Origin of the sequence: Kiloniella spongiae (genome assembly GCF_001026905.1) — a bacterium.
Classification (GTDB): domain Bacteria; phylum Pseudomonadota; class Alphaproteobacteria; order Kiloniellales; family Kiloniellaceae; genus Kiloniella; species Kiloniella spongiae.
Genome location: NZ_LAQL01000017.1, coordinates 1 through 95,493 on the forward strand (window position 1 = coordinate 1; position 95,493 = coordinate 95,493).

Sequence of the window (95,493 nt, forward strand, 5' to 3'; positions counted from 1 at the left end):
ACGCGTACCGACAGTGCAACCTTCTCCGTGACGGTTCAGGATAGTGTTCCTGTAGCTGTTGATAACCATGCGTGTGTTGATGAGGTATCAGCGCCTGCTTATAACCTGACTTATGTTGTGGATGTGTCCGGTTCTATGGGGGATGGCAATCCAGGTTCGAGACTTGGTGATCTTAAAGATGCTTTAATTGCATTGAATTCACAGTATGCAGCCTTTGGAGTGCCTGTTTCTGTAACAGTTATTCCGTTTGGCAGTGATGTATCTAACACAATACCAAGCTATACATTCAACGGGGCAGGCGACAGTGGGTTGGCTTCATTGAATGCTTTCCTTAACAGCCTGACGCCTGGTTTTGACGGTGCAGGTACAGGCACAGATTTTAATGATCCACTCGATGCCGCAATTGATGATTTGGCAACGGATACAGCAGGGCAGATCGCAGGAACGGTAAATCGCGTGTACTTTACCTCTGACGGTAACGGTAGTCTGAGTACAACGAGTGTCAATAATTGGCAGAATGCAATTGCTGATCCTGATAACAATCCGTCAACGACACATAGTGTTGAAGTTATTGGTGTTGGCATTGGTACTGGTGCAAGCCTGACACAACTTAACCAGATTGACAGCGATGGAACGTCTATTGTTGTAACAAATCCAAGTGATTTGACGGCAACTTTGGCTGGTACGGTTGGCGAATCAGTATCTGGTAATGTGATTACCGATGGTGAGAATACACCGGGTGTAGCTGGTACGCCGGGTACAACATCAGATGATGCCGGTGCTGATGGTCTGGATCGTATTACGCAAGTAGAGATCGAAGGTCATACCTTTGCTGTGGATGGTTCTGGTAACCTCTCAACAACTGGTGCAGGCCCGGTTCCATCGGCAACATATGATGATGCGACGAAACTTTTGACTGTAACAACAGCGAAGGGCGTACTGGAAATCTATCTTGATGATAGCGGTGCGAACTCTGTTGGTGATTACAACTACCTGGCTGCACCATCTGTAACGCATGGATTGCCTGGATCAGGTACCGATACAGAAGTGTCTGATACCTTTACCTATACGATTGTTGATGGTGATGGAGATACTGCGCATGCTGATCTTGAGATTTGCATCAAAGACGGTGTGCCGGTTGCCAACAGTGACACAGATACTGTGTCAGAAGGACAAACAACAACTGGTAATGTGATTACTGCGATTGATCCAGATAGCACACCAAACGGTTTGGCGGCCGATACACTTGGGCCTGATGGTGCAAATATCACAGCGGTTACGCTGACTGGCGGTGCGACCCAGATCGGTTCCCCGACTGGATCTCTAGCCGTAGGCAATTATACTATTGTAACCACTGCAGGTACCTTGGTGATTGGTCAAGATGGTTCTTATAGCTTTACAGCTGTGGGGAATATCAACGCCAATGTAGCCCCTGTGTTTGAGTATACCTTGACGGATGGTGACGGAGATCAATCTAAAGCTGATCTTACGATCACTGTAGAGGATATTCCTGATCTAATTCCTGGAGATCTTACTGCTAATGTTGCAGAAGCAGCCCTTGATACGACGACTGAATCTGGTGATTTGGGGGCGGGATCTGTAACGGGTAGTAATCCTGCAAGCGTTGGTGAAAGCACTTCTGGTGATTTCGCCCTGACAAGTGGTTCAATTACCGAGTTTAGCTATACAAATGCTGTTGGTAATCCTGCAACCGCATCTGCTGGTTCTACTGTAAACACTGAATATGGTCTCTTGAAAATTAATGCTGATGGTACCTATGAGTACACATTAACGAAAGATGCAGATCATAGTAGTGGGCCTGTCGCTGAAACAGTGACTGTAACAGCTGTAAACGGAAGTGTTTCTGATACAGCTACGCTGACACTGAACTTGGCGGATGATGCACCTGTTGCTGTTAATGACAAGGCTGATGTCTTTGCTGATGTTGCTTCTGGTAATTACAATCTGGCTTTCATTCTTGATGAAAGTGGTAGTATTGGTAATTCAGATTGGAATCTTCAGATTGCTGCAGTTAAAAACGCGGCTGAGCAATATTTCAATGGTGCGGGATCAACCTCTGTGTCTCTCTTTACCTTTGCTTCAGATGCTCAGTTCGATGGTACTTTCAATAACTTTGCAGATTTATCTACGGCACTGAATAATCTCACTCAGACTGGCGGCGGAACTAGCTATACCGATGCGCTTAATCTCGCGAGAACAACCTTTACCGTTGATCCCGCAGCCGTTAACCGGATTTACTTCCTCAGTGATGGCGAACCAACTTCGGATACGGGTGGGCTACCAGCTGCCTATACAGCTTGGGATAACTTTGTATCAAGCAGTGGTGTCGATATCATTGGTGTTGGTGTTAATACGACAGCTCTTGGTGATTTGAGTAATGTCGATAAAGGAACAGGTGCTGATGCACCTATCCAAATCGATAGCTTTGATGATTTGGATGCGACTCTTTCTGGTACGACACCGGGTGGGGGGTCAACGGTCGGCAATCTGCTTGCCAATGATACTGCCGGTGCGGACGGATTTGGTACGGCTGTTGCCATTACACAAATTGTTCATAACAACGTTACGTACACAGATACAAATGATGGTACTAGCGATGGTCTTATTACAATCTCGACTGCTGGTGGTGGTACCTTGGTTGTTAATACAGAGACTGGTTCCTACACCTACACGGCAGGAACAATCACCAGTGATTTTGATGAAGACTTTGTCTATACAGTTGTAGATGGAGATAACTCTCCTCATACAGCAACTCTGACAGTTTGTGCACATCAAGCGCCTGGTGAAGATACCGTTCTAACAAATGATGTATCAGGTAATGCAATTCTGATTGCTGAAGCTGATCTTCTTGCCAATGACGGTGCAGCAGCGACGAGTATCAGCGACGTAGGTAGCCCGACTGGTGGTTCTGTTTCTATGCCGGGTGATATTTTGTATGACCCATCAGGAACTGGCGCTTATACTGGATCCTTTGAATATAGCGTTGATGGTAGTGGTCAGATCGGAACAGTCAATGTGACTGGTTCAGCTGGTGATACTGTTACAGGTACGAGCAAAGATGAGATCTTGATTGGTCGTGATAGTAATACTGTTACGCGTGAGATTACGGCACGTGCTGCAGGCAGCGATACCTTTCAGAATGCAAACTTCTTTAGCTTTGCTTTTGCAGCGAGTGCCGCTGGTGAACATATAACGTCCATAACTATTAATCTTAGGGGTGGATCTGACTCTGATGCGTTTTTTGATTTATCAGGATCGGGATCATTTGGCCCTGCCTTTGGGAATAATTCATCGGGTGTTTCCTCTGGAAATGTGAACTTCTCTCCTAACTCCGGTAATACAAGCTCGCTAACGGCGACATTCTCTCCTGGGTCCTTTACTTCTGGAGATACTTTCTCCTTTGGTGCGGATACCGATAATCTTGGAGGGAATAACGGGAATGCCTTCGCGAGTGCTGGGGTTACTTTCTCGATTACTCTGAGTGACGGTACTGTTCTGGATGGCGTCTATGGTTCTGCGGGTGGAAATGCCTCTGAAGGCACAGTGTCCAGTACAATAAGTGGTACAGATATTGCCGATACTCTGATTGGTAATGACGGTGACGATATCCTCTACGGCCTTGCTGGTGATGATATTCTTATTGGTGGTGCCGGTAACGATACTCTAACCGGTGGTGCTGGTAACGATACCTTCGTCTTTAGTGAATATGGTGCGGCTAACGCAGATACGATCACTGACTTTGATATTGCTTCGGGTACTGGAGATGCGAATGCAGCAACAAGCGATATTCTTGATCTGCATGATGTTCTTGATGGTCTAGGAGCTCATGCTGCTACGGATCTATCTATCGTGTTTAATAATGGTACTAATTCTGCTTCAGTAATGGTTAGTGGCAATGAAGTTGCTACGATCCAAGGGGTTGGACTTGGTGCGGGAGATCAGGTTCGTGTTATTGATGAGAATGATGCGGAGATACTGTTCTCTATTACGTAAAATAAATCTGATTAGTTAAATGTAGAAGGCGCCTTTTGGGTGCCTTCTTTCGTTAGAGTTGTGACCATAAAAACACCCCCTCTGATCGTTGATTGATCAGAGGGGGTGTTTTTATGGTATTTATATGTAGATTATACTGTTTACAACTGCGTCAATGCATCCTCGTCATCTTCTTGGCTTTCCATTTGGGCTTTGGCTTTTTCGTCGGATTGTATTTTTTCCATGGTGTTGGCAAGCTTGACTGTTGCATCCTTGAGGGAGGATAGCGGCATGATCAGGGTTGTTGTCGGTTCGGAAATCAGTTTGCCAACATTATTCGGGTCGCGGACGATCTGGCGCAATTCAATGCGAACATTACCGTTAACAACGGTGATGGAACCAACGCCATCTGTGAATACATGTTCCATGAGGTCTAATCCTTTAACAATAGTTGTCCATATGGTTGCACATCGTTTCGGTACTGTTTGAGCGACGTCTATCTGTTCTTTTCTTGCTCATGGTAACAGTTCAATGGTCAAATGAAGTGCAAACATTATGGGGCCGTGAAGAAGATTTTGTTCATATCCAAAATAGATCTGATCTGGTTTATATTACTTTAACGAGAGAATCAGGTCGCCTAAAAGCTGCATTCCGGTGTGGTTTGGGGGAATTTTTTTCGCCTTTTTAAAACGGTTTTCTGCGGCCGTAATGGCATTTGGCGTTGCTTGCCGGGGCTTTCCAGCCAGATAACCCTGGCGGGAGAGTAGTGCGGCGATAGTTTGTTCGGGCGTTATAGAGGCTTCACTTCCTGAGGCGGGGAGAGCACCTTTGTCCCAGAGGAAGTTGAGTTTACCGATACCAGATCTTATATCATCTTTTCCGTGTTGTGGGTGAAAGCGTATTGCGTTCAAGGCGCCAACGTAATCATTAATGCCACGGTTATCAGCGCTCAGTCCTATGACGTTTATGCCAACAATGGAAAATGTGTTTTTGTCATAGAGAAGCAAGGGCGAACCACTATCGCCGTTTTGCAGGAAGCATTGGTGAGCAATCCCGTCGTTACCTTTAAACTTCTTCGGAATCTCGCAGTTAAAGTCAACTGTCTGGGCGTTTGGTGCGCCAGCTCTATAACCGGAAGTGATCAGGCGGGCCTGTCGGTTTTTCAGTCGACTACGAATTGATCCATTAAGGGCATTGAGTTTTAACCAGCCAGTTTGACTTCCTATGGGATCAGTGAGTTCTAAAAGAGCCCAATCCGTTTCTGTATTTCTGGCAGAGGCTTCGTTCTTGGGTTTGTACCGCGAAGATTTTCGATAGGATTTAATCTTGGAATGTATCTTGTATTGGTCGTGTTGATAGCCTGCGATGAAGTGCAGTTCCTGTGGCGCAAGCCATCGCCCTGTCTTGGCATCATAGATACAGTGGGCGGCGGTCAGGACATGGCGTTCACTGACCAACGCCCCTGTACAGTGTGCGCGCCCAGCAGCATTTAGCCTGCCAATAGTACTCCAGGGATATTCCATCGCATTGACGAGAATGCGTTCTTGTGCGGCCAGCTTTTGAGAGGCTTGGCTAGGGCTCATAGCGAAAACAAGAGAAGTAGACAGGGCTGTTAAAAGTATTGCTTTGGCGTGTAAAGCTTTTAACAGCCCGGATCTCAATGACATGAATAATAAAGCCTAGTGTTGGACAGAGGCGATGAGTTTTTCACCCTCGACAGAATTAACCACATCCCTCAGGGCATTAATGACACCAGTATCATAGCGATCATTGTTTTCTTCCAGAATATCCAGTGCGAGTAGAGGTTCTAGTCCATGGCGATAAGAACGAGGTTCTATTCGTGCACAGAAGACATCACATGCACCCAGAATACGAGCTGTGATTAGAATTTCTTCACCAGACAACCCTTTGGGGTAACCTTTGCCGTCCAGTCGTTCGTGCATTTGCATGATTGTTTCGAGAACAGGCAAATCAAAATCAATCCCACGTAGCAACTGTTGCGTATGCTCCGGATGTTTCTGAATTTCAGAAATCTCTTCAGGAGTTAGACGTTCCGGTTTATTGAGGATGCTTCTTGGGATCGCCAGTTTACCAATCTGTGAAAGATTTGAAGATACCTCTAACGTAGAAATTTCAAGTTCGCTCAGATTCATCCGTTTTCCGACCATGAGGGCAAAAAGACATACGCGACGGGAATGTCCCCCGAGGTAAGGGTCGCGAAGTTCTACGGCACGCACCAAAGCCGTTACCATTTGTTTCACAGCTTTTTCTTTTTTGCGCTGCTCTTCGACAATCTCAGTGACATCCCGGAAAACAGAGACAATTCCGGAAACCTGATTATCTTCACCGACAAAGGGTACTTTACTGATTTGGAGGTGATGCTCTTTATTGTTCAGGAAAACCCGTTCGTTGTTGGTAACAACACCACCGGTAGAAACGGCACGTTGGTCACTAATCGACATTCTGGCTGCGGTACCAGTACCGAAGATAGCGGCATCATCCATGCCAAGAAGCTGATCTTCTTCACGACCAACGCCTTTTGCAAAGGCGGGATTGACATAGCGGTAGCTACCGTCAACTGCTTTCAGGCCGATGAAATCAGCAATCGAGCCATTGATTTTGTCCAGCAATTGTTTTTGTGCATGAATACGTGTAGCGAGATCCTTGAACTGTTTCGCCAATGCGCCGTTGTGTTCGCTGTTCAAACGCCACCAGAAAGCCAGGAACACAGACGCAACAATCAGTACAATAAATCCGGCAAGAAGATAGGCAATATTTCTGAATTCAATCAGGCTTTTTTCTGCACTAACGCGATCAACTTCCTGAAAAATCCATAATTGATCAGGGATCAAGGGAGAGCCGACGGAATAGACTTCTTTCGCGGCAATCCCGATAGTTGGACGAAGGGCGAAAGCAAAGATATCTTCATTGTTAGACGTCAGCGTAATATCGCGGATTAGTTCAGGGTCCTGTGGCGTGATCTCTTGAAAACCTTTATTGGTAATCTGAACCATTCTGGTGACTTCACCTTCTTCCGATAAAGCACGTTGTGAGAGGAATTCGCCAAACTTTGTGGTGACAGGAAAAGTGAGAAGCATTAAGCCAACAGGCTCTTCCTGATCTGCTTCTGATTGCGCGGGTAGTACGGGCAACAAGAGATCCATCACCAGCCCTGATGAATCAACGCGTACAGGGCCAAAAGTGATTTCCTTGCGCCCGAATGCAGACATGGCAAGTTGCTTTTGCTGTTCTGTTACAGGATCAGCACCACCACTGGTTAGATAGGCGATACCGGTTTTTCCAAATAGGTAGCTGGTTGTGAAATCACTGTTGATGGTAAAGTCGGTGAGAACACGCTCCATAAAGGGAAGCTGTTCGAAGAGTGAAACGCCAAGGCTTGAATCAGGATCTTCGTCCGGTTTTGGCGGGACGATTTGGGTGAAGTCACCACCCGCAAGATCTACTTCGTAAGCAAAGAGACGGAAAAGTTCATTTGATACGAGCCTATCGGATTGTGCGCGGACAGAGTCGAGCCAGGTCTGAACAAGTTCGCTACGTCCGGAAGCGAGGATTTCCTGTCTATCCTGAACCTTGGCTATGACAGTACTTTTTCTGTCGTTAATAATCACGCCAGGAACAATAATTGACAGCAGTATGAGGGCACCAATAACAAGGGCCGCAGTGACAACAGTTCGCCGATTAGCGGGACGCTCGGATGAAGCCACATCGTTTATGGCGTGAAATTCGAATTTCTCTTTACCGTTTTTCTTCATTGTTTTCCGCTCTGTCCCCCCCGGGGAGCATTTGTATGTTTGGGTGTTTTTATCATCTTACTTGATATGCGCCCAGCGTGTCGTCGAATTCATAGAATATTGAGGTATATAATGGCGATACTTTGTATGTGTCAGTATTAGGTTTGAAAGACTGTCGAGTATCAGGATATCGTTCTTTTCGTATATTGCCAGTACTGCGTGCCCAATACCACGGATACTATCCTTTAAAATCACAATACGCATTTCGTTGTCTCTAAACCCAAGTTCTTTTAAGGCATAAAACTTGGCAATTGAATAGTCTTCACAGTCACCTGATGTTCGCATGAACTGGTTGGGTGACGCCCAATATTCACTAACGCCATAAACTTCATGATCCAGTTTATAGGGCCAACGGTTAAAGAATTTATTTACTGTATCAAGCTTTTGTCGCCGCGACATGTTCTTGGCAGCATGAATTATTTTTCGCCATGATTTTTGTTGTGGCGTTTTACAGTTGGCGACGTTGTTCGCACAGGCGTTAAAGGATTTGATTTCAGGCTTTGATTTTTTTAAGACACGCGCCCATTGCGGAAGGGCCTTGAATGACTTGGATCTGAATTCAACGGTTCTGAAAAGCGCTGTGCCTTTGCCCTTTGCTGCTTTGGCTAAATCACCAAGTGACTGGGCATGTGCAACATCCATAGGCATCGTGTTCACAAGGACAGAAGCCAAGGAAGCAATTAATGCGGCCTTTTTTATAATTTGTAACGGCTTAAAGTGGGTCAAGGGCTGCGTCGCGTTCGCCAGAAATAAATAAAATTATGTAGCTACTAAAATGGCAAAGAACCGCTTAACAGAGTCTTAATTTTTGTGGTGTGACAGATGTAAATTTGTCGCGTTCACGTTGTGTTGATGGTGAGCATCCGAGCAGACGCTCACCATAACAAGTTTAAGGCAAATTATTACTTTTCCCGTAGGGCTGAATCTCGTGCCTTCAAGATTGGTTTTAGCAGATAATCCATAACGGTTTTCTTGCCTGTCAGAATTTCAACATTTGCTGTCATTCCTGGAATAATTTCCAGTTCCTTACCTTTACTGACGATTTTATTATCTGCTGTACGCAGATAGACGCGGTAGAAACTTTCACCTTCTTCGTCTTTGATCGTACTGGCGGAAATACGCTCTAGCTTTCCTTCCAGACCACCATAAATAGAGAAGTCATAAGCGGTCACTTTAATGGTGGCTTTCTGACCAGAACGAAGGAACGCACGATCAGACGGGCGGATTTGTGCTTCGACAAGAAGAGTGTCATCAAGCGGTACGATCTCAACGATATCTTCTCCTGGACGAATAACACCACCAACAGTGTTGCGCTTGAGTTCTTTGATCGTACCACGAACCGGTGACCTGATATCTGTTCTTTGAACGGTGTCAACACCGGCGGCAACTCGTTCGCTGAGAGATTTCATTTCAGCACGGGATCTGTTGAGTTCGTCAGAAACCTCGGCTTTTGTTGTTAGAACCATTTCATCAATGCGTTGCTTTGACTCAAGAACAGCGCCTTCTAAACGAGGAAGACTTGTCCGTAATGTTTTGATTTCACCTTCGAGATCTGCGACTTGACGATCAATACGAATAAGTTCCAATCTGGGGGAAATCCCCTTGTCGACAAGAGGTTTCGTAATGTTTCGTTCTTCGCGCGCCAAAGCAAGAGAATTTCTGAGTTGTCCGATACGGCTTTTGACTTCTGATACTTCATGACGGCGTTGTCGTGACTGGTTTTCAAGAACCTTGATCTGTGCCTCTTGTTGAAGTTTTCTTGCGTTATAAAGTGAGGTTTGATCCGCAACCTGGTCAGGTGCGGTTTTGTGTTCAGCCTCTGTATACTCAAGTGGCGTATCATTCAATTCCGCAGTAAGTCTTTTGACTGTTGCTGAGAGAATTTTCAGTTGCTCATTCGAATCCTTAACCGTTGAGGTCGCCTGAGAGTTATCAATGCGAAGTAGGATATCTCCCTTTTCGACAACATCGCCTTCTTGGACCATCAACTCGGTAATGATACCGCCTTCAAGGTTCTGAATGATCTGGGTTTTTTGTGCTGGTATAAAGGTGCCTTCACCACGGGTTACTTCATCCAATTCTGCCATACTTGCCCAGGTTCCAAAGACAAGGAAAAACAAAAATGCTGTAAAGGTAAGCGTATAGGCGATGCGGCGTCCCTTACGAAGGGTTGCGGCGTGTAGATCTGGTGCAAATAATAGATCTTCGTCTTTTTTAGACATCGAAGACATGATGGGCCTTTTCCTTGTGTCTTTATTTCTATCTGATTGTTCTCAATGGTTTGTGTCCTCAGGGGATTATCCGGCACTCGCCCGGATTTGACCCTGTTTCAAGGCTTCAAGAACTTCAGCTTTCGGTCCGTCAGCGACGATCCGACCACTATCGACAATAACCAGACGGTCAACTAATGTAAGCAGTGAACTCCGGTGTGTAACCAGAACCAGGGTTTTCCCAACGACTGCTTTTGACAAGCGTTGCTTGAAGGCGGCTTCGGATGAGTTATCCATACCGCTTGTTGGCTCATCCATTAGCAAAATTGGTGGGTCAAGAAGCAATGATCTTGCTATAACAACGGCTTGTCGTTGTCCGCCTGAGAGGGACATTCCACGTTCACCGACCTGAAGATCGAACCCGTGAGGATGTGTTTTCAGGAAATCGGTAACCCCGGCAAGAGATGCGGCACGCAGAATTGTCTGGTCATCCACATGTGGTGCGCCAAAAGAGATATTCTCTTTCACGGATCCAAAGAAGAGATAGTTATCCTGTGAAACATAACCGATGTTTCTGCGCAGATCAGCTGGATCTATCTGACGAATGTCGGTACCATCGGCCAGAACGGAACCTTCTATTGGATCATAAAGCCCCAGTGTAAGGCGGGCGATGGTCGATTTACCCGAGCCAATGCGCCCGAGGATACCGACACGCTCGCCCGGTTTTATTTTAAGGCTGACGTTATCCAGCGCTTTAATTTCCTGATTAGGATAGTTAAACGTGACCTTCTTGAGTTCAATTTCACCGCTCAGACGCGGGCGATGAAGATATGTTTTGTCTTCAGAACGCTCAACTTCTGAGCTCATGATGTTATCAAGTGATTTCAAAGCTACACGTGATTGCTGCAATCTGGTGAGCATGCCCGCAATGGTTCCAAGAGGCGCAAGTGCTCGCCCGCTCAGCATACTTGAGGCGACCAATGCACCCATAGTCATTTCTTTTTCGATAATCAAGAAGACACCGACAATAACAACAACAACTGTTGTCATTTGGATGGCCAGTTGCGCAAAGGTGGTTGATATACCTGATAGCAGTTTTGCTTTACCCGCTGAGTCAGCTGTCAAACCGACAAAGCGTTCCCAAGAGCGTTGAATGCGGCCTTCTGCAGCGGTCGTTTTAATGGTCTCGAGACCATCAATCGTTTCAACCAATAAGGCGTGTTTTTGACTGGATTCTTTATGAGTTTTTTCAATAACTTTCCGTAACGGAATTTGAAGAACCACACCAACCAGAATAACCAGAGGCACAACAATCAATGGTATCACGGCAACCTGTGGGGCAGCGACAACCGAAATAATCCAGATAAAGAGGAAAATAAAAGGTAAGTCGATCAGTGCAACCAGGGTTCCTGAGGTAAAGAAGTCACGAAGTGACTCAAATTCGCGAAGATTGTTTGCCATCGCCCCGGTTGAGGGGGGCTTATTGGAAAGTTTCATTGCCATAAGTTGCTCAAGCAGACGGCTGGCGATGATTACATCAGCATTTTTACCCGCGACATCAACCAAGTAGGTGCGCAAGTTTTTCATAATAAATTCAAACAGGAAGACTGTTGTTACCCCGATCGCTAGAACAGCAAGGGTCGCACTGGCACCATTTGGTACAACGCGGTCATAAACGTTCATGACAAACAATGGGCTGGCAATAGCAAACATATTGATCAAAATCGAAGCCAGCATAACATGACTGTAAATCGGCCAGAACTTGATCAAGGTTCCCCAGAACCAGGCTTTTGGTTTTTTAAGTTGAATATCAGATGCACGAGAATCAAATTTGTACTCGGTTCGTGCGAATATCGCATAGCCAGTGTATTGTTCTTGTAGCTCCGCGACTGTAATTTCTTTCTGACCCCGCCCTTCTGGTATCGCGATATTCGCTTTGCCAGATTTGGTGTAATTCAGAAGGATGCAAGCACCACCCTGTTTTAGCAGAACAATACAAGGAAGTGTAACAGGTTGAATATCTTCGATCGTTGCCCGGCGCACGGTTCTTGCTGTTAAACCAGCACGTTCTGCTGCACGGACAGCAAGATCGGGGGTGAAGTGTGCGTCACTATGCGGAAGTCCTGCTTTAAGAGCTTCGACCGAAATAGGCCTCTGCATCATTGACGCGAGCATATAGACACATTCAAGCAGTGGATCTTCGAAATTTACAGAGCCAGGGTCGACCTGCCATTCTGCTTTGGGTGGAACGCCATCGTCGATCACTTCCGTTGCTTTCAGAGCATCTGCAGCTTGTTGCTTGGCTTGCCCTTCAGCTTTTTTCTCTTTTGCGGAACCCTTTTTAGCATTCTTGGGTTTGCTCGCCGTATTCTCAGAACTCATTCTATCCCCGTTTCCCCCGAAAAAGAGTATTCAAGGCCCTAAGGGAGTGTAGGACCTTGGTTCAAAATCATATAGTCTATCTGTTAACCTTAATACCTATGCTTAGCTTGCCTGTTTAAGGTTAACGAATAGTTGAGTAAGACCGCCTGCTTCTTTGTTTTTAAGCAAACTAATCTTAAATATTTCAAGAATTAAGCGATAATTCAAAACAATATACAGGCTTCATAGCATACTTCGCAGATAAGACCAAAGAATGTCACGTGACAAGTAAATGGCAGAAAAAAGGAAGAAAAAGACAAAGCCAACTGGATGATACAGTTGGCTTTGTTAAAATATCAGTCTTTAGGTAAACGAGAATGATATAGTGTGCGTTTTAATAAGGGTTACTGTGCAGTGACTTCTTTCAAGTAAGCAAGCAGATCTTCGATTTGTTTCTCTTTTTTCAAACCACCGAAACCCATTTTGGTTTTTGGGACAAATGCTTTAGGCTTTTTTAGGAATTTCGCCAGATTGTCTTCTGTCCATGTAATCCCGGAGGCTTTCATAGCTTTGGAATACTTATACCCTTCGACACTGGCAGCGGGTCGGCCAAATAGCCCTGCGAGATCAGGTCCGATTTTATTTTTCCCTATTGTGTGGCAGGCTTTACATTTGTTGAAAACTTTTTTGCCGGCTACTGCATCCCCTGCAGAAGCTTGCCCTGTATAAAGTGATGATGCGATGGCTAGCCCCATTGTTAGGCTTAGAATTTTGTGACGCGTAAATATCGACAAAGTTACTCTCTCCTGATTGAAGCTTGTTCCAGCTTTTATTCGTTATATTTGGCCTGCCTCAGTGTTTTTGAGGTTTAAGCCTGCGCGATTGATGACGCTATCATGAGGGGGGAAAGTTAATTTGTCTGTAAGATCTCGCGAACACGTGATGGAGCGCGAGAAATTGTTATATCGACGCGTAAACAAAAAACCCGAGCTTTTAAGCCCGGGTTTCGTATCATTATATTGCGATATAAACTTAACTGTTTTCTTTTAGGTAGGCGATAAGATCTTCAATTTGTTTGTCTTTCTTCAGTCCGCCAAATGACATCTTTGTTTTTGGGACGAACTTTTTAGGTTTTTTGAAGAACTCAGTGAGATTTTCGTCGGTCCATGTCAGGCCAGATGCTTTCATCGCTTTAGAATACTTGTAACCTTCTACTGATGCGGCGGCTTTGCCAACGATTCCGTGAAGATTCGGGCCAATTTTATTTTTCCCGCCAGCATCAATAGTGTGACAAGCTTTACACTTCTTGAAGACTTTTTTGCCAGCGGCGGCATCGCCAGCTTGTGCGGCACTAAGGCTAAGACCTAATCCGATAACAAGGCCCAAGGCCATGGTGGCGATTTTTGCCATAATTACTCTCTCCTGAGTTGTGTATGTTGTTTAGTTCTGTCGGTTAAACATTATGTCTGCAATACCTAAGCGAACCTTAAACATTAAATAATCTTTAGCTAGCTGTCTTGGCGCAACTTAGGCCAATAGACCCGTTTAAGAATTGATTATGCTCAATTTTATCCCGCTTGCGAGCTTTTTACATCATAATTGTACTGGTGCGCGCGGTAATGTCGCAGCCTCATGCAAGGCTGTTAATGGCGTCTTCAAGTTCTAGAAAAGTGTCTATGATCACATCAGGTTTCTGTGCTTTCGCGGCTTCTGTACCATAACCATGTGTGAAAAGAATGGATGGTATCCTGGCGCTTTTCGCTGCAAGGACATCATTAACACCATCGCCGATCATAATGGCTTGTTCTGGCCTGACGCCTGTTTCATCCAGCAGCTTGAGGATGTGATCAGGGGCCGGTTTTTTAATGGGATAGCTATCGCCGCCGACAGCTTTGTCGAACAGACCGTTAAGGTCGAGCCTATTCATAATTTCTAAAGTTGGGGCATAGGGTTTGTTGGTGCAAATCAGGAGTTTCCACCCCTTTGTTTGTAAGCTTTTTAGTACGGCGCGACAGTTTTCGTAAAGGTGTGTATCAACAACAAGATTGTCTGCATAAATCTCGAGAAATTTTTCGACTTTTTCTTGCAATTCATCGTCTGAAAGTGCAGACCCTGTTGCGGCGTAACCGCGTTCAACCAGTTTTGTCGCACCATCACCGATCATTGACTTTACTTCGATAAGGTCCGGTTCCCTGCGTCCTTCGCTTTTCAATAATATTCGTAGAGATAAAGCGAGATCGGGCGCACTTTCAATAAGAGTACCATCGAGGTCGAAGACAAGTACGTTGCGTTTGGTCATGAAGATTAGGCTTACTTTGCAAGTTGGTATATTGGCTCTAGGCATTAGCTGATAAAAGCTAAACAGGAATAATCTTTTTCACAAGAACTCTTCGTTTTCAATTTTAGAAAGATATTGTCCTGTAATAAATCGAAATATTGTGTAACACACAGAAATAAAAGGTGATTTGAGATACGATTTTTTCTGTGTCAGTTTCTGTGCGCTATATTTTTGCCTGATTTTGTTGGTATGACGTATTCTAATGGTTGATCCCAAGAGAGGCAGGGGGTAAGCACTGTGAAAACATTTAACCAACTGTGATCCTTAGAGCTTCAGAGATCTATGACAAAACGTAAACTCGCTGTGATTGTTTTGGCTGCCGGCCAAGGCACCCGAATGAAATCAGACTTGCCAAAGGTTCTTCACTGCCTGGCAGAAAAACCGATGCTGTCGCATGTTCTGGACGGTGTGGAGACCCTTTCCCCTGATCGTATTGTCGTTGTCGTCGGTCCTGATGCTCTGGCTGTAGAAAAAGTAGCCGCGCCACATAAGACAGTTGTTCAGGTTGATCGTTTGGGAACGGGCCATGCCGTGAAACAGGCTTTTGATGCCTTGGATGGTTTCTGTGGTTCAGATGATCAAGCCGACATTATGGTGATCTTTGGTGATACACCGCTTATTCGTCCAGAAACCTACCAAGCTATGCGCGCGCAAAGATGCGAAGAAAATGGACCAAAGCTTATCGGTCTGGCTTTTCGTCCCGAAGAAGCCGGGCGCTATGGTCGGGTTAAGCAGGATAGTGATGGCCGCGTTATGGGTATTATTGAGCATGCAGATGCAACAGACGAAGAGCGTGCGATTGATCTTTGTAATGCAGGGATTTTACTGGGCGAGGGGCCAACAGTACATAGATTGATTAATCAACTGGATAACAACAATGCCCAAGGAGAATACTATCTTCCGGTGATTTTTGATTTTGCCTATGCCGAAGGTTTGGATACCCGCGCTGTTGAGGCAAGTGAAGAAGAGGTTATGGGAGTTAATTCCCGTCAAGAGCTTGCGGTAGCTGAAGGTGTTTTACAACAACGCTTGCGAGCAAAGGCCATGGCACAGGGCGTTACCTTAATGGATCCCGATACGACGTGGCTTTCTACGGATACAGAGTTTGGGCGGGATATCATTATTGAACCGTCTGTGTTTATTGGTCCAAAGGTATCTATTGCGGATAACTGTCATATTAAAGCCTTCAGTCACATTGAAGGAGCTGAAATTGGTGCAGAGGCTGCAATTGGTCCTTATGCCAGATTGCGCCCGGGTACGGTGATCGGAAAGGGTGGCAAAGTTGGTAACTTTGTTGAAACCAAAAATGCTGTTCTGGGTGAGGGCGCCAAGGCCAATCACTTGAGTTATATTGGTGACGCCGAAGTGGGTGCCAAGGCTAATATAGGCGCAGGAACGATTACCTGTAATTATGACGGGTTTAATAAATGGAAAACTTCTATTGGTGCAGGGGCATTCATTGGGTCGAACACGGCGCTGGTTGCCCCTGTTGATATCGGTGCTGGCGCAATCGTCGGTGCGGGGTCAACAATCACGAAATCAGTCGCAGACGATGCTATGGCTGTGGTTCGAGGACGTTTGATTGACAAGGCTGGTGCTGGGGCGAGTTTCCGTGCCAGTCGTAAAAAGATTAAAGAAGAGAAAAAAGGCTAAAGCATTATGTGTGGCATCATTGGTATTATCGGTACAAAGCCTGTTGTTCCTCTCTTATTGGACGGTTTGAAGCGATTGGAATATCGTGGATATGATTCCGCTGGTATTGCCACGTTGGTTGATGGTGGTTTGGAAAGACGACGTGCTCAGGGTAAGCTCGTTAACCTGCAGAATCGTGTAGAAGAAGAACCCATTACCGGTATGACAGGAATTGGTCATACCCGTTGGGCAACACATGGTCGCCCCAATGAAATCAATGCGCACCCGCATGCCAGTGACAAGGTATCGCTTGTCCATAATGGCATTATCGAAAATTTTCAGGAACTACGTGCTGAGTTAGACGCGAAAGGGCAAGCCTTTCAGACGGAAACGGATACCGAAGTTGTTGTGCACTTAATCACAAATTATCTGAATGATGGTTTGTCACCTGAAGAGGCTGTTCATACGACGCTCAAGCGTCTTGAAGGGGCTTTTGCTTTGGCGATTGTCTTTGCCGGTCGGGAAGACTTGATGATTGGTGCACGTCGTGGCAGCCCGCTGGCCGTGGGCTATGGTGATGGCGAGATGTATTTGGGCTCAGATGCTCTTTCTCTTTCTCATCTGACTGATCAGATTTGTTATCTGGAAGAAGGGGATTGGGTTGTTCTGGATAACAATGGCGCGACTATCCGGGATCTTGCAGGAAACCTTTTGAACCGAGAAGTAATTCAAACGGCTGTATCTGGTGCCATGATTGGTAAGGGCCAATATCGTCACTTCATGCAGAAAGAAATTTATGAGCAGCCAGCAGTTGTTGGTGACACACTGCATACTTTCTTTAATCCTTTGGCACGTTCTATCCAGCTCCCGGATTTTCCGTTCGATTTGGCTAATATCTCCCGTTTGACCATTGTCGGGTGTGGTACGGCATCCTTGGCAGGAATGGTGGCTAAATACTGGCTGGAACAGGAAGCACGTCAGTTGGTCGAAGTCGATATTGCATCCGAGTTCAGATACCGTGAAGCGCCATTGCCTGATAATGGTGTCAGCCTGTTTATTTCCCAATCCGGTGAGACAATTGATACTCTGGCAGCACTTCGTTATGCCAAAGAACAAGGGCAAAAGATTATTTCTGTTGTCAATGTGCCTGAATCTACTATTGCCCGTGAATCAGATATGGTCTTGCCGACTTTGGCTGGGCCTGAAATTGGTGTGGCATCAACCAAGGCTTTTACCACGCAGCTTACCGTTCTTGCCTGTCTTGCGATTGGTATTGGCCGTGCCAAAGGAACAATTTCACCGGAACGCGAAGCAGAGCTGTCTTCTGCTTTGACCGAAATCCCGTCGCGTATCACTGAAATTCTGAATACGGATGAAATCATCCGCAAAATCGCTGCCGATGTCAGTGAAGCACGGGATGTACTCTATCTTGGTCGTGGTAATCTATATCCCATGGCGATGGAAGGGGCATTGAAGCTCAAGGAAATCAGTTATATTCATGCCGAAGGTTATGCCGCAGGCGAGATGAAACACGGTCCTATTGCTTTGATTGATGAAAATGTTCCGGTTATTGCCTGTGCCCCGAGCGGTCCGATGATGGAAAAGACAATTTCCAACCTTCAGGAAGTTCATGCACGCGGTGGGCAGATTATTCTCTTCTCTGATGAAGAGGGCGTTGCCCGGGCCGGAGATATTGCCAAACACAGTGTTGTTTTGCCAAGGGTTGATCCCTTTGTTGCGCCAATCCTTTATGCGCTTCCTATTCAGCTTCTGGCCTATCATACGGCTGTTCTGAAGGGAACGGATGTCGATCAACCGAGAAATCTTGCCAAATCTGTTACGGTGGAGTGATAGACGATCAAGTGATGAAAAAACGTCGTGCTGTTCGGGCTGTTATTCTCTCGCCCGATGATAAAATTTTATTGGCACGTATGCAGTACCCCAATACAGAGCCTCTATGGTTGACACCCGGAGGCGGCCTTGAGAGGTATGAAGATCCTGTTTTTGCTTTACGCCGTGAATTAAACGAAGAGATTTTTGCGAGTAACTGGGATATTGGTCCTTTGGTTTGGACCAGAGAACATCGCTTGACCTTTAACAAGCAAGATATCTGTGTCAATGAGACCTTTTACTTAATCCAGTCCGAGAAGTTTGATCCTCCACAGGCAATGCCTGATGCAAATGAAAATCGGCACTTCCACGGTTATCGTTGGTGGGATGCGACAGATATCACAGCATCTGGTGAAACTTTTGTGCCTTTAAAAATCGCGACGTATCTGCCAGATTTGATTGATTGTATTATTCCCGATAAGCCTATTGATGTCGGGGTTTGATTTTCAGGAGTAAGGCGTGTCGGTTAAAATTTTTCGGGCAAAATCAGAGCATGTAAAGAAGATCTCGTCTGTGTTTGATCTCTACAGACAACACTATGGAGAAACATCTGATCTGAAAACTTGTGGGCAGTTTCTTGGTGATAGGTTAGCCGCGAACGAAGCAATTATTTTCTTTGCCCAAAATACTGAAGGACAAGCGATTGGTTTTGTTCTGGCCTATCCTATTTTTTGTGCGGTGCCTTTTCGACGAGATCTTTTTCTTGGTGATCTCTATGTTTTGGAAACAGAGCGTAATCGAGGTATCGGGCGTAAGCTTTTACAATCCATGAAAGAGCACGCGGCTCAGATCAATTCCAAGGGAACTTTACTGGCGACGGAAATTGATAATGTGCAAGCTCAGGAACTTTATGAAAGTCTGGGGTTTAAGCATGATACAGATCGACGCTACTATTATCTTAGTCTTTGATGTCCATTAGAAATATCTTTATATAAATGTTCTAAGCCATAAATATAGAGCGATAAAATGACAATAGAGATCCTGCAGGCTAATACACAGACTATCCATAAAGTCGTTGAATGTTTTGATCTTTATCGTCAGTTCTATGGACAGGAAAGTGATCGCAAGGCTTGTGAGATTTTTCTTTCAGAGCGCCGAGCCAATTCTGAGTCGGTGGTATTTTATGCGCAAAATAGTGATGGTGATGTTTTGGGTTTTACCCAACTCTATCCGACGTTCTCTTCTGTTTCCCTTCGGAGGGATTTGATCCTGAATGATCTTTATGTGCATGAAAAATCACGGGGACAAGGCGTTGCCAGAAAACTGCTAACGGCGGCGCGGGATCATGGGAAAAAGGTGAATTCCAAAGGGCTCCTTCTTGAAACCGATATTCTGAATGCAAAAGCACAGTCGCTCTATGAATCTTTTGGGTTCGAACGTGAGACTGATCACTACTTTTATTATCTGACGATTTGATTTACAAAACGCCAGGGCGTGATCTTTATAGTCTGTGGATGTCACACCTTTTTCTTATTATGTCCGACGTAGCATTTCATTGAATGTAAACTCTGACCCGTAAAATTTCACATCTTTATCTGATTAATAAAAGCACTTCGTCGCTGGGCTGTATTCCTATTGTTGTCTGAGGATAGTCAGTATCAAGGTGTTCTTGAAGGTTATTGATATGATGAAACGCATAAATGTTATTGGGACCAGCGGAAGCGGTAAGTCCACTGTTGCCCGCGCTCTTGCCAGTGTATTGGATTATCCGCATGTTGAGATGGATATTTTTCACTGGAAACCGAATTGGAAAAACGCTTCAGATAAAGAATTTCTTTCCGCTATTGTGGAAAATACGTCTGGTTCAAATTGGATATTAGACGGGAATTATAATCACACACAATCTGTCAAATGGGCTAATGTTGATACCGTGGTTTGGATAGATTATTCGTGGATAAGAACTTTTTACCAAGCTTCAAAACGGGCTGTTATTAGAGCTGTAATGAAGAAAGAGAACTGGCCTGGAACGGGCAATGTTGAGAGTTTCAGAAAAACTTTTTTAAGTCGCGATTCTGTCCTGCTTTGGACAATGAAAAGCTATAGAAGTAATATAAAATATTATGAGAAAATATTGAAAGATAAAGAATATTCTTATATCAATTTTGTACGCTTAACCAGTCCTGCTGAAACTAGGAAATTTATTGCTTCTCTAGCCTCTGAGCGTAAATAAAATTAGAAGTGGGACATATTTGATTAGCATAGTTTATTTCGTTGGAAGAAAGCTATGCCAATTCCAGTATAACAGGTTGGTGATCTGAAGCATCCGTTTGTTCATCAACGAAAATGTTCGCCACCAAGGCTGTCAGACTTTCTGTGATGAAGAAGAAGTCGCGGCAATGCGGACCTTCTGGCCATTGTTCCGGATCGAAGATGCCGCAAGTTGGGGCATGCTTTTTATCGTTATGGAAAGCGGACCATGCATCAATATAGTGTTTTGATGTCTCGAGAATCTCTGAATTCAACAGCCGGTAGGTTTCTTCGCCTACCACTGCATTAAAATCCCCGCAAATAATGCTGCGTTCCGGTCTGTGGATAGCCGCGTAGGGTCCGGATGATGGCGCTATGCTGTGATAATCTTGGTTTGCGATGACTTCTTCCTGTACCTTGCACAGATATTCAGCTTGCGAATAGCGCTGTTTTGCACAGTGATATTCCATATGTGTTGTTGTGATGCGTAAGGGGCCACTTTCGAGATTAACTACAACTTCCAGTGCTTGACGTGGCATATTCTTGCAAGGAATTTCGGGGCGAGGCTGAGGAAGCAGATGGTTAAAGACCTGTAGAACGGGCAAGCGTGAAAGGATCATGTTGCCAAATTGACGGCGATTATCTTCACCGGGATACAGGTGATCTATTGCTGGGCCAAAAAAGGGGGTATGTTCAGGAAATAGGTTTGAGAGAATAGTGTATTGATCTGCTGCCTGACCTTTGTCAGAGATTGGGTCAAAACGTGCAACTTCTTGAAGGCAAATAATATCCGGATCACCTTGGGATTTTATGACCTTTGCAATCCGCCCAAGGTCGACAACGTTGTCTACGCCAAGGCCACACTGAATATTCCAACTCACAACGGTGGTCATTTTATTTTTCAACCTGTACACAGAATATATCTAAAAGAGCAGGTAAATTGACGTGGTTGCCAGAACAAGGCAAGCGCTAAACCATCAGGATTAACGAAGAACAATGTCCCCTGACAAAGGTAAAAGTCAGAATTGGTACTTGTACCAGATAGGTGGCTTGGATAGCGTTCAATCCTATTCATATATCTATCTTATGTTGTGAGCCGAAATGTATGTTGGGTTCGCCTCATGTTTCAGGACATTCGTTATGCCTCTTTCTTTGCGGGATAAATCACTTTTTCAACAACAGGCCTTTATTGCGGGGGAATGGGTTGATGCGGATTCCAAAAGAACAGCGTCTGTTTATGATCCGGCGACGGGACATGAATTGGGGCAGATGCCCTGGATGGGGGCAGGGGAAACGCGAAGGGCTATAGAAAGCGCGGAAGGGTCACTTGCAAGCTGGAAGGCGAAAACAGCAAAAGAGCGCGCTACCGTTTTGAGACGCTGGCATGATTTGATGCTGGAACATCAGGATGACCTGGCCCAGATTATGACTGCTGAACAGGGCAAGCCGCTGGACGAAGCCAGAGGCGAAATCAAGTCTTCTGCCGGGTATATCGAATGGTTCGCAGAGGAAGCTAAACGGGTTTACGGAGAAACTATTCCGGCAGGGCGTAACGATCAACAGCTTCTGACAATCCGCCAGGCAATAGGTGTTGTTGCGGCGATTACACCATGGAACTTTCCGGCGCAGATGATTGCGCGCAAGTGTGCACCGGCCCTGGCCGCTGGCTGTACGGTTGTTGTCAAACCGGCACCTCAGACACCATACTCTGCTCTTGCGTTGGCTGTTCTTGCCCAAAGAGCGGGGATACCAGATGGTGTTCTTAACGTTGTGACGGGCAAGGCTGGGGAAATCGGGGATGAAATGACGTCCCACCATGCTGTTCGTAAGCTGTCATTTACCGGGTCAACCGTTGTCGGTAAAGTTCTGATGGAAAAATGTGCTTTGACCGTGAAACAGGTTTCTATGGAGCTTGGCGGGAATGCACCTTTTATTGTTTTTGATGATGCAAACCTTGATCTTGCAGTAAAGCACTTGCTTGCAAGCAAATTTCGCAATGCAGGGCAAACCTGTGTTTGTGCCAATCGTATTATGATTCAAAAAGGTGTTTACGATGTTTTTGCCGAAAAGTTGGCAAAGGCGGTAAAAGAGATAAAGGTTGGCGCTGGCCAAGATGAAGGCGTGGAGTTGGGGCCGCTTATCGATGATCGAGCCATTGATAAGGTTGATGGCCTGGTCCGTGATGCTTTGTCCAAGGGAGCGGAGGCGCTTGTTGGGGGGGCGCCAATGCTTCTTGGCGATCAGTTCTATGCGCCTACAGTGTTGACGGGCGTTACTGAGAATATGCAGGTTTTTCACAAAGAGATTTTTGGCCCAATTGCACCGCTCTATTGTTTTGAGCACGAAGACGAGGCTATTGAACTGGCGAATGCCACGCGCTATGGCTTGGCCGCCTATTTCTTTTCTCGTGATGTCGGTCGAGTATGGCGTGTGTCCGAAGCTTTGGACTACGGTATGATCGGGGCTAATTCAGGAACACTATCTTCCGAAGCAACACCTTTTGGGGGAATCAAAGAGTCTGGGATTGGCCGGGAAGGTGGACAATACGGGATTCAGGAATATCTTGAAATTAAGTATATTAATATGGGTTTAGAGGGTTAATTTGAAACAAAACCTCTTTAGTCATGAATAAAAGTTGCTCTTGCGTGTTTTATAATCAGGACTAACAAAATTTAAGGCTTTTATAATGTTAAGATATACAATCAATTTTCTATTCGCTTTGGCGCTAGTGTTCTTGCCTTTGAAGGTCATGGCAAGTGATTGGCAGCTTGATAACGACAGTTCGCGGTTGAGCTTTGGCTCTATCAAGAAGGCATCGGTTGGGGAGAGCAATTACTTTACTAATCTTAAGGGAGGTGTGAGTGCCGAGGGAAAGGCACAGATCCAGATTGAACTGGCCTCTGTACAGACTGGTATCGATATTCGGGATGACCGTCTTAAAGAACACGTCTTTAAAGTCGTTTCATGGCCGCAAGCAACACTTTCCATGGATGTCGATATGGTTTCTTTGGCAACCCTGAAACCTGGCGAGATAAGGGTTTTGGAAGACGTTGATACGAATGTATCAATTGCTGGTGCTGATAGTGAGATTACAAGCTCTCTTATTGTGACACGCCTTAGCCCAACACGAATTATGGTGCAACCAGATTTGGTTGTTATGCTCGATGCTGAAGAGTTTAATTTGGAAGGTGGCGTTGAGATCTTGCGGGAGCTTGCGGAGTTGAGTTCAATTTCGACAGCAGTACCAGTTAGCTATCGCTTTGTATTTGAACTTTCCAAATAGGAATATAATTTGGTATTTTGTCTATGGCCTGTCGTTGTTGTTTGCAGTGGCAGGCTATTTTTCTGTTTAATATCTGTGTTCTAAATTTATAGTGGTAGGGTAAAAGATCGGATGGGTGTTCTCGTGGATACTGACCGATGCAATTCCCTTAGGGCCCGCAATACTTAATGCCCAGTGACAAAGGCAATCAGATGAAGAATAAAAAACTTGTTTTGGCAGCACGTCCAAATCCAGCTATTTCAACCGAAATTTTCCGATTGGAAGAAAAACAGCTTTCATCTTTGTCTGATGGCCAATTGCTGATCAAGAATCACTATCTTTCAGTTGATCCTGCGATGCGTGGTTGGGTAACAGATATGCCGAACTATATACCGCCCGTGGAGATTGGGACTGTGATGCGTAGCTTTGCCGTTGGTGAAGTCGTTGAGAGCAAACATTCTGACTATGCTGTTGGAGATTTTGTCTATGGACTGTTTGGGTGGCAGGAGTTTGCAGTCAGTGATGGTTTTGATGTTGAACGGAAAGTAAATCCCGACGACGGTCCTCTTTCAATAAATCTTCATGTGTTGGGTATGACAGGCGCAACGGCCTGGTTCGGCTTAACCGAAATTGGCGATCCAAAACACGGGGAAACTGTTGTCGTTTCGACAGCTGCGGGCGCAGTTGGATCTATGGTTGGGCAGATCGCCAAAGCAAGGGGATGCCGAACTGTTGGCATTACTGGAAGTGATGAAAAGGCGGTGCGTTGCCTCAATGAATTTGGCTATGATGCTGTACTGAACTACAAAACGGCGACCGATTTAGCGGGTGATCTTACCAAGGCTTGCCCTGATGGTGTGGATGTCTATTTCGATAATGTCAGCGGTCCAATTACGGATGCCGTTATGAACCAGTTTAATATCGGTGCTCGGATGACGGTTTGCGGGGTGATTGGTATTTCCCCTGAGCATGTGAACGGACCGCGTGTATCGCGAACGATGCTGGTAAAGCGCGCCAAAATGCAAGGTTTCCTGATCTTTGATCACATGCACCGTCTCTCCGAAGCTGTTGCAGGCCTCTTGCCGTTGTACAAAGCGGGAAAATTAAGTTTTAGCGAAGAGATTTTTGAGGGGCTTTCTTCTGCACCAAGGGGGCTGGAAAGCCTGTTGGCGGGAACAAATCAGGGCAAGGTTATTGTGAAGCTTTAGGTTGACGCTCTGGTTGTCAGCTCGATTTTTTTTGTTCTTACCCAGAAGTATTGCCTGTCACGAATTTGTGATAATTGAACTCTACATAAGAAACAGCATGTTATGATGAATACATGTGCACTTTTCCCATCGCTTTACAGCGTGCATTATGTTGAGGTCTTTAAATTCGATACTTTTATTTCTATCTAGTCTGTCCTAAGTATTTAGTATCAATAATATAGCTTTATCTTTCAGGAGCCTGTTGCATGCCAACCTATCACGATGATGATGTTCAATATGATTACGATCTGTTTGTGATCGGTGGGGGATCCGGTGGTGTACGTGGTGCTCGAATGGCCGCGGCTACAGGTGCTAAAGTCGCCTTGGCAGAAGAATATCGCTATGGCGGAACATGCGTTATTCGCGGATGTGTGCCTAAGAAACTCTTTTCCTATGCAAGCCATTTCCATGAAGAATTCGAAGACGCTGCTGGATTTGGCTGGTCCGTTGGCGATAGCTCTTTTGACTGGAAAACGTTGATTGCCAATAAAGATAAAGAGATTGATCGCCTTGAGGACATTTATAAAGGCATTTTGAAGAATGCGAATGTAACAAGGTACGACGGGCGTGCTGTCCTTGAAGACAGGCATACCGTGCGTGTCGGCGATCAAACCTTTACAGCTAACAAGATCTTGTTAGCTCCGGGTGGACATGTTGTCTTCCCAGAAGGAAAAGGTTGGGAGCATGCGATAAGCTCTAACGAAGCTTTTCATCTGGATGAACTGCCCAAGCGTGTGATTGTCTATGGCGGTGGTTATATCGCTGTCGAATTTGCAGGTATTTTCAATGGCCTTGGTTCCGACGTTACGCAAGTTTACCGTGGGGATGCTCTTCTACGTGGTTTTGACCGTGATGTTCGGGAGTTTCTGGGTGCGGAAATGACGAAAAAAGGCATTGCGCTTGAGCTTAATCTGACGATTGAGGGAATAGAAAAAACAGATGGTGGATTGGAAGTTACCTATTCTGACGGTCGTAAGGTCGAAGTGGATGCTGTTTTTGCGGCAACAGGACGTAAGCCGAATGTCGAAGGGCTTGGTCTTGAAAAGGCTGGCGTTGAACTAAACAGCAAAGGCGCAATCAAGGTTGATGAATTCTCGCAGACAACGGCGAAGAATATCTATGCGGTTGGTGATGTGACAGATCGGATTAACCTGACGCCGGTTGCTATTCAAGAAGCAATGGCTTTTGTTGATACAGCCTTTAAGGGCAAACCCCGGGCGATGGATCATCATAATGTTGCGACAGCTGTCTTTAGCCATCCACCCGTTTGTACGGTTGGCTTAAGCGAAGAACAGGCGCTGGATCGTTATAGTGATGTCGAGGTCTATCAATCTTCTTTCCGCCCGATGAAACACACCTTGTCTGGTCGCGATGAGAGAGCTTTGATGAAGCTGATTGTTGAGAAACACGGCAAGAAAGTTGTTGGGCTTCACATGGTCGGAGCTGATTCACCTGAAATCGTTCAGGGCTTTGCAGTTGCTATTAAAGCCGGGGCAACGAAGGATATGTTTGACGCAACTGTTGGCATACATCCAACCGCTGCGGAAGAGTTTGTGACGATGCGTGAACCCAGAAAGTAAGTTTCTAAGCTGGCATTTGGTTGAATTAAAAAGGGCTGCATGAGTTTCGTGCAGCCCTTTATTTGTGTTTCCTACGAGGTTTTTCTTATCTTTTACCTATTTAAGAAAGGTCCAGTTTTTGTAGAAAATGCCATTAAAATTAATAAAGACAGTCTGCATGATTTGCATAAAGATGTTTTGTAATCCTGTGAAGGCTGATGGGCGTAGAACGTCAACAAAGACACAATAGCGTTCATGATCTTCTTCATTGATGGATTGATGCTGGATCGTGTCGTCAAAAATGAAAAGCGGATCATCGTGCCAGTAGTGTTTTTTGCCATCCACCTCGATATAGATGTTATCGCTTTTGATTGGTGTCAGGTTGTAGAGAACCCGTAGCGTCAGGCGCAAGGGACCGAAGTGCAGCGAGGTCGATTTCTTTTTATTAAAAACGGACACACCAATGGTTTTTATATAGGTAAATTCCTTGTTAAAGGCGGGAACTGCATCATTGGTGTTTTTGCCATACCATTTGTAAAACAGCATACCGCGGCTCTCTCCCCCAAGTTGAGCGCGAATGTCGCTGATGATCTCTTCTTTGTTATTATCAAATTCTTTCAGGACGCTTGCAATTTCGTTGCGATGCCCTTCGGGAAAATCATCTAGTTTGTATACGTATCTGTTCCGGTCAGAAATGAGGTCAAGGAACAGATTGATCGGTGACAAGGCCCAGGTAAGCATGCCGTTACCTGTAAAGTATTTCTTTGCCAGATCTGCAGTCACCTGGTGATGGCGTCCGACATCTAGAAGTCCCATAATGATAAAGGCAATGGTCAGGAGAGGAATAAAGTAGAGGAGGATCGCCAACGGAATGATTACCCGTAATAATCGGCTGATCTGTTTCTTGCTCATTTAGTGACCCTTAGCTTCTGACCGCTAACTACCTGAGTAAAATGTCCCATGCAGATCTATTGCGGTATGATTTTTTAACCTGGCAAATGTTTGTTCTAGATTTATAGCCCGTCGCCTGAACTGTTTCAAATAACGGTAGCTATAAATGCGAATCGCTATCAATTAATCATGAACAAGCTTTGCTGCAAATGAAATTCCGGTGAAATTTGAAATATAAATGCCTATATCAAGAGTATCCTCTGTACTGGGGCTATGCCTGAGATATGTATTTTTGATGAATATATAAGATAAGTAAGGCTTTGTGCTGGTAAAGGACAGAAAAGACGATTAAAACTGTCAAACGTGAAATTATATTGTGTAATTTAGAGGTATTGTAAATGAGCGCGAAATGGACACCTAATTCCTGGCGCGCCAAGGATATTCGGCAAGTGCCCGAATACCCGGATTCTGCTGTAGTAGATTCCGTGGAAAAAACCTTGGCGGGCCAACCGCCACTGGTTTTTGCAGGCGAGGCACGCAGACTACGTAAACAACTTGGTGAAGTGGCCGAAGGCCGCGCCTTCCTGTTACAGGGCGGTGATTGTGCAGAGGCATTTGCCGAGTTCCACCCCGATAATATCCGCGATACCTTTAAGGTAATGCTGCAAATGGCTGTGGCTTTGACCTTTGGGGCAGCTTGCCCTGTTGTTAAAGTTGGCCGTATGGCGGGACAATTCGCCAAACCACGTTCAGCCGGCACCGAAACAATTGATGGCGTAGAGCTTCCAAGTTACCGTGGTGATATTATCAATGGTATTGGTTTCACACCTGAGGAACGTATTCCTGATCCGGAGCGTTTGGTAAAAGCGTACCATCAATCTGCTTCCACTCTGAACCTGTTGCGGGCTTTTGCGCAGGGCGGTTATGCCAACCTTCGTAAGGTTCACGATTGGAATCATGATTTTGTTCGTAACTCTGCACAGTCAGATCGTTATGAAGCTCTGGCACAGCGTATTGATGAAGCTATCGGGTTTATGGAAGCTTGTGGTCTTACCGAAGACAAGGTTCCTCAATTGAGCGAGACTGACTTCTACACCAGCCATGAGGCACTTCTTCTTAATTACGAAGAGTCCCTGACACGCGTGGATAGTTTGACAGGTGACTGGTACGATTGTTCCGCACACATGCTGTGGATTGGTGATCGTACAAGGCATCTGGATGAAGCGCATGTTGAATTTATGCGTGGCATTCATAACCCTATCGGAATGAAATGTGGCCCGACGTCTAACCCGGATGATTTGTTGAAACTTATTGATCGTTTGAACCCGAACAATGATGCGGGACGTTTGACCCTGATCGTTCGTATGGGGCACGACAAGGTCGAAGAGCATCTACCTGCGTTGATTCGTGCGGTTGAACGCGAAGGCAAGAAAGTGGTTTGGTCATGTGATCCTATGCATGGCAATACCATCAAATCTTCCAGCGGTTACAAAACACGCCCGTTTGATCGGGTTCTGGCAGAGGTTCGCAACTTCTTTGCTGTTCATAAAGCGGAAGGCACCTATGCAGGTGGCGTTCACTTCGAAATGACGGGTAAAGATGTGACCGAGTGTATTGGTGGGGCGCAGGCGATTAAAGATGAAGATCTTTCTGCTCGCTATCACACCTATTGTGATCCGCGTTTGAATGCGAGCCAGTCACTTGAGTTGGCCTTCCTGATTGCAGAACAGTTGAAAGACGAGCGCGAAAGTCGTTCTTCTTCACCTGTCGCGCAAGCGTCTTAGGTTATGACGATTAGCGGGTAAGCATAATGCCTGACAGTACGCACGAAAAAAGTCAGCAGGGAAAACACCAGAGGGAGGAGCGATCCTCCCTCTGGCCTGTTGAAGATAAAGACATCACGGCTTGGACCGACCATTATTTCAATCGAAGTAAGAAGGTCGTTGAAAAGTTTGGTGATCAAAAGGTGACCTATGCCATCTTTATGCGGCGTCCTGTCGTATCTGCGCCGGGGCTTGTTATCAAGTGGCTGGAAGAGATGGCGTTAAAGCGTGACTTTGATCTTAAAATAGATCTTCGTTATGCCGAAGGACGCTGGGTTGGTGCCGGTGAACCGATTATGTATCTTACCGGATCTCTTACACATCTAGTCGACCTTGAAACTCTGTTGTTACAGCGTCTTGGTCCTGCCTGTGTGGCGGCCTACAATGCCTTTACCATGTGTTCTGATCTTCATTCTGTTGCTTTTCTGGCAATGGATGCCCGTCACTGTGCGGGAACTGATATGGCCGAAATTATGGCCTATGCGGCTTCTGTCGGGGCAGATCGAGCCAAGCGTAAAAACGGGGCCGTTGGTTTCGTTGGCAATGCAACGGATGCAACCGCGCATTACTTTGGACAGGATGGCGGCATGGGCACGATGCCGCATGCCCTGATTGGCTATGCAGGATCGACCTTGAAAGCTGCGGAAATGTTCGATGAGACCTTTCCGGGTGATCCTATGACCGTTCTGGTGGATTATTTTGCGCGTGAGATTACTGATGCGTTGACGGTTTGCCGTCGCTTTCCAAAACGTGCCGCTGAAGGCCTGTTGTCTGTACGTCTGGATACAGCGGGAAGTCGGTTTGTCGAAACGCTTGATCCGCCGAGTTCTTACGCGGTTCTTGAGCGCAATGTGCCGCGGGCAATCCGTGGCTACCGAAACGAAGAAGAACTTCGCTATCTGGTTGGGCCGGGTGTGTCAGCTGCTGCGATCTGGACAATGCGGGAAGCATTGGATCAAGAAGGCTTTACCAAAGTCAAGATTGTTGCCTCGTCTGGTTTTAGTCCGGCTAAGTGCCGCTTGATGGCTGAGGCTGAGGCACCACTTGATGTTGTGGGTACAGGAAGTTATCTGCCTAATCGCTGGTCTGAAACCTATGCGACGGCTGATATTGTAGAATATGATAACGTTCCCCGTGTGAAGGTGGGACGAGAGTTCCTGATTAGAAAGTAAATAGGCAATAATGACTGAAATGGTTCAGGATGCATCATTAGACACATCCATCGAAGATCTGATCGATAGCTTTGAATTCCTTGATGATTGGGAAGAGCGATATCGATATATCATCGAGATGGGGCGAAAGCTTACCCCTATGGACGATGCGCTTAAGACGGAGGCATCACGTGTTCAGGGGTGTACCAGTCAAGTTTGGCTTGTGTGTAATGTGGATGAGAACATGCCGCCACGTTTGAGCTTTATTGCAGATAGCGATGCACACATTGTGCGCGGGCTTGTTGCTGTTCTTCTGATGATTTTTTCAAACAAGACAGCACAGGAAATCAGGTCGATTGATATTGACGATATCCTTGCACGCTTGGAATTTTCACAACACCTTAGCCCAAACCGTGCCAATGGTTTACATGCGATGGTAAAACGCATTCAAGCAACGGCCGAAAGCTATTGCTGAGGCCAGCAATTTATTTGTAGCAGTGTTAAAACTAAAAAGCTCGCAGGAATGTCTCTGCGAGCTTTTTATGATTTTATGGATTGAGTTGTGAGCGCAATTAGAATGTTCCGGGGTAGGATCCTCCATCCAATAGCCAGTTCTGTCCTGTTATAAAGCCTGCACGTGTACTGCAGAGGAACGCACAAGCGGCTCCAAATTCATCTGGCTTACCAAATCGTTTACTTGGGTTTGATGACCGACGCTTGGTCCATTCTTCGTCAAGTGTGGTGCCGTTCTTTTTTGCCGCGCTTTCTAGTGTCGCCGTCAAGCGATCTGTCTCGAATGGACCAGGGAGTAGGTTGTTTACTGTTACGTTGTTCGCGGCAACTTCCCGGGCAAGACCTGCCACAAAGCCAGTTAAGCCGGATCGTGCCCCATTGGATAATCCCAGAATTGAAATGGGCGCCTTTACGGCGCCGGAAGTAATGTTCACAACGCGTCCGAACTTGCGAGAAATCATCCCGTCGATCACAGCTTTGGTGAGCAGAATAGGGGTGACCATATTGGCTTCCAAAGCTTTGTGCCACTCTTCGCCTTCCCAATCACGGAAATTACCAGGGGGAGGGCCACCAGCATTGTTCACCAAAATATCAGGATCAGGGCATGCAGCGAGCAACTGAGTGCGCCCTTCAGCTGTAGTTACATCACAGGCGACGGTTGTGACTACTGTTCCTGTTGCATTACGAATTTCTTCTGCTGTGGCTTCCAGTGAATCCGGTGTTCGTCCGTTAATAACGATTTCAACGCCTTCGTTTGCCAGTTCCATTGCACAGGCTTTGCCAAGTCCTTTGGAGGACGCGCAGATAATGGCCTTGCGACCTGCGATACCTAAATCCATCTTTATCTCCCTGATACGTATGGTGAGGATTCCTTAGGGGGATCTTCATTCCTTAAGCTTTGGGCTTCTTGGGTAATACTGCAAGCTCAAATCTTTGATCTTTCGTACATTATTTTGCACTTCACTTTGTAACTTGTTTTTGGTGTGAAAGAAGCCTACATATACTCATTATGAGTATATGTAGGCTTCTGGGATGAATCTCTAAATGAATTTCTGGGATAAATACTGTCTCTTATCCTTGCCGCCATACCTGTATAGAGGTAATAAGCTGACATGAGTGAAAAACTGACAATTGCCTTTGCGCAAATGAACCCGACAGTCGGCGATATCCGTGGGAATGCTGATCTCATTCGTGCTGCCCGCCAGAAAGCAGCGGATGCTGGTGCGGACTTGCTGGTTACGCCTGAACTTAGTCTGGTGGGCTATCCACCGGAAGATCTTGTTCTGAAGCCTGAACTCTTGCTTGAGGCACAGGCTGAACTACGTAGCCTCATGACTGATACCGCTGATGGTGGGCCTGGGATATTGGTCGGTGCACCAATGCCGGATGTGAAACTACAGGAAAACCCTTTCAAGAAAGCCTTCACGACAGCTGGATCAGAAATCTATAACGCTGCTGTCCTTTTGGATGGGGGAAGCCTTGTCGGATGGAAAGGCAAACATTTCCTTTGTGACTATAGTGTTTTTGATGAAAAGCGTGTTTTCAAGCAGGGTGCTTTGACGGGACCATTTTCATTTCGTGGTGTTCGTATTGGTGTCTTTATCTGCGAAGATATGTGGGATGCCGATGTTTGCGAAACGCTTGCCGAAGCTGGTGCAGAGATGTTGATTGGAATCAATGGATCTCAGTTTAACGCTGGTAAAACAGATACGCGCCAGCTTTTGGCTATTGAACGTATCAAGGAATGTGAACTCCCATTGGCTTATCTAAATATGGTAGGTGGACAGGATGACATTGTGTTCGATGGTGGTTCTTTTGTTCTGAATGCGGATTGTAGCCTTAAGGCGCAGGCCCCCATGTTTGACGAGCACTTCATGGTAACTGAATGGCTGAAGAATGCTGATGGTGAATGGGAATGTCAGTCCTCACAAACCGTTGCGCCTGAAGAAGAGCTAGCGGCTGTTTACCGTGCACTAGTGGTTGGTGTTCGTGACTATATCCGCAAGAATCGTTTCCCGGGTATTGTCATTGGCATGTCGGGAGGGATTGATTCCGCACTTTCTGCCGCTATTGCTGTAGATGCGATTGGGGCGGAACGTGTGCGCTGTATCATGATGCCATCGCCCTATACGTCCAAAGAAAGTCTGGAGGACGCAAAACGTGCCACCGAACTTCTGGAGGTGAAATACGATTCTATTTCAATTGGCCCGGCAATGAAGGCATTCGAAGAAATGCTGGCCTCGGTTATGGCGGGTACCGAAGCGGATACAACCGAAGAAAATATTCAAGCGAGATCTCGCGGTTTAACGCTGATGGCCATTTCCAACAAGCTTGGCTATATGGTGCTTTCCACAGGGAATAAATCAGAAATGTCGGTGGGTTACGCAACGCTTTATGGTGACATGTGTGGTGGTTATAACGCCCTGAAAGATGTTTATAAAACCAAGGTTTTTGCGCTTTCTCGCTGGCGTAATGAACATAAACCAGATGACGTTCTCGGGCCTGATGGTGCTGTGATGCCGGATAGGATTATCACCAAACCCCCCTCAGCAGAGTTGAAGCCAGATCAGACGGATCAGGATAGTTTGCCAGAATATGATATTCTGGATGGTATTCTGGAGTGTCTCATCGAAGAAGAATTACCTCTTGTGGATATTCTCGCACGGGGATATGACGAGAACACTGTTCGTCGGGTCTGGCGTATGTTAGACCTTGCAGAATATAAACGCCGTCAATCAGCGCCGGGTGTTCGCGTAACAATTCGCGACCTTGCCCGTGATCGACGTTATCCGATCACGAATGCGTTTCGCGGTCTTACAAACAGATAAATTAGAGATAAAGACGAGTTCATGAAAGTACGCTTTGCTCCTAGCCCAACGGGTCGCCTACATGCCGGAAACGCCCGTATTGCGGTATTGAACTGGCTTATGGCCAAAAAAGCAGGTGGGAGCTTCTTGCTTCGTCTGGATGACACGGACACTGAACGGTCGACGGAAGAATATGCGAAGTCTATTCAAACAGATCTGAAATGGCTGGGCCTAGAGTGGGATGAATTTGCTGTTCAGTCTCACCGTATGGATCGGTATGAACTGGCAGCTGAAAAGCTGAAAGCAGATGGTCGCCTTTATCCTTGTTACGAAACTTCTGATGAACTCGGTCTGAAGAGAAAGATCGCTCTGCAGGCTGGTCGTCCACCGATCTATGACCGTGAGGCTTTGAAGTTAACACCGGAAGATATTGCGAAGTATGAAGCTGAGGGGCGTCAAGCCCATTGGCGTTTTAAGCTGGAACACAAGGATATTGACTGGACAGATCTTGTCCGTGGTGACGTGCATTTTGAAGGTCAGCATCTGACCGATCCTGTGCTTATCAGGGAAGATGGTCGTCCTTTGTATACACTGACATCCTGTGTTGATGATATTGAATTGGACGTTACGCATGTGTTGCGTGGCGAAGATCATGTATCCAACACAGCCGTACAGGTACAGCTGTTTGAAGCTCTTGGTGGCAAGGTTCCTGAGTTCGCACATATCTCCCTAATGGTTGGTGCGGACGGTTCAGGCCTCTCTAAACGTCTTGGCAGTTTAAGCCTGGAATCTCTTCGCGAGGAAGAAGGTTTTGAGCCGATGGCTTTGAATAGCTATCTGGCGCGCCTTGGTACGCCTGATCCTATTGAAGTTCGTCAGGCACCTGGAGCTTTAACTGAATTGTTTGATATTGCCCGCTTTGGTCGCGCGACACCGCGCTTTGATCCTGTTGAACTAGGACACTTGAATGCCAAGGTTCTGCATGATGCAGATTTTGCAGCGATTAAATCTCGTCTGCAGGATGGTTTCGACGAGGATCTTTGGGAAGTTGTGCGTCCAAACCTTGAGAAGCTGTCCGATACGCAGTCTTGGTTTGACATCTGTCGGGGTGCTGTGACACCGGATATTGCGGATGAAGATGCTGAATTCCTGTCACTGGCGGCTGAAAAGCTGCCAGAGGGAGATTGGGATCAGGGCACATGGAAAGCCTTGACTACTCTTCTTAAAAACGAAACAGGGCGTAAGGGTAAACAGCTTTTCATGCCGCTTCGCAAAGCCTTGACCGGTCAGCAACATGGCCCGGAATTGGCTCAGCTTCTGCCTGTTATTGGTCGTGAACGTGCTGAAGCGCGTCTCAAAGGTCAAACAGCCTAAAATAAAGGCTGTCAGCATAGTTGTCGCTATAGCGACACTTAAAATTATTGGCGTATATTCGTGAAAGGGGTTTAATATAAACCTCTTTCTTTTATACAATCACTTTATTCAACCCCTAGATTTCGGGAAAAGACGATGACGATTAAAGTCCATAATACTCTTGCGCGTGAAAAGCAGGATTTCGAGCCAATCGATCCTAAAAATGTGCGCATGTATGTCTGTGGACCAACCGTTTATGATCTGGCGCATGTTGGTAATGCCCGCCCTGTTGTTGTCTTTGATACCTTTGCACGTTTGCTGCGCTACGTATATGGCGCGGAACATGTAACCTATGTCCGTAACATCACAGATGTTGAAGATAAGATTATTGATGCATCCCTGAAATCGGGTGAACCGATCGAAAGCATTACCAAGCGTACAACACAAGCCTATCATGACGACATGGCGGCGCTTGGGGCGCTTCCTCCTGATATCGAACCACGTGCGACGGATCATATTCAGGAAATGATCGACATGACGGCAAAGCTGATTGAAAAAGGACATGCCTATGAGGCGGAAGGGCACGTGCTCTTTTCTGTTCAATCTATGGCGGATTATGGTGAGCTATCTCGTCGCAATCGCGATGATATGATTGCCGGTGCCCGTGTTGAGGTTGCGCCCTATAAAAAAGACCCTGCTGATTTTGTGCTATGGAAACCGAGTAATGATGAGCAACCTGGTTGGGAAAGCCCGTGGGGTAAAGGCCGACCGGGCTGGCACATCGAATGCTCAGCCATGTCCCGTGTTCATCTGGGCGAGACCTTTGATCTTCATGGTGGTGGATTGGATCTTACCTTCCCGCATCATGAAAATGAAATTGCGCAATCCAAGTGCTGCAATGAAAAGCCTTATGTCCGTTACTGGATGCACAATGGTTATGTCGTGGTGAATGGCGAGAAGATGTCCAAGTCCCTTGGAAACTTCTTTACCGTGCGTCAGCTTCTGGACGAAGGTTTGAATGGTGAAGCACTGCGTTTGACCTTGTTGTCTGGTCACTATCGTCAACCGTTGGACATCACCCGTGAAAAGGTTGCTGAGTTTAAAACGCAGCTTGACCGTTTCTACGGCGCTATACAGTCTGTTGAGAAGATTGATGCCTCTACCGAAGAGGTTTCGGATTCTTTCCTTGAAGCTCTGAAAGACGATCTGAATACGCCATTGGCATTGTCTGTGTTGCATGACATTACCACGCAGTTGAACAAAACCACGGACGACCGCAAAAAGAACCGCAAGGTTATTGCCCAGCTTAAGGGACAGCTTTTGGCGGGCGGAAAACTGTTGGGTATACTCCAGCAGGACCCCGAAGTGTGGTTCAAAGGCGATGGCGATGACAGTCAGGATATCGAGGCATTGATTGCTGAGCGTATCGAGGCCAAAAAATCTAAAGATTTTGGCCGTGCTGATGCCATTCGTGATGAGTTGGCTGCTCAGGGAATTGAACTGTTGGATAGCCCATCAGGAACAACCTGGCGCCGAAAATAATCGACTGAAAATAGCGTGGTTTTAGACGTTATTTTGCGTATTAATGCGGCTATATAATTATTGTGTTGATTGTGAATATTGATATTATTTTTGCATGTCCGTAAGCACCAAGATTGCAAGAAATTTATCAATCAAGCACCTTCGTGCTTTTGTTTGTATCGCTAAGTGTCGTTCGTTTAGTCGTGCTGCAGATCAGTTGGCTATGTCTCAACCTGCTCTGACTTTATGCATCAAGCAATTTGAGAGTATTGTCGAAGTTGCGATGCTGCAACGAACGACGAGATTGGTATCACTTACGCAGCAAGGGCAAGATTTTTTACCAAAAGCAGAGCGAGTTCTGCAGGACATTGATCTTGCAATCATTTCTGCCCGTACTGATGCATTAAAACAGGAAAAATGCGTTAAAGTTTCAATGCTTCCTTCTGTCGCTGTACGAATATGGCCGGAAGCGATGCGTAGTTATTCAGAAGTACAACAAGATACTGATGTGCGTGTCTATGATGATAATGCAAAAGGGGTTTTCCAGCAGGTTCTGTCTGGTGAAGTTGACTTTGGGGTTTCAAATATTTGGAACCCCGATCCTGATTTGAATTATATACCGTTTGTTCGGGATCGTGTTGGTTTAATTTGTCGTAATACGCATCCACTTGCCAGATCTTCCGGGCCATATAAATGGGATGATTTGAGTGATCTTGAGTTTGTTGGTATGGCAGCGGATACTGGCATTAGTCGTTTGATGTATAGTAAAAATGATTTTCCTGAATCAGTATTTTCACCAAAATTCACTGTTCTAACAATTGCTGCTTTGGCTGGAATAATCGAAAACGGCGAAGCTGTTTCTGCGTTGCCTGCTCTTGCGTGCCCGGATTATTTGAATCCTTCAGTTGTCTATAAGGAATTAAAAGAGCCGATTTTGTATCGCGATCTTTATTTTGTTACTCATAAAAAAAAGCCTCTTTCAAAAGCAACTGAGATCCTGATCGCCTTTCTTCTTCAAGAGAGAAATCAAATATGTTCCAAATTTCCAAATAAAACTGTTATGGCAACAAGCTTTGCAGGGTAATTTATTTGTTTTTTTTATAAATAAATCTTTTTTTTAAATTTCACTTCTCTTCATGAATCCACAAAGATTTTCATTATGAAAATAGTGGAGGATTTACATGCTTTCTTCAATAGCAATAAAAATGCGGCCAGAAGCCGAAGTCATGAACCTAGAGCGCTTAGGCTCTATACACTCATCAACTCTCAGTTTTATGCGAACTTTGGTGCGCAGAATTATGAAGGAAGAGTGGAGATTTGAACATCAGCTTTTTGATTTGGATGAAAATGGTTATGGAACGGCCATTTATCGGATAACAACACCTAATGATACATTCAGTTTTGTACTGTTTTCTGATCATCTTTCCGATGAAGATCGAAGCGATCGCGTCATTGCCACGCGTTGGGATTTGACGATGGCGTTGTGTGAAGGTGTGGTCGATGATGTATGGCTGGAAAATTTAAGGCAAAATGTTCCGATACAGGAAGCTGGACGTGTAGATGCGCGTGTCTTTAGTTTATCCCGTGCAAACAGAAGCTCTCGCCTATTTGACTATGTTTTGAATGAGCTGTGCGCAGGGCGACAACCAAACGTTGATCGTATCGCGCAAGTTGGTTACCTTTATCGAACAACCGCAGTTTATGGTAGCGGAAAACTTGGCATGGCTGATTGGAATAAAGTCAGTAAAAATTTCAAGGACTTTAATCGTCCCTTCGCCCCGGAAATGTTTATTTGTTATTTGCTACGTCAGTTCAGCCTGGATCAAATCGAACACATTGCTAAGAAGCGTGCCGGAGATAAGGCGGTCGCAATTGATGATCAGATCAAGCGATATTTCGGTATTGGAAATTCAACTGGATTAGGAATGGCACCATATTTGGTGAATCATGGTGAACTGCTAAGCCAGTGGATTGAAATGCGTGAGACTGCATTGGTTCAGGTTCTGCATAAAGTACGCCCAACAACAAGGCGTGTTGAGCTGTTTCATGATTTACTGAAGCGCGCTGCTATACATTTCCAGGAAACCAATACTGAGGATCAAGAACAAACAGAACGAAATAAAATACTCGTAAAAGAATTGGCTGAAGTTAAAAGTTGGTTATCTGCACAAGAAGGTCAACTTGATACATGGAGTGTTTTATCTGTTCATGCCAAACAGACCTGGAGCTTGGAAACACAGGAATTAATTCACTCCATTTGTATGGAGATTCATCCTGAACTGGTGAATGATTTAGAAGAAACATGCACTGTTGTTCCTAATCCGGTACTGGATCCGGAAGTCTCGACAAAAGCCTTATCCAAATTGATTGAAGAAAGATATGGCTGGGCATTGGATATTGATTTTTCAAAGCCTGAGGCCTGTGATGCTTTTTGGTATAGATCTGAAGAGAAACTGGAACCCAGGCTTGGGTTTATCGGGGCTGATCCTGGTGTCGAGAAACAGATGCCGTTGCCGATTGGACGACGGGTTCGTGATTGTTATGACCTCTTGATTGATGATGTCAAAGAATACCCTGAAAGTGATGTCATTCATTTCTTGCTAAGACATCCATCTCAAAAAAGTATCGTGCGTCGCGTTCAAACCATGACAAAACACCGATTTGCAGAAATTCAAGCCAATCTTTCAGATCGTAATATACGACCAATGGATATGTTGCGGTGTAAACTCGCATTCTTTGGCGTTAGTAAATTTGATCCGAGATCAAAATTATGGGTGCGTAATACGATGTATCAAGGAGCACCGTTAGTCAGTGATATTGGTCAACCGTATGGCAGTTGGTTTTTACCTCTTAAACCCGTTCTAGAGGAGAACAGAAAATGAAGGTTTCCCGGAATGAGATGATTACTGCCTTGTCACGGGCTTACGAAGGGGCTGGCCATCATATTGGTGATTATGATGATGCTTCTCAAATGATCACATGGTCGCATATGTGTGGCTTGGGTGGATTTGATGATATTGAATTACCACCTTTGGGATCAAAAGGGGATGCGACGCCACGTCTATTGTTCGAAACTTCGGATCTTGCTGTTATCAATGCTGGTGGTGCTGATGTATGTGAACACGGAATACTGGCTGCAAATTTGGCTTTTTCAAAAGCACAGAAATCTGGTTTTGCCATTGTCCAACTTGAAAAATGTCTCTATCCCAAGTTAATTTTGCACTGTTTGTCCTTGATTGCGCAAAAGGGTGTATATGTTGCGGCTTACTGGATGGATAATTTTGGATCACATGGGGTAAGTTTTGAACGCGGTGCTATTTTCCCGAATTACTGGGTGACGGAAAAGGAGCAGTGTGATAGCCAGTCTGATTATTCTACAGTTACAATAATTTGTACAACAAGCCCTGCCTTTCTGGCAGATGCGATCGGACATCAGGCCGAGCATCCAGAATTAAGACATGTTGATTATTCAGCAATTCAACTTTCTGCTAATTATATGGAAGCATTGGAAAAGGGCATTTCTGTTGAGCAAAATAGCTGGGGTGCTTTGAATATGGCTGCTTGGCCTATTCTTGTTCCTGACAGTAAACAGTCCCGTGCAGGTGCAGGACCGGGTGATTAGAAAAGAAAGCTTGATGACGTAAACAATGAAGCGTTGTGGGGCTATTACTCTCGAAGAGTAATAGCCCCAAGAGTTTGAAAATGATAGTTTGTAGCGTGATTGTCTTTTTAGTTACTGGTAAAGGCAATGCGAATAGCCATGCCACCTAAAATTGTTGCCGTCGCCCAACGCAGCAATGTTTTGACACGCTGACTTGCTTTCACCTTTGCTGCCGCGAAAGAGGTCAGGAGGATAAGCACGACAAAAACAATGTAGCCGTTGATATTAAACAGAAGTCCTAAGGCGAGTGTTTGCCGCACCACGTCCTGAGGCGCTGCATCGATAAATTGGGGAAGAAAGGCGAGCATAAAAAGACCGATCTTAGGGTTTAAAAGATTGGTCATGGCGCCTTCCATAATAATACGTCCATTTTTATATCTGGATGAATGTGATTGTGTCCCGTTTTTTGTGGGACGTTGTGGCTGGGACGTTAGAATTTTATATGCGATATAAAAAAGATAAATCGCACCCGCAATTTTGAGTGTCAGAAAAGCAGTCTCCGACGCAGCAAGAAGTGCTGATATTCCAAGTGCTGAAGCTGTGGCATGTACCATTGATCCCAAGCTAATACCTAAAGCAGCAAGTAACCCTGCTTTCTTCCCCTGATCTGTTGTCTTGGCAAGAACATAGGCCATATCAACGCCGGGCGTTAAATTCAAGGCGATCCCGGCAAGAATGAAGGGAATAAGTAACGACAAATCAGGAAGAAGCTGTGGCATGCTTAATACTCATAATAAAGCCCGTAGGATTTGGTTCATCCTACGGGCTTTATAATCAATGAAAAGCTTTATTCAAAAACTTCGTTGATATTCTGTTCTTCCGGGAAACGTGAAGGGCCAAAACGATTTGGACCTGCTGTTCCTCTCAGGAAGCCATTTTCGACTAACGCCCAAATACCGCCAATATATGGAACTAAGTTAATCAAAATCCACCATCCACTTTTATCTCTATCGTGCCAACGTTTGATTTGGACAACAATAGTTGAATAAATTGATAGCAGGAAAAAGATGATGGTTAATACTGGGTACCCATCATTTATTGCCGCAAATTGATCAAAAATTATAGTAATAATCAAGATTACAAAATAAGGTAAAAAGTAACGAAGCCAATAATCAGAACGTGTAATTCTGCCTTGTGCAGAAAGTAAAAACCATTTCCAGGAAAAGTCCTGGCTACCTGAAGCCACGGGTGGCTGTGTCATTGTGGAATCTGTCATAAAAAATCCCCCCAGATTCATTGAACAAAATAGAAACTCACTTAAGAACGATTTAAGTCGGTTGTCTACATAACATTATTATAGTTGTGATTCTATCGTTTTTATCTCGGACATTTGTATCGTAATTGAGAAATATCCCGCAAGTAATTCAGGTGTTAACGCCGTCAAGAATTATGGCTGGAACATTGACCTTTTCGTATCTGTATGGTCAAAAGCAGGTATAAATCAATTTCACAAAGAAACTTGTAATAAAATGTCGTCAGGAACCCTAAGCGAAAACCGCGTATTTCTGTTTGATTCCACTTTGCGTGATGGACAGCAAACACAGGGAGTTGATTTCTCTGTTGCTGATAAAATTGCGATTGCCATGGGATTGGATACGATTGGCGTTGATTATATTGAGGGGGGATGGCCGGGGGCCAATCCGACGGATAATGAGTTTTTTAACGAACGTCCTGATCTTAAAGGAGCGCAATTCGTTGCTTTTGGAATGACACGACGTCCCGGGCGGTCTGCTGAAAATGATCCGGGACTTGCGCCGTTGGTCAATTCGGCTGCTGATGCTGCCTGCATTGTGGGTAAGACGTGGGATTTCCATGTGGATGTTGCGTTGGATATTCCAAGAACAGAAAACATCGACATGATTGGCGAGTCCATTGCTTTTCTGAAAGCGCGTAAAAGCGAAGCGATGTTCGATGCGGAACATTTCTTTGATGGCTACAAAGCAAATCCTCAGTTTGCCATGGACTGCCTTTTATCTGCTTATGACGCCGGGGCGCGCTGGATCGTTCTTTGTGATACCAATGGCGGGACATTGCCACAGGAAATCCGCCAAATCGTGAGTGACGTGACGGATAAAATCCCCGGAACGCATCTTGGCATTCATTGTCATAATGATACTGAGAACGCGGTTGCGAACTCACTGGCGGCGGTTGAAGCAGGCGCGCGTCAAATTCAGGGAACTCTTAATGGATTGGGCGAGCGATGTGGCAATGCAAACCTTGTTTCGCTGATACCATCGCTAAAGCTTAAAACAACCTACGATGTCGGTGTTAGTGAAGAGCAACTCAAACGCTTGACGTCTGTGTCTCATATGTTGGATGAGCGCCTGAACCGTGCTTCATCCAGTAACGCCGCTTATGTCGGACAGTCTGCCTTTACGCATAAGGGTGGATTGCATGTTTCGGCTGTTGAAAAAGATCCCAAGACATATGAACACATCAATCCGGAAGATGTGGGGAATAGGCGTCATATTGTCGTGTCGGATCAGGCGGGACGTTCGAACGTTTTGGCGATGTTCCGGGATATGAATATCAATCTTGATGTTCAGGATAACGGCAAGATGACAACCTTGCTGCAACGGGTAAAAGATCGTGAATACGAAGGCTATTCCTATGATGGTGCCGAGGCCAGTTTTGAATTATTAGCGCGACGGGCCTTTGGCGAAGTTCCCAAATATTTCGTGCTTTCGCGCTTTCGTGTAATGGATGATCGACGCTGGGATGCAAAGCATAATCTGGTGACTGAATCAGAAGCCACAGTCCGTCTGGACGTCGGTGGGAATGAAATCATGGAAGTCTCGACTGGTAATGGTCCGGTAAACGCGTTGGATTGTGCTCTACGGAAAGCCTTGCTGCCTTTCTATCCGGAACTTGAGGACATGGTCCTACTTGATTATAAAGTGCGCATTCTAACGCCACAGGATGGAACGCGAGCGGTGACTCGTGTGATGATTGAATCAGGGGACAGCACAGGGCGTAGATGGACAACAGTCGGTGTGTCACCAAATATTATTGATGCGTCTTATAATGCGATAAATGATGGCATTACATGGAAGCTTTTCCATGAAAAAGCCAAAAGCATTTAAACAAGCGTTTGATTTCAAAAACGGAGAATACAGTGGCCGGTACTGATTCCACGCAAGCAACTTTGGCTCAAACATCAAAAACAGGTGGCCCAGCGATTATTCTGGTGAAGCCTCAGCTCGGTGAAAACATTGGTATGGTAACTCGTGCCATGTTGAACAATGGGCTTACTGAATTACGCCTTGTAAAGCCGAGGGATGGTTGGCCGAACCCTGCGGCGGAAGCATCGGCGGCAGGTGCTATTGAGGTACTGGAAAAAGCACAGGTTTTCGAAACGACAGAAGAGGCAATTGCTGATTTGCATAAAGTCTATGCGACCACGGCTCGCACACGGGATATGACAAAGCCAGTTGCTGTTCCGCATTATGCGGCCAAAGAAATGCGTGCTTTTGATCAATTCGGCCAGAAAGTTGGCGTGCTCTTTGGACCGGAAAAAGCTGGTTTGCACAATGATGATGTTGTTCTGGCGGATACTGTTATCTCAGTCCCGTTGAACCCCAAGTTTTCTTCCTTGAATTTAGCTCAGGCTGTCTTGTTGATTGCTTATGAATGGTTTCAACAGGGTGTTGATGTCCCGGATGAGGAACTCTTGCTCGGCAGCTCGCCATTGGCGACAAAGGATGAGTTGCTAAATTTTTACAAACGTCTTGAGGCTGCGTTAGATGAATCGGGCTTTCTCTGGCCGCCAGAAAAACGCCCGAACATGGTACGGAATTTACGGAATATTTTCCAACGTGCTCATTTAACTGATCAGGAAGTCAATACGTTGCACGGCGTGGTCAAGACTTTACAGCTAGGGCCTCGTGTTCAAAAGTCGCCAAAAAAGCAATAGACGCAACTTCTCCTATTATGAAAGAAGAGCGCAAAATGAAGTGGTTAAACTTCTAATTCTGCGCTCTTTTTTGTTTTATCCGTTTGAAATTAGATCAAGCGGCATCTTAGAGAGATTTTCACATCCATCTTTTGTGACGACAACCGTCTGTCCGGGGCACATGGCGGTGTTATTATCGCTATCCATCAGAATCATGTGAAGAAAGAAAACCATATTCTCCTGCACTTCTACGGGATTGCCATGGTAGAACATTGGCCAATCCATCCAGTTCGGCGCAAAAGTGGTTCCAAGGCTGTATCCGGTGGCGTTCAATCGATGTTCCTGCATACCCGCTTCATCGGCAACCCGTGCGTAGGCATCAAAAACATCGCCGACAGCAGCGCCGGGTTTTAGCGTTTCCATACAAGCGGCCATGGCATCTGTTGCAACCTTATGCATCTCTATCTGGCGAACAGTTGGTGTACCGATCACGATGGTACGCATCATGGCAGCGTGATAGTGACGATAGGCTCCGGCCCATTCCAGTGTTATCTGATCTTCAGCATCAAGATGCCTGCGGCCAGTGAAATAACGACAAAGCAAAGCATCTTGGCCAGAGCCAATGATAAATTCATTTCCCGGATAATCACCACCACCTTTAAAGACAGCTCCTTGCATGGCGGCGAGGATATCACCTTCAAATGCTCCGGGCACGCAGAGCTCATTTGCTTCGCGTAGGGCATTATCGGCGAGCTCTGCTGCTTTGCGCACATACCCAAGCTCTGCAGGGCTTTTAATGACCCTGAGTTGACTAATTAAATCAGAAGCATCTTCCAAGCGGCAGAAACAGTCTAGGGCAGCATACAGACGGCGTCCGTTTCTGGCCGTTAATCCATAGGATTCGAGCTCGACTCCAAAGGTCTTGTCTTTTCCTCCGTGCTCATCAAGAATCTTCCGAAGTTCCAATTCCGGTGTGGCATCGGGACCATCAACCCATATTCTGACATCATCGATAATGGACGTATGCCTAGCTTGCCGAAGATCTGCGGATCTGGTCAGCAAAGTCATTGTGCCGTCGGACCCGAGATAAAGGCACTGAAAGAAAACATAACCAAAGGTATCGTATCCGGTTAGGTAAAACATTGATTCTTGGCGGAAAATTAACATTCCATCCAAGTTCCTTTTCACCATTTCATTAATTGTATTCTGACGGCGTTGGGCGAGTTCCTCTTCGGAAAAGTGGATTGCCATTGGCTTAACCTCGTAAAATGAGTAGTTCTGCAGACCTGCAGGAAAGATGTAGAAAAGTATCTTACGCAGGCTTTGCAATCTGTACAGCGGGAAATAGGTTTGACTTTTGGATGTGTATCCGTATAGTCGCGCCTGCATTCCCGGGAAAGTGGGGCGGCCCAAGGCCTGTTCCCCGTCCTTAATTGGAACTACCGGGACACCAAACTAATGTATAGGATACAGAAATGTCCAAGCGTATTGCTGCTAAATATAAGATTAATCGTCGTCTTGGCGTGAATCTTTGGGGTCGCCCTAAAAGCCCTCTAAACCGTCGTGACTACGGCCCAGGTCAGCATGGCCAGCGCCGCAAAGGTAAGACTTCTGATTTTGGTACACAGCTTATGGCCAAACAGAAGCTCAAAGGTTACTACGGCAACATCGGTGAAAAACAGTTCCGTCGTTACTTCGCAGAAGCTAACCGTCGTAAAGGTGATACAGGTCAAAACCTTGTTGGTATCCTTGAAAGTCGTTTGGACGCTGTTGTTTACCGTGCAAAATTCGTACCGACAGTATTTGCTGCTCGTCAGTTCGTGAACCACGGTCACGTAACTGTAAACGGCAAAAAAGTCAACATTCCTTCTTATCTTGTTAAAGAAGGTGATGTAATTGAAGTTAAAGAGAAAAGCCGTCAGATCCCTATGGTTCTGGAAGCTGTTGAATCTGTTGAGCGTGAAGTTCCAGAATATGTAAATTCCGACCTGAAAGCGATGAAAGCTACTTTCGTTCGCGTTCCTGAACTTGCTGATATTCCATATCCAGTTCAGATGGAACCAAATCTGATCATCGAATTTTACTCCCGCTAATCGGGACAAAATTCTGCTAACGATTTTTGTTGGCATCAAATGGTTATTAAAAAAGGTTGTCAGTTATACTGGCAACCTTTTTTGTTTGAGCAATATTAAAGCACACAGTCTCTCTTGGGTTTGACTCCGTTGAGCTTGGCTCTAATGAGGCTGGATTGCTGTTTACTGTTTATGAGCTTGGGTTAAAAGCTGTCAATTCCTGGTACCTTGCACTCACCTCTGGTGAATATTTGTTTTACATGACCAAAGCGATGTTGTGCTATTTTCAGATAACCTTTGCAATTATGAAAGCGAATAAAGGTATCGTAACCTTCAATACGTTGCCTTCTGTCATTACTGGTACCACGTTCAAGCGTTGTTTGTGATTTAATGCTACTTTGATCAACATTGTACTTGGTCAGTACTTCTTTTACTTGGGTAGGGTAGGGATTAGGCGCGGCTGCATTTGCAGGTAATATCAGGATACTACCCAAGAATAGAGTACTGGAGGCTATTAAAGCAGGGGATGTAAAGTGTTTCATCGGTCGTTATCTCTTTGGTTATAAATTGTCAGGGGGACGATTTATAAATAGTTGTAGCTAAAGAGATTTAAATGCCTGAATAGAATTAGATACATCATCTTATTGTGAGAATTCGTTGAGTTTTCGAGCATAAACTTGAATTATTAGCCACAAAAATACGCGATAAGGGTTTTGGCGTTATTCTTTGTAATATGATGTAACTAACTAATATGTCCGTAATTTTTGATTTCGTTGTTGGAAGAATGAATTGATATTTGCCAGCTTAGGCATTTCAAAAGCTATCACAGTGGTGTGAGCTCTTTTATAAATAGCGGGTAAAATAAAAGGCCGCCCAAGGCGACCTTTTATTTTAGTAATACGCGAAAGATCCGAGAAAGCTTAAGAAGCTTGTTCCTGTGCCTCAAATCCTTTGTCTTTGAAAAACTGTTGAAGTTCGCCAGTCTGGAACATTTCACGTAGGATATCACACCCACCTACGAATTCACCTTTTACATAAAGCTGGGGAATTGTCGGCCAGTTGCTGAAATCCTTTATACCCTGTCTAATGCTTGGGTCTTGTAAAACGTCAATACCCGTAAACTTAACGCCAAGGTGGGTTAAAATTTGTGCCGCAGTTGCGGAAAACCCACATTGTGGAAATACAGGTGTACCTTTCATGAAAAGTACAACGTCGTTTTCATTTACTTCCTGACGAATGCGCTCAGCGACAACGTTATCCATAAGGTCTATTCCTTGATCGTATTAATTCAGTAAGGTGTTGGCTTAGCTCTGCGGGGCAGAAGTCTGTAAAGCCAGCGCGTGTAACTCATTACCCATACGTCCCTGAAGGGCTTGGTAAACCATCTGGTGCTGCTGCACGCGGGTTTTCCCTTCAAAGGCAGGCGAAACGACGTAAGCTGCATAGTGATCACCATCGCCACGAAGATCTTCAATGGTTACATCTGCTTCGGGCAGTGCATCCCGAATCAATGCTTCGATCTCTGCAGGGTTCATCGGCATAAATACTGTCCTTGTTCTCATTTCTCCGGTTCGGATTGAGAAGCTTATTTTGGATTCTCAACCCTTTTCAGATACCACACTACAAAGCTTGTTCGAAAAGATCTACAGGAGAGGTATGTTTAATCCTCTCCTGCGTCAAAATTTCTTTTCGAAAGGCGGATATAAACCTATCCAGCCATATAGTTTGGCATCCATGCTTCGTTGCATGTGCGAAGCTCTGCTACGGATATGGTGCTTCCACCCGGTAGCGTCAAGTCATTGCCGCCTGTACGGCCAACAACAACGGCTGAAACGCCAGCTTCTTCGGCTGCTTCAAGCAAGCTCTCGGCATCGCCGATGGAAATCAGATAACGGCCCTGATCTTCACCAAATAGCCAAGCCGTTGTCGGCGTTTCAACTTCGGCAGGCTTAATGACTTCTGCACCCATGTTGGATGCAATGGCCATATCGGCAACAGCCGCGGCAAGGCCTCCGTCTGATAGATCGTGGCAGCTTTTGACAAAACCGCCTTCAATTTGAGATCTTACAAAGTCACCATTTTTACGTTCGGCAGCGAGATCAACAATCGGAGCATTTCCTTCGCGACGTCCTTCGATCACATCAAGATATATGGACATGCCGACATGCCCAATTGAGCTTCCGATGAGAACCAGACTTTCACCTTCAGATTCAAAAGCAACGGTTGCTGTTTTAGTAGAATCTTTAAGCAAGCCGACGCCACCGATAACAGGGGTCGGGAGAATGCCTTTACCGTTGGTTTCGTTGTAGAGAGAGACGTTGCCGGATACGACTGGATAATCCAGTGCCAGACAAGCATCACGCATGCCTTCGATACAGCCTACAAACTGTCCCATAATTTCCGGGCGTTCCGGATTGCCAAAGTTCATGTTATCAGTAATAGCCAGAGGCGTCGCGCCAACAGCTGTAATATTACGGTATGTCTCTGCAACGGCCTGTGCACCACCACGAACAGGGTTCGCTTTACAATAGCGTGGCGTACAGTCAGAAGTCACTGCAAGGGCACGGTTGGTTCCGTGAACACGAACCACACCGGCGTCACCACCCGGGCGTTGAATTGTGTCACCCATCACCATGTGATCGTATTGTTCCCACACCCAGCGGCGGCTGGACATATTCGCGGAACTGATCAGGGTTTTCAAAGCATCCGTTGTATCGGTTGCTTCGTTGATGTCGCTTGCCAACACATCTTTGGAATCTGGTGTTGACACCCATGGACGGTCATATTCCGGGGAATGATGAGCCAATGGTTTAATCGGAAGATCACCAACAGTATCCCCGTGGAATTTCAGAACCATACGTTTGCTGTCTGTCAGTGTACCAATGACCGCAAAATCCAAGTCCCATTTTTCCATGATAGAACGTGCAAGATCCTCTTTCCCCGGCTTGAGGATGATCAGCATGCGTTCCTGACTTTCGGAAAGCATCATCTCGTAAGGAGTCATGCCTTCTTCGCGTTGAGGAACTTGATCCAGATTGAGCTCAACCCCCATGTCACCAGAAGAAGCCATCTCAAATGATGAAGATGTCAATCCGGCTGCGCCCATATCCTGAATAGCAACGATAGCATCGGTCTGCATTAGCTCAAGACAGGCTTCAATCAATAGCTTTTCTGTAAAAGGATCACCAACCTGTACAGTCGGACGTTTCTCGTCTGACGCATCATCAAATTCAGCAGAGGCCATTGTCGCGCCGTGAATGCCATCGCGACCTGTTTTGGATCCGACATAGACAACCGGATTACCAACACCAGATGCTTGGGCTGTGAAGATGCGATCTGCCTTTGCCAGACCAACGGTCATGGCGTTTACGAGGATGTTGCCGTTATAAGAAGGATCAAACTCGACTTCACCGGCAACGGTTGGTACGCCAACGCAGTTACCATAACCACCAACACCAGCAACAACACCTGAAACGAGATGACGCGTCTTGGGGTGATCGGGCTCACCAAATCGCAGTGCATTTACATTGGCAATTGGACGGGCACCCATCGTGAAAACATCACGCAGGATACCACCAACACCTGTTGCCGCACCTTGGTAAGGTTCGATAAAACTTGGGTGGTTGTGGCTTTCCATTTTGAAAATGGCAGCATTGCCATCACCAATGTCGATAACACCAGCATTTTCACCTGGTCCCATAATGACCTGTGGCCCTTCGGTTGGAAGGGTTTTAAGCCATTTTTTTGACGATTTGTAGGAACAATGCTCGGACCACATAACCGAAAAGATACCCAGTTCCAGAAGGTTGGGTTCGCGGCCCATAATCTCAAGAACGAGGGCGTATTCTTCTTCGTTGATTCCGTGTTCAGCGACGATTTCAGGGGTAATTTCACTCATTTTTCTATCACCTTATGAAAGTGCCGCAACAAGGCTATCAAACATGGGGCGTCCATCTGTGCCGCCGAGAACATCTTCGCAGAGGCGTTCTGGGTGTGGCATCATTCCAAGAACATTACCTTTGGTATTGTAAACACCGGCAATATTATTGAGGGAGCCGTTCGGATTGCTGGCTTCGCTAACGCTGCCGTCTTTGGCGCTGTAGCGGAACGCAACTTGTCCATTGTCTTCCAGGGCTTTCAAGCCTTCTGAATCCACGAAGTAGTTTCCATCGTGGTGCGCAACAGGAATGCGGATGTTTTGCCCGGCCTGATACTGTTTTGTGAAGACTGTGTCGTTGCGTTCTACCTTTAAGTGAAGGTCACGACAGACAAATTTCAGATTGCTGTTACGCATAAGCGCGCCAGGAACAAGACCACATTCTGTTAGGATCTGAAAACCATTACAGATACCAAGAACAGGGACACCTTTGTTAGCACGGGCAACAACTTCTTTCATAACGGGTGATTTGGCTGACATGGCCCCACAGCGAAGGTAATCACCATAGGAAAATCCGCCGGGAAGGCAAATTAGATCAACATCATCAAAGTCGGCATCTTTATGCCAGACCATCTGGGGTTCAGATCCCATGGATTGGCGCAACGCAACCTGAATGTCTCGGTCACAGTTGGATCCTGGGAAAACGATAACCGCCGCTTTCATTGGCAAGTTCCTCGTAGTTTGAAATTACAGTAAGCCATTACAAATATTTAGCCGTGAAGGCAGAAACAGTATTTCTGCATAGCACGAACTTACTGCTCCAGATCGATGGAATAGTTTTCGATCACAGTGTTTGCCAAAAGCTTTTCGCACATGGCTGTAACGGTTTCGCGTGCTTTTGCTTCATCGGTTTCTGCGATATCAAGTTCGATGAATTTGCCCTGGCGTGCTTCGTTAACACCATCAAAGCCCAAAGAGCCTAGTGTGTGTTCGATCGCTTTGCCCTGTGGGTCTAGGACTCCGTTTTTCAGAGTGACATGGATGCGCGCTTTCACCCGTATTCTCCATTATTCAGTTGCAAACAGAAGTCAGGTTCTTTTTTGACGTCCCATAAGCTACTTTTGTTTAAACAATTTGGGGACCTTTTGAAGGCCCCCGCTACAATGGACCTTTAGGTCCAGATTTCGTTCTCAGTTCTTCCCGAGGACATACAAAAAATCAGGGCAGAGGACTGCATTATTTTTGTTCGTGCTTTAAAGACAAAGGCCGTCAACGTTTTAAGAAAACTGTTGATGGATAGATAAGATAGAACTGATCTTGCGCCAACCGGCACGGATGACAGGCAATAGTGTAATGTGCCCGTTAAAGAGGCCAATGGTTTGCCTTTGGAAAACGGCTTGCCTGGCATTCGCTCAGTCCCTTGGGTTTCTACCCAGAAAGAGGTAACAAAGGATGGATATGTATTTCCATTCCTATACATTCGCGGTCCATATAGCAGTCTATGCTATAGAAGACAATCCCGCTTTGGCTTTCTCAATCAGATAGAGTTTTCTGAAAATAGGCTCTTTTTGTTCCTGCAAGATTAACTATTTAATATTACATGCCATTTTGATTGATTATATTGCTTCTTTTAATTTCTGAGTTTGCATTTTTGATATCCACTGGCTGTATAAAATCAAATAAATTTTATATTTGAACTTCTTCAAACGCCACATCACTTGGCTTGCCATTGGCGAACCACCACTTTGTTTTCTCTGGAGTCCCCTGTGCGGTTGTTGCTTCTGGGCTGGGAAGTGCGATGAGTGATGATGAACTTGTCTCAAAGCCTGTGGATGTTTCGACAGTCATTGCTGCTTTGGGATAGGGGTTTTTGCGCGCCAAGATTTCTTTCCAGCCGCTCCAGTCATTTGTATCTACGTCAGGAATGAAGTTCGCAAAATCTTGCCTGTGGGTTGTTATGCGTGGACTGTCATCATTGGCATCGCCTGCCGTAATCATAAAAAGTCCCTTGGGGATGGGGAACACTTCTACTGCTCCGGGTCCTTTTTCTGTATCACTCCGTAGCCAGAAAGCTTTTTTATAATCAGCTATGATCAGATTGAAGCTTCTGTAGGCTGTCGTATTCAGATCAGCAAGTGCTATTGCTGCATCGTAGGAATCGGCATGATCCAGAGCTTCTAACACGAGTTCACCTCTGCTGCGTTTGTCTTCTTTTACGCCGAGGCTTCCTCTTCTGTTTAAGACGCAAGAAAGGAGGCCATAGTCATTGACACCTAACCAAGTACCTCCGGCAAGTTCATCAAGACCTGCAACGGTTTCTGGGCGATCACCCCAATGTCGTTTGGGGGGGAGCCAGGGACGATTATTCATTTCGTCACGATTGCCAGCAAATAAAAGTGGCCATTTATGCCCAGGGCGAGAGAGAAGGGTAACGGTACACATGGTTCCTGCTGTAAATGCAATTATATTAATATAATTAACGAGTTTCCCTTGCAGAAGTGAAGGGGTATGACAAAATATATAACAGATGGTTTGATGAATGGCTTTCAGTTATTTTGTAAACTGATTTTGTGTTAAGATAACCAAGCAATTTAAAGTTCAAGAATGATAATTAAGTTCAGGCAAGGAGTCTTTGTTTTATGATCAACATTAGTGACCGCGAAAAGGCATTTGAAGACAAATACCAGCATGATGAAGAGTTGCGGTTCAAAACAGAAGCGCGCCGTAACAAGCTTCTTGGGCTCTGGGCTGCTGATTTGATGGGCCTTACCGGAGATGCCGCTGAAGAATATGCGAAGACCGTGATCAAAGCAGATTTGATTGAACCTGGTGATGAAGATGTGAAGCAAAAGGTTCTCAAGGATTTCCAAAGCCGTAATGTAGATAAATCTATCCATCAACTGGAACGTCAAATGGCTGAGTTGATGGAAGAAGCCAAGAAACAGTTAATGACCGAATAATCTACCGTTAGTATTTCTGTTCTTTGTTATGCAAAAGGAGCTTTCGATGAAAGCTCCTTTTTTGATTCATGGGCTTTGGATATCTATTTCGTTTAGTGTTTTCTTGACCCCAGAGGGTAAACTTTTGGTTATTAAATTGCGTTTATACTGAAAGATACAAGTATGTTTCAGAATTTTTTATATTTCAGTCTCTATCTAGGGAAATGTAAAACATGGATGCATTGCAGGAATTGAAAGAAGCTTATGAAAACAAGTACAAGCATGAGCAAGACGTTCTCTTTAAGGTCAAGGTACGCCGGAATAGATTAGTGGGATTTTGGGCGGCTGAGTTGATGGAATTATCAGGCAGTGACGCCGAGAAATATGCAGAAGAACTCGTGGAATTACATATCAAGGATACTGGGCGTGATCGCTTGCAAGTTAAGATCGTCGATGACTTTACGCGTTATGGCGTGCACAAGTCAGAACATCGTATTGAACGGCAGATTCACGATTTTATGCTTCAGGCCCAAGAGTTGGTAAAAAACGAATAGTTTTCCTTGAGTATAAGGAGATGATTGAAAGAAAGCCCCGAAATCAGGGCTTTCTTTTGTCAAGACAATGATCATCTGAGATCATATGATGATCCCGTACAGACTTACTTGCCAAAAATCCGTTCAAAGATACGATCTACGTTTTTTGTATGATAGCTGATTGAATCTTCATCAAGCAATTTACTGAGTTTTTCGACGCTTAGGATTTCCATCAAGCCTTCGTCTTTGGACATAAAGAAGAAGAAACGGTTGTCATGTTCCTGTGCTTCTTTTTCCACTGCATCGAGTTCGGCAGGTGAATCCGGGTTGTCAGGATCAATGCCATAACTTTTCCATACACGCATGGCGTTGCGCTGTACGATGCGATAGGCGTCTTCACGGCTGATGTCATTCTGAGTGAGGTAAAGTAAAACGCGCTGGGCGTCGTGGATACCACCAAAGTTATTCATATGATCAAGCATATTTTGTGGGTAAACCACAAGCTTTTCAATGGTGCCAGCCAGACGGTTCAGTGCAAAATCAAGTGTTACAGTGGCATCTGGGCCGATCATGCGTTCAACAGACGAATGCGAGATATCACGTTCGTGCCATAGAGCGACATTTTCGAGCGCGGGTGTCACCGCGGAACGAACTATGCGTGCCAATCCGGTCAGGTTCTCTGTCAGAATTGGGTTCCGTTTGTGTGGCATTGCAGAAGAGCCTTTTTGGCCCGGTGCGAAATATTCTTGTGCTTCGCGAACTTCAGTCCGTTGCAGGTGACGAATTTCAGTGGCAATGTTTTCTACAGAAGAAGCGATGATACCCAAAACGGCAAAGTAATTTGCATGGCGATCACGAGGGATGACCTGGGTTGAAATTGGCTCTGGAGTCAGGTCCATTTTCTTGGCTACATGTTCTTCAACAGATGGGTCAACATTGGCAAAGGTACCGACAGCACCGGAAATTGCGCAGGTCGCAATTTCATCACGCGCTTGTTGCAGACGTTTTTTGTTGCGATCCATTTCTGCATAGAAGCGGGCAAATTTAAGACCCATGGTTACAGGCTCTGCATGGATGCCGTGCGAGCGACCAATACAGGCCATGTGCTTCGTTTCTTTTGCACGCTTTTCCAACGCGGCGAGTAGGCGATCCATATCGGAAAGTAAAATATCCGCAGCCTGGGACATCTGAACGGACAAGCAAGTGTCCAGGACATCAGAAGATGTCATGCCCTGATGTACAAATCTGGATTCTTCGCCGACGTTTTCTGCAAGCTCGGTTAGAAAAGCAATGACGTCATGTTTGACTTCTGCTTCAATTTCATCAATGCGAGCGATCCGTTCCGGGGTGTAAGGTATTTGACCCTTTTCCCAGATGACGGCCGCGGCTTCTTTGGGAATAACACCTAGAGATGCTTGGGCGTCACAAGCATGCGCTTCAATTTCAAACCAGATACGGAATTTATTTTCTGCTTCCCAGATTGAAGTCATTTCTGGGCGACTATAACGCGGGATCATGGTGCTTTTGTTCCTTTTGGAAAGTGCACAAAGTCATGGCAACTTTTAGATGCCAACAATCTCTGGTGAAACAAGCGAAGTTGTTGGCATCTGTCAACCGTTATAGTGAATTTATCTTATTCTTTCTCTTTACAAGCGATGTTATTCAGTCGTTATCACTCTGCGGTCATGGATGGTTGTTTTTGAAAATATACATGTATGTGTATACAGCTTTGTGTCTTGGTCTCCCTGTCTTTCAACAACCCATTTCTTGTGCTATAGCCCTCGACCATAAAAATTTAATGAAAAATTCATTGAGGCGGATGTGACACAAAATTCAGTAAATAATGCTGATAATCTAACTGACTTTTCCAAACTTTATTGGCAGTGGCTGCCATTGCTGATGGTAGCAGTTATGGTTATCGGTCGTACAATTTTCCCGGATTGGGCAGAGTACGAATACTATATTGAGAGCGAGCGGCGCGGTATTGTTGAGAATGCGGCTTTTGTTATGTTGGTACCGGCAGTCATTTTTGGCTTTCTTGCTTGGCGTATGCGTGATGCTTTGCCGTCAAAATACCTCGGCTATTGGTTGATGCTTTGTACTATTGCAGTCTTTGTTGCTGCAGGTGAAGAAGCAAGTTGGGGACAGCATTGGTTTCAGTGGGAAACCCCAGAAAGCTTGGCAGCTATTAATGATCATAATGAAACCAACTTCCATAATACGCTTAACGGTCACGATACGACGATAAAGTCAATTATCATGGTGGGCATGGCTATTGGAACGATGGTTATTCCGCTTATTATCAGGTTTGGATATATGGCGAAACCAGCCATGGGAAGCGCTCTTTATTGGTTATTCCCAACTGTTGTGGGATTGCCAGTGACTATCTACTGTCTCGTTAGCCGTGTTCTGAGGCAGCTGTTTCAGAAATGGACCCGGCTGGATGAGCACATGTATTTTGATATGGACTTGAACGAATTAAGCGAATTTTATGTCGCTTGTTTCTTGTTCTTCTATCTCTTTTCTTTCTGGTACCGTTTGCGACAGGTTAAAGCATCGTAAATTGATAGCCTGAAACTAAAAAAAGCCCCTTTAATTAAAGGGGCGTATACATAGAGAGACATAAAGGTTTGCTATTATCCTTTCTGTCTCTCTATGTCATTAAGATGTTGCTACACTTCCTAATGTTCCTGAAGTTATTGATCGTTTTCAGAGCGTCAATTCGGATAAAGGAACTGACGTAATTCGAGTACCGAAACTTTTAATGTTGGGCAGGGTAGCGTTGTGATGTGCCCTGATGTTTTCGGCCGAGGTATGTTCTTTGTCGTGGGTAGTGTGTGCGTCTGCAACAAGAATTATATCATACCCCAGACCAGCGGCCCTTCTGATCGTTGTGTCGACACAGAACTCAGTGGCATAACCCGTTATAATCAGTTTAGCTACGTCTAGTGCCTTTAATTCTGTTTCCAAACTGGTGCGAAGAAATGAATCCGGTGTGGTTTTGCGAATAACTTTGTCATTCTTGCTCTGCTTGAGATCTTTAGCCAATCGCCAACCTTCACTTTCATACTCCACAATTGATTTTGGAGATTCATGATGGATAAAAAAAACAGGGATCTTTTTTTGCCTTGCTTCTTCTGTTATTTGATTAATATGTTTGATGACCTTGTCTAGTTGATAAGGTTGGGGCACAGGGTTAACCAGTCCTTGTTGCATATCAATAACAATAACGGCTGTACTCATAGAAGACTTTCCTCTAGTTACTGGTAATAAAAAAATTTTAGGCAGAAAGTGCGTGGCCAGTATTGTTCAAATCTGAAGTCCTAGCCAGAGAAATCTTACAAGCTGGTTCACGGCAATTTTGAGTAGGTTTTATTGATTACAGTAACCCTAGATGACGAAAGCTGCTATTGCCTGTTCTGCTGATGATCAGGTGATCGTGGAGTTCAATACCAAGTTTCCCGCAGATCTCTTTGATCTCTTTTGTCATGGTTATATCAGCTGGGGAGGGAGAGGGATCACCGCTGGGATGATTGTGAACCATAATCAAGGCAGAGGCACTGAGTTCTAACGCACGTTTCACGACTTCGCGCGGGTAAACAGGGGTGTGGTCAATTGTACCTTTTTGCTGAACTTCGTCAGCAATTAGCCGATTTTTCCGATCCAGAAAAAGAAGTCTAAATTGCTCTATCTTTTCCCGTGCCATGACGATTGTGCAATATTCAACAAGTCGATCCCAGCTATCAATAACCGGGTGTTCCAGAATAGCATTTTGGGTCAGGCGACGGGCGGCTTCTGGGATAAGTTTAAGAAGCGATGCCGCTGCATCGCCTACACCAGTAACTTGTTTTAGTTCATCTGGTGAAGCTGCAAAAACTTCGGCTAAAGAGCCGAACGTTTTGATAAGCTTTTTAGCTAGAGGTTTCGTATCTCCGCGCGGATTAACACCAAAGAGGAAGAACTCAAGCACTTCATAATCAGCGAGACTTTCAGCACCCTTTTCCAGCAGGCGCTGACGTAACCTATCGCGATGACCATGATAATGAGGTTTTTCTGTTTTCAAACTAATGCCTGAGTAAGTCCAAATCTAAGGGTAGTTAATCGTAAGGTGGTTTATGCCAGCCTTTTGGGGAGAGTGTGAAAATTTCGCAACCATCAGCGGTTACGCCCAGTGTGTGTTCATATTGCATGGAGAGAGATTTGTCTTTGGTCACCGCTGTCCAACCATCATTAAGGACTTTGACCGCATATTTACCCCCATTAATCATGGGCTCGATGGTAAAGATCATGCCTTCCAGCAGACGAGCGCCTTTTCCAGCTTGCCCATAATGCAAGACGCTCGGAGGCGTGTGGAAGCTGCGGCCAATTCCGTGGCCGCAAAAATCTTCGACCACTGAAAAGCGGTTTGCTTCGGCATAGGTTTGTATAGCATGTCCGATGTCACCCAGCGTTGCACCGGGCTTAACCGCTTCAATACCACGTAACAGGCATTCATAGGTTACTTCACTCAGGCGTTTACTTTTTACGCTTGGTTTACCAGCAAAAAACATGCGGCTGGTATCGCCATGCCATTCGTCCAAAATAACGGTTACATCGATGTTCAGACTATCTCCATCGCGCAGGATTTTGTCTTCGCCCGGAATACCGTGACAGACAACGTGGTTGACCGACGTACAGATTGATTTCGGAAAACCTTTGTAATTCAGCGGAGCAGGGACCGCGTTATGTGAGGTAATAAACTCATGACAGAGGTCGTTCAGTTTACCTGTGGATACACCGGGTTGGACGTGAGGTGTAATGAAATCCAAGGTTTCAGCAGCCAGACGGCCAGCTTTGCGCATGCCGGCAAAATCTTCTTCAGTGTAGGTTACAAACTGTCGTTCTTCACGTGTCAGGTTGTCGATCACGTTATTTCTTCCATTTCTTGCGAGTCTTATCAGTGCGTCATTTATTTACGCACTGTATTCAATATTACACGATAATTAAGGCCTATATACCTAGCTCTAGTGGCTTATCCAAGTGAATTCCCACGGGCGTAACATCACAGCTATAGGCAATAACCTCAACACCCCGTGTCATTGCGATTTTAAGCGCCTCTGCATAAACCGGGTCAATATCCTTGGCGGGAACAAACACAGTGCAATCCCCTCTCTGTGTCAGATAGAACATGACGGCTCTATGCCCTTCTTCTACCATGTCCCCCAGTTCTTGCAGATGTTTTGTTCCTCTGGCGGAAACGGCATCAGGAAACTCTGCCACGCCGGATGCTCTGCTCAAGGTAACTGATTTGATCTCCACATAGCAGTCAATTTTGTCCTCGGCTTGTAAAAAAACATCAATACGAGAATTCTGACCGTACTTAACTTCTCGTTTGATTGTTGTATAACCAGTAAGGAGTGGAATATTTCCCGCAGATATTTCTGCGAAGACAAGTTTGTTCGGGACAGCTGTATTGACCCCCACGGCTGTTTTTCCAGCAGCGCCTATTTCCCAGGTATATTTTAGTTTCCGTTTTGGATTATCTGACTCTGAAAGCCACACAGGCGAGCCAGTCTCGACAAGACCGAGCATTGATCCAGTATTGGTTGTGTGCGCGGTAACAACTGTGCCGTCCGTCAACTCGACGTCAGCTAAAAAGCGTTTATATCTTTTTACAAGTTTTCCGGGGATTAGAGCAGTGTCGAATTTCATAAGATCCTCTTTTTAATGACCTTAGTCGTTTCGCACTTTTTATGGCAAGTGAAATTAATAAAGAACTCACACATGTTGTGTAAGATAGAGCAGTGTTGATTGAAAAGGTTCTTAGGTGCCATTTATATCACTTGCCAAAGACTTGGAAGCCAGTACAAGGTGTTGTTAACGTTTCATACGCTGTTACTATTTATACCAATCCTGTTTAATGACAGATATTTGTTTGTCCACTGATTTACCCATTACCTTATCGGGAGAATTTTTATGAATTGCCGCCATGTTCTTACCGCTTCTGCTGTTGCAATCCTGCTTTCAGGGTGTGCTTTTGGTGGTAAAAGCGAGCAAGTGGCGCCAAAGCAATCAAAGACCTATTCATCCTCCTCTCCTGCCTTGGCTGTACCGCCAAGTGATAATTCGAACGAAGTCATTAACCAAAATGTGACTGGTACAGTAAATGAGACTGGCGATAGTCTGAGTATCAGCGACCAACCTGTAACGAACAGCTATCCTTATGGCTCTGCAGAACCTGCACCGACACCTGCGCAGTCCCAAGGGCAACCGATTATTAAAGCACCAGATGGAAAGCTATATTCCGCGGAAACACCTAAAGCCGAAGTTGACTATGAAAACGATGTTGCTTCCTGTCACTACTATGCAAAAGGTCTTGTTGCACACGATGCGCGGATTGAGGATGATCGTGGTGGCAGTTTTGGGGATAGTTTAGGTGGGGGGACGTCTTCTCTTTTAACGCTGCGCCAGAATATCGATAGAAAAGATGTGAAAAAAAGACAGGCTATTCACTTCAATCGTTGTATGCAAACCAAAGGCTATTATCAGCGATAATAGTGATCCAGAATTCGTAAAAATCTATAATGGCATTGGACTGTCTTGAAGCTTGCGTGCTCGTGGCTTGGAAAATATTGGCTCTTAAGCAATTCAGGCTATTCTCAATTCATTAGTTTGTTTCTTGGTTCATTCTACTCTCTTCTCCGGAGTATTCTTCTGGTTTGATTTCTTTACTGGAAAATAATTTCTTTCTTCAGGCGTAATCCATGGTCAATTTTATTTTGGCAAATGTACGATTTCTGGCTTTTGGTTTTGTTGTGGCGTTCGCATCGAGCTTTGGGCAAACATTCTATGTCTCTTTGTTTAACCAGGAAATACGAACCGAACTCAATTTATCGCACGGTGATTTCGGCGCCCTTTATTCTGCCGCGACCTTGATTAGCGGTTTTGCTGTGATCTGGTTTGGCAAGCAGATTGATTATATGGATTTGCGGCTCTACAGCTATCTTGTGATCCTCGGATTGTGTATTGCTGCGTTGGGCATGGCTTTCATTCCTTCTGGCTTCCCTTTTTTGATTTTACCGTTGTTTTTCCTTGTTCGGTTATGTGGGCAAGGCCTTATGAGCCATATCTCTGTGACGGCAATGGCGCGATATTTTCACGATAACAGAGGACGGGCGATTTCTATTGCTTCGTTAGGCCTTTCGTTAGGTGAAGCAAGTCTGCCTTTGTTGACGATATGGTTGTTGAGTTGGTTAAACTGGCGTGAAGCATGGATCTTGAATGCCGGGGTTTTAGGTCTTGTTCTTATGCCTTTGGTCTTCATGCTTTTGCGTGGCCATAGTGAACGCGATGCACGTATGAATGAACAGATTAAAAGTCAGGCATTAGCATCAGGAAACGATGATCTTCATAAACAATGGACACGCTGTGACGTCTTACGTGATCCTTCGTTTTATTTGATGTTACCGGGTTTGAGTACTTTGGCCTTTATCGTGACCGGAATCTTTTTCCATCAAATCCATATTGTCACGGGCAAAGGGTGGTCGATGGCGTGGTTTGCTGGAAACTTTACCATATATGCGGTGATGATAACCATCAGTGCTGTCATGGCGGGGTCTTTGGTAGATCGCTTTGGTGCTGTGCGGTTACTGGTTGTTCATATTCCCATCTTCTTGATTGGGTTATTGTTTCTTGGGTTATCAGAACATCTATATGCGGCAACTCTTTTTATGAGTTTTATCGGTATTTCTGTCGGCTTTGGGTCGACAGTGACGAGCGCAATATGGGCTGAAATTTATGGTACCAGACACATTGGGGCGATACGTGCGATGGCAATGTCTGTTTCTGTTCTGGCCTCTGCTCTTTCCCCCGTGCTTTTCGGATGGCTCTTTGACCTCGGTGTTTCGTCCGAGGCTGTTGTTATGGGGTGTGTTGTCTGGTGTGTGTTCGCTACTCTGTGTCTTCGGGGCGCGCAGAGGCAATTTTTAAAAAGAAGAGTTGGCAAGTAAACAATGTTTTTTGTTTGATAACAATCGACATCAACGCATCAGGGTAACTTTAATTTTCTAGAAATTCAGAGAAGATTGTTGTTCCCAAGGGGCATTCTTTGTAGCCTGATTAACTAGCTTGTGCGATTTTTCTGCACTTTTTACCTCTTACCATTTGCCCTCTTATTATTTGTAAGGATTGAGATTATTATGAATTGGAAGATCTATTTATCTGGTGAAATTCATACGAACTGGCGCGAAGAAATTGAACAGCAGGTAAAGGTCTTGGACTTACCTGTCGAAATCTATGCGCCAGTTACCGATCACGCGTCTTCTGATGACTGTGGTGTCTCTATTCTCGGGGCAGAAGAAGATAAGTTCTGGCATGATCATAAGGGGGCAAAGGTAAACGCAATCCGTACCCGAACACTGATTGAAAAGTCCGATGTTGTGGTGGTTTGCTTTGGCGAGAAATATAAACAGTGGAATGCTGCCTTTGATGCTGGCTATGCCTCTGCATTGGGAAAATCGCTTATTATTATGCACGGCCCCGATCATCAGCATGCTTTAAAAGAAGTTGATGCTGCTGCACTGGCGGTTACACGAACACCGAAGGAGGTTGTTAATGTTTTGAGCTATGTGATCCGTGGAGAGCTTTGATTTGCCTGATGATGTTGATTTGAAAAGATGACAACCAGAGTAGGCAAGGGGCAACGGGATAAGATGGAACGAATTTACACGGCATGTCTGATCATTATCGGAAATGAAATTCTTTCAGGACGAACACAGGATTCAAATCTTGCATTCCTTGGGGAAAAGTTGAATGAAATCGGTATAAGAATGGACGAAGCCAGAGTAGTGCCTGACATTCCGGAGCGGGTCATGCACACAGTTAATGAAGTTCGAAGTGCTTTTGACTATGTCTTTACCACAGGTGGAATTGGTCCAACCCATGACGATATTACATCACAATGCGTTGCAGATTCTTTTGATGTTCCCTTAATTCTTCATCCTGATGCACACAAGGCTATGTTGTCTTTTTATGGTCAAGAGCAGTTAACCGAGGCGCGTTTGCGTATGGCTCATGTGCCCGAAGGTGCCAAGCTTATTGAGAATGACATATCCATTGCGCCGGGATATCAAATTGAAAACGTTTTTGTTATGGCTGGCGTGCCCAAGATAATGCAGTCGATGTTTTCTAAATTAGCGCCGGGGCTTACAGGCGGGAAACCGATGGTTTCAAGGACTTTGACGTCGCATGCAAAAGAGGGTGAAATTGCCAAAGATCTTGGTGATATTCAAAGAAAATTCCCTGATGTCGATGTTGGCAGCTATCCATTTATGGGGCGAGGCGGAACAGGTGTGCGTATCGTGATGCGCTCTACGGATGAGAATCTACTCATGCAGTGTGAAGAAGCAATTGATGCTGTCCTGAACAGCTATACTTAGCCAATTGAACACGGCACTCTTTTTATTTTTATTGATAAAGTTGGGTGCTTTGATTGGGTAAGAATTGAATAAGTAGAGTGATGTAAAAAGAGGTACACTTAAATATATTAACTATATTTGCGACTATAAAAATACCAATAATGTAGTGCTCTTTATCATTAGGTTGTTTATTTTCTTGTTATTTTTACACTTTTGGTTCATTTTAAAGTATATGGGATTTTATGAAAATGCACTGAAGTCGACGGGGGATCGATAGAAATGCAAGACGCATTAAAAGTAAACATAGAAGAACGCCGTGGCAAGGCACGAATTGGGGCTGCCTTGAGTGGCAGCTTGAAGTTTGGTCCGGAACTATCGACCAACTGTGAAGTTGTGGATGTTTCTGTGACTGGAGTGAAGGTTCAACTTGCTGATACTGTTCCTTTAAACAGTGAAGTTACACTCATTCTTCCAGGATCCGTACATTTTGGTGGCGAGGTAATGTGGCGTCATGGGCTGCAGGTGGGGTTGAAGTTTAGGAATTCGCCTGAAAAAATAGCCGAGCGCTTGTCTGGGTTTCTTAACCGTGACGATATGCGGGTTTTACATAGTTAAGCAAAACTGTTTATATTTAGCATGAAAATATAAAGCTCTTCTGATCAAGAAGAGCTTTATTTGTTTTAGCAGGCTAGCGAAGAACCTGTTTCAGTCCTATCTTGATCGTATTCCAGAACAAGCTCATCCCAAAGGCGCAAGGCTTCGGGTAATGTCATTTTTCCGTATGCTTCCATAAAGCGTTTTGCGAGTGGTAAAAACACTGCTTTATCTTTCTTCTGCCAGATATTTAAGTGCCACTTCTGACCGGATGATGCAATGCCTTCGCCTGTTGCAAAACCGAGAGCGGCAATCTCTTGCCCATTTTTTTGTAAGGTGAAACGGACAAAGTCATACTCACCTGTTTCATAAAAAAGAATGCGGTCGATATCATCAGAGGACAGTGTCTCTGCGATTAATACGTCGGCCTGCTTACCTGGGCTTGGAATAAGAACCGGATAGCTTTCTTTTGCTTCTCGCTCGCATTGATACCCGAGAAGGACACCTTGTTTGAAATGTTGAATATCAATTGAACGTCCCAAGACAATTTCAAGGACATCTTGGTCCATCAGCGAGCCAAAGAAGAAAAGAGGTAAAGTGGTGTCATGTGTATTTTTCTCAGGCATACTGTATCTCAGGCATATTGTATCTCGGGCATGTTGAAGCTTGGGAAATTTTTCTTTTTATGCAAATCTCTTTGTTAAAATTGTAAATACAAATTCAAAAGAGAGCAGGGATGTGTTCTAGCAACGATCTCTTCTGCAAAAGGAAGAGTGGTGCGGACGGCGGGACTTGAACCCGCACGGCCGAAGCCAACGGATTTTCATACCATCTACAGCTTTCGCTGCCACGCCTTTGATGCAAGCACCGCGCGTTTGTGGTCTGGACTATCCCTTCACCATAACAAGGCCTAACTCACTGATCCTTGCCGTAGGTGCTGCCCGTCTAGTCTCTACACCTTCCCAAATCTTTTTCAAGTCTTGGGCTTGGCTCGGGATTGGCATCATCTTGCGATCTAAGCTTTCCCCGAATTTGAGCAGTTCTACTCTCTAGGTTTCCCCAAAGGCACTCAATTTTTTAAGTCCGTCGTGTCTACCAATTCCACCACGTCCGCACGTGTTGTCTAGGACACTCTATGGGGAAATCTCTCGCCCGAAAGCGTCTTTATGTCAATGATTCGTTTTTGGGATTTAAAACTTTTTTGATTTTTTTCCAAATACAGTATGTGTTCTTTCAAAGAAGCAAGAATTTGATTTTCAACGAAATTAAAGTTTATGATCAGCTGTCTTCGTTTTGTGTGTTGTTATCAAAGTCGCCTGTGTTGTGGTTGTTACTAACAATTTCACCTCTTTCTTTGGCCCTGTCCAAATCAACTTGTACGTTGGGAACAAAATCATCAGCGGTGGCTTCATCAAGTAACCATTCCCGAAAAACCTTGATCTTGGTGATCTCGGACGTGCTTTGCGGGGTGACGACATAGTATTGATAAGTTGATGGTGTTTTCGGGCCAAAAGGACACACCAATCGACCAGCCTTTAGATCATCATAGGTGAGTGATGTACGGCCCAAGGCGATTCCTTGCCCCTCTATGGCTGCTTGTAGAATAAGGCCGGAATCATTGTACCCCGGCCCCTTGTCGGGATCTATGTCAGTGACGCCGGCAATATGTAACCAACGACGCCAGTTAACAGCGAAAGGTTCTTCGCCAACATCATCATGAAGTAATGTATGATATTTGAGATCATTTGGTGTACGAAGGGGTAATGATCCTTTAAGCAGATGAGGGCTACAGACGACAAGGCTCTCGTCTTCCATCATTTTGTCCACACGACAGCCCGGGTATTGTCCTGCACCAAATCGGATTGCCAAATCCACATCGTCGCGTGAAAAATTACTTTTGGTAATGGTTGCCGAAACGAGAATATCGATTTCAGGGTGTTTTCGCCGGAATTTGGGAAGGCGTGGCAATAACCACTTTGCAGCGAAGGATGGCATGACAGAAACTTTAAGAGTGCCACGGTCCCCGCCATCATAAAGCTTCTGGGTTGTTGATTTTATAATGTCAAAAGCTTCACTGACAGCAGGTAACAGAATTTGTGCTTCGTCCGTAAGAATAAGGCGTCGATTCATTCTACGGAAAAGTTGAATTCCTAGATGATCTTCGAGTGATTTGATTTGATGGCTAACAGCTGCCTGTGTCACAAAAAGCTCTTGTGCCGCTTTCGTAAATGAAAGTTGGCGGGCCGCGGCTTCAAAGGCGCGCAAGGCGTTCAATGGTGGGAGTGGTCTCAGCATGATTTCACATTATAAAATCTAATCCGATATATGAAATAACATCGTTTGAGATTGAAATCAAACAGTCATATTTTAGCTATATCAAAGAACACAGAGAACAATAGCCCACTTGGGCGGTTTATTTCAGATAAGGAGAACTGTTATGGCAAATGTAACAATGCACAAAACCTATACTTTTGGTATGTTGCACAAAAATAAGCCGGGCGTATCCTTTTTGAAGGCGCCTATTACCAGCACCACCCAGAAACTGATTACATGGCAAGAGCGTTTAAACGAGCGTGCAAACCTTCGAGATGCCGATGCCCATCTGTTGTTGGATATGGGAATTTCTGCCGGGGCTGCACAACGCGAAGCATCTAAACCATTCTGGATTAGCTAATAAGAATTACCCTGCCCCGACCGCGCTATCGGGTTCTTCTGAAAAGAAGGTAGCGTAACTTCCCTTGTGGAACTTTATAAAGCCCGTTAATTGCTCGCCGACAGCTATTAGCGGGCTTTTAAAGTTTTTTAAGTGCTGTTTGGTTTGATGCGAATGCAGTGATCGTGTGTAGGTGATTATCAGGGAAGGAACTGTTCGCGGATAATACGTTCTTCCAGGTTATGCTCTTCATCAAAAAGAAGGTTCATATCCACGCTATTGTCCTGACGCACACTGACACGTTTGACGTGTTTGATTTCCGTGAAGTCAGCCGTTGCCGATATGGGGCGCTTTTCAGTGTCCAGGGTTCTAAAGGTAACCTCTGCTGTTGCAGGAAGGAGGGCCCCTCGCCATCGTCTTGGCCTAAAAGCACTAATGGGTGTCATGGCAAGAAGAGAAGCGCCGATGGGAACGATAGGTCCATGAGCAGACAGATTATAAGCTGTGCTGCCAGCGGGAGTTGATAAAATAACACCGTCGCAGACCAGTTCTTGCATGCGTTCTATGCCATCGATGTCGATGCCGACACTTGCTGCCTGACGGCTATCCCGATGTAGAGAGACTTCATTGATAGCTAGTGCTTCAAACTTTTGCCCGCTGACCGTCTCAACAGACATACGGAGCGGGTGCAAGGTAATTTTTACGGCTTTTTCAATGCGTATATCAAGTTGATCTTCGTTATACTCGTTTAGTAGAAAGCCAATGGTGCCACGGTTCATGCCATAGATCGGAACGTCTAAGCCAATGAATTGATGTAGAGTTTCCAGCATGAAACCATCGCCGCCTAAGGCAACAATCACATCTGCTTCGTCTGGGGAGACAGCTTTGTATTTATTCTCCAGGCATTCTAATGCATTGGTTGCACGTTCTGTTTCAGAAGCAACAAATGCGACACGTTTTCTGCTCATCGTTTTTTTCTCATGGCAGCGAGCCTTTTCCGTAAAACATCACAAACATTACTGATATGTATTTCACAAATAATAACAATAGACTGACAGCCACTTGCAGCGGTGTCAAAATGTCTGATACTGATTGATACATAAAATATTCAAAAGGGGAGTTTATTTTGATCCGTTCATTGTTTTTCGTAGTTTTAACTGTCATTGGCTACAGCAGTGTTTTTAGTACGTCGCTTCATGCCGCAGACAGACACGCCGGTTATTATTATCCCGAACCGGTTTACCGGGAAATCTACAAAGCCAGAGCAAAACAGATTGCAACATCAAATCGCAAAACACGTATTGCTTTTGTAACATCTATTACCCAGCAGAGTATGCAGCGGGAGTTTTCTCCGACAGCGGCAATCTTTGCGAAAGGCAATGATGCAGAGAAACTCATAATTGTTGGTTTGGAAGATGGTCGACTGGATACGATTTATCGTGCGCGGGCGATTTTTGCCAACATGACAGCGGGGGCACGGACATTACCCGTTTTTCAGGAACTGGGTGTTGAAGATGTGTTCACTTTCTTTGATCTTGCTGCCTTGATGGGCTTCACGCAAATTACCATAACCAATGGTCGAAACTTCACACATCAGGTTATTCTCCAGTAATGTTTTATTGTTGTATTGGATAGAAGCAAAACCTAATGATCGCTCGTATTTTTCTACCCTTTGCCATAGGTTATTTCCTCTCGTTTTTACTGCGTGTTGTAAATGCGGTTATTGCACCTGACCTTGTGTCTGAATTGAGCTTGTCAGCGGCAGACCTGGGGTTGTTGACGAGTGCTTTTTTCATTGCCTTTGCTCTCACCCAACTCCCGTTGGGGCTGTTATTGGATCGCTATGGGCCGCGAAAGGTGGAAAGCGCTTTTCTATTGTTTACAGCGGTTGGTGCGCTTTTGTTTTCCTGGGCCGAGAGCTTTTCGCTTCTTATTTTGGGACGGGCTTTAATCGGGTTTGGTGTATCTGCTTGTATGATGGCGGCATTTAAAGCCTACGTCAGCTGGGTTCCCAAGGAACGGCTTGCTTTAATCAATGGATGTCATCTTGCTGCTGGTGGATTAGGGGCCATTGCTGGAACTGCACCTGTCGAATTGCTCGCTGATCTTATGGGGTGGCGAGGTGTTTTTGTCGTTCTGGCGGTAATGTCTTTGTGCATTTCAGTGTTGATCTACATCGTCATTCCTCGACGTGACGAGATTCCGGCGAGTGAAAGTGTAGCAAAGCAAGTCAAAGATTATGGTCTGGTGTTTAAAAGCCCGTTCTTCTGGCGTATCACTCCTTTTACTGTCATGTCTCAGGCCGCATTCTTTTCCCTACAGGCACTGTGGTCTGGTCCGTGGTTACGTGACGTTGCCGGCTTTGATCGTGACATCGTTGCATGGGGGTTAACGCTAATTGCGATTTCCGTTTTTGTTGGTTTTCTCATCGGTGGTATCGTGACGGATTGGTTACGCCGTCATAACATCAGTTCTATTACCATCGGGTTTTATGGCATGTTGCTTTGCATGATCCCACAGGCTCTTTTGCTGTTTGAGATAAACTCATTTTTGACTGTCAGTATTGTTTGGATGGCATTTGGTTTGTTGGGGACGGGTGGGTATCTTATTTATCCCGGATTTTCCCAATTTTTCCCAAGTTACCTGGCTGGGCGCGTTAATACGGCCTTGAATTCTTTGGTGTTTGTTGTCGCCTTTGTTGGGCAATGGGCTGTTGGTGCAGTCATTGAATTATGGCCTGAGCAAGCCGCAGGCGGGTATGCTGTAGAGGGGTATCAGGCAGGCATTATTATGTTGATCGTTGCCCAATCAATCGGTGTTGGGTGGTATTATTTTTTCCCAATGATGATTAAAGGCCAGTCGCCAACGTAATACAGATGTGAAAAAGGGTATTTGTTTTAACTCCCTTTTGGATTATCCGCCGGTGACACTCATGTGTCGTGCTACGGATGGATCGGCTTCCCGATCAATAATGAAATCGTGACCTTTGGGTTTTTTTGCAATCGCTTCAAAGATGGCTTGTTCCAGCGGTCCGTTTTCATCGCTACTGCGCAAAGGTTCCCGTAAGTCCATGGCATCATCTTGTCCAAGGCAGAGATAGAGTGTCCCTGTACAAGTCATACGGACGCGATTACAGCTTTCACAGAAATTATGGGTCATGGGAGTAATAAAACCGATCTTTCCACCGGTTTCTTTCACCTCGACATATCGTGCCGGGCCGCCTGTTTTATGATCGCTCTCATTCAGGGTCCAATGTTCGCCCAAAATGGATCGTACTTCTGTTAATGGCAGGTACTGATCAACACGGTTCTCATTGCCAATATCACCCATCGGCATGACTTCGATAAAGGTAATGTCAAAGCCCTCGTCACCACACCAGGATACAAGTGTGTGTAATTCATCGTCATTTACACCACGAAGAGCAACGGTGTTGATTTTGACTTTCAGGCCTGCTTTTTTTGCGGCTTGTAATCCTTCTAAAACCTGATCCAGCTTCCCCCAGCGTGTGATCGCAGCAAACTTATCTTTATTGAGGGTATCCAAAGAGACGTTAATACGGCGCATTCCCGCATCAGCAAGCTGTTGCGAGTATTTTTCCAGCTGGCTTCCGTTTGTGGTCAGGGTCATTTCCCTGAGCTGTCCTGATTCAAGATAGGGGGTCAGGCCATTAAACAGCTTCATAATGTTCTTACGAACAAGTGGCTCGCCGCCGGTAAAGCGGAGTTTTTTAACACCAAGATTGATGAACGCAGCGGAAACGCGTTCCAGTTCTTCAATTGTGAGTAGCTCTTTTTTGGGTAAAAAGCTCATATCTTCAGACATGCAATAAACACAGCGAAAATCACATCTGTCGGTGACCGATATCCGAAGATAGTCAACCATACGGCCAAAGGGATCTACCATTCCGGGATGAGCCCCCTGCAGGATCTCTTCCTTGTTAGCCGTAGAGGTAGGCAAACTCGGCCCCTTTTGGATGTTTGACGAGTTAATCATCAATTATTTCTCCTGAGCTTTCAGGTGTTCTGTTGTTTTTGCCTGAAAATCTTCCCTACACTTTGGCGTATAAGGCGTTAATTGCAAGTCAATTTATGTCTCTTTTTCTTAACTCAACCAAAAGGGAATCGTCTTGTCATATATCAAGCGTCTTTTATTGAGTAGAGAGTTTCTTAATCTAGTTTAACTGGCTGATACTCGCTTAATAGCGGTTATTCCTGTTCCGCCTGTTTCCATCTTTACCCGTTCGGTAATATGGGCAATGGGTTCTATGATCACGTCCATGGAGTTAGCGGTTGCGTGGATCGCGTTCTCTTTATCAAGTGCGATTGCAACATGACCAGGCCAGTAGACAAGGTCACCTTCGGTACACTGTTCTGAATTCACGGGAAAGCCAGCAGTTGTTTCCTGAATGTAAGTGTCTCTTTGCGTGTTTATGCCACTGGCGCTGAGAGCGACCTGAACCAAGCCGGAACAATCAATGCCAACTGAAGATTTTCCACCCCAAAAATAAGGAGTGCCCAAAAATTGATAAGCAATATCCACATGGTTCAAGGCTTTGGTCTCAAGTGAACAGATATGATCGGTGAAAATCCATCCACCGCCCTGTATTTGGGTATAGCGTCCTTCTTCTTTCAAAGCGAGTACGGTTGATTCCATAGAGAGCATATCTATAGGGGGGATTTTCATGTCGGGTTGTGGGTACAGATAAGTACGAAGCGCTTTTACCCTATGTGTGGTTTGCCGGACTTCCCGAGACAGAATGTCGGCGCTAATATACCCAACATAACTATCTTTTGCATTTTGTACCCAGGCCCAACCGTTCTTTTCTTCGTAAATCGTAACCTTTTCCCCGAAGAGCAATTCAGTATCTTGTCCTGCCTCATCTGCTGGATGTCGCCTTAGGGGAACAATACCCTTGGATACCTGTGCTGCATAGCCCTTGCTGAATTTTGGCGCCTCAACCTTGTTGCGCAAATATTCTGCTGCGAGGTCTTCTCTAACGGGATGAAGGCGAGGGTCCAATTTTTGTGACATAGCGGTGTCAGGCTTTCTGTGTCAGTCCAATGCGATAGCCAGCTTGCCACTGTCAGGGAAATAAATAAAGCACTCTTGCTCTTGTTATTATGGTTCAGAGGTTGAAAAAATAACAATTTTCTTTGATTTGGATGGGCAGGTTAACCGATCCGAAAGAGGGCACCACCAAGTCCATCCAATACAGACTGCAAGAACTTGGTGCTGAAATTCCGTCATCTGATGATCTGGAATGGTGCATCGGACCTCCTCTTTAAAAGAGTCGTTTGATCATTTGTTGTTGTTACTTATGCTATGGATCAAGAGAGGACTTGGCAGAGGCTGGCGCTCATCAGCTTATTAATAATTCTTAATAAGCTGATGAGTTTTTTTAGGAATTGTTCTCCCCATTTAATCAGGAAGCCTCCTTTGTAGGATTATCTTTCCGAGGGGTATTGAGTTTTTACTCTATTTCAGACGTCAAGTTTCTTATTTGAATTGGGTCTTTGATATGAAGGTCGCGTTGCGGGAAGGGGAACTCAACACCTGCTTCTTTAAACTTATCCCAAATTGCCAGCAACAGCTCACTGGTTATATTTCCTATTCCGTTTTGTGGATCAGCAATCCATACTCGCACTTCAAGGTTGACTGAATTATCACCAAAATTTCGAACCAGGCAGTTTGCTGCAGGTTGATCCAGAATACGCTCATTTTCATGTGCGGCTTCGATACAAAGATCAATCGCTTTGTGAAGGTCAGAATTATAAGAAACACCTATAGGCACGCGAACCCTGACCCAACTGTTTGTATAGGACCAGTTTTCAACCCTTTGCGTGATAAATTCTTCATTCGGAATCAGGTGCTCAATGCCATCACGTGTGATGACAGAGGCATAACGAGCGCCGAATGATTTAACCCAGCCATAAGTGTCGTTCACGGCGATCACATCGCCGGGTTTAATAGATCTGTCCATTAACAAAATGATGCCGGATACCAAGTTGGAAATGACTTTTTGTAGCCCAAAGCCGATACCTACACCCAAGGCTCCACCGAAAAGAGCGAAGGCGGAGAGATCAATCCCGACTGTTTTCAGGCCAACAATAACGGCGAGGCCAATAAAAGTGACTTTTAATAATTTACCAAGAAGCACCTGAACTGAGGGCGTCAATTCCGGGACAGCTTTGACGCGGCGTTCCAGTAACGAGCTAAAAGCAATGGCAGCCCATAGTAAGACGGCGAGTGAGATAACGCCTTTTAGGACCATAAGGATCGAGATGCGTAAGCCACCAATATCCAGTGCAGCTGCATCCAGAATTTCTTCTGCAAAATCCAGAAGTCCAAGAATATTGAGGGCGGCGACGGACCAGATGAAAAGGGAAACCAACCGCGCGAGTATGCGTGTTGTGATCAAGCTTGTCGTTAGGTTGATGATAACCCAGGCCAGGGTCAAGCTGGCGACGGTATTAATCAGAAACCTTGTGCGGAGTGGCATTTCAAGCTGTGTCAAAGCACCCAGCGTGATCCAAAGCATTAACAGGAAGATTACCCATGGGATCATGGGGAGTAGATTGGTCAGGATGAGTTTTAAAGCTTGCGGTGTTTTGGCAAATTGTTTCCATTCGCTCGCCATGGGGCGCAATTTATTACCGAGATAACGGCTGAGCGGAAGAAGAATAAGAAGAAAGCCAAGTTGGAAAATGACCGGCCAACTCAAGAGATTTTGTCCCAACCAATTGGTGATCTGATCAAGCCAACGGGTAATCTCTTCCTGGTTCGGGATCATTAAAAAATCCAAGCTTAACCTCCTGATTTTGCTCTTATAAAAGTATGTTTTACACGCGCTTATAAGGTCTATGCTGGATGGATATTGTACTCTGTTCGCATTTTGGCTCGTACTCTGCAGGATCCAGTTTAGCAATTTTATCCTATGACGAACAGGTTCCGTTTTGTGTCTTTGTGTTGCGATTACCCTGCGTCAATTTGACGTTTCTATTTAACGTATTGATATTTATAAATTTTTCGATATTAGAGGTTTTGTGGAGAGAGGATAATTTATTTTTAATTGTTATTATTGATTTTTACTATACATTAATCTTAAATAAATTAAATTTAATAGAAAGTTATTCTCAATATGAAAATATCTAACAAACAGAAAGAAGCGAATAAAGCTAAGTTGATTGCTGTTGCCGTGGATCTTTTTTCCGAGCATGGCTTTCATAATGTTTCTATGAAACAGATTTCCAAAGCCGCAGAGATGGGCGAGTCGACAATCTACAAATATTTCCCCAATAAAGATAAATTTCTGCTGTCCTACCATGAAACGGTATTGAACAGTGTTATGGAGCTTGTTGAAGAAGCTGACGATTTTGATGACTTTACGTTGGAAGAAAAGCTACAATTTTTTGTCTATAACTATCTTGATATCCTGATTGAAAACCGAGAATTCGTTGCGGAAAGTATTGAGATTTTACGTGCATCCCCCGCTTTTTTGATGCAACGGGAATTCCCGGCAAGTAAAACCCTTAAGAAGAAAATTATCGAAATTCTAGAGCAGTCGGTTAATAAAGGCGAGATCCCTGATGTTCCCTTCGAAGGAGCGGTAGCTCATTTGATGGTAGATGCGCTCTTGGGGATAGTTCTTTATTGGCTACAGGATGATAGCGAAGAATTCATGCAAACTACACAGTTTGTAGAAGTTTCAACCAACTTCTTCGCCACATTGTTAAAAAGTGGTGTTCTCGGCAAGGGCGTTGATCTGGTTAGTTTCATGATCAAAAGCCAGATGATGCGGTTTTTGGAAAATGGTCAGGGTTTTTCAACACTGATGAAGGGATTGGGGACTTTTGCCAGCAAAGGAGGTTGGAAAAATGGGGGCTAAGGGATCAATTGCAACCAGAAAGCTGCATCGTTCAGCGACAATTGGTTTAACCGCAACCAAGGTTGGATTGCGGCACCTTGGGCATGTCGGTAAGAAAAAGTTTATGGCCGGTCATTCTACACCGAAACAAGACGAAGCTGCACGTAGCCAACATGAAGAAGATATAGGAAAAACTCTTTTCAAGGCTTTGAACCAACTCAAAGGAACTGCTTTAAAAGCGTCGCAAATTCTGAGTATGGAAGCCGATATTCTTCCCGAAGGTATTCGACGGGAGTTATCGAAAGCTTGTTATAAAGCAACGCCATTGAACCGGGCCTTGGTTGATAAGGTGTTTCGGGACCAGTTTGCAAAAAGCCCCGGAGCAATTTTTGAAACATTTGATCCGAAGGCATTTGCGGCGGCGAGTTTAGGGCAAGTCCACAGAGCAAAATTGGCTTCGGGGCAGGATGTTGCCGTTAAGGTTCAGTACCCCGGCATTGCTGCATCGATCAAAAGTGATATGAAGATGCTGGGTGGTTTATTAACGGTGTTCTCTGCCTCTACGGATTTAATGCCGGATAAAAATATTATTGATACGATTCTGGATGAGATTACTATTCAGCTTCATCGGGAAGTTGATTATTTTCAAGAGGCAGAGAGTCTCAAGTGGTTTAAAGATAAAATAAAACACGAGAAAATCGTCGTATCAAAAATTTATGATGACTATAGTTCCGAACGTGTTTTAACAACGGAACTGTTAACAGGACTTCATCTGGATGAATGGTTGGCAACCAATCCTTCGCAAAAAGAGAAAAATGCCTATGGGCAACTCTTGTTAGATTTCTTTTTTGATAGTTTTTTTGAACTGGGTTTTGTGCACGCAGATCCGCATCCGGGTAATTTTCTTTTCATGGAAAAGGGTCAACTAGGATTACTGGATTTTGGCTGTGTTCGAAAAATGGATAGTGGTTTTACAAAGATCATATCCGTTTATTACAAATTCCTTATTCATCATCACACTGTTGAGCCAGATTATGAAAGACTGAGGAGTTTCTATGAAGATCTAGAACTCAGTAAAGATGAAATGACAGATGATGAGTTCCGGTCGATCTTGCAACCCCAATTGGATGTTATTCAGAAATGGATGATTGAGCCTTATCTGGACGAGGAATTTGATTTTACCGGCTGGGAATGGCCCGAAATTAAGGTGACTGATGCTCGGAAAATCACCCCTTTTATGAAAGAGATTAACCGAAATCTTCTTTATTTTGATCGAACCTATCGTGGAATGATTCTATTGCTAAGTAGGATGGGGGCGACAGTCAAAACTGGAAATAAATGGATTGGAAAGTCATGATGTCAATAAGGATGAAAGACAAAAATGACATGATTCGGAACAAATCAGAAAACAGAAAATTACTATCAAAGATTGTTGAGTGCCGATGGGTTGGCAGGTGGATCATTGGTGTTGCCATAACTCATATTATTTTTACGTTCATTCTTTTCCCTGATCAAATTAAAAGAATTTTTCAGGAAGGTTTTTATAACACCGGGCTTATTGATTATGAGATTGGAAAAACAATTTGGTTTTTTCTTTTTGGGATACCGCTTTTCTTGATTGGATACACGATTGATCGGGATGAAAAAAAAGAGATCATGCCCCCTTTTCAGGAGGTATTATTATATATGTTAATTATTATGACCCTGTTGGGGATCGTATTGATACCAACATCGGGTTTTTGGCTAATGTTACCCGCTATATTTGGTTTCTTTTTCAAAAATAGAATTGCAAATATTCAATGGAAATGAGGTATCTGGTCGACTACATACATTGATGTTTATTATTTTGATACGAAATTAATGGGGTGGCTTTTAAAGGCTGCCCCTTTTTTCTGGGAACTTGAAACATGGAAATGCAAATGAGGTGCTGTGGAATAACCCGTATTTCCTGAATAAGCGATAAGTTGGCCTTTTTTGACCCAGTCGCCGACTTGAACGATCACACCGTTCTTTTTGAGATGTAGATACTGTCCTATCGTACTGTCAGGATGTTGGATCCAGAGGTAATTTTCTTCGGTTTTATATTTGTTTGAGGCACCGCCTTGGGATGAATCTTCCCTGAGCGCAATGACTTTCCCTTCACGTGCTGCAAGGATTTCTGATCCCACAGGCATTGCCCAGTCTATGGCAAATCTGTTTGGCCCTGTGTGTGAAAACGGGTTATTTGGCCCTTGGGATATTGGGTGAGATTTTGTTTTTGGAAAGGGGAATTGATAAAGCACAGTGTCATCATGTTTAGCATCACCTGTTTCTGGATGTAGCTGTGATGTCCAGCTATAGCGCCATTCATTTGGGGCGTTTACGCGTAAGGATAAGATGTCCTTCATTTCATGTGGAGCCAGAAGAGTGTTTTTTGTTGCTTTGGGGGGGGAAGTATTGTGTCCGGTCACGTGTAGCGATACGCGCATAGGAAAATCGTAATTGTTCTGAACGCTAATGTGGACGCTTTTCCTGCCTTCTAAAATCAGGTAGCAAATTTTGCTGTGATGAAAGCAGTTCTCGCGTTCGTCCGCTTTGATTTCTGTTGCAAGAAATAAAAAGAGGCAGGTAAGCAGGACGCAGATCAGGTGAAAAAAAGAAAGAGAAGTAAGGGGAAAAGATTTCATTTTCTTGCTTCTCTTTCTTGTTTCTTCGTGATGTTGCCAATCACTTATTAAAGTAAAATCACTTTACCCAAGCAAGAGGCTATCGCTGTCGAGTTCTTCGCCTCTGACTTTACCAAACATATCCACGAGGTCGTGGATTGTCATAGAACTGCGTTCTTCGCCGGAAACATCCAACACCACTTGGCCTTCATGCAGCATAACTGTTCTGGTACCAAATTGAAGAGCCTGCCCCATAGAGTGGGTAATCATCAAAGTCGTGATACCGGTTTCGTTGACAATGTCATTTGTGAGTTCCAGCACAAAAGCCTGCATTCTTGGGTCAAGGGCGGCTGTGTGTTCATCAAGCAGCAGGCATTTTGTTGGTTGTAAGGTTGCCATAATCAAACTGACGGCTTGACGCTGACCTCCACTGAGAAGTCCCATCTTATCCGATAAACGATCTTCCAGACCTAATCTCAGTCGAGACAGGCGTTCTCTGAAAATCTCATGCTTGTTATTATTGATTGCCAAACCAAAACCGCGTTTTTGCCCTCTTGAATGGGCAAGGGAGAGATTTTCTTCGATGGTTAAGGCTTCACAGGTTCCAGCAAGCGGGTCCTGAAAAACACGCGAAACTAAACTGCTGCGCCGTGCTGCTTTCCAACGGCTGACGTTTTTATCATCAATTGTAATGGCACCGCTATCTGCGATGAGTTCTCCAGTCAAACAGTTCATAAAGGTGGATTTTCCGGCTCCGTTTGAACCGATGACGGTAACAAATTCCCCTTCGGCAACAGAGAGGTTCACCCCCTGAAGCGCGTTGTTTTCGTTTGGTGTACCTTTGCCAAAGGTGATGCGGAGATCTTCTACTTTGATCATTTTAGTTCCCCCGCTTCATCAATTTTTTGAGAGGATTTTTAGCCCCAGGTAATATCAAGGCAATCGTTACCAATAAGGCAGTGACAAGATTGAGATCGGAAGGTTCCAACCCGATACTGTCAGCATTAAGGGCTAAGCCAATGGCTATACGATAGACAATTGAACCAAAGATACAGGCTAGGACTGCCATAAGCATGCCGCGTGTTGAGAAGATCGCTTCGCCTGCAATAAGGGCAGCAAGGCCGATAACAATGGTGCCAGTCCCAATCGTAATATCTGCAAAACCGTTCATTTGTGCGAACAAAGCTCCGGCCAAACCAACAAGGGCATTTGAAAGGGCCATCCCGATATAGGTTGTCTTGTTGGTATCAATTCCCTGTGCGCGGGCCATTTTCTGGTTCGCGCCGGTTGAGCGCATGGCTAATCCATAGTCAGAGTTCAGGAAGCGAGCCACGATGAGAGCAACCACAAAGACGATAATGGCAGCAATGATAGGTTTCAGGTAATAACCGGGTAGGCCTTGACCTTCAAAAGGTGTGAGAATTGTTTCTTCAGTAATGATCGCCACGTTCGGGCGACCCATGATGCGCAAATTAATTGAGTAGAGTGCAATCATGGTCAGGATAGAGGCCAAGAGATTGAGAATTTTGAAACGCAGATTTAGAAAAGCAGTGACCAGCCCGGCCATGCCGCCTGCTAAGAAAGCAATAACTGTAGCCAGTATGGGGTTGTAGCCCGAGACGATCATGGTTGCACAGACGGCAGCCCCCAGGGGAAAAGATCCGTCGATCGTTAAATCGGGAAAGTCGAGAATTCTGAATGACAAGAAGACGGCTAAAGCAATCAGGCCATAGACCAAGCCTAATTCGATGGCACCCATAAAGGCAATAAGGTTCATTTATCCGAAGCCTTGCGGCTCTCTAACTGTTGTGTTTCTGCGTAGATCACGCTGCTTGGGTAGTTCCATAACGCAAGAAGACGAAATCCGCAAAACGAATTTCGTCTTCTTTGAAAGCTTTTATATCTCTGTCGCTTTTGACAAGGACAGAGAAAGGGATCTTATTTGATCACTTCAGTTGCACGTGCAATAACTTCTGGGGAAAGAGTAACACCCATTTTCTCTGCCATAGCAGGATTAACAAAAAGGTTTGTTTTGCTCACGCCTTGGAATGCAATGTCACCTGCTGCTTTACCGTTGAGGATATCAGCAACAACTTTACCTGTTTGACGACCGACATCGTAGTAGTCAAAACCAAGAGCAGCCAATGCGCCACGTTTTACAGAATCTGTATCGCCAGCATAAACGGGGATCTGATTATCGATACCGACTTTTACAACAGCTTCGAAGGCTGAGATGATTGTATTGTCGGTTGCAACGTAAATAACGTCTGCTTTCCCAATCAGATTTTGTGCTGCGGTCAGAACTTCGCCTGTTTTTGTCGCAGGAGAAGCAATAACTTCAAAACCCTGGGCTGCACCATGCTTTTTAACAAGGTCCAGCAGAACAACCGAGTTAGCTTCGCCAGGGTTATAGGGAACACCAATGCTTTTTGCATTTGGTGTCAGTTCTTTGATTAGGGCAATGTGCTGATCAATTGGGGACAGATCACTTACACCGGTAACGTTTGTACCTGATGGACCTTCGCTGGCAACCAGCTTTGCTGCAACAGGGTCCGTAACAGCCGAGAAGACAACAGGAATATCTTTTGTCGCAGCAACAACGGCCTGAGCAGAAGGGGTTGCAATTGGTACGATTACATCTGGGCCATTACCGATGTATTCTCTGGCGATCTGAGCAGCAGTTGCGGGATTACCCTGCGCACTTTTATAGAGGAAAGTAAGGTTTTTGCCTTCTTCAAAGCCCTGTGCTTTGAGTTCGTCACGGACACCGTCACGTACGGCATCAAGGGCAGGGTGTTCAACGATTGCAGTTGTGGCAACAACGACATCTTCGGCTTGAGCTGTGAAGGGAAGCGCGAGGCCAAGTGCGACTGTCGCTGCAAAAATTTTGGATCCCAAATCTTTGGAAATCATGATGTGCCTCCGAGATAGCAATTATATATTCATTTGAATGGTTCAGACTCGCTTAGCAACCACACATTGATAACGTATCAGGAGTCTGTCCATATTTGTTGTGGTGTATTAATCCTCGTCACTGCCGTGAAAGCAAGGGGATATGTTAAGAAGGCCTGATGTTTTCTGTTCGAATTTTAGTTTTAAATAAATGTCGATGTGAAAACATTCATGCGACAAGCTAATACCAAATAGCTATTCGCGATCAGGGCTTTGCTTGTTCTTGAAAAGAAAAATCGACATAGTGTTATTCAATGTAATGTGCATGTCAGACAAAGCATAAATCATAATAGATACAAAGAGCTGGTAAAGATTGTTGTGGACCATCGAATGAACGATACCAATCAGGAAAAAAAGACGCGCCATCGAGTGGCAAAAGCGGACGAAGAAACACTGGCAGAATTTGTTTTGAGACCTGATCCTACCAAAGAAGGTTTGACTGAGTCTGTGGCTGGTACCGATCAGGATGGCAATGTTATTGAAATTCCGGTTGTGGTCGAAAAACCCCTGACGCTTTTTCTGAATGGTCAGGAAATAGTGACAATGATGACCATTGGTGACTATCCTGACTATCTCGCTGTTGGTTACCTTCTAAACCAAAACATGTTGCGCCGCGATGATGTGATTACGGCGATTGATGTGGATGAAGAACTTGATCTGGTTGTTGTTCGAACAGAACGGGAGACCAATTATGAAGAGAAGCTCAAAAAGAAAACCCGGACATCTGGCTGTGCACAGGGGACTGTGTTCGGGGATTTGATGGAAAAGTTTGAAGATATAAAGCTTCCCGGCGATGCTAAAATTCACACATCATGGATCTATGCTCTCAGCCGTAAGGTCAATATGGTACCCAGCCTATATCTGGAAGCGGGGGCGATACATGGGTGTGTTTTGTGTCGGGGGGACCAGCCTTTGATTTATATCGAAGACGTTGGACGTCATAATGCCGTTGATAAAATTGCGGGTTACATGTTTTTGAATAACGTCACAGCCTCGGACAAGATTTTCTATACTACAGGCCGCTTAACATCAGAGATGGTAATTAAAACGGTACAAATGGGAATTCCTGTACTGGTTTCCCGTTCCGGCTTTACAGCTTGGGGTGTTGATCTGGCAAAAGAAGCCGGCCTGACCTTAATAGGACGAGCCAAAGGAAAACGTTTTACGGCTCTTGCCGGGCAGGATCGAATTGTATTCGATCATCAGGCCTCTGATTTAAAGGATGAAGATCCTCGCCATCAAAGAGCTGCGGCCCGAGGGACTGAAACTAAAATCCCAGGAACTGGAGTTAAAGAAGGTCAAACGGATGGTTGATGTTGCAGGTGTGATATTGGCTGGCGGGTTAGCCCGTCGCATGGGCGGCGGTGATAAAGGCATGAAATCCTTGGCCGGAGAAAGCCTGCTTACCCGTATTATTAAACGAATAAAACCTCAAGTTGGACCGTTGGTCTTAAATGCCAATGGTGACAGTCAGCGCTTCAATGACTTTTCGTTGCCTGTTGCAGCAGATGTTATTAGTGATAATCCGGGGCCTCTGGCTGGCATTCTGACTGGATTAGAGTGGGCGGCAGCACAGTCACCTGATGTAAAATGGATGGTATCTGTGCCTTGCGATGCCCCCTTTATTCCAATGGATCTTGTGGAAAAGTTAGTATCAGGGGCAATCAATCAGAACGTCCCTCTGGCTTGTGCTATGTCGCACGGTCGAACGCACCCTGTTGTTGGTCTGTGGTCCGTTGCGTTACGCGATGATCTGCGACAGGCGATTGTACAAGAAGAAATGCGTAAGGTTGACCGCTGGACCGGGCGACATGGAATTTGTCAGGTTTCTTTTGACGATATTGTTATCGGAAATGAAGTTCTTGACCCTTTCTATAATGCCAACAAGCCGGATGATTTGGTGAGGGTTGAGGGTTTATTGAAAGAATAGAGATAGTTAGCATTTTTGCGAAGGTGAATGTGTAACAATAGGCTTTGCTAACATTTCGTACATCCTATTTATTAAAAGCTTGCCAGTCTTTATGTCAGGGTGTGATGGCTCCTTATTTCTTTTGTGCTTTCATACCCTGGTATAATTTGAAACTATGCGGATGGTTGTACTGAGATAAGGTTGATGCAATATCACCTTCAGACGTTTACCTAAGTTCCTGGTATCAGTTATTGGTTGGCTATCTCAATATTATCCCGTCTGTGGATGATCGTTGGAATAGTGTTACTCAGCTATTTTCACTTCACATGTTGTTTCATGACATGTTTTTTCATAGGAAAAGTTCATTTGTCACAATCTGTTGCTATGTCTGACCGTCCGACGTCTATAGAAAAACCTCCTGCCAGTTTGTCATGGTTAATGTGGCTGTTGGGGGCGATGCTTTTTTTGATTGGTTTTTTCCATCGCATTGCCTTTGGCGTTATGGCGGAACCTTTGACCATAGAGTTTGGGTTGACGGCGACGACCTTGGGAACGCTCGCGAGTTTTTACTATTATAGCTACGTCGTTATGCAGGTACCCGTCGGTGTTATGGCAGATCGTTTCGGACCGCGAAAACTTTTAACGACCGGGGCTGTTATAGCTGCAATTGGGACCGCAATTTTTGCACTTGCGCCCAACTATTGGATTATCAGTTTTGGCCGTCTGTTGATCGGTGGTTCAGTGGCCGTGGCTTTTGTCACGATGATGAAGATTGCGCTGCATTGGTTTGACCTTAAACGCTTTGCGCTTCTGGTCGGTCTTGGGCTTTTATCCGGCAACTTGGGGGCTGTTGTTGCGGGGGCACCTCTGCAGCAAATGATTGAGTTGATTGGCTGGCGCTATGTCATGCTTGGTTTTGCGGGTATTACTGGGGTGCTGGCGTTGGCAACAGGGATTTGGTTGCGTGATGATCCCACGGATTTGGGGTATAAAAGCTATGGGCATGAACATGATGATACCCAACCGAAGCAATCTATTTTAGCAGACTTAAAAGAAGCGATTACCTATCGTACAGTTTTCCTTTTAACACTGGCATGCGGGGCATCAGCGGGATCAATGCTCACCTTTGGTGGGCTTTGGGGCGTACCTTTTCTTAAAGTAGCCTATGGTTTTACGACTTCTGAGGCTGCGTTGATAACCACTGTAACCTTGCTTGTTTGGGCCGGGAGTGGCGTCTTGCTGGGGCATTGGTCGGATGCATCGGGGAAACGGAAATTACCCTTTGCGGTTCTGGCTCTTATCGCTGCTTTGGGATGGTTTGTCGTCACGCAAATACCTGATCTTTCAATTGTTGTACTTGGCCTGGGATTGCTCACAGCGGCAACAGGAAGCTGTGTGATGATTGTTGGGTTGTCCTGGGCCAAAGAAGCTGTTCCTGCCCGTTTGCAGGGGACATCACTCGGGTGGTGTAATACCGGGGTTATGATTGGCCCTATGGTCTTACAACCGTTAGCAGGCATTCTGATTGACCTGAACTGGAGTGGGGCAACTGAAGCCGGGCAACGTGTCTATGATGTTCCTGCTTTCGAAGTCGGGTTTATCCCTATGATCGTTTGGCTGGTAGTTGCTGCAGTTCTGGTGCTCTTTGCAGAAGAAAAACAAAATCCGTTTAAATGATCGAATAATAAATAAGGGCTGCCTAAGATGGACAGCCCTTATCAGTTTTATCGCAAGTGATTTTATTTAATGGTGACGGCATAATCCGATACGTCACCGGTTTCCTTGATCAGGTCTTTGGCTTTCAGGAAATCAGCAAAATCGCTGTAGCGTCCTTCGTCCAAGGCAGCCGGACGCAAGGCAAAACGCGGAAGGGTATCTTTCCAGGCGCGGCGGTTTAGCTCATCATTAAGGTCAGGGTACGCTTTGATGAAAAGATTCCAACTTTTTTGTGGGTGATTTATCAGGTAGATGGTGGCTTGCTCCAGTGCCTTGAGAAATCGTGGAAAGCGTGGATCAGCCACATTCTGGTTGTTTGCCACGAGAATAAGTTCGTCATAAGACGGCACGCCTTCTTCTTCGACATAAAAAGCACGACCTGGTTTTTTGACAATGTCCATCTGGTTAAGTTCGAAGTTGCGGAAAGCCCCGATGACAGCGTCGACCTGGCCTGAAATAAGTGAGGGAGACAGTGTGAAGTTAACATTAATCAATTCAACATCGCTCACGTCCAAACCATGTTTTTCCAGCATGGCGTCCAGAATGACATCTTCAAAGCCACCCACAGAATAACCAACTTTACGCCCTTTCAGGTCGGCAATGGATTTGATCGGGCTGTCTTTGAGGACGACAAGAGAATTCAAAGGTGTCGCTACCAGTGTACCTACCCGAGTGAGCGGAAGCCCTTCGGCAACTTGTAAATGGAGTTGAGGTTGGTAGGAAACGGCAAGTTCCGCTTTTCCTGCTGCGACCAGTTTTGGGGGATCGTTCGGATCAGCTGGGACAATAAGATCAACATCTAATCCCTGTTCGCTAAAGAAGCCTTTTTCCTTGGCAACAACAAGGGTGGCGTGATCCGGGTTGACGAACCAGTCGAGCAAAACAGTTAGCTTTTCGCTGGCAACTGCTTGAGAGGAAAGGCTTAACAAACTGCCCATGGCGAATGCCGCAACAGTAATTTTTCGTAGCATCATAAGATCCTTAAGTAAGGTTATTTATCGTGTTTTGTGATCATCAAGTGAAAGGTATTGAAGAAGTCTGTGAAGGAGATGGTCTGTTATCAAATAGAGAGAGACAGCCATGATCGAGAGTATAAGAAGGGCAGCAAACATCAGGTCTATTTGCATACGGCCATTTGCATGAAGCATCAGGTAACCTAATCCTTCTGATGACCCGACCCACTCACCCACGATCGCGCCAATCGGGGCTGTGGCCATGGCGACCCGCAAACCCGATGACAGTGAGGGCAGGGCAAGGGGGATGCGCACGTGGAGAAGAAAAGCCAATGGCTTGGCTCCCATGACTTGGGCTAGGGCCTGCCAGTCTTTTGGCGTTCGCCTGAGGCCATCATAAAAGGCTGCGGTTACCGGGAAATAGATAATTAAAACTGCCATGGCAACTTTTGACGGTAGGCCATAGCCCAACCACAAAACCAGAATTGGGGCGAGGGCAAAAACAGGTAGAGACTGGGTAATCACAAGGATAGGCGTTAACCAGTCACGCGCTGATTTTACCGTGGTGAGGATTAGGGCGGAACAACAGCCCAACAAACTGCCGATCAGAAAGCCCAGAATGATTTCAAGAAAGGTTATCCCTGCGTGACTGATTAGGGTATCAAGCCGTTGGAATAGAGCTTCGAAGACAGCAAGAGGATCTGGCAAGATATAAGGGGGAGCTTCTGTGATATAAACCAGCATTTGCCAGACGAAAAGAAGTCCAGCCAAAATGATGAACGGGCGGAAGACTTTTATCATGACAGGGTTTCATTATCAGATAGCTGTTTCATCAGGGTGTCATGTTCTTCTAATAAGCGTTCGTTCTTGATATTCCGCGGTGCTGTATTTGAAGGCGTTAGTATCTCTACATTGGTAATTGTCGGTCCCTTCAAAATATAAATTATGTCCGCGAGTTTCAGGGCTTCAAGAGGATCGTGGGTGATCATGACAACTGTTTTATCACTCAAATAACGAAAGGTTAGATCATGCATTTCCGTGCGTGTGACAGCGTCCAGTGCAGAAAAGGGTTCGTCCAAAAGGACAATGGGGCGATCTTCCAGTAAAGTTCTTGCCAGTGCGGTCCTCTGGCGCATTCCACCAGACAGGTTTTCTGGTTTCATCTCCATAAATGGTTCCAGCCCTAAATCGGCCAATAGTGATTTTGCTTTTATTTCGCTGATTGCGTCAGTGCCGGAGAGCTGTCTGAGTCTGTTGCCAATTAGGATATTTTCTAAAACGTTAAGCCACGGAAGCAGCAACGCATCTTGTGTCATCCAACTTATTTTTCCTGAAAGCACAGAACCATCTACCGCTTTAATCGTGCCTTGATAAGACTCAGGAGGAAGCAAGCCGGCAATTGCTGTTAGAAGAGACGACTTTCCAACGCCGCTACGCCCCAGCAGCACATTCCATTTTCCGTTTTTCATATTAAGGGAAAAGTCTTTGAAAATTTGCCTCTCCTGGTAGGAAAGACAGAAATCCTGAATATGAATGTTGCTTGCTGGGTGAGGTATCATCAATGCAATTTTCTTATCTATAGTCTGGTTGGGTTTGACGTTCAAATCTTCCAGCTAGCGTGGAAGTGGTGAACTGGGCCGTGTCCCTTACCGACCTGTAGCTCATCAGCATGACGAAGTGCTGATGTTAGATATTCTTTGGCCGCATTAACGGCTTCTAAAAGTGAAAAACCTTTGGCAATTCCAGATGCAATAGCTGCAGAGAGAGTGCAACCTGTTCCATGGCTGTTTTTGGTATTTATGCGCTGTGAACTCAGGCAGATTTCATTTTGTCCGTCAAAGAGCAAGTCATCACTTTTGTCGCCCTCGAGGTGTCCGCCTTTCAGAAGAATTGCTTTAGGACTGATGGCTTGCAGTGCTGTCAGCATGCCTTTCATTTCTTCAATAGAGGTTGGTTCTTTTTTCCCTGTTAAGACAGCTGCTTCGGGAAGATTGGGTGTAATAATTTCAGCAAGGGGCAGCAGATTTTCTTTCAGACTGGCAACGGCATCATCCTGAAGTAGTTTGTCACCGCTTTTTGCCACCATAACCGGATCAAGAACAACCGAAATTTGTGGGTAGTGTTTTAGAACATCAGCTACTGATTTGATAATATCTGGAGTGCCAAGCATTCCGATTTTGATAGCCTTGACGTCCAGATCTTCGAATACAGTGTACAGCTGATCTTGGATAAAGTGAGTTGATACAGGGAAAATCGAGTGCACTTTACAGGTATTTTGTGCGGTCAGGGCAGTGATGACCGATGCTGCATAAACACCCAGTGCAGACATCGTTTTTATGTCAGCCTGAATACCTGCGCCACCACCACTGTCTGATCCGGCGATTGTTAGGGCTATTGGTGCAGACATGCTTTCCTCCGTTTTATGTTCAGAGGAATTTGCTCATGCTGTTTCCTGTTGGGGAAGGTGGATTAATGGCAGTTGCCAATCCCAGCATCTCAATTTCCTCCGCCGGTATTAACCGGATCAGGTTCTGCGGGTTAGCGTTGGCCTCTCAGCTCAATTAACCAATATATTTAGTTGATCGAGCACCCCGACGAGATTTTCTGAATTATGCGGTGCTTTTAAAAATAGGCAAGAGAGAAAGTTATTTTTGATTTTCTGGTTTATATTTTACTCAAATCTGGACCTAGGGATATGTTTTGGCGCATATAGATCTATGTGATCAAACAAGATGTGTTTTTATTAGGGAGTTATCTAAATGAGTGAAATTATCCGCCATGATACAACGGCGCGATCCAGCAAGATTGTTGAGCACGGCAATACGGTTTATCTTTCAGGACAGGTTGGAACAGCGGGTGAATCCGTTACTGATCAAACAAAAGAGATTTTAAACAAAATTGACACATGCCTTGAGTCTGTTGGCAGTGACAAAAGCAAGATTCTTCAGGCCGTGATTTGGTTAAGCGATATGAAATACTTCGCAGAATTAAACGAAGTATGGAATGCCTGGGTTCCGGAAGGACATGCGCCGGCGCGTGCGTGCGGGGAAGCTAAACTTGCACGTGCAGAACTCAGTGTTGAAATTATTATTACGGCTGCAAAATAGTCGTAAATTCAAGGTATTTAGTCGCTTTTGGGCTGCTCGATGAGATGGATCGGGCAGCTTTTTTTATGACCTAAGCGACTTAGGCTGGATTCTCATCTTTGTATAAAGTATAATGCCTAAATGCTCGCCAGTTTTGATCGATTAATAAAGGAAAATAGCTGTTCTGCTATGTTTCTTGCAGAGTTGATCTAAAACAAGGACCTCCTCTTGTCATTGAGCGAAAAGAAGGTCACCCTGTGTGAATTGCACGCAGGGATATAACTTTATCTGGCGCGCACAACGAATGATAACAACAGGGAAAGAGTTATGGAGTTCAAATCAGGCATCAAACGGTTCCTAACAGATGGAACATTTGTAAAAACAACACGTGCTGTGGCACTTGGCGTTTCTCTTCTAGCTGGCACAACTGCATTGGTTGCACCTTCATTGGCATCTGCTGAAATGGTCTTTAACCGTGGTAATGGTGCAGAGCCAGGATCACTGGATCCTCAAATTTCAGAGGGTGTTCCTTCTGCACACATTCTACGTGATGTATTCGAAGGTTTGACTGCTGAAAATACCGATGGTTCGATCATCCCCGGCCAGGCTGAAAGCTGGACAATTAGCGATGATGGGACGCAATTTACCTTCAAAATCCGTGATGATGCTGTGTGGAGCAATGGCAACCCTGTGACAGCACATGATTTTGTTTTTGCTTGGCAGCGCGCAGTTGATCCGAAAACAGGATCTGAATACTCATTTTTGCTATATCCTCTCAAAAATGCACAAGCAATTGCTGGCGGTGAAGAAAAAGATCTAACCCAGCTTGGTGTAAAAGCTGCTGATGACAAGACGCTGGAAGTTCAGTTGGAAGGTCCTGCGCCTTACTTCTTGGGTATGATCACACACTCGGTTGCCTATCCAGTTCATAAGGCAACTGTCGAAGCGCATGGTGAAGCTTGGACTCGTCCAGAGAATATGGTTTCCAATGGTGCATTCAAAGTTACTGAATGGACCCCGCAATCCCGTATTGTTGCCGTCAAATCCGATACTTACTGGAACAAAGATACAGTTAAGCTTGATAAGGTTGTTTATCACCCAACTGAAAGTCCTACTTCAGAACTAAAAAGATATCGTGCGGGTGAATTGGACTGGACTTACGAAGTTCCAAACGACCAGATTAAATGGATCAAAGAGAATTTAGCCGATGAATTCTCAGTATCTAACTATCTTGGGGTTTATTACTACGGTTTTAATATGACAAAACCGCCTTTCAATGACCCGAAATTGCGTAAAGCATTTTCTATGGCCATCGATCGTGAAATCTTGACATCAAAAATCGTGACTGCAGGCGAAGTACCTGCTTACGCTTTTGTTGTTCCTGGGGTAACTGGATATGATCCTGTTTATGCTGATTTTAAAGCTGGTGATCAAAATGCACGTAATGCTGCGGCTCTAAAGCTTTATGAAGAAGCAGGATATTCAAAAGATAGTCCGATTGAAATTGAACTACGCTACAACACAAATGATAACCATAAAAAGATCGCAATTGCGATTGCGAGTATGTGGAAGAAAACATTTGGTGCGAAAGTAAACTTGGTAAATGAAGAGTGGAAAGTATACCTGGAAACTCGGAAGCAAAAACAAGTGACACAGGCTTTCCGTGCAGGATGGATCGGTGATTACAATGATCCAAATACCTTCCTTGAACTTTGGTTGTCTGACTCAGGCCTGAACGACACTGGTTTTGATAATCCAGAGTTCGACAGTCTCCTTAAACAGGCTGGCCTTGAACAGGATGCAACCAAGCGTAAAGAATTGCTGATGCAAGCAGAAGCAATTTTCCTTGAAGCGAATGCAGTTGCGCCTATCTACCACTACGTGACCAAGCGTATGGTTAAGCCTTATGTAAAAGGTTGGCAGAGTAACGTGATGGACCACATCCGTTCTCAGTATATCAGTATCGAGAACTAGGAAATCCCGGTTTCCCAATAATGTCGCGGCGCGTCATCACGTTGGTGACGCGCCGGACTTTTTTGTCAGGACATAGTAAATGTTGTTGTTTATCTTAAAGCGTCTGGCCGGGGCCATTCCGACGCTGCTTATAATTGTTACACTTGCCTTCTTTCTTATCCGCTCGGCCCCTGGCGGACCATTTGACAAAGAACGCACGATACCTCCGGAAGTTGCTGCAAACCTGAATGCTGTTTATCACCTGGATGATCCTCTGTGGGAGCAGTATCTCTATTATCTTGGAAGCGCAATACAAGGGGATTTTGGCCCCTCTTTTCAGTATAGAGATTTCTCGGTTACAGAGCTTATTGCATCTGGTTTTCCTGTGTCGCTAACACTTGGGTTAACGGCAATCTTCCTGGCAATTACTGTGGGTGTGTCGCTTGGTGCCGTTGCTGCGCTCAAGCAAAATTCATTTATAGATTATGCTGTTATGGCGACGGCAATGACTGGAATTACTATTCCAAACTTTGTTATGGCGCCACTCTTGACCCTGGTGTTTGGCGTTTACCTGCACGTGCTTCCTGTTGGTGGGTGGGGCGATGGTATGTCTCAGGCCGTATTGCCAATTATTGCATTGGCTTTACCGCAAATTGCCTATATCGCACGTTTGACTCGTGGGTCGATGATCGAGGTTCTGCGATCCAACTTTGTACGAACAGCACGGGCGAAAGGTTTGCCTGAGCGTGTGATGCTTAGTCGTCATGCCATGAAGGCTGCGATGTTGCCGGTTGTTTCTTATTTGGGGCCAGCTTCGGCTGCTGTGATTACAGGATCTGTTGTGATTGAACAGATATTTGGTATTCCAGGCATCGGTAGATACTTTGTACAAGGTGCCCTAAACCGGGACTATACCCTTGTGATGGGTGTCGTGATTTTTTACGGGTCGTTGATTATCTCTTTCAACCTGATCGTTGATATTATCTATGGCTTCCTCGATCCAAAAGTGAGGATGGGATAATGGCTGTTGATATGGAAATGAAAAGCACTGGCTCTGCTGAAAAAGAAATTCAGGGTCGCAGCCTATGGCAGGATGCATTAAGGCGCTTGCTGACAAATAAGGCCTCTGTGGTCAGTTGTGTTGTTTTATTGAGCATTGTTCTTATTGCTCTTATCGGCCCTTGGATACATCCTAACCCCTTTGATGAAGTTTATTGGGATTACATTCAGGCTGCTCCGGATATGGAGGCAGGTTTTTATTTTGGTACCGATACCAATGGTCGCGACCTTTTTGTGCGGACGTTGTATGGCATTCGTGTATCCATGCTTGTTGGCTTGGTCGCAACGGGTGTTTCCCTTATCATTGGTGTTACCTATGGGGCAATTTCAGGATATGTAGGTGGTCGTACAGATCACATCATGATGCGCTTTGTGGATATTATGTATTCCATGCCCTTTATGTTCTTTGTGATCCTTTTGATGGTGATTTTCGGGCGAAATATTTTCCTGATTTTTGCTGCATTAGGAGCGGTTGAATGGCTGACCATGGCACGTATCGTTCGCGGTCAGGCACTTTCGATTAAAAACAGAGAGTTTGTCGAAGCTGCGCGCGCATCCGGCGTGAGTAACTTTAACATTATCCGCAGGCACATTATTCCCAACGCACTGGGGCCTGTGATTGTTTATGTTACACTGACAATTCCACAGGTTATTTTGATTGAAAGCTTTCTTTCTTTCCTTGGCCTTGGTGTACAGGAACCTATGACAAGTCTAGGTGTGCTGATTTCAGAAGGTGCTCAACAGATGGAATCTGCGCCCTGGACACTGTTGTTCCCGGCAAGTGCGCTGGCAATTATCCTTTTCTGCTTTAATTTTATTGGCGATGGTCTGCGTGATGCGCTTGATCCGCGTGATCGCTAGGGAGGTCTGAAAAAATGAGTGATATTATTCTCGAGGTGAAAGACCTCTCAGTAACCTTCTCGACACCGGAAGGTCCCGTGAATGCCGTTAATAACATGAACTTCACGATTAAAGCGGGTGAAGCATTGGGTGTTGTTGGTGAATCTGGGTCCGGGAAGAGCCAAACTTTTCTTGCGATAATGGGGCTGTTGGCCTCTAACGGTACAACAACTGGCAGTGCAAAGCTTTTGGGGCGTGAGTTGATTGGTTTAAGTGCTGATGAATTGAACAAGATTCGTGGACAGTCAATGTCCATGATCTTTCAGGACCCTATGACATCGCTTAACCCTTACCTGAAAGTGTCAAAGCAGCTAACCGAAGTTTTGGTTTTACACAAAGGTATGGGCGAACAGGCTGCAAGGGCAGAGGCTCTTAATATGCTGGATAAGGTGGGCATTCCCGAAGCGGAAAAACGCTTTGATATGTATCCGCACGAATTCTCTGGCGGAATGCGCCAGCGTGTAATGATTGCAATGGCACTCTTGTGCGAGCCAGCTCTGTTGATTGCAGATGAGCCGACAACGGCATTGGATGTAACTATTCAGGCACAAATCCTCGATTTGATGCGTAAACTGAAAAGTGAGTTCAATACGGCGATTGTCATGATCACCCATGACTTGGGGGTTGTTGCCGGGCTGTGCGATACACTGAATGTTATGTATGCCGGACGCATTGTCGAACGCTCTTCTGTTGATGAAGTTTTCTCTGCCCCTCGCCATCCTTACAGTCAGGGGCTTTTGGCATCTACACCAAGATTGGATGAAAAAACGCATGACAATGAGTTGGTAACCATTCCGGGGCAACCGCCGAACTTGCAGCGTCTGCCACAAGGTTGTGCTTTTGCCCCGCGTTGTATTCATGTGCAGGACCGGTGTCTTTGCGATCGTCCGCCATTGTTTGAAACGCCAAGTGGAAGTCACAATGCCTGTTATAGAGAGGAGGATGCCGCATGAGTAGGTCCCAAGAAGTCCTTCTTGATGTAAAAGATCTCAAGGTTCATTTCTCGATCCCGAGCGGTAAGCTCTTCAAAAAGCCTGGATTGCTAAAAGCTGTTGATGGTGTCTCATTTCAGGTCAAAGCAGGCGAAACATTGGGCGTTGTAGGTGAGTCCGGGTGCGGTAAATCCACACTTGGCCGCGCTGTTCTACGACTTCTGAAACCTACGGACGGACAGGTTGCCTGGTTTGGTCAGGAAATGGGTGATATGAAGGCTGAAGAGCTGCGGAATGTACGCTCTGATCTTCAGGTTATTTTTCAGGATCCATTGGCATCACTTGATCCTCGTATGACGATTGGGCAGATCATTGGTGAGCCTTTGATTACCCATTATCCGAAGTTGTCAAAGACTGAGGTAAAGGAAAAGGTTAAGGCAATGATGGCCAAGGTTGGCCTTTTGCCGGATCAGGTCAATCGCTATCCGCATGAATTCTCTGGTGGCCAATGTCAACGTATTGGTATTGCACGGGCGATGATCTTGGAACCAAAATTGATCGTCTGTGATGAAGCTGTCAGCGCTTTGGATGTATCCATTCAAGCACAGATCGTTAATCTGTTGATGGGCTTGCAGAAAGAATTCGGACTTAGTCTGATTTTTATTTCGCACAACTTGAGTATTGTTCGCCATATCAGTCACCGTATCATGGTGTTGTATCTTGGTCGGATGATGGAGGTTGCGGACCGGGATGCGATCTATGCAAAGCCTCTTCATCCTTATACAAAAGCCCTGATTTCTGCTGTGCCAATCCCAGATCCGGTGATAGAGCGCAACAAAGAACATGTGGCTTTGAAGGGGGATTTACCTAGTCCTTTAAACCCGCCGTCAGGCTGTGTTTTCAGGACCCGGTGTCCTTTTGCCAAGGATATCTGTGCCGCAGATGTTCCTGCTTTGAAATCCTATCCAGGTGACAGAGAGGCCGCATGTCACTTTATTGAAGAATAAACAGGTAGGGAGCTTTGTTTTGAGAGGCGAATTATAAAGCCACCCTAAACGAGCTTAAAAGTTAATAAGGTCGCTCTTTTTTGCCAGAGAGTGACCTTATTTTTTACTTTATTGAGGCGATTCTTTTGTCTCGCATTTTATCTATATTTATTACATTACTTTAATGAGGGTTTGTTTATTTTGTTGAGTGGTATTTTCTTCGTTGTAATTTTTGTAACTCTTTGAAATATAATAAATATATTGATTTTAATTTTGATTAAAATTTTACACAAAAATAATATATATTTGCCACATTTTAAGTATAAGTATAATTACCTATAAGTAGATTCTGTTAATAATTACAATTGTTACTGATGTTATAATCACTATGTAATGTAAATAAAATTTATTACTTTCTTGGTGACTTCTATGGTTGGTAGCTTAGGCGAAACAAAAACAATAGACCCTGATACTGTTGAGGTAGATCTTCTTGGTGTTAGTCAGGCTGCATCCCGTGTTGCGAAGCCTGATGCAGGGCAGAGCCTTGTCGTCGAGACACAACCAGGACAGGTTTACGATCTTGATTTTGACTTATCTAACGCTCAGGTCTCAAGCAGCACTGAAGGCCAATTGATACTATCGTTCCCTGACGAAAGTAAAATTACTTTCCTTAACCTTTCGGGTTATGAAGACGGGATTAGACCAATCATCAACGCCAATGGTGAAGCGATTGATATTCCTGCCTTGTTCGAATTACTTGCATCATTGAATGGTGAAAACCCGTTGGAAACTGCGGTGGGAAGTAATCTCACGGCGCAAGGTGGTGGGGGGTCGATTTATAACGATGAACTGGGCGAGAACCTTGACGGTTTAGCGGCAAGTGAAACTCTTGATGGGGTCGAAGCTCTATCACTCGATCTTATTGATGGAGAAGAAGACGAACTGGACTTGCTTTCGCAAGCTGTAGAAACGGATACGGCGATAGTAACGCCGGTTCCAGAAGGTTGTTCGCTAAAACTCCCTGATGCCTTGAATCTCATTCAGGGAACAAATGGGAATAACGTACTCCGCGGAACGACGGGTTCTGATGAAATTCAAGGAAATGACGGACACGACAGAATTTATGGCGGTGATTCTGCGGATGTGATTGTTGGTGGTAAAGGAGACGACAACCTTTACGGGCAAGAAGGGGATGATTTTTTTCTTGTAGAAGGAAACGATCAAAGTGCCGATCGGTTTAACGGTGGTTCAGGTACTGACACAATTCATGGATCAGAAGGTGATGATATCATCACTGTCCGTCATCTGACACGCGGTGATTCTATTGAAGAAATCGATGGTTGTGGTGGTGAAAACGTATTAGCGGGTACATCAGGTAACAATACGATTGATCTGCGTAATACAACACTCACCAATATTGATCGTATTGATGGTGGTATGGGTCATGACCGTATTACCGGATCTGCTGGCGATGATACGATTGTTGGTGGAACGGGGAATGATTATCTCCGCGGCGAAGATGGAAATGACACTTTTGTCGTTGAAGGTAATGGTCAGGGATCAGACCGTTTCAATGGTGGTACAGGCACGGATAAGATCCAAGGCAGCGATGGAGATCAAACAGTAGTTGTTCAACACCTGACCACAGGTGATTCGATTGAAGAGATCGATCTGGGGACAGGCAACAATGTTCTCTCTGGCACATCAGGTAACAATACAATTGATCTGCGGAATACAACGCTGACCAACGTTGATCGTATCGACGGTGACGCAGGCCATGACCGTATTACCGGGTCTGCTGGTGATGATATTATTATTGGTGGTACAGGAAATGACTATCTTCGCGGCGAAGCTGGAAACGATATATTTATTGTTGAAGGTAATGGTCAGGGTGCCGACCGTTTTAATGGCGGTGCGGGTACGGATAAAATCCAAGGGAGCGACGGTGATCAGACCGTTGTTGTTCAGCACCTGACCACCAGTGATTCTATCGAAGAGATTGATCTGGGGACAGGCAACAATGTTCTCTCTGGCACATCAGGTAACAATACAATTGATTTGCGGAATACAACGCTGACCAACGTTGATCGTATCGACGGCGGCGCAGGCCATGACCGGATTACGGGCTCTGCTGGTGATGATATTATTATTGGTGGTACAGGAAATGACTATCTTCGCGGCGAATCTGGAAACGATATATTTATTGTTGAAGGTAATGGTCAGGGTGCCGACCGTTTTAATGGCGGTGCGGGTACGGATAAAATCCAAGGCAGTGACGGAGATCAGACCGTTGTTGTTCAACACCTGACGACAGGTGATTCCATCGAAGAGATTGATCTGAGGACAGGCAACAATGTTCTCTCTGGCACATC

General features: G+C 45.2%; 90 protein-coding genes, 1 tRNA gene and 1 riboswitch. Of the genes, 48 read left to right on the forward strand and 43 right to left on the reverse strand.

What is annotated here, in order from left to right:
• Positions 1–4,014 (forward strand): beta strand repeat-containing protein (locus WH96_RS18170; protein WP_047765660.1); only part of this gene is annotated, 4,014 nt, incomplete at its 5' end.
• A 140-nt stretch (positions 4,015–4,154) separates the two neighbouring features.
• On the opposite strand, the gene WH96_RS18175 is transcribed toward WH96_RS18170, so the two are convergent.
• The 9 genes from WH96_RS18175 to WH96_RS18215 form a co-directional block, all read right to left on the reverse strand.
• On the reverse strand, positions 4,155–4,421 hold the full coding sequence (locus tag WH96_RS18175) for a hypothetical protein (protein ID WP_047765661.1): 267 nt from the start codon (positions 4,419–4,421) through the stop codon (positions 4,155–4,157).
• Positions 4,422–4,604: 183 nt separating this feature from the next.
• On the reverse strand, positions 4,605–5,660 hold the full coding sequence (locus tag WH96_RS21570) for a trypsin-like serine peptidase (RefSeq protein WP_053006126.1): 1,056 nt from the start codon (positions 5,658–5,660) through the stop codon (positions 4,605–4,607).
• Positions 5,661–5,672: 12 nt separating this feature from the next.
• Positions 5,673–7,766 (reverse strand): HD-GYP domain-containing protein, encoded by a 2,094-nt coding sequence (locus tag WH96_RS18185; protein ID WP_053006127.1) that lies wholly within the window; start codon positions 7,764–7,766, stop codon positions 5,673–5,675.
• Positions 7,767–7,823: 57 nt separating this feature from the next.
• The gene (locus WH96_RS18190) at positions 7,824–8,453 is read right to left on the reverse strand and encodes a transglutaminase-like cysteine peptidase (RefSeq protein ID WP_156176855.1); all 630 of its coding nucleotides are present in this window, start codon (positions 8,451–8,453) and stop codon (positions 7,824–7,826) included.
• A gap of 254 nt (positions 8,454–8,707) precedes the next feature.
• Positions 8,708–10,036, reverse strand: a complete 1,329-nt coding sequence (locus WH96_RS18195) for an HlyD family type I secretion periplasmic adaptor subunit (RefSeq protein ID WP_047765662.1) — start codon at positions 10,034–10,036, stop codon at positions 8,708–8,710.
• A gap of 66 nt (positions 10,037–10,102) precedes the next feature.
• Positions 10,103–12,397, reverse strand: coding sequence for a type I secretion system permease/ATPase (locus WH96_RS18200; RefSeq protein ID WP_047765663.1), 2,295 nt, complete (start codon positions 12,395–12,397; stop codon positions 10,103–10,105).
• A 383-nt stretch (positions 12,398–12,780) separates the two neighbouring features.
• A complete protein-coding gene (locus tag WH96_RS18205) occupies positions 12,781–13,170 on the reverse strand; it encodes a c-type cytochrome (protein WP_245629509.1) in 390 nt (129 codons plus the stop codon).
• 238 nt (positions 13,171–13,408) lie between these two features.
• The gene (locus WH96_RS18210; protein ID WP_047765664.1) at positions 13,409–13,786 is read right to left on the reverse strand and encodes a c-type cytochrome; all 378 of its coding nucleotides are present in this window, start codon (positions 13,784–13,786) and stop codon (positions 13,409–13,411) included.
• Between the two features lie 220 nt (positions 13,787–14,006).
• Positions 14,007–14,675, reverse strand: a complete 669-nt coding sequence (locus tag WH96_RS18215; protein WP_047765665.1) for an HAD family hydrolase — start codon at positions 14,673–14,675, stop codon at positions 14,007–14,009.
• 321 nt (positions 14,676–14,996) lie between these two features.
• Between WH96_RS18215 and glmU the strand changes: the two genes are divergently transcribed.
• The 6 genes from glmU to WH96_RS18245 all read left to right on the forward strand — a co-directional run bounded on the left by glmU (position 14,997) and on the right by WH96_RS18245 (position 20,406).
• Positions 14,997–16,367 carry a bifunctional UDP-N-acetylglucosamine diphosphorylase/glucosamine-1-phosphate N-acetyltransferase GlmU gene (gene glmU / locus WH96_RS18220; protein WP_047765666.1) on the forward strand — a complete coding sequence of 457 codons (1,371 nt, stop codon included), beginning with the start codon at positions 14,997–14,999 and terminating at the stop codon, positions 16,365–16,367.
• Between the two features lie 6 nt (positions 16,368–16,373).
• Positions 16,374–18,197, forward strand: a complete 1,824-nt coding sequence (glmS, locus tag WH96_RS18225) for a glutamine--fructose-6-phosphate transaminase (isomerizing) (RefSeq protein ID WP_047765667.1) — start codon at positions 16,374–16,376, stop codon at positions 18,195–18,197.
• A 14-nt stretch (positions 18,198–18,211) separates the two neighbouring features.
• Entirely contained in the window at positions 18,212–18,679 is a 468-nt protein-coding gene (locus WH96_RS18230; protein ID WP_047765668.1) for an NUDIX domain-containing protein, read from the forward strand.
• Positions 18,680–18,695: 16 nt separating this feature from the next.
• Positions 18,696–19,145 (forward strand): GNAT family N-acetyltransferase, encoded by a 450-nt coding sequence (locus WH96_RS18235; RefSeq protein WP_047765669.1) that lies wholly within the window; start codon positions 18,696–18,698, stop codon positions 19,143–19,145.
• Positions 19,146–19,202: 57 nt separating this feature from the next.
• Complete coding sequence (locus WH96_RS18240) at positions 19,203–19,652, forward strand: GNAT family N-acetyltransferase (protein WP_204248242.1); 450 nt, start codon at positions 19,203–19,205, stop codon at positions 19,650–19,652.
• Between the two features lie 208 nt (positions 19,653–19,860).
• Positions 19,861–20,406: a P-loop NTPase family protein gene (locus tag WH96_RS18245; protein WP_204248243.1), complete on the forward strand. Its 546-nt coding sequence runs from the start codon at positions 19,861–19,863 to the stop codon at positions 20,404–20,406.
• Between the two features lie 52 nt (positions 20,407–20,458).
• Here the strand turns inward: WH96_RS18245 and WH96_RS18250 are convergent, their stop codons facing one another.
• Complete coding sequence (locus tag WH96_RS18250) at positions 20,459–21,316, reverse strand: endonuclease/exonuclease/phosphatase family protein (RefSeq protein WP_047765670.1); 858 nt, start codon at positions 21,314–21,316, stop codon at positions 20,459–20,461.
• A gap of 247 nt (positions 21,317–21,563) precedes the next feature.
• On the opposite strand from WH96_RS18250, the gene WH96_RS18255 reads away from it, so the two are divergent.
• The 4 genes from WH96_RS18255 (at position 21,564) to gor (ending at position 26,512) form a co-directional block, all read left to right on the forward strand.
• A complete protein-coding gene (locus tag WH96_RS18255; RefSeq protein WP_047765671.1) occupies positions 21,564–23,024 on the forward strand; it encodes an NAD-dependent succinate-semialdehyde dehydrogenase in 1,461 nt (486 codons plus the stop codon).
• Between the two features lie 85 nt (positions 23,025–23,109).
• On the forward strand, positions 23,110–23,706 hold the full coding sequence (locus tag WH96_RS18260; RefSeq protein ID WP_047765672.1) for a YceI family protein: 597 nt from the start codon (positions 23,110–23,112) through the stop codon (positions 23,704–23,706).
• 191 nt (positions 23,707–23,897) lie between these two features.
• Complete coding sequence (locus tag WH96_RS18265; protein WP_047765737.1) at positions 23,898–24,893, forward strand: NADP-dependent oxidoreductase; 996 nt, start codon at positions 23,898–23,900, stop codon at positions 24,891–24,893.
• 245 nt (positions 24,894–25,138) lie between these two features.
• Positions 25,139–26,512, forward strand: a complete 1,374-nt coding sequence (gene gor, locus WH96_RS18270) for a glutathione-disulfide reductase (protein WP_047765673.1) — start codon at positions 25,139–25,141, stop codon at positions 26,510–26,512.
• A gap of 96 nt (positions 26,513–26,608) precedes the next feature.
• Here gor and WH96_RS18275 read toward each other — a convergent pair whose 3' ends face one another.
• A complete protein-coding gene (locus tag WH96_RS18275) occupies positions 26,609–27,403 on the reverse strand; it encodes an aspartyl/asparaginyl beta-hydroxylase domain-containing protein (RefSeq protein WP_047765674.1) in 795 nt (264 codons plus the stop codon).
• A gap of 377 nt (positions 27,404–27,780) precedes the next feature.
• Here WH96_RS18275 and WH96_RS18280 point away from each other — a divergent pair, with 377 nt between their 5' ends.
• From WH96_RS18280 to WH96_RS18290, 3 genes are read left to right on the forward strand one after another with little or no spacing between them, the layout of a single operon-like run.
• A complete protein-coding gene (locus tag WH96_RS18280) occupies positions 27,781–29,166 on the forward strand; it encodes a class II 3-deoxy-7-phosphoheptulonate synthase (protein WP_047765675.1) in 1,386 nt (461 codons plus the stop codon).
• A 26-nt stretch (positions 29,167–29,192) separates the two neighbouring features.
• Positions 29,193–30,377: a nicotinate phosphoribosyltransferase gene (locus tag WH96_RS18285; protein WP_047765676.1), complete on the forward strand. Its 1,185-nt coding sequence runs from the start codon at positions 29,193–29,195 to the stop codon at positions 30,375–30,377.
• Positions 30,378–30,387: 10 nt separating this feature from the next.
• A complete protein-coding gene (locus WH96_RS18290) occupies positions 30,388–30,831 on the forward strand; it encodes a SufE family protein (protein WP_047765677.1) in 444 nt (147 codons plus the stop codon).
• Between the two features lie 97 nt (positions 30,832–30,928).
• On the opposite strand, the gene WH96_RS18295 is transcribed toward WH96_RS18290, so the two are convergent.
• Positions 30,929–31,708, reverse strand: a complete 780-nt coding sequence (locus WH96_RS18295) for an SDR family oxidoreductase (RefSeq protein ID WP_047765678.1) — start codon at positions 31,706–31,708, stop codon at positions 30,929–30,931.
• A 273-nt stretch (positions 31,709–31,981) separates the two neighbouring features.
• Between WH96_RS18295 and WH96_RS18300 the strand changes: the two genes are divergently transcribed.
• The 6 genes from WH96_RS18300 (at position 31,982) to WH96_RS18325 (ending at position 40,172) form a co-directional block, all read left to right on the forward strand.
• Positions 31,982–33,697 (forward strand): NAD+ synthase, encoded by a 1,716-nt coding sequence (locus tag WH96_RS18300; protein WP_047765679.1) that lies wholly within the window; start codon positions 31,982–31,984, stop codon positions 33,695–33,697.
• A gap of 21 nt (positions 33,698–33,718) precedes the next feature.
• Complete coding sequence (gene gltX, locus WH96_RS18305) at positions 33,719–35,050, forward strand: glutamate--tRNA ligase (RefSeq protein WP_047765680.1); 1,332 nt, start codon at positions 33,719–33,721, stop codon at positions 35,048–35,050.
• Positions 35,051–35,185: 135 nt separating this feature from the next.
• The gene (gene cysS, locus WH96_RS18310) at positions 35,186–36,571 is read left to right on the forward strand and encodes a cysteine--tRNA ligase (RefSeq protein ID WP_047765681.1); all 1,386 of its coding nucleotides are present in this window, start codon (positions 35,186–35,188) and stop codon (positions 36,569–36,571) included.
• A 94-nt stretch (positions 36,572–36,665) separates the two neighbouring features.
• Positions 36,666–37,634 carry a LysR family transcriptional regulator gene (locus tag WH96_RS18315; protein ID WP_047765682.1) on the forward strand — a complete coding sequence of 323 codons (969 nt, stop codon included), beginning with the start codon at positions 36,666–36,668 and terminating at the stop codon, positions 37,632–37,634.
• Between the two features lie 97 nt (positions 37,635–37,731).
• Positions 37,732–39,432 carry a hypothetical protein gene (locus WH96_RS18320; protein ID WP_047765683.1) on the forward strand — a complete coding sequence of 567 codons (1,701 nt, stop codon included), beginning with the start codon at positions 37,732–37,734 and terminating at the stop codon, positions 39,430–39,432.
• Positions 39,429–40,172 carry a DUF3726 domain-containing protein gene (locus tag WH96_RS18325; RefSeq protein ID WP_047765684.1) on the forward strand — a complete coding sequence of 248 codons (744 nt, stop codon included), beginning with the start codon at positions 39,429–39,431 and terminating at the stop codon, positions 40,170–40,172. Before WH96_RS18320 ends, WH96_RS18325 begins: the two co-directional genes overlap by 4 nt.
• Before the next feature lie 107 nt (positions 40,173–40,279).
• Here WH96_RS18325 and WH96_RS18330 read toward each other — a convergent pair whose 3' ends face one another.
• Positions 40,280–40,930 carry a LysE family translocator gene (locus WH96_RS18330; protein WP_047765685.1) on the reverse strand — a complete coding sequence of 217 codons (651 nt, stop codon included), beginning with the start codon at positions 40,928–40,930 and terminating at the stop codon, positions 40,280–40,282.
• A gap of 68 nt (positions 40,931–40,998) precedes the next feature.
• A complete protein-coding gene (locus tag WH96_RS18335; RefSeq protein ID WP_053006129.1) occupies positions 40,999–41,427 on the reverse strand; it encodes a DUF805 domain-containing protein in 429 nt (142 codons plus the stop codon).
• 253 nt (positions 41,428–41,680) lie between these two features.
• Here WH96_RS18335 and cimA point away from each other — a divergent pair, with 253 nt between their 5' ends.
• Together cimA and WH96_RS18345 are read left to right on the forward strand one after the other, a co-directional pair.
• On the forward strand, positions 41,681–43,294 hold the full coding sequence (gene cimA / locus WH96_RS18340; protein ID WP_047765686.1) for a citramalate synthase: 1,614 nt from the start codon (positions 41,681–41,683) through the stop codon (positions 43,292–43,294).
• 32 nt (positions 43,295–43,326) lie between these two features.
• Entirely contained in the window at positions 43,327–44,124 is a 798-nt protein-coding gene (locus WH96_RS18345) for an RNA methyltransferase (RefSeq protein WP_047765687.1), read from the forward strand.
• A gap of 75 nt (positions 44,125–44,199) precedes the next feature.
• Here the strand turns inward: WH96_RS18345 and WH96_RS18350 are convergent, their stop codons facing one another.
• Positions 44,200–45,516 (reverse strand): M24 family metallopeptidase, encoded by a 1,317-nt coding sequence (locus tag WH96_RS18350; protein ID WP_204248244.1) that lies wholly within the window; start codon positions 45,514–45,516, stop codon positions 44,200–44,202.
• A gap of 62 nt (positions 45,517–45,578) precedes the next feature.
• Between WH96_RS18350 and rpsD the strand changes: the two genes are divergently transcribed.
• Positions 45,579–46,196, forward strand: coding sequence for a 30S ribosomal protein S4 (gene rpsD, locus WH96_RS18355; RefSeq protein WP_047765689.1), 618 nt, complete (start codon positions 45,579–45,581; stop codon positions 46,194–46,196).
• A 182-nt stretch (positions 46,197–46,378) separates the two neighbouring features.
• Here rpsD and WH96_RS18360 read toward each other — a convergent pair whose 3' ends face one another.
• The 8 genes from WH96_RS18360 to WH96_RS18395 all read right to left on the reverse strand — a co-directional run bounded on the left by WH96_RS18360 (position 46,379) and on the right by WH96_RS18395 (position 52,494).
• Entirely contained in the window at positions 46,379–46,717 is a 339-nt protein-coding gene (locus WH96_RS18360) for a hypothetical protein (RefSeq protein WP_047765690.1), read from the reverse strand.
• A 378-nt stretch (positions 46,718–47,095) separates the two neighbouring features.
• Complete coding sequence (gene grxD / locus WH96_RS18365; protein ID WP_047765691.1) at positions 47,096–47,437, reverse strand: Grx4 family monothiol glutaredoxin; 342 nt, start codon at positions 47,435–47,437, stop codon at positions 47,096–47,098.
• A gap of 42 nt (positions 47,438–47,479) precedes the next feature.
• Positions 47,480–47,716, reverse strand: coding sequence for a BolA family protein (locus tag WH96_RS18370; protein ID WP_046508034.1), 237 nt, complete (start codon positions 47,714–47,716; stop codon positions 47,480–47,482).
• 167 nt (positions 47,717–47,883) lie between these two features.
• Positions 47,884–50,073 (reverse strand): phosphoribosylformylglycinamidine synthase subunit PurL, encoded by a 2,190-nt coding sequence (purL, locus tag WH96_RS18375; protein WP_047765692.1) that lies wholly within the window; start codon positions 50,071–50,073, stop codon positions 47,884–47,886.
• A gap of 12 nt (positions 50,074–50,085) precedes the next feature.
• On the reverse strand, positions 50,086–50,775 hold the full coding sequence (gene purQ / locus WH96_RS18380; RefSeq protein WP_047765693.1) for a phosphoribosylformylglycinamidine synthase subunit PurQ: 690 nt from the start codon (positions 50,773–50,775) through the stop codon (positions 50,086–50,088).
• 89 nt (positions 50,776–50,864) lie between these two features.
• Entirely contained in the window at positions 50,865–51,107 is a 243-nt protein-coding gene (gene purS / locus WH96_RS18385; protein ID WP_047765694.1) for a phosphoribosylformylglycinamidine synthase subunit PurS, read from the reverse strand.
• 116 nt (positions 51,108–51,223) lie between these two features.
• Positions 51,224–51,532 carry a hypothetical protein gene (locus tag WH96_RS18390; RefSeq protein ID WP_162200173.1) on the reverse strand — a complete coding sequence of 103 codons (309 nt, stop codon included), beginning with the start codon at positions 51,530–51,532 and terminating at the stop codon, positions 51,224–51,226.
• A gap of 206 nt (positions 51,533–51,738) precedes the next feature.
• Positions 51,739–52,494 carry an NRDE family protein gene (locus WH96_RS18395; RefSeq protein ID WP_047765696.1) on the reverse strand — a complete coding sequence of 252 codons (756 nt, stop codon included), beginning with the start codon at positions 52,492–52,494 and terminating at the stop codon, positions 51,739–51,741.
• A gap of 197 nt (positions 52,495–52,691) precedes the next feature.
• Here WH96_RS18395 and WH96_RS18400 point away from each other — a divergent pair, with 197 nt between their 5' ends.
• Together WH96_RS18400 and WH96_RS18405 are read left to right on the forward strand one after the other, a co-directional pair.
• Positions 52,692–53,012, forward strand: coding sequence for a DUF1476 domain-containing protein (locus WH96_RS18400; protein WP_047765697.1), 321 nt, complete (start codon positions 52,692–52,694; stop codon positions 53,010–53,012).
• Between the two features lie 212 nt (positions 53,013–53,224).
• Positions 53,225–53,545, forward strand: coding sequence for a DUF1476 domain-containing protein (locus WH96_RS18405; protein ID WP_047765698.1), 321 nt, complete (start codon positions 53,225–53,227; stop codon positions 53,543–53,545).
• 104 nt (positions 53,546–53,649) lie between these two features.
• Here WH96_RS18405 and purB read toward each other — a convergent pair whose 3' ends face one another.
• Positions 53,650–55,041, reverse strand: a complete 1,392-nt coding sequence (gene purB / locus WH96_RS18410; protein ID WP_047765699.1) for an adenylosuccinate lyase — start codon at positions 55,039–55,041, stop codon at positions 53,650–53,652.
• Positions 55,042–55,345: 304 nt separating this feature from the next.
• Between purB and WH96_RS18415 the strand changes: the two genes are divergently transcribed.
• Complete coding sequence (locus tag WH96_RS18415) at positions 55,346–56,086, forward strand: hypothetical protein (protein WP_047765700.1); 741 nt, start codon at positions 55,346–55,348, stop codon at positions 56,084–56,086.
• Between the two features lie 147 nt (positions 56,087–56,233).
• Here WH96_RS18415 and WH96_RS18420 read toward each other — a convergent pair whose 3' ends face one another.
• The 4 genes from WH96_RS18420 to sfsA form a co-directional block, all read right to left on the reverse strand.
• A complete protein-coding gene (locus WH96_RS18420) occupies positions 56,234–56,767 on the reverse strand; it encodes a cysteine hydrolase family protein (RefSeq protein ID WP_047765701.1) in 534 nt (177 codons plus the stop codon).
• 136 nt (positions 56,768–56,903) lie between these two features.
• Positions 56,904–57,587 carry a RadC family protein gene (gene radC, locus WH96_RS18425; RefSeq protein WP_082130579.1) on the reverse strand — a complete coding sequence of 228 codons (684 nt, stop codon included), beginning with the start codon at positions 57,585–57,587 and terminating at the stop codon, positions 56,904–56,906.
• A gap of 34 nt (positions 57,588–57,621) precedes the next feature.
• Positions 57,622–58,431, reverse strand: a complete 810-nt coding sequence (map, locus tag WH96_RS18430; protein ID WP_082130580.1) for a type I methionyl aminopeptidase — start codon at positions 58,429–58,431, stop codon at positions 57,622–57,624.
• An 82-nt stretch (positions 58,432–58,513) separates the two neighbouring features.
• A complete protein-coding gene (gene sfsA / locus WH96_RS18435) occupies positions 58,514–59,215 on the reverse strand; it encodes a DNA/RNA nuclease SfsA (protein ID WP_047765703.1) in 702 nt (233 codons plus the stop codon).
• A gap of 264 nt (positions 59,216–59,479) precedes the next feature.
• On the opposite strand from sfsA, the gene WH96_RS18440 reads away from it, so the two are divergent.
• The 5 genes from WH96_RS18440 to WH96_RS18460 all read left to right on the forward strand — a co-directional run bounded on the left by WH96_RS18440 (position 59,480) and on the right by WH96_RS18460 (position 63,534).
• Positions 59,480–60,058 (forward strand): hypothetical protein, encoded by a 579-nt coding sequence (locus WH96_RS18440; RefSeq protein ID WP_047765704.1) that lies wholly within the window; start codon positions 59,480–59,482, stop codon positions 60,056–60,058.
• A gap of 209 nt (positions 60,059–60,267) precedes the next feature.
• Positions 60,268–61,512 (forward strand): MFS transporter, encoded by a 1,245-nt coding sequence (locus WH96_RS18445; RefSeq protein ID WP_047765705.1) that lies wholly within the window; start codon positions 60,268–60,270, stop codon positions 61,510–61,512.
• Between the two features lie 189 nt (positions 61,513–61,701).
• The gene (locus WH96_RS18450; protein ID WP_047765706.1) at positions 61,702–62,151 is read left to right on the forward strand and encodes a YtoQ family protein; all 450 of its coding nucleotides are present in this window, start codon (positions 61,702–61,704) and stop codon (positions 62,149–62,151) included.
• A 27-nt stretch (positions 62,152–62,178) separates the two neighbouring features.
• A complete protein-coding gene (locus tag WH96_RS18455; protein ID WP_245629510.1) occupies positions 62,179–62,940 on the forward strand; it encodes a competence/damage-inducible protein A in 762 nt (253 codons plus the stop codon).
• Between the two features lie 258 nt (positions 62,941–63,198).
• Positions 63,199–63,534, forward strand: coding sequence for a PilZ domain-containing protein (locus WH96_RS18460; RefSeq protein WP_047765708.1), 336 nt, complete (start codon positions 63,199–63,201; stop codon positions 63,532–63,534).
• A 65-nt stretch (positions 63,535–63,599) separates the two neighbouring features.
• On the opposite strand, the gene WH96_RS21575 is transcribed toward WH96_RS18460, so the two are convergent.
• From WH96_RS21575 to WH96_RS18470, 3 genes are all read right to left on the reverse strand, one after another.
• The gene (locus WH96_RS21575; protein ID WP_053006130.1) at positions 63,600–64,139 is read right to left on the reverse strand and encodes a gamma-glutamylcyclotransferase family protein; all 540 of its coding nucleotides are present in this window, start codon (positions 64,137–64,139) and stop codon (positions 63,600–63,602) included.
• A 148-nt stretch (positions 64,140–64,287) separates the two neighbouring features.
• A tRNA-OTHER gene (locus tag WH96_RS22020) sits at positions 64,288–64,358 on the reverse strand.
• Between the two features lie 433 nt (positions 64,359–64,791).
• Positions 64,792–65,808 carry a transcriptional regulator GcvA gene (locus tag WH96_RS18470; protein WP_047765709.1) on the reverse strand — a complete coding sequence of 339 codons (1,017 nt, stop codon included), beginning with the start codon at positions 65,806–65,808 and terminating at the stop codon, positions 64,792–64,794.
• 142 nt (positions 65,809–65,950) lie between these two features.
• Here WH96_RS18470 and WH96_RS18475 point away from each other — a divergent pair, with 142 nt between their 5' ends.
• Complete coding sequence (locus WH96_RS18475) at positions 65,951–66,187, forward strand: DUF1127 domain-containing protein (RefSeq protein WP_047765710.1); 237 nt, start codon at positions 65,951–65,953, stop codon at positions 66,185–66,187.
• 179 nt (positions 66,188–66,366) lie between these two features.
• Here the strand turns inward: WH96_RS18475 and WH96_RS18480 are convergent, their stop codons facing one another.
• Positions 66,367–67,134: an NAD kinase gene (locus WH96_RS18480; RefSeq protein ID WP_047765711.1), complete on the reverse strand. Its 768-nt coding sequence runs from the start codon at positions 67,132–67,134 to the stop codon at positions 66,367–66,369.
• A 158-nt stretch (positions 67,135–67,292) separates the two neighbouring features.
• On the opposite strand from WH96_RS18480, the gene WH96_RS18485 reads away from it, so the two are divergent.
• Together WH96_RS18485 and WH96_RS18490 are read left to right on the forward strand one after the other, a co-directional pair.
• Complete coding sequence (locus tag WH96_RS18485; protein WP_218045089.1) at positions 67,293–67,778, forward strand: hypothetical protein; 486 nt, start codon at positions 67,293–67,295, stop codon at positions 67,776–67,778.
• A 35-nt stretch (positions 67,779–67,813) separates the two neighbouring features.
• Positions 67,814–69,037: an MFS transporter gene (locus tag WH96_RS18490; protein ID WP_047765712.1), complete on the forward strand. Its 1,224-nt coding sequence runs from the start codon at positions 67,814–67,816 to the stop codon at positions 69,035–69,037.
• Between the two features lie 42 nt (positions 69,038–69,079).
• On the opposite strand, the gene moaA is transcribed toward WH96_RS18490, so the two are convergent.
• Positions 69,080–70,069, reverse strand: coding sequence for a GTP 3',8-cyclase MoaA (gene moaA, locus WH96_RS18495; protein ID WP_047765742.1), 990 nt, complete (start codon positions 70,067–70,069; stop codon positions 69,080–69,082).
• 273 nt (positions 70,070–70,342) lie between these two features.
• Positions 70,343–71,197, reverse strand: coding sequence for a C40 family peptidase (locus WH96_RS18500; RefSeq protein ID WP_047765713.1), 855 nt, complete (start codon positions 71,195–71,197; stop codon positions 70,343–70,345).
• A gap of 131 nt (positions 71,198–71,328) precedes the next feature.
• Here WH96_RS18500 and WH96_RS22690 point away from each other — a divergent pair, with 131 nt between their 5' ends.
• Positions 71,329–71,451: a hypothetical protein gene (locus WH96_RS22690; RefSeq protein ID WP_281175863.1), complete on the forward strand. Its 123-nt coding sequence runs from the start codon at positions 71,329–71,331 to the stop codon at positions 71,449–71,451.
• Between the two features lie 185 nt (positions 71,452–71,636).
• Here WH96_RS22690 and WH96_RS18505 read toward each other — a convergent pair whose 3' ends face one another.
• On the reverse strand, positions 71,637–72,956 hold the full coding sequence (locus tag WH96_RS18505; RefSeq protein ID WP_047765743.1) for a mechanosensitive ion channel family protein: 1,320 nt from the start codon (positions 72,954–72,956) through the stop codon (positions 71,637–71,639).
• Positions 72,957–73,304: 348 nt separating this feature from the next.
• Between WH96_RS18505 and WH96_RS18510 the strand changes: the two genes are divergently transcribed.
• Genes WH96_RS18510 through WH96_RS21580 form a run of 3 tightly spaced genes read left to right on the forward strand, consistent with a single transcriptional unit; the run spans position 73,305 to position 75,839 of the window.
• Entirely contained in the window at positions 73,305–74,051 is a 747-nt protein-coding gene (locus WH96_RS18510) for a TetR family transcriptional regulator (RefSeq protein WP_047765714.1), read from the forward strand.
• A complete protein-coding gene (locus WH96_RS18515) occupies positions 74,041–75,387 on the forward strand; it encodes an ABC1 kinase family protein (RefSeq protein ID WP_047765715.1) in 1,347 nt (448 codons plus the stop codon). The genes WH96_RS18510 and WH96_RS18515 overlap by 11 nt, the downstream gene beginning before the upstream one ends.
• Positions 75,369–75,839: a DUF6463 family protein gene (locus WH96_RS21580; protein ID WP_156176856.1), complete on the forward strand. Its 471-nt coding sequence runs from the start codon at positions 75,369–75,371 to the stop codon at positions 75,837–75,839. The genes WH96_RS18515 and WH96_RS21580 overlap by 19 nt, the downstream gene beginning before the upstream one ends.
• A 32-nt stretch (positions 75,840–75,871) precedes the next feature.
• On the opposite strand, the gene WH96_RS22695 is transcribed toward WH96_RS21580, so the two are convergent.
• The 4 genes from WH96_RS22695 to WH96_RS18540 all read right to left on the reverse strand — a co-directional run bounded on the left by WH96_RS22695 (position 75,872) and on the right by WH96_RS18540 (position 79,588).
• On the reverse strand, positions 75,872–76,498 hold the full coding sequence (locus WH96_RS22695) for a M23 family metallopeptidase (RefSeq protein ID WP_162200174.1): 627 nt from the start codon (positions 76,496–76,498) through the stop codon (positions 75,872–75,874).
• 261 nt (positions 76,499–76,759) lie between these two features.
• Positions 76,760–77,554 (reverse strand): ABC transporter ATP-binding protein, encoded by a 795-nt coding sequence (locus WH96_RS18530; RefSeq protein WP_047765716.1) that lies wholly within the window; start codon positions 77,552–77,554, stop codon positions 76,760–76,762.
• Position 77,555: 1 nt separating this feature from the next.
• On the reverse strand, positions 77,556–78,452 hold the full coding sequence (locus tag WH96_RS18535; RefSeq protein WP_047765717.1) for an ABC transporter permease: 897 nt from the start codon (positions 78,450–78,452) through the stop codon (positions 77,556–77,558).
• A gap of 161 nt (positions 78,453–78,613) precedes the next feature.
• Entirely contained in the window at positions 78,614–79,588 is a 975-nt protein-coding gene (locus WH96_RS18540; RefSeq protein ID WP_047765718.1) for an ABC transporter substrate-binding protein, read from the reverse strand.
• Between the two features lie 369 nt (positions 79,589–79,957).
• Here WH96_RS18540 and fdhD point away from each other — a divergent pair, with 369 nt between their 5' ends.
• The 3 genes from fdhD (at position 79,958) to WH96_RS18555 (ending at position 83,213) form a co-directional block, all read left to right on the forward strand.
• Positions 79,958–80,941, forward strand: coding sequence for a formate dehydrogenase accessory sulfurtransferase FdhD (gene fdhD / locus WH96_RS18545; protein ID WP_047765719.1), 984 nt, complete (start codon positions 79,958–79,960; stop codon positions 80,939–80,941).
• Positions 80,934–81,557 carry a molybdenum cofactor guanylyltransferase MobA gene (mobA, locus tag WH96_RS18550; protein WP_047765720.1) on the forward strand — a complete coding sequence of 208 codons (624 nt, stop codon included), beginning with the start codon at positions 80,934–80,936 and terminating at the stop codon, positions 81,555–81,557. The genes fdhD and mobA overlap by 8 nt, the downstream gene beginning before the upstream one ends.
• 345 nt (positions 81,558–81,902) lie before the next feature.
• Positions 81,903–83,213, forward strand: coding sequence for an MFS transporter (locus WH96_RS18555; RefSeq protein ID WP_162200175.1), 1,311 nt, complete (start codon positions 81,903–81,905; stop codon positions 83,211–83,213).
• 62 nt (positions 83,214–83,275) lie between these two features.
• Here WH96_RS18555 and WH96_RS18560 read toward each other — a convergent pair whose 3' ends face one another.
• The 4 genes from WH96_RS18560 to thiD are packed head-to-tail and all read right to left on the reverse strand — an operon-like array spanning position 83,276 to position 86,612.
• Positions 83,276–84,223 carry an ABC transporter substrate-binding protein gene (locus tag WH96_RS18560; protein WP_407060105.1) on the reverse strand — a complete coding sequence of 316 codons (948 nt, stop codon included), beginning with the start codon at positions 84,221–84,223 and terminating at the stop codon, positions 83,276–83,278.
• Between the two features lie 24 nt (positions 84,224–84,247).
• Positions 84,248–85,006, reverse strand: coding sequence for an ABC transporter permease (locus tag WH96_RS18565; RefSeq protein WP_047765723.1), 759 nt, complete (start codon positions 85,004–85,006; stop codon positions 84,248–84,250).
• Positions 85,003–85,764, reverse strand: a complete 762-nt coding sequence (locus WH96_RS18570) for an ABC transporter ATP-binding protein (protein ID WP_047765724.1) — start codon at positions 85,762–85,764, stop codon at positions 85,003–85,005. Before WH96_RS18570 ends, WH96_RS18565 begins: the two co-directional genes overlap by 4 nt.
• Before the next feature lie 41 nt (positions 85,765–85,805).
• Positions 85,806–86,612, reverse strand: a complete 807-nt coding sequence (thiD, locus tag WH96_RS18575) for a bifunctional hydroxymethylpyrimidine kinase/phosphomethylpyrimidine kinase (protein ID WP_047765725.1) — start codon at positions 86,610–86,612, stop codon at positions 85,806–85,808.
• A 76-nt stretch (positions 86,613–86,688) separates the two neighbouring features.
• A riboswitch (TPP riboswitch) is annotated at positions 86,689–86,809 on the reverse strand.
• Between the two features lie 155 nt (positions 86,810–86,964).
• Here thiD and WH96_RS18580 point away from each other — a divergent pair.
• The 7 genes from WH96_RS18580 to WH96_RS21585 all read left to right on the forward strand — a co-directional run.
• Entirely contained in the window at positions 86,965–87,312 is a 348-nt protein-coding gene (locus WH96_RS18580; protein ID WP_047765726.1) for a RidA family protein, read from the forward strand.
• Positions 87,313–87,618: 306 nt separating this feature from the next.
• Positions 87,619–89,265, forward strand: a complete 1,647-nt coding sequence (locus WH96_RS18585) for a peptide ABC transporter substrate-binding protein (RefSeq protein ID WP_082130584.1) — start codon at positions 87,619–87,621, stop codon at positions 89,263–89,265.
• 79 nt (positions 89,266–89,344) lie between these two features.
• Positions 89,345–90,265, forward strand: a complete 921-nt coding sequence (oppB, locus tag WH96_RS18590) for an oligopeptide ABC transporter permease OppB (RefSeq protein ID WP_047765727.1) — start codon at positions 89,345–89,347, stop codon at positions 90,263–90,265.
• Positions 90,265–91,164 carry an ABC transporter permease subunit gene (locus WH96_RS18595; protein WP_047765728.1) on the forward strand — a complete coding sequence of 300 codons (900 nt, stop codon included), beginning with the start codon at positions 90,265–90,267 and terminating at the stop codon, positions 91,162–91,164. The genes oppB and WH96_RS18595 overlap by 1 nt, the downstream gene beginning before the upstream one ends.
• A gap of 14 nt (positions 91,165–91,178) precedes the next feature.
• Entirely contained in the window at positions 91,179–92,156 is a 978-nt protein-coding gene (locus WH96_RS18600) for an ABC transporter ATP-binding protein (RefSeq protein WP_047765729.1), read from the forward strand.
• Positions 92,153–93,142, forward strand: a complete 990-nt coding sequence (locus WH96_RS18605) for an ABC transporter ATP-binding protein (RefSeq protein ID WP_047765730.1) — start codon at positions 92,153–92,155, stop codon at positions 93,140–93,142. The genes WH96_RS18600 and WH96_RS18605 overlap by 4 nt, the downstream gene beginning before the upstream one ends.
• Positions 93,143–93,550: 408 nt before the next feature.
• A partial coding sequence (locus tag WH96_RS21585; RefSeq protein ID WP_162200177.1) for a calcium-binding protein occupies positions 93,551–95,493 on the forward strand: 1,943 nt, incomplete at its 3' end.

What these genes read in the sequence shown, in the direction of transcription:
- WH96_RS18175 (WP_047765661.1), bottom strand. Translation starts at nt 4,421, where the DNA reads ATGGAACATGTATTCACAGATGGCGTTGGTTCCATCACCGTTGTTAAC.
- WH96_RS21570 (WP_053006126.1), bottom strand. Translation starts at nt 5,660, where the DNA reads ATGTCATTGAGATCCGGGCTGTTAAAAGCTTTACACGCCAAAGCAATA.
- WH96_RS18185 (WP_053006127.1), bottom strand. Translation starts at nt 7,766, where the DNA reads ATGAAGAAAAACGGTAAAGAGAAATTCGAATTTCACGCCATAAACGAT.
- WH96_RS18190 (WP_156176855.1), bottom strand. Translation starts at nt 8,453, where the DNA reads ATGCCTATGGATGTTGCACATGCCCAGTCACTTGGTGATTTAGCCAAA.
- WH96_RS18195 (WP_047765662.1), bottom strand. Translation starts at nt 10,036, where the DNA reads ATGTCTTCGATGTCTAAAAAAGACGAAGATCTATTATTTGCACCAGAT.
- WH96_RS18200 (WP_047765663.1), bottom strand. Translation starts at nt 12,397, where the DNA reads ATGAGTTCTGAGAATACGGCGAGCAAACCCAAGAATGCTAAAAAGGGT.
- WH96_RS18210 (WP_047765664.1), bottom strand. Translation starts at nt 13,786, where the DNA reads ATGGCAAAAATCGCCACCATGGCCTTGGGCCTTGTTATCGGATTAGGT.
- WH96_RS18215 (WP_047765665.1), bottom strand. Translation starts at nt 14,675, where the DNA reads ATGACCAAACGCAACGTACTTGTCTTCGACCTCGATGGTACTCTTATT.
- glmU (WP_047765666.1), top strand. Translation starts at nt 14,997, where the DNA reads ATGACAAAACGTAAACTCGCTGTGATTGTTTTGGCTGCCGGCCAAGGC.
- glmS (WP_047765667.1), top strand. Translation starts at nt 16,374, where the DNA reads ATGTGTGGCATCATTGGTATTATCGGTACAAAGCCTGTTGTTCCTCTC.
- WH96_RS18230 (WP_047765668.1), top strand. Translation starts at nt 18,212, where the DNA reads ATGAAAAAACGTCGTGCTGTTCGGGCTGTTATTCTCTCGCCCGATGAT.
- WH96_RS18240 (WP_204248242.1), top strand. Translation starts at nt 19,203, where the DNA reads ATGACAATAGAGATCCTGCAGGCTAATACACAGACTATCCATAAAGTC.
- WH96_RS18245 (WP_204248243.1), top strand. Translation starts at nt 19,861, where the DNA reads ATGATGAAACGCATAAATGTTATTGGGACCAGCGGAAGCGGTAAGTCC.
- WH96_RS18250 (WP_047765670.1), bottom strand. Translation starts at nt 21,316, where the DNA reads ATGACCACCGTTGTGAGTTGGAATATTCAGTGTGGCCTTGGCGTAGAC.
- WH96_RS18255 (WP_047765671.1), top strand. Translation starts at nt 21,564, where the DNA reads ATGCCTCTTTCTTTGCGGGATAAATCACTTTTTCAACAACAGGCCTTT.
- WH96_RS18260 (WP_047765672.1), top strand. Translation starts at nt 23,110, where the DNA reads ATGTTAAGATATACAATCAATTTTCTATTCGCTTTGGCGCTAGTGTTC.
- WH96_RS18265 (WP_047765737.1), top strand. Translation starts at nt 23,898, where the DNA reads ATGAAGAATAAAAAACTTGTTTTGGCAGCACGTCCAAATCCAGCTATT.
- gor (WP_047765673.1), top strand. Translation starts at nt 25,139, where the DNA reads ATGCCAACCTATCACGATGATGATGTTCAATATGATTACGATCTGTTT.
- WH96_RS18275 (WP_047765674.1), bottom strand. Translation starts at nt 27,403, where the DNA reads ATGAGCAAGAAACAGATCAGCCGATTATTACGGGTAATCATTCCGTTG.
- WH96_RS18280 (WP_047765675.1), top strand. Translation starts at nt 27,781, where the DNA reads ATGAGCGCGAAATGGACACCTAATTCCTGGCGCGCCAAGGATATTCGG.
- WH96_RS18285 (WP_047765676.1), top strand. Translation starts at nt 29,193, where the DNA reads ATGCCTGACAGTACGCACGAAAAAAGTCAGCAGGGAAAACACCAGAGG.
- WH96_RS18290 (WP_047765677.1), top strand. Translation starts at nt 30,388, where the DNA reads ATGACTGAAATGGTTCAGGATGCATCATTAGACACATCCATCGAAGAT.
- WH96_RS18295 (WP_047765678.1), bottom strand. Translation starts at nt 31,708, where the DNA reads ATGGATTTAGGTATCGCAGGTCGCAAGGCCATTATCTGCGCGTCCTCC.
- WH96_RS18300 (WP_047765679.1), top strand. Translation starts at nt 31,982, where the DNA reads ATGAGTGAAAAACTGACAATTGCCTTTGCGCAAATGAACCCGACAGTC.
- gltX (WP_047765680.1), top strand. Translation starts at nt 33,719, where the DNA reads ATGAAAGTACGCTTTGCTCCTAGCCCAACGGGTCGCCTACATGCCGGA.
- cysS (WP_047765681.1), top strand. Translation starts at nt 35,186, where the DNA reads ATGACGATTAAAGTCCATAATACTCTTGCGCGTGAAAAGCAGGATTTC.
- WH96_RS18315 (WP_047765682.1), top strand. Translation starts at nt 36,666, where the DNA reads ATGTCCGTAAGCACCAAGATTGCAAGAAATTTATCAATCAAGCACCTT.
- WH96_RS18320 (WP_047765683.1), top strand. Translation starts at nt 37,732, where the DNA reads ATGCTTTCTTCAATAGCAATAAAAATGCGGCCAGAAGCCGAAGTCATG.
- WH96_RS18325 (WP_047765684.1), top strand. Translation starts at nt 39,429, where the DNA reads ATGAAGGTTTCCCGGAATGAGATGATTACTGCCTTGTCACGGGCTTAC.
- WH96_RS18330 (WP_047765685.1), bottom strand. Translation starts at nt 40,930, where the DNA reads ATGCCACAGCTTCTTCCTGATTTGTCGTTACTTATTCCCTTCATTCTT.
- WH96_RS18335 (WP_053006129.1), bottom strand. Translation starts at nt 41,427, where the DNA reads ATGACAGATTCCACAATGACACAGCCACCCGTGGCTTCAGGTAGCCAG.
- cimA (WP_047765686.1), top strand. Translation starts at nt 41,681, where the DNA reads ATGTCGTCAGGAACCCTAAGCGAAAACCGCGTATTTCTGTTTGATTCC.
- rpsD (WP_047765689.1), top strand. Translation starts at nt 45,579, where the DNA reads ATGTCCAAGCGTATTGCTGCTAAATATAAGATTAATCGTCGTCTTGGC.
- WH96_RS18360 (WP_047765690.1), bottom strand. Translation starts at nt 46,717, where the DNA reads ATGAAACACTTTACATCCCCTGCTTTAATAGCCTCCAGTACTCTATTC.
- grxD (WP_047765691.1), bottom strand. Translation starts at nt 47,437, where the DNA reads ATGGATAACGTTGTCGCTGAGCGCATTCGTCAGGAAGTAAATGAAAAC.
- WH96_RS18370 (WP_046508034.1), bottom strand. Translation starts at nt 47,716, where the DNA reads ATGCCGATGAACCCTGCAGAGATCGAAGCATTGATTCGGGATGCACTG.
- purL (WP_047765692.1), bottom strand. Translation starts at nt 50,073, where the DNA reads ATGAGTGAAATTACCCCTGAAATCGTCGCTGAACACGGAATCAACGAA.
- purQ (WP_047765693.1), bottom strand. Translation starts at nt 50,775, where the DNA reads ATGAAAGCGGCGGTTATCGTTTTCCCAGGATCCAACTGTGACCGAGAC.
- WH96_RS18390 (WP_162200173.1), bottom strand. Translation starts at nt 51,532, where the DNA reads ATGTATAGGAATGGAAATACATATCCATCCTTTGTTACCTCTTTCTGG.
- WH96_RS18395 (WP_047765696.1), bottom strand. Translation starts at nt 52,494, where the DNA reads ATGTGTACCGTTACCCTTCTCTCTCGCCCTGGGCATAAATGGCCACTT.
- WH96_RS18400 (WP_047765697.1), top strand. Translation starts at nt 52,692, where the DNA reads ATGATCAACATTAGTGACCGCGAAAAGGCATTTGAAGACAAATACCAG.
- WH96_RS18405 (WP_047765698.1), top strand. Translation starts at nt 53,225, where the DNA reads ATGGATGCATTGCAGGAATTGAAAGAAGCTTATGAAAACAAGTACAAG.
- purB (WP_047765699.1), bottom strand. Translation starts at nt 55,041, where the DNA reads ATGATCCCGCGTTATAGTCGCCCAGAAATGACTTCAATCTGGGAAGCA.
- WH96_RS18420 (WP_047765701.1), bottom strand. Translation starts at nt 56,767, where the DNA reads ATGAGTACAGCCGTTATTGTTATTGATATGCAACAAGGACTGGTTAAC.
- sfsA (WP_047765703.1), bottom strand. Translation starts at nt 59,215, where the DNA reads ATGAAATTCGACACTGCTCTAATCCCCGGAAAACTTGTAAAAAGATAT.
- WH96_RS18440 (WP_047765704.1), top strand. Translation starts at nt 59,480, where the DNA reads ATGAATTGCCGCCATGTTCTTACCGCTTCTGCTGTTGCAATCCTGCTT.
- WH96_RS18445 (WP_047765705.1), top strand. Translation starts at nt 60,268, where the DNA reads ATGGTCAATTTTATTTTGGCAAATGTACGATTTCTGGCTTTTGGTTTT.
- WH96_RS18450 (WP_047765706.1), top strand. Translation starts at nt 61,702, where the DNA reads ATGAATTGGAAGATCTATTTATCTGGTGAAATTCATACGAACTGGCGC.
- WH96_RS18455 (WP_245629510.1), top strand. Translation starts at nt 62,179, where the DNA reads ATGACAACCAGAGTAGGCAAGGGGCAACGGGATAAGATGGAACGAATT.
- WH96_RS18460 (WP_047765708.1), top strand. Translation starts at nt 63,199, where the DNA reads ATGCAAGACGCATTAAAAGTAAACATAGAAGAACGCCGTGGCAAGGCA.
- WH96_RS21575 (WP_053006130.1), bottom strand. Translation starts at nt 64,139, where the DNA reads ATGCCTGAGAAAAATACACATGACACCACTTTACCTCTTTTCTTCTTT.
- WH96_RS18470 (WP_047765709.1), bottom strand. Translation starts at nt 65,808, where the DNA reads ATGCTGAGACCACTCCCACCATTGAACGCCTTGCGCGCCTTTGAAGCC.
- WH96_RS18475 (WP_047765710.1), top strand. Translation starts at nt 65,951, where the DNA reads ATGGCAAATGTAACAATGCACAAAACCTATACTTTTGGTATGTTGCAC.
- WH96_RS18480 (WP_047765711.1), bottom strand. Translation starts at nt 67,134, where the DNA reads ATGAGCAGAAAACGTGTCGCATTTGTTGCTTCTGAAACAGAACGTGCA.
- WH96_RS18490 (WP_047765712.1), top strand. Translation starts at nt 67,814, where the DNA reads ATGATCGCTCGTATTTTTCTACCCTTTGCCATAGGTTATTTCCTCTCG.
- moaA (WP_047765742.1), bottom strand. Translation starts at nt 70,069, where the DNA reads ATGGTAGATCCCTTTGGCCGTATGGTTGACTATCTTCGGATATCGGTC.
- WH96_RS18500 (WP_047765713.1), bottom strand. Translation starts at nt 71,197, where the DNA reads ATGTCACAAAAATTGGACCCTCGCCTTCATCCCGTTAGAGAAGACCTC.
- WH96_RS22690 (WP_281175863.1), top strand. Translation starts at nt 71,329, where the DNA reads ATGGGCAGGTTAACCGATCCGAAAGAGGGCACCACCAAGTCCATCCAA.
- WH96_RS18505 (WP_047765743.1), bottom strand. Translation starts at nt 72,956, where the DNA reads ATGATCCCGAACCAGGAAGAGATTACCCGTTGGCTTGATCAGATCACC.
- WH96_RS18510 (WP_047765714.1), top strand. Translation starts at nt 73,305, where the DNA reads ATGAAAATATCTAACAAACAGAAAGAAGCGAATAAAGCTAAGTTGATT.
- WH96_RS18515 (WP_047765715.1), top strand. Translation starts at nt 74,041, where the DNA reads ATGGGGGCTAAGGGATCAATTGCAACCAGAAAGCTGCATCGTTCAGCG.
- WH96_RS21580 (WP_156176856.1), top strand. Translation starts at nt 75,369, where the DNA reads ATGGATTGGAAAGTCATGATGTCAATAAGGATGAAAGACAAAAATGAC.
- WH96_RS22695 (WP_162200174.1), bottom strand. Translation starts at nt 76,498, where the DNA reads ATGCGCGTATCGCTACACGTGACCGGACACAATACTTCCCCCCCCAAA.
- WH96_RS18530 (WP_047765716.1), bottom strand. Translation starts at nt 77,554, where the DNA reads ATGATCAAAGTAGAAGATCTCCGCATCACCTTTGGCAAAGGTACACCA.
- WH96_RS18535 (WP_047765717.1), bottom strand. Translation starts at nt 78,452, where the DNA reads ATGAACCTTATTGCCTTTATGGGTGCCATCGAATTAGGCTTGGTCTAT.
- WH96_RS18540 (WP_047765718.1), bottom strand. Translation starts at nt 79,588, where the DNA reads ATGATTTCCAAAGATTTGGGATCCAAAATTTTTGCAGCGACAGTCGCA.
- fdhD (WP_047765719.1), top strand. Translation starts at nt 79,958, where the DNA reads ATGAACGATACCAATCAGGAAAAAAAGACGCGCCATCGAGTGGCAAAA.
- mobA (WP_047765720.1), top strand. Translation starts at nt 80,934, where the DNA reads ATGGTTGATGTTGCAGGTGTGATATTGGCTGGCGGGTTAGCCCGTCGC.
- WH96_RS18560 (WP_407060105.1), bottom strand. Translation starts at nt 84,223, where the DNA reads ATGCTACGAAAAATTACTGTTGCGGCATTCGCCATGGGCAGTTTGTTA.
- WH96_RS18565 (WP_047765723.1), bottom strand. Translation starts at nt 85,006, where the DNA reads ATGATAAAAGTCTTCCGCCCGTTCATCATTTTGGCTGGACTTCTTTTC.
- WH96_RS18570 (WP_047765724.1), bottom strand. Translation starts at nt 85,764, where the DNA reads ATGATACCTCACCCAGCAAGCAACATTCATATTCAGGATTTCTGTCTT.
- thiD (WP_047765725.1), bottom strand. Translation starts at nt 86,612, where the DNA reads ATGTCTGCACCAATAGCCCTAACAATCGCCGGATCAGACAGTGGTGGT.
- WH96_RS18580 (WP_047765726.1), top strand. Translation starts at nt 86,965, where the DNA reads ATGAGTGAAATTATCCGCCATGATACAACGGCGCGATCCAGCAAGATT.
- WH96_RS18585 (WP_082130584.1), top strand. Translation starts at nt 87,619, where the DNA reads ATGGAGTTCAAATCAGGCATCAAACGGTTCCTAACAGATGGAACATTT.
- oppB (WP_047765727.1), top strand. Translation starts at nt 89,345, where the DNA reads ATGTTGTTGTTTATCTTAAAGCGTCTGGCCGGGGCCATTCCGACGCTG.
- WH96_RS18595 (WP_047765728.1), top strand. Translation starts at nt 90,265, where the DNA reads ATGGCTGTTGATATGGAAATGAAAAGCACTGGCTCTGCTGAAAAAGAA.
- WH96_RS18600 (WP_047765729.1), top strand. Translation starts at nt 91,179, where the DNA reads ATGAGTGATATTATTCTCGAGGTGAAAGACCTCTCAGTAACCTTCTCG.
- WH96_RS18605 (WP_047765730.1), top strand. Translation starts at nt 92,153, where the DNA reads ATGAGTAGGTCCCAAGAAGTCCTTCTTGATGTAAAAGATCTCAAGGTT.